This is a genomic window from Chryseobacterium limigenitum (assembly GCF_900114875.1).
Classification (GTDB): domain Bacteria; phylum Bacteroidota; class Bacteroidia; order Flavobacteriales; family Weeksellaceae; genus Chryseobacterium; species Chryseobacterium limigenitum.
In genome coordinates this window covers 173,015-288,357 of the sequence record NZ_FPKW01000001.1, presented here as the reverse complement: position 1 = coordinate 288,357, position 115,343 = coordinate 173,015, and the positions used below count along the sequence as shown (strand labels likewise).

Here is a 115,343-nt window from a genome sequence, read left to right as displayed (position 1 = left end):
CACTAATTATGACCATTGTTTTCTTTGGCGGATTACAGTTGATTATCATGGGAATCATCGGAATTTATTTAGGTAAAATTTTTAAAGAAGTGAAGCAAAGACCTAATTATATCATAAAAAACAAAAATTTTCAATAATGGTTTTATTAAGTTTTGACATTGAAGAATTTGATATGCCATTCGAATACAAAGGTGAAATATCCTTTGAAAAGCAGATCTCGATCTCACAAAACGGACTGGAAAGAATACTCGATATTCTTAAAAAATATAATGCAAAAGCTACCTTTTTTTCAACCGTAGTTTTCGCAGAAAACAGCAAATATCTTATTGAAAGATTATTAAAGGAAGGCCATGAATTGGCTTCTCACACATGGTTTCACTCCGAATTTGAAGAAAAGCATTTAAAAGAATCCAGAGTAAGACTGGAAGAATTATTTTCTACAAAAGTGACGGGATTAAGAATGCCGAGAATGATGCCTGTCGATGAAAAAGAAGTTGAGAAAGCAGGATATTCTTACAATTCATCTATCAACCCGACTTTTCTTCCGGGAAGATATAACAACTTAAAAGTTTCAAGAACATATTTTAAAGAAGGAAATGTTACACAGATTCCGGCTTCGGTTTCGCCCAATTTTAGAATACCATTATTTTGGTTGAGTTTTCATAATTTTCCGTTGTCATTTTACAAAAAATTAGCTTCAGATACTTTGAAAAAAGATAATTATCTTAATATTTATTTCCATCCGTGGGAATTTGCAGAAATCAAAGATGAAGCGTTTAAACTCCCCGGTTTTACGGTAAAAAATTCAGGAAAAGATATGGTTAAAAGGTTTGATGAGTTTGTTTCCTGGTTAAAAAGTAAAAATTATTCATTCGGAACATTTCAGGAATTTCAAAAACAAATAGAATCATGAAAATTGCTTTCGATGCCAAACGTTTCTTTCACAATACCTCAGGTTTAGGGAATTATTCGAGAGATCTCGTAAGAATCCTTGCAAAATATTTTCCTGAAAACGAATATCTTTTACTGAATAAAAACAAATCTGATCGAGGTTCTGATATTCTTGAAAATCCTCATGTTAAGTTTGTTGAAACATCAAAAGGAACAATGTCTCGCCAGTTCAAAATGGGAAAAGATGCACAAAAACAAAATGCAGCTATTTTCCATGGTTTGTCGGGCGAATTACCTTTAAAATGGGATAAAAATCCAATCAAAAAAGTGGTGACAATCCACGATTTGATCTTCGTTCGTTATCCTCAATATTATTCTTTTTTTGATCGAAAAATTCATTTGTGGAAGTTCAAAAAAGCAGCCCAAACTGCCGATAAAATTATTGCGATTTCCGAACAGACAAAAAGAGACATCATTCAATATTTAAAAGTTTCTGAAAGTAAAATTGAGGTGATTTACCAAGGTTGTCACCATGCTTTTAAAGAACAGCAATCAGAAGAATTTATTCAGAAAACAAAAGAAAAATTCAGCCTTCCTGAAAGATTTATTTTAAATGTCGGAACGATTGAAGAGCGCAAAAACTTGTTGAATATTGTAAAAGCCATAGACAAAACAGAAATTCCGTTAGTCGTTGTCGGGAAAAAAACAAAATATTTCAGCAAGATAGAGCAATACATCAAGAAAAATAAAATGGAAAAACAAATTCATTTTCTTGAAGGAGTTTCTATGAATGAGCTTGCCGTGATCTACAAATTAGCCGATATCTTCGTCTATCCAAGTTTCTTTGAAGGCTTTGGAATCCCTGTCATAGAAGCACTTTTCTCAAAAACAGTCGCGATTACAAGCAATACAAGTTGTCTTCCGGAAGCAGGCGGACCAGACTCAGTTTACATTGATCCTAAAAATCATTTAGATATTCAGTCAAAAATAAAATTTTTATGGGATAATGAATCCGAAAGAAAACGCCGTGCTGATAAGGGTTACGAGTTTGTTCAAAAATTTAATGACGAGCCGATTGCCAACGAATTAATGGATCTTTACAAAAAAATTCTTTAGAAAAACCTTTGAAGTTTAAAAATAAGTTCTACATTTGTACCACAAAATTTCAACAATGAAACCCAATTTTTTAACACTACATCATTATTATCATCATCTCTGTTAGACGGAATTGATTGATATAAACATGTGTTAAAATCAAAAAATATTTAAAACCGTCTGAGTAATAGACGGTTTTTTTGTTTCTAAATTTCTCTGAAATTTCTTTTCAATAATCAGCTTTTATTTACTCAGACCCAATGTAGAAAAAATGAGTAAATTAAAAATTGCAATCCAAAAAAGCGGTAGGCTTTACGAAGATTCTTTACGGCTTCTGAAAGACTGTAGTATTTTCGTCAACAACGGAAAAGATCAGCTTAAAGTTTCGGTAGATAACTTTCCTATGGAGATTATGTACTTGCGAAACTCTGATATCCCTCAATATCTGGAAGATGGTGTGGTAGATATTGCCATCGTTGGGGAGAATCTTTTGGTAGAAAAACAAAAAAAGATCGACATTATTCAGGAGCTTGGATTTTCAAAATGCCGTGTTTCACTTGCTGTTCCTAAGGATGTTGAAACGAATGATTTGAGCTATTTTCAGAATAAAAAAATCGCAACTTCTTATCCCAACACGCTGAAAAAATTCTTATTAGAAAATAATGTTTCAGCGGATATCCACGTTATTTCAGGTTCTGTAGAAATTGCTCCAAATATCGGTTTGGCAGATGGAATTTGTGATATTGTAAGCTCTGGAAGCACTTTATTTAAAAACGGATTGAGAGAAACAGTGACTTTATTAAAGTCTGAAGCCGTCTTAGCGAAAACACCAAATCTCGATCAGGAAAAGGAAAATATTCTTGAAAAATTCTTATTCAGAATTCAGTCTGTTTTAAAGGCAAAAAATTCAAAATATATTCTGATGAATGTTCCCAATGTAAAAATTCCAGACATTTCTAAAATACTTCCGGTGCTGAAAAGTCCGACCGTTATTCCTTTGGCAGAAGAGGGTTGGAGCAGTATTCATTCTGTCATCAATGAAGACCGGTTCTGGGATGTTATTGATGAATTAAAAGAAAACGGCGCTCAGGATATTTTAATTATTCCAATTGATAAAATGGTGATTTAATATGAAAATTTACAGATATCCCAACCAAGAAAACTGGCAGGAACTTATAAAACGACCAGCTTTTAAAAGAGAAGAAATTTCAAAAATTATTATAGAAATTTTCTCAGAAGTCGAAAAGAATGATGATAAAGCATTAATTGAATTCAATAAAAAATTTGACTCTGCAAATGTTGAAAATATTACGGTTTCAACAGAAGAAATTCAAAATGCAGACAGGTTAATGAGTAATGAATTAAAGCAAGCCATTCAACAGGCTAAAGAAAATATTACAAAATTTCACGCTTCACAACAACCTCAAATTGAAAAAATTGAAACCACAAAAGGCGTTATTTGCTGGAGAGAAAACAGAGCGATTGAAAAAGTAGGAATCTATATTCCGGGAGGAACGGCGCCTTTATTTTCTACCGTTTTAATGTTGGCAATTCCAGCTCAATTGGCAAGTTGCAAAGAAATTGTTTTATGTACGCCACCTGATAAAAACGGAAACATCAATCCTGCGATTCTTTATACAGCTCAAATTTGCGGTATCTCAAAAATATTCAAAACAGGCGGCGCGCAAGCTATTGCAGCGATGACGTTGGGTACGGAAAGTATTCCAAATGTTTATAAAATTTTTGGACCCGGAAATCAGTTTGTGGTTGCTGCCAAAGAATATGCTCAAAATTATGGCGTAGCTATCGATATGCCTGCAGGACCGAGTGAAGTTTTAGTGATTGCTGATGAAAAGGCTATTCCTGCATTTTGTGCAGCAGATTTACTTTCACAGGCCGAGCACGGAAGTGATAGTCAGGTTATTTTTATTTCGACAGATTTAAAAATTTTTAACGAAACCATTGAAGACATTGAAAAACAGATCAAAGAACTTCCAAGAAATGAATTTGCGCAACAGTCTTTGGATAACAGTAATTTTATTCTATTAAATACGCTCGAAGAAGCAATAGAATTCAGCAATTTGTACGCTCCGGAACACCTTATTTTAGCGTTGAATGAGTCCGAAAAATACATTCCGTCCATTCAAAATGCAGGTTCTGTTTTTCTGGGAAATTATTCTTGTGAAAGTGCCGGAGATTATGCAAGCGGAACCAATCACACGCTACCTACCAATGGCTTTGCAAAGAATTACAGCGGAGTTTCTTTAGACAGTTTTGTAAAGAAAATTACTTTTCAACACCTGTCCAAAGAAGGACTTCAAAATCTAGGAAAAACAATAGAAATCATGGCAGAAGCAGAAGGATTATTCGCTCACAAAAATGCCGTTACCATCCGATTAAATCAATAAAAAATGAAACAATTTACCCTAAATAATTTCGTTCGAAAGAACATTTTAGCATTACAGCCTTACATTAGTTTTAGAGATCATAATGAATTCAACGTTCCCATTTTATTGGATGCTAATGAAAGTCCGTTTGGAGAATGTAACCGTTACCCGGATTCGACTCAGAAAATACTTAAAAACAGACTTTCAGAACTTAAAAATATTTCGCCTAATCAAATTGCTGTAGGAAATGGAAGTGATGAGTTGATTGATTTGATTATTAAAATTTTCTGTGAGCCTAAAAAAGATTCAATTTTAATGATGAATCCATCGTTTGCGATGTATGGATTTTATGCTACCATTAATGAAAATACTGTTCTAAAGCTTGATCTAGACAAAAATTTTCAAATCGAAAAAGAAGAATTTTTAAAAATTACAAAGGAAAATAAACCTAAAATATTCTTTTTATGCTCACCGAACAATCCTACGGGAAACAGTGTTGAAGATATTGAGTTTTACATTCAAAATTTCGATGGAATTGTCGTTGTAGATGAAGCCTATATCGAATTTTCAAATCAAAAATCGAGTCTCGAACTTCTTGATAAATATTCTAATTTTATCGTTCTTCAAACGTTCTCAAAAGCTTGGGGAATGGCGGGCGCAAGGGTTGGAATGGCTTATGCCAGTGAAGAAATCATTAAGTTGATTAATACCGTTAAAGCTCCTTATAATGTCAATTCTTTAAGTCAGGAACTGGTTTTAAACGCTATTGATAAGCAAGATCAATTCAATCAAAATTTAGAAGATATATTTAAGGAAAGAGAATGGCTGAAAAATGAATTTGAAAATATAAACTGTATCAAAAAAGTTTTTCCAACAGATGCTAATTTCTTTTTGATTGAATTTGAAAATGTTGAAAAAGTGTATCAAAATCTTTTAGATAAAGAAGTCTTAACAAGCAAAAGAACGCCACAAATCCCAAATTGTATCAGAATTAATATTGGAAATAGAGAAGAAAATATGCAGCTGATTACTGTTTTAAAAAATATTTAATAATGAAAAAAGTATTATTCATAGATCGCGATGGAACCTTAATTATGGAACCTCCAACAGATTTTCAGGTTGATTCTTTAGAAAAGTTGGAATTCTATCCGGATGTTTTTCAAAACCTTTCAAAAATAGCCAAAGAATTGGATTATGAATTGGTGATGATCACCAATCAGGACGGTCTGGGAACGGAAAGTTTTCCTTTTGAAGATTTTATCAAACCTCAGGAAAATATGTTAAAAGCATTTGAAAATGAAGGCGTAATTTTCAGTGATATTTTAATTGATAAAAGTTTTGAGCATGAAAATTTACCAACAAGAAAACCAGGAATTGGTATGCTTGGAAAATATATTTATGGAGATTACGATTTACAAAATTCGTATGTGATCGGAGATAGGATTACGGATATTCAACTGGCTGAAAATTTAGGCTCAAAAGCTATTTTCATTAATAAAATTCAGAATGAAAATGCTGAATTGACAACCGAAAATTGGTCTGAAATCTATCAATTTTTAAAACAAAAGCCCAGAAAAGCGAAAGTTTCAAGAAAAACAAACGAAACTCAAATTGAGATTGAAGTTAATCTCGATGGAAAGGGAAGTTCTGAGATCTCAACGGGTTTACATTTCTTTGATCACATGTTGGAACAGATTTCAAAACACGGAAATTTAGATTTAAAAATTAAAGTCGATGGTGATTTACAGGTTGATGAGCACCACACCATTGAAGATACAGGAATTGTCTTAGGAGAAGCCATTCTTCAGGCATTAGGAAAGAAAAAAGGAATTGAAAGATATGGGTTTCTGCTTCCGATGGATGATTGTCTGGCTCAGGTCGCAATAGATTTTGGAGGAAGATCCTGGCTGGTTTGGGACGCTGATTTTAAAAGAGAAAAAATTGGCGATGTTCCTACTGAAATGTTTTATCACTTCTTTAAATCTTTCACTGATTCTTCTAAATCTAATGTAAATATTAAAGTTGAAGGAGATAACGAACACCACAAAATAGAATCTGTTTTCAAAGCCTTTGCCAAAGCTATAAAAATGGCGGTGAATCAGACCGATCAAAACTTTAATTTACCTTCTACAAAAGGAAGTCTTTAACATGATTGCAATTATAAAATATAACGGTGGAAACGTCAATTCCGTTCAAAATGCACTGAACAGATTGAATGTGGAATCTTTGATTACAGATGATTTTGAGTTAATTCAAAAAGCTGACAAAGTAATTTTTCCGGGTGTTGGGGAGGCTTCTTCTACGATGAAATTATTAAAAGAAAAAGGGTTAGATCAATTAATTCCAACATTGAAACAGCCTGTTTTAGGAATTTGTTTGGGAATGCAGTTGATGTGTAAAAATAATGAAGAAGGAAACACTGAAGGATTAGGGATTTTTGATATTAATGTGAAGAAATTCCCTGCAAAAGACATTGTTCCTCACATGGGCTGGAATACAATCTCAGAGATAAAATCTCCATTATTTTCAGGCATTGAAAAAGAAAATGACTTGTATTTTGTTCACAGTTATTATTGTGAATTATCAGAATATACAACATCTGTGTGTGATTATATTTTACCTTTCAGTGCGTCTTTGCAGAAGGATAATTTCTTTGCGACACAATTTCACCCTGAAAAATCGGGAAAGATGGGAAATGAATTATTAAACAACTTTGTAAAACTCTAAGTATGAAAATTATTCCTGCTATTGATATTATTGACGGAAAATGTGTGCGTCTTTCAAAAGGCGATTACAGCACAAAAAAAATATACAATGAAAATCCTTTAGAAGTTGCCAAAGAGTTTGAAAATTTTGGAATTAGATTTCTTCATTTAGTAGATCTAGACGGTGCGAAATCTAAGCATATTGTCAACCAAAAAGTCTTAGAAAGTATCGCCAAAGAAACGTCTTTATCTATTGATTTTGGAGGTGGTTTAAAAACAGTGGAGGATATTGAAATAGCTTTCAATTCGGGGGCGAAACAAATTACGATTGGAAGTATTGCTGTTCAGGATCCTGAGTTTTGCTTTGAACTAATTAAAAAATATGGTGCCGATAAAATTATTCTGGGAGCCGATTGTGACAACCGAAAAATAAAAACCTCAGGCTGGCTGGAAAGCAGTGATAAAGATGTGATTGATTTTATTCTTCAATACCTGCAAAGAGGAATTCAAAATGTCATCTGCACTGATATTTCAAAAGACGGAATGTTGCAAGGGCCATCAACAGAGCTTTATAAAGAAATTTTAAATAAAACATCAACTCAACTTATTGCAAGCGGTGGAATTTCAAGTATCGAAGATGTTGAAAAAATGAAAGAAATTGGCTGTGCCGGAACGATTATCGGAAAGGCAATTTATGAAGGAAAAATAGGTTTACAAGAACTCCAAAAATTTATTAAAAATGCTTAAAAAAAGAATAATTCCTTGTTTGGATATCAAGGATGGAACAACGGTGAAAGGAATCAATTTTGAAGGGTTAAGAAATGCGGGGAACCCAATAGAATTAGCTAAAAAGTACGAAGAAAACGGAGCCGATGAATTGGTTTTCCTAGATATAACAGCAACGATTGAAAAGCGGAAAACTTTTGTTGAATTGGTACAAAATATCTCTAAAGAATTGAGCATTCCTTTCACTGTCGGAGGTGGAATTGCTTCTATTCCAGATGTACAAAAACTCTTGGAAGCGGGTGCAGATAAGATAAGCATCAATTCATCTGCCGTAAAAAATCCTCAGTTGATCTCTGATCTGGCTAAAGAATTTGGAAGTCAGTGTATCGTTGTGGCTATTGACACGAAATTCATCAATAATTCGGATTGGGTTCATGTGAAAGGCGGTCGGGAAATAACCAATTTAAAAACAGTAGATTGGGCAAAAGAAGTACAATCTTTAGGTGCAGGAGAAATTCTACTGACCTCGATGGACGGTGACGGAACGAAAAACGGTTTTGATATAAGAATTACAAAATCAGTCTCAGAAAATATTAATATTCCCGTGATTGCCTCTGGAGGAGCGGGAAAAATAGAAGATTTTGAAAGTGTTTTCAAAGAAACAAAAGCTACCGGAGCTTTGGCGGCGAGTATTTTTCATTTCGGAGAAGTAAGCATTCAGGATTTAAAAGAAGAATTAAAAAATCAAAAAATTGAAGTAAGATGGTAATAGATTTTAGTAAAACAAACGGATTGGTTCCCGTAATTATTCAGGATAGCAGAAGCTTACAGGTTTTAATGTTGGGATATATGAATGAGGAAGCTTTTGAAAAAACAAAAAAAGAGAGAATTGTTACTTTTTTCAGCCGTTCCAAAAACAGGCTTTGGACGAAAGGTGAGGAGTCTGGTAATTTTTTAAAGGTAAAAGATATTCAAATTGATTGTGATAACGATACTATTTTAATTACAGCTATTCCTAAAAATGTGGTTTGTCACACGGGAAGTTTCAGTTGTTTCGGAGAGAAAGAAGCAAAAGGTTTTTTGTATGAATTGGAAGCTAAGATTTCTCAAAGAATTGATGATAAAGTAGAGTCTTCTTATACTTATTCACTCTTTCAAAGAGGTATTAATAAAGTTGCTCAAAAAGTAGGAGAGGAAGCCGTAGAATTAGTTATTGAGGCTAAAGATAATAATTATGATTTATTTAAAAATGAAGCGGCTGATTTGTTGTATCACTTTTTGATTTTATTAAAAGCTAAAGGTTTTTCATTAGAAGAGATTGAACAGGTATTACAAACTCGTGATAAATAAAAAAACTCGCTAAAAAAGCGAGTTTATATCTTAATTTTTCATTTTTATCTTTCAATCAAAACCTTTCTAACAACCGTCTGCCCATCAGCTTTAAACACACCAATATAAGCTCCATTAGCTAAACTGGAAGTATTAATCTGAGTTTTGTTCCCTTCTTTAATCAAAGTATGGCCAATCAAATCCGTAATTTCAAAACTGAAATCTTTCACTTTACTGGGTATTTCGATATGAAGAGCATCTTTTGCCGGATTCGGATAGATTTTTACAGATTCTAACTTATTTGCTTGAACATCTCTAGTTCCTAAAATCGTTGTAGCTGCCACCGCAAAATGTTGAAGTGCACCAACCGTTGCCTTTCCAACATTGTAGATATAAACAGGATCTGTATTGGCAAAAGTATCATTTGCCGTGTGCGGATAATTACTTCTTATTTTTTCAAAATATCCTGTAATCACTTCACCTTTTGTCTCAAAAGGGATATAATCTGTATCTTCTGCTTCATCAATATCGGTTAAAAGGGGAGAATAAAGACCTGTAAGCGTTACCAATTCCTGAGTTGCAGCAACACCGGCAGCCGTATTATTGGCATTTCCGCCCATGTCTTCGTCGCAGTAAATGGTATCATTATTATTTCCCATTTTTCCGCCAACCTGATCCAGGTTAAAAACTAATTTTATATCTAAAACACGGGTACTTCCCTGATAAGCCACGGTATTTGCATAGTGCTGGCTCCCTCTCAATCCTTGTTCTTCACCGGAAAAATGAATAAACTTAATAGAATATTCCGTTGGAACATCCTTCAAAATTCTTGCAGCTTCCAAAATAATTGAAGTTCCGCTTCCATTGTCATTAACTCCCGGGCCAAAAATACTGTCGAAATGTCCGCAGATAATTACATATTTATTAGGATAAACTGTTCCGGTTTTAGTTATCACTAAATTTTTTGAACTTGTTCCGCTAAAAGTAAATGGATCTTCTACAATCTGGCTGGCAGAATATCCAAAAGACGCATACTTGTTTTTTAGCCAATTTAAAGCATTTGCATTTGCTACAGAACCGGTAGTTTTAACTCCCAAATTTGAAAAATCCTGTAAATTGGTTGTAATATTCGTCTGCGTAACCATATTCGCACGATCCTGATAAGCCTGAATAAAACTCTGGGCCCGTAAGCTATAAGTTGACAATGATAAAACAAGAAGAGTAATTATTTTTTTCACTTTATTTAAATTTATTATATTTATGATAATTCAGCAAATGTAGATAATTAAAAAATCCCGAGCAAAAAACTCAGGATCAATTAATTTTATTATTGCAATGTAATTTACTTTTCAATGATTATTTTTCTTGTAACACTGTCATTATCTGTATTTACTGTACATAAATAAGTTCCATTAACTAAACTTGAAACATTTACTTTTGTTTGATTTTTCACTGAAAATAAGGTACGACCGCTTAGATCTGTAATTTCAAGGCTAAAATCTTTCACTTTTTTTGGCAATTCTACATTTAAAACATCTTTTGTCGGATTTGGATATACTTTTACAGACTCCAAAGAGGTTTGAGATGTAGCTTCATTTACTCCTAAAACTGTAGTTGAAGCAACCGCAAAATGTTGAAGTGCGCCAACAGCAGCTTTTCCAACTTTAAAAACATAAGTAGGATCTACATTGGCAAAAGTATCATTTAGCGTATGTTCATTGTGACTTTGTGGAGTTTCATAAAAACCTGTAATAATATCTCCATTTTCTTCAAAAGGCATATAATCTGACGAATATGCATTAGACATCACTGTTTGTAACGGAGAATATAGGGTAGTGCAAGCCGCTAATTGCTGTGTAAAAGACAATGATGCCGCATTATTTCCAGACTGACCAGCCTGATCGCTTTCACATTTTATTGAATTGCTCGGGCTTGATAATTTACCTCCAACCTGATCGATATTGAAAACTAATCTTACATCTAAATCACGAACCCCGTTTTTGAAAACAACATTATTCGCATAATGATCACTTCCATAAAGACCTTGTTCCTCTCCAGAAAAATGAATGAACTTCACAGAATATTCTGTAGGAACATCTTTTAAAATTCTTGCTGCTTCCAGAATAATCGAAGTTCCGCTTCCATTATCACTTACTCCAGGGCCGGTGATCGTGTCATAGTGACCACAAATGATCACATAAGTATTAGGATAAACTGTTCCTGTTTTTGTTATGATTAGATTTTTAGAACTTAAACTTCCTACCATAAAAGGATCTTCTTCCATCTGGCTAACGGTATAACCATAAGACAGATATTTATTCTTGATCCAGTTAAGCGCATTCGTATTGGCTACAGAACCTGTAGTTTTTACACCCAAATTTCCAAACTCCTGCAAGTTTGTCGTAATATTCGTCTGAGTAACTAAGTTTGCTCTGTTTTGATAAGCCTGAATAAAACTTTGAGCCTGCAAACCGTAAGTTGCTAACGAAAGAAGTAGAAGAGTAGATAATTTTTTCACTTTTTAATAAAGTTTTAAATATTTAATAATTTAGCAAATGTAGATAATTAAAAAATCCCGAGCAAAAAACTCGGGATTTATATTGATAACAAAAAATTTTACATTATTTTACTTGATCTACAACAGCTTTGAAAGCCTCAGGATAGTTCATAGCTAAGTCAGCTAAAACTTTTCTGTTAAGCTCGATGTTGTTCTTTTTAAGAGCTCCCATAAACTGAGAGTAAGACATTCCGTGCTCTCTAGCTCCTGCGTTGATACGCATGATCCAAAGTGATCTGAAATTTCTCTTTTTCTCCTTTCTACCACGGTAAGCATATTGCATTGCTTTTTCCACGGCATTTTTAGCTACAGTCCAAACGTTCTTTCTTCTACCGAAAAAACCTTTAGCTTGCTTAATAATTTTCTTTCTGCGAGCTCTTGAAGCTACGGCATTTACTGATCTAGGCATAATTTAAATTGTTTTTTTGAAAAGGGCGGTAAACTGTTTCATTACACTTATCTGCACCATTCCAGGGTTAAAATATTGAATTGTTATTCTTATAAACCGAATAAGGATTATAAAAACTACTGAATTGCTAATTGACGCTTAACACTTTTTTCGTCCACTTTTGCAACATAAGAAGTTTGCGTAAGATTTCTCTTTTGCTTAGTTTCTTTCTTTGTCAAGATGTGGCTTTTGAAAGCATTTTTTCTTTTAATCTTACCAGTTCCGGTAAGTTTAAAACGCTTCTTAGCACCTGATTTCGTTTTTAATTTTGGCATTTTTTTGCTTTTTATTGTTTTGTTATCAATATCTGTATCGGTTATCCCTAAAGACATCCAGGAATAATAGTTTGCAAAATTACGAAAAAAAGCCCAATTCGACTAATTTTTCGAGCAATTATTTATATAGTATTCTATAAACGGAGTAGGGTTGTCTTTAAATTTAATCTCATCATTTTTATAGGCATCTGCCATTTTCGGACATTTGTCTTTAAAGTACTTTAAGATATATTTAATATTTGCTTTTTTCACAAACACTGTAATTCCTTTATCATACCATGATGAAATTACTTCAGGCTTTTTACCATCCATCTCAATAAAATAAACATAAGTATCCGCAACTATAGTATTTCGGGTATTATATAATCCCATATAATCTGTTCTGTCAACGGATTGATAAACGTATAATTTTACTTTTGGATCATCAATTATTTTCTTGGTAAGAAGATAATATTTGTTGTTTTGTATTGGATAAAAGGGAAAAAAACCATAATCAAGTTTTTCAATCTCCGAAACTTCAATTTCTTTAACATTATTGTTTTCATCTTTAAAGGTGATTTTTCCTTTAGCAATTTCGTTTGGTGAACTTATTAATCCTTTTTTAGATGTCCCGTCTTTAAAATAAAGGGTTCCAGAATTAGTTTGAGAATTCATAAAAGAGAAAACAGCCATAAATAATGTGGCAAGAATTTTTTTCATAATGTGTTTTTTGAAATTAATAATTCACAAATTTACAATAAAAAAATTGCAAACAAAATATTCACTTTTTTTTCTTTAATGTAAAATATCTGCATTAATCCAAACACTAATAAAAACAAAAAACCTCAAATTGCTTTGAGGTTTATATTTTAAAGAATAGATCTTAATAAATCTATTAAAATTATTTTGCTGGTTTTTTAGGACTCATCATCATAATCATTCTCTTTCCTTCAAGTTTAGGCAGCTGATCTACTTTTCCAACGTGCTCTAGTTCCTGAGCAAGTTTTAAAAGCAAAATTTCTCCCTGATCTTTAAAGATAATCGAACGTCCTTTAAAAAATACGTAGGTTTTCAATTTTGAACCTTCTTCCAAGAACTTTTCAGCATGTTTTCTTTTAAACTCATAATCATGGTCATCAGTCTGAGGTCCGAAACGGATCTCCTTTACTACCACTTTTACTTGCTTAGCTTTAAGTTCTTTTTGTTTTTTCTTTTGCTCATATAAGAATTTTTTGTATTCTAATATTCTTGCAATAAACGGTTCTGCCTTATCGGAAATCACTACAAGATCCAATTCTTGTTCCGAAGCAAGCTGTCTTGCTTTGTCGATTGGATAAATTCCCGGCTCTACGTTATCGCCCACTAAACGAAGCTCTCTCACACGAATTTTATCGTTGATCAAGTGTAAGTCCTCCTGTACAGGACGTCTTTGTGGGCCCCTGTTGTTAAATCTTTGTGCTATTGTATTAAATTTTATTGGTTAACTTTCTATTTGGCAATAATTTATATTGCCGCTTCTTTTTTAAAATAATTGACGAAATCTTCCATTTTCATCACTCCAAGATCTCCTTCTCCACGTCTTCTGACAGAAATCGTGCCATCTTTCTCCTCATTTTCTCCTATAATAAGCATGAATGGGATCTTGTTTAATTCTGCATCACGGATTTTTTTACCCGCTTTCTCATTTCTGTTATCAATCTGACCGCTAATATCGTGATTTTCTAAAAATTGTGAAACTTTTTTCGCATAATCTGCATATTTTTCACTGATTGGTAGAATTATGAACTGCTCAGGACTTAACCATAATGGGAAATCTCCTGCAGTATTTTCTAATAAAATTGCGATAAAACGCTCCATAGAACCAAATGGTGCTCTGTGGATCATTACCGGTCTGTGTTTTTCATTATCGCTTCCAATGTAATGAAGATCGAATCTTTCCGGTAAATTATAATCTACCTGAATCGTTCCTAACTGCCATTTTCTTCCTAAAGCATCCTTCACCATGAAGTCCAGTTTAGGGCCATAGAATGCAGCTTCACCATATTCAACAACGGTTTTCAATCCTTTCTTTTGAGCAGCATTGATGATCGCAGTTTCGGCTTTTTCCCAATTTTCATCAGAACCGATATATTTTTCTTTGTTATCAGGATCTCTTAAAGAAACCTGAGTCACAAAATCTTCAAATCCTAAAGACTTAAACACATAAAGTGTTAAATCAATTACCTTTTCAAATTCTTCAGAAAGCTGATCCGGAGTACAGAAAAGGTGAGCATCATCCTGAGTAAATCCACGAACTCTAGTTAATCCGTGAAGCTCTCCGCTTTGCTCATATCTGTAAACAGTTCCGAATTCTGCATATCTTTTCGGTAAATCTCTGTAGCTCCATTGTGAAGTCTTATAAATTTCACAGTGGTGAGGGCAGTTCATTGGCTTCAGCATGAATTCTTCTCCTTCATTAGGAGTTTTAATGGGCTGAAAGCTGTCTGCACCATATTTATCCCAGTGACCAGAAGTTACATACAGTTCTTTTGAACCAATATGTGGTGACATTACGAACTCATAACCTCCTTTTTTCTGAGCAACAGAAAGGAAATTTTCTAATTTTCTTCTCAAAGCAGTTCCTTTTGGCAACCAAAGTGGTAAACCAGCACCTACTTTTTCAGAGAAAGCGAAAATTCCGAGTTCTTTACCTAATTTTCTGTGATCTCTTCTTTTTGCTTCTTCTAATCTTTCAAGATATTCAGTCAATTCTTTCTGTTTAGGGAAAGAAATACCGTAAACCCTTGTTAATTGAGGATTTTTTTCACTTCCTCTCCAATAAGCTCCTGCTGCATTTAAGATCTTGATTGCTTTCACAATTCCTGTGTTAGGAATGTGTCCTCCACGACATAAATCTGTGAAGTTATCATGTGTTACAAAAGTGATTTCTCCATCATTAAGATTGGAGATCAGCTCAACCTTGTAAGGATTATCTGCGTATGTTTTTAATGCTTCTTCTTTAGATACAGGGTATAATGAGAATGTTGAAGCTTTTTTGGCATTTTCCAATACTTTCTTTTCAATCTTCTCAAAATCTTTTTCAGATAAATTTTCATCACCAAAATCTACATCATAGTAAAATCCACTCTCGATCGCCGGACCGATTGTTAACTTAGCATTTGGATAAAATTCCATGATCGCCTGCGCCAAAAGGTGGGCAGAAGAATGCCAGAAAGCTTTCTTTCCAAGATCGTCATTCCAGGTTAACAACTGCACCGTAGAATCCGTGGTTATAGGTGTGGTGATCTCTACTTGTTTGTTATTAACAATTGCGGAAATGGTGTTTCTAGCCAATCCCTCGCTTATAGATTTTGCCACATCTAAAGGAGTAACTGCTCCTTCAAATTCTTTGACACTATTGTCTGGAAGTGTAATTTTTATCATTGTTTACTAAGAAATTTTAAGTTGCAAAAATACGCATTTTTTATTTAAAATGCTATATTAACGTATATTTGAAGCAATATTTAATGCTAAAGGTAAAGAAAAACTTTTTTAATTTTCTATAAATAATTTACACTCTCATTATGAATGACTTAAATATCGACTTACACTGCGATCTATTATACTATCTATTAAGGCCAGATTCGAAAATTGATGATAAACAAGTGAGATGCTCACTGCCTTATTTAAAAAAAGGCCATGTAAAGCTCCAGATGATGGCAATTTATGCCGCTACAGGGAAGAATAGTACAACAGAAGGAATCAGGCAAAGTGAAATTTTCGCAGATTTATTAAAAAGCGATGATTTTTTTCTTTTTGATACTGAAAATTATAATGATATTGAAAACCAAAATCGGATAGGAGTTCTTGCTTCTATTGAAAATGGTTCGTCATTTTGTGAGGAAGACAGCAATTTGGATATTGGATTTAAAAATCTGGAAACCATCATTGAAAACACTCAAAAATTATTATATATCGGCCTTACTCATCATTCTGAAAATAGATTTGGCGGTGGAAATAATTCTGAAGTCGGTTTAAAAGATGATGGAAAAATTTTAATTGATTATCTCGCAGATAAGAAAATAGCGATCGATCTGGCTCATACAAGCGATCAATTAGCGTATGATATCCTTAATTATATTGATCAAAAAAATTATAAAATATCAATTCTAGCAAGTCATTCCAACTATAGAAATGTATATAAAAACAACAGAAATCTTCCAGATGAATTGGTTAAAGAATTAATTAAAAGAGAAGGTTTGATCGGACTTAATTTTATCAAAGATTATATTGATCATCATCATCCGGAAAGATTTTATGAGCATATTCAATACGGTTTGGACTTAGGTGCAGAAAATTGTATCGCATATGGAGCAGACTTTTTCTTTGATGATGAACATCCCGACCAATCCCGTTATCCTTTTTTCTTTGATGAATTTAAAGACGCAACAAGTTACAATTCGATTAATAAAAGATTAAGAGAAAATTTTTCACCTGAGATTATGGAGAAAATAAGTCACAAAAATGCGCTGGATTTTATTAAAAGATTATGGAGTTAAAGCAAAAAAAAATACTAAGCTTTCACTTAGTATTATCTGTTTTTCCAGTTTTGTTTTTAGAAGCTTTTTGAATGTCTTCTTTATCAATATCTGGTGGGTTTGTCTTTTTCGAAGAAGCAGGAATATCAGGAAAATCCTGATTTTGCTTTTTTGATTCTGAAGAATTGGCAGATTCTTTCTTTTTGTTATCGTCTTTTGAATTCATAGCTTTACATTTTTAAAGTCCTAAAATACCTAGTTGACCTGTTTTGTCTTCTATAGTATAATTCAAAGCCTTTGCCAAAACGAAAATATTATTAAGATTTTCCATTAATTGTTGACGCCCCTCGCTTCTTAGCTTATTTTGATCAATAGATTTAATGGCAACATCTTTTGCCTTTTGAGTTACATTTTTAATGTCTTTCTCAGAAATTCTATTGAAGAAAGAGTCGTCAAGAGACTGTATTTCAACACTTGGAGTAATTCTTATATCCGCATTAGGTAATTCTGTGATAATCAATTTTTTATTAATAGAATCAACCTCCATTTTCATTTTGTTTAAATCGTAAGAAACTTGTGCATTAGTCTTTGTGTAAGTAATAATGCTGTTGCTAGAAACCTCGCTTCCGAGGACCTCATAACCCATCTTGGTTTTCTGCATCGAAGAAACATTCTGCTCCAATACAACCATTTTATTCATTTTAGAAATCTGGTTTGTCAGAATGTAATAGTCTGATTTTTCCGTTTTTCCGCCAAGATTCAGGCAAGATTTAATACCAAAAAACAAGAGTAACATGATGGCAACTCCTGCTAAAAATGGTAATATTATTCTATTATTTCTCAATATCTATTTTTTAAATATTTCTTTTATTACAGATTTGTCGTCTTTCTTCAAAATTTCAACCAAGTCTCTTTCAATATAACCTGTCTTAGGCATTTCTATAATTCTTCCAATTTCCTTGCCATATTTTTGAACGATAATCGTAGGAACTTTCTGAATATTATAAAGCCCTTCCTCACCAGATGGCGATTCTTTTTTGCGGTTTACGGCAATAATGGTTAATTTAACTTCAGGATATTTCACTTCTTCCAAAATCTTCATCAATCTTGGAAAATCTCTGTGACTGTCTTCGCACCAGGTTCCGATAAAAACAGTGATGTTGTAAGAATTTATCTTATCCTTTCTAAGTTCACTGATCGCTTTTTGGTCAATTGCATATTCATCATGTTCTTTTACATACCAATCTGCGTAAGGGGCTTTTGTAAACTGATCTTTAGTTTGAGTTCCTAAAAGCATTTTTCCATCCTTAGTAGTTTCAACTTCACGGTTCACCACTACTTTTTGTGCACTGAACTGCTGAGTTGCCAAAACCAGGCATGAAATGGTAACAACATTTGTGATTATTTTTTTCATATTATTTTTCGATAATTGTTTTTAAATCGGCAGGAGAGTAGTATTTGTTTTTCAATACTTTATGATCTGCCTGTCTGTAAACATTAAATTTTTCTCCGGATTTTTCATAGAAAGATTCTACTTCTTTTACTTTATAAAACTCAACTGTTTCCTGTGCCTGTTCTTCATTATCGCAAGCTTTAGACATATTGGAACGCTGAACTTCGTTGAATAGCTCTACAAATTTGCTGCCAAGTCCGAATTCTAATACCGCACCGCTTAAAACGTACTGCAAATCGCAAAGTGCATCTGCAATTTCCACGATGTCATTATCCGCAATCGCTTGTTTTAATTCATTTAATTCTTCCTGTAAAAGCTCAACTCTAAGGTTGCATCTTTCCGGAGAAGGAATTTGTGGAGTATCTAAAATAGGCGCTTTGAAAGTTGTGTGGAATTCTGCTACTTGGTTCAGGCTGTCAATTTTTTCCATGAAATTTTTAAATTTAGAGCAAAGATAGAAAAGATGAATGATAAATTATAATTGATAATTGATTTTTGTAAACAGGATAATCTCTTTGGCTCAATAAATTCATCACTGATCATTGATTATTTATCAATTATAAAAAAAGACTGCCCAAATGGACAGCCTTTTATCTCAAAATTTAACTTAATGAAGGTTATTTAGTTTTTGATGAATCTTTTTGAGATTTCACCGATCTGGATCATATAAGCACCTTTGATAAGACTGCTTACATTTACAGATCCTCTTTGAAGTTTTCCTGAGTTAATTAGTTTTCCACCCATATCGAAGATCTTGTAATCTTCTGACGTCGTATTTGAAACATTTAGAATATCTCTTACAGGGTTCGGATATAATTTAATGTCTGTCATTAAATCTTTAGTATCCAATAAATCTCCTCTTCCTGAAGAAACAATATTTAGCGTATAATCTTCAACTTGTCCGTAAGTATATGAACCACAAGATGATGTTGGAACAGAACTGTACTGCATCATTACTCTCATTCTGGTAGTTCCTACTGTTGCTGTTGCCGGAATAGTGATGCTTCCCGTTACAGGAGTTGTTTTAGAACCTGTTTTAGACCAAGCTAATTCTCCGCTATCCGTAAAGTCACCATCACCGTTGTAATCGATGTAAACCGCATAAGCTTCATTGTAAACCGTTGATGTCCAAACCGGAGTTACCGAAACAGTATAAGCACTTCCTCTGGTTACATTTGTCGAAACAGCCGTAAAGTTTTCATAACCTGCAGTTCCTGTAGAAGTATTGTTTATTGTTCCGAATTTCACATTTCCTATTCTCTCATCAGCTGTATTTGTTGAAGTTGCTGAACAGTAGCTCACCGCACTTCCTGCAAGAGTTGTAACGCTCACAGAATTACTTGCAACTGAAATATTTCCTGCTGCATCTTTTGCTTTAACTGAGAAGCTGTAAGTTGTTGATGGCGTTAAACTTGTTACTGTATAAGAAGTTGAAGCTGTAGAACCTATTAATGAAGCTCCCTGATACACGTCATATCCTGTAACACCTACCGCATCTGTTGCGCCAGACCAAGAAAGATTTGTAGTTGTAGAAGTTGTTCCTGAAGCCGCTAAAGTAGGAGCGGTAGGAGCAACAGTATCACTTGTACCTGAACCTGCATTTACTGTAATATTAGCATTATTTACGTCAAAGAAAATATGATTGGAACCTTTTACCATAATTCTTCCCGTTGTTGTAGAAGCATTTGGAATAACCACAGCCTGAGTTCCATCGTTTGGAGTTCCTGCCAATAGAGTAGTCCATGTATTTCCACTGTCTGTAGACCAAAGAATATCTACGTTTGCTGCGTTTACTCCGTTTGCTGTAGTTCCTGCAACATTCCATGTTACAGTTTGAGAAGTTCCTCCTGTATACGTTGTTGCTGAATTTTGAGAACTTACGCTGAATGGTCCTGCCGTTCCGTTAACTGTAACGATCGCATCATCAGAATTATTTCCTGAACCTCCGGCTCTATTGTCGCGAACTGTAAATCTGAAATTCAAGGTTCTGGCAACATTAGATAAAGCTTCAACAGTGATTTCTGAGCCAGCAGTTGTAGTTGCACCTGTTAAAACGGAAGCCATTCTTGGGAAATATCTCACAGGAGTTGCCTGCGGAGTCCAGGATCTGAAAGTTGGCCCTGTTGCTTTTGTAGCACTTGCCGCAGAACTAGCTCCTGTTTGAGAAGAAGAAGCATTGTCCATCTGCTCCCAAACATAAGTTAATGAATCTCCGTTGGCATCAGTCCCTGTTCCTGTCAGCATAAACGGTGTTCCTTTTGGAATTGTATAATCTAAACCTGCGTTAGCTGTTGGAATTGAATTTCCTGTTGAAGTACTTACAGGACAGGTTTTAGCTTTAATATTATTAGTAATCTGCTGAATGCTCACCGCATGGAAAAATGCATCCGAATGAGGTTGAATATCCTGAGCCGTAATTCCCGCATATCCCATAATTGTTGATCCGGAACCCGGTTCCATATTCACGCCAGTTCCTTCATTAGCATGAGAAAAAGTATGATTTCCTCCGAATTGATGACCCATTTCGTGAGCTACATAATCAATATCAAAATTATCTCCTGATGGAATTGCATCTGCCGGAGAAGTATATCCGCTTCCTTTTGAGCCGTTTGTACAGACGCAGCCGATACAACCTGCATTTCCGCCACCTCCGGAAGCTCCGAATAAGTGACCGATATCGTAATTTGCTTCACCAATCACAGAAGTTAGGGTTGATTGAAGCTGTGAATTCCAACTGCTCATTCCTGAAGCCGCAGAGTAAGGATCTGTAGAAGCGTTGGTGTAAATTACCGCATCATTATTAGCGATAAGAACCATTCTTGCAGAAAAATCTTTTTCAAAAACTCCATTTACACGAGTCATTGTGTTGTTCATTGCTGCCAAAGCGTTGGCTTTTGTTCCGCCGAAATAAGCTGTGTATTCACCTGTACTTGAAAGGGCTAATCTGAATGTTCTTAATTTAGCATCATCAGCATTTGGTCTTGCTACAAGATTGTTTGCGCTGATAACACCTTTTTGAGCAACATCAATTACAGTACATTCAAATTTATTAAGATCATCTTTCTTATCTGATTTTTTGTAAACGACATAGGTAGATAGATCTTTAGTGTAAGGCTCAATGAAAACTGCAGATTTATCTCCATAAATTTCCATTGAAGATAGTCCTAGCTGAGAAATACTGAAATAAACTGTAGAATTTGGATCATCAAGACCTTCACCAACGTAAGATTTGATATCAGGATACTTTGCTGCTAATTGAGGATCGAAGTTTGAATTTTCTTTTACTTTAAAATTCTCCATTTTCCCTTCTGAATTCGGGAAAGAAATAATGATCATGGATTTTTCGCCAACAGCCAGTCTTTTAGGAGCTTTGGCCAATACGTTTTTCAAGCCGTTAATATCAAGGCTGTAAACCTTAGGATTAGTAACGAAATTCTTGTTTTCGAAGACCTCAGAAGTTGCTTTTCTTGAACCTTCAGACCAAAGACGATCTGTCTGCGCGAAAGAAATGCCAGTGATGAGAAGCATTCCGATCATTGATAACTGTTTTTTCATATAAATATTATTTTGATTGTGAAATATCAAAGCTAATAAAATTTTAACAATGAAAAACGAATTTTTTTAAGAAAATTTATGATAATATGTTTAAATTATTATGCAATACATTGAATTAGGCTTAAAACACATTATCTCAAAAAAAGAAAATAGCACACGCAAAATACGTGTGCTATTCAATTATGATAATATAATTCTAATTTTTACATTTTATCGTCGGCGGTTGGCCCGTACAATCCCGGAACTTTATTTCCTGTAGATCTTAAATAAACAACCAATTCACCTCTATGATGATACAAATGATTATACAAAAAGCCGCGAATCACCTGAATTTTCTGAGTAGGAGGGAAAAGTACGTTACCGTTCATTTCCATTTTCCATTCATTAAAATAATCTTCCTCATTAGAGTTTTCTATTGATTTTTGAGCATTGGCAACATTTTCTTCAAATTTTGCTACAATATTCTCAGCTTTAGAAATATCTCCTTTGTCGTATTGATAGGCTCCCATATCAAAAACATCCTGATTGAAGGTAGACTCGTACCAATTATAAACTTCTGCAATATGAGAAGCTAATTGAGCTGTTGTCCAGTTTTTTTCAGACGGTTTCCAATCTAAAGCGCTATCGGGAATCGCTTTTAAAATTTTTCTGGTGTTTTCTGCTTCATGCAAAAATTCACCCAAAAGGGCTTTTTTAATCATTTGTATGTTTTTTAATAAATTTATTTAGTGATATCTCTACCGATAACCAATCTCTGGATCTCAGAAGTTCCTTCACCAATGGTACATAATTTAGAGTCTCTGTAATATTTCTCGGCAGGGAAGTCCTTAGTATAACCGTAACCTCCGAAGATCTGAACAGCATTATTAGCAATTCTTACACAAGCTTCAGAAGCGTATAATTTTGCCATAGCTCCTTCTCTTGTCATTTTTTGCTTAGCATTTTTCAATGTTGAAGCTCTTTGAATCAATAGTTCAGATGCATCAATTTCTGTAGCCATATCCGCCAACATGAAGTTGATCGCCTGGAATTCTGAAATAGATTTTCCGAATTGATGTCTTTCTTTAGCATATTTTAAAGCAGCTTTATAAGCTCCTCTTGCAGTACCTAAACTTAGTGCAGCGATAGAAATTCTACCTCCGTCAAGAATTTTCATTGCCTGCTTGAAACCTTCTCCAACTTCTCCTAAACGATGAGAATCCGGAACTCTCACATTGTCGAAAATTAATTCTGCAGTCTCAGAAGCACGCATTCCTAATTTATTTTCTTTTTTACCAGAAGAAAAACCAGTCATTCCTTTTTCTAAAACGAAAGCTGTAGAGTTATTTTTTGCACCAATCTCTCCGGTTCTTGTCATTACAACAGCAATGTCTCCGGAAATAGCATGAGTGATAAAGTTTTTAGCACCGCTGATAATCCAGTCATCACCGTCTTTTACTGCCGTTGTAGACATTCCTCCGGAATCTGAACCAGTATTATGTTCTGTTAATCCCCAAGCTCCGATAACTTTACCTGAAGCCAATTGAGGAAGCCATTTGTGTCTTTGCTCTTCATTTCCAAACTCATAAATGTGGTTTGTACAAAGAGAATTGTGCGCTGCTACAGAAAGCCCGATAGAAGGATCTACCTGAGAGATCTCATCCAGGATGGTAACATACTCGTGATAACCAAGACCAGAACCTCCATACTGCTCAGGAATAACAATACCCATGAAACCCATCTCTCCCAATTGGTGAAATAAATCCTTTGGAAAAGTTTGACTTTCATCCCATTCCATAATGTTCGGTCTGATGTTTTTTTCAGCAAACTCTCTTGCCGTTTCAGCTATCATTTTAATGTTGTCCATTGTTTCTGTATTCATATAGATAAAATAGTTAGTGCCCAAAGATACTTAAATTGTTGGTATACGAAAAAAAATTATTTCTATCATTCTAATTCATTCACAAAGTTTTAATTATCAATTTTTTATATTTTGTTAATTAATGATTTTTTAATAAAAATTTCAGAACTTTGAGTTAATTAATTTACTATTTTAGCCACCCAATTTTAAAGCATGAAAAAACTTCTACTTCCTATAATTTTATTTTCATCTTATATCTTCGCTCAGATTCCTGCAGGATATTATGATGGAACAGCGGGGCTTACAGGCTATGCCTTAAAGTCGAAACTTCACGATATTATATCGGCAAAAAACACCAATTGGAATTATAGCGACCTTACCAATTACTATAATCAAACCGATCTTGATAAATATTATGATCACGACGCCAGCAATACAACCTTATTATTAGATATGTATTCTGAAATACCCACCGGACCCGATGCTTACGAATACACTACAGCCAATATTATCGGAAGCGCAGGCGCAGAAGGACTAGGATGGAACAGGGAACATATGATGCCCCAAAGTACATTTTACAGTAATTATCCAATGTATTCTGATTTGTTTTATGTAGTTCCTACAGATGCAAGAATCAATCAGTTGAGAAGTAATTATCCTTATGGAGTAGCCGGCACAACGACTTTTTACACCTTTACAAATTCTTCTCGAATTGGAAACAGTGCTATTCCTAATTCGGTTTATACAGGACGTGTTTATGAGCCTATTAATGAATTTAAAGGCGATGTAGCAAGAAGCCTGCTGTATTTTGCGGTGAGATATGAAGGAAAATTAGGCACTTTTAACTTTAATAATAATGCAAATCCGGCTTCTGATACCAACCCGTTGGACGGAACAGAAGAAAAAGCTTTTGACAACACATATATTGCAATGCTCCTTCAATGGAATGCTCAGGATCCTGTTTCTCAGAAGGAAATCGACAGAAATAATTCCGTTTATACTTTACAGAAAAACAGAAATCCTTTTATAGATAATCCGGCCTGGGTGAGCGCGATCTGGTCGCAAACTCCGGATGCGGCTGTTCCACAAACTCCGTTAAATCTTACGGTAACTCAAACAAGTGCTTATTTTACAACGTTAAGTTGGTCTCCAAGCACAAGCACAGATGTTATCGGTTATAAAATCTATCAAAACGGAACATTGGTAGCTTCAACAAGAAATACATCAATCAGCATTGATCATTTGACGCCGTCTACAGCATATAGCTTTACGGTTAAAGCTTATGACAACGGATATTTGCTTTCTTCGGACAGTAATATTGTTCCTGTTACAACTTTAGCGTCAGACATCTATGCTAAAGATTTATTGATTACAAAATATTTAGAAGGAACATCTAATAATAAAGGATTAGAAATAACAAATAAAACCGGTCACACAGTAAATTTAAGTGATTATAGACTATCTATACAACTTCCGAGTGGCAGTAATTTTTATTATCCTGCGCCTTATGAATTGGAAGGAACAGTTCAAAACAATGAAACCTTTGTAATCCTTAATCCTAGCGCTAATTTTTCATGTTATGTAATTGATCAGGCGAAGTTTGTCACTGCGGCTCCGCAAATGACTTTTTCAGGAACTCAGTATCTGGAATTACGTTATAAATCTGCAACTGTAGACGCAATTGGAACCAGCGGGCAGAGTAATTCTTTAGGAAATATTTCATTATACAGAAAATCAAACATTATGCAGCCTGCAAATACATTCAACCTTAGTGAGTGGGATTCTTATGCAAGTAACTACTGTGATAATCTGGGAACACTATCTACCTCTGAATTATTAACTGAAAATAAAAAATTCAGAATCTATCCAAATCCAACTCAGGAAAATATTTTTGTGAGCGGAAATGAAACAGAAAAAATCAAAACAGCGCAGATTTTAGATTTATCAGGAAAATTGATCTATACTGAAAAAGCTCCTTTTAAAAATAAGAAGAATATTTCTGTACAAAACCTGTCATCAGGAACCTATTTATTAAACCTTGATGGTAAAGGATATCAGTTTATTAAGAAGTAAGTCTAGGATTTAAGTCTATATTTAGACATCTTAATCCTTTAAATAAACATCACAAAACCTTTATTTAAGGTATCATCGATATAAGCAGATTCACTAATAATCATTATCTATAAGTGTTTCTGCTTATATTTTTTATTTATAAGTAATAATGCTTATATTTGCAAAATGATAGCGGTCCTTACGGGTGATATTATAAATTCGCAACACGCAGACACAGAAGTTTGGATTACCAAGCTAAAGAATCTTCTGGAACATTGGGGAAGCTCACCACTTACGTGGGAAATTTACAGAGGAGATGAGTTTCAGTTCAAATGTAACATTGATGATGTGTTCTGGCGTTTTCTAGCCATAAAATCTCTTATAAAAAGTCAGGAAAATTTAGATGTAAGAATTGCCATTGGTATTGGTGAGGAAAATTTTTCGTCCGAAAAAATCACTGAATCCAACGGAACCGCTTATGTGAATTCCGGAAGATTATTGAATGATCTGAAAAGTGATGGGCACACCGTTGCCATCAAAACTTCCAATGACAATGTAGACAGAGATCTTAATATTTTGTTGAAATGGTCTTCCAAAGACTTTGATAACTGGACAATGGCGACCTCAGAAATCATCCACGAAATGATCATGAATACCGACATCACTCAGGAAGATCTGGCAAAAAAATTCGCGATCTCACAATCGTCGATAAGCCAGCGACTGAAACGCGCAAACTACGAGCTTATCGTAGAGACCAATCAATATTTTAGAAAGAAAATCTCAGAACTGTAAACTATGATCTTTACTAAACTCATATTGGCACATTTACTTGGAGACTTTATTCTCCAGCCAAATTCATGGGTAGCTGATAAAGAAAGCAAAAAACTGAAGAGCAAATATTTGTATCTTCATATTCTGATTCACACCATATTAAGTTTTATTTTCCTTTGGGACTTACAACTTTGGTGGGTAGCGGTTTTGGTGGGACTTACACATTTTATCATTGATGCTTCCAAATTGATTTTTCAAACCATTAAGAATAAAAAGAATTGGTTTTTTATTGATCAAGCACTTCATATTTTAGTGATTGCAGGAGTATCTTTTTATTTTAATGAATTTAATTTTGAATTTTTAGAAGATCAGAATACTTTAAAAATATTGATGGCAGCTCTGTTTTTAACGACACCTGCTTCTATCTTTATTAAAATACTATTGTCTTCATGGACGCCCGTTCCGGAGACAGTAAGCAATATACAAACCGAATCTTTATCGAGTGCCGGAAAATATATCGGGATTTTAGAACGTTTACTGGTTTTCACTTTTATTATGGTGAATCACTGGGAAGGTGTGGGTTTTATGGTGGCTGCGAAATCTGTTTTCAGGTTCAGCGATCTTGCACAGGCCAAACAAAGAAAATTAACAGAATATGTATTGATAGGTACATTACTGAGCTTTGGAATGGCAGTTTTAACAGGAATTTTAATTAAGTAAAATAAATATAAATCTAACTAATAAGACATTTAGAAAAATGGAAAAGAAAGAAATGTTGTACGAGGGTAAAGCAAAACAAGTATTTGCAACCGATAATCCGGATCAGGTAGTTGTACGTTTCAAAGACGACGCAACTGCATTTAATGCTCAAAAAAGAGGATCTGTTGATTTGAAAGGTGAAATGAACAATGCCATCACAACTTTGATTTTTGAATATTTAAATGAAAAAGGGATCAAAACTCATTTCATTAAGCAATTGGACGAAAGAGAGCAATTGGTAAAAAAAGTATCCATCATTCCTTTGGAAATGGTTGTAAGAAACTATTCTGCAGGAAGTATGGCTCAAAGATTAGGAGTTGAAGAAGGAATTAAATCTCCGGTTACCATCTTCGATATCTGCTACAAAAAAGACGAATTGGGAGATCCGCTTATCAACGATCACCACGCAGTTTTCTTAGGTGCAGCTACTTATGAAGAGCTTGATGAGATGTACGAGTTGACTTCTGATATCAATGAAATCCTGATCGATCTATTCGATAAAATGAACATCATCTTGGTTGACTTTAAAATTGAATTAGGTAAAACTTCAGACGGTGAGATCATCCTTGCAGACGAAATTTCTCCTGATACTTGCAGACTTTGGGACAAAGATACGATGAAGAAATTAGATAAAGACAGATTCAGAAGAGACTTAGGTGAAGTAACCGAAGCTTACGTTGAGATCTACAACAGATTGAAAACTTTACTAGGTAAGTAATTTAGGCTAGAAGCCAGAAGTTGGATGCTGGAAGTTTATCGGCAAAAATTAAAAGTTTAGTTGTAAACTTCAGACTTCAAGCTCCCAGCTTCCATCATCAAAATTTAGAAAAAATAGAAATGAAAAGTTTAGACATTCATAAAAGTGAATATTTAAAACAGTTTGAAACTCAAACCTACGGAAGAAATCTTTTCAGAACGCAGGAAGAAGAAAGACTGGACGCTCCGAACGAGGAGTGCGGCATCTTCGGAATGTATTCTGACAATGATTTGGACACGTTTTCTCTTTCACAATTCGGGCTTTTTGCTTTGCAGCACAGAGGTCAGGAAGCTTGTGGTATTTCTGTTCTTAAGGACGGAAAAATCACCAATATGAAGGATGAAGGTTTGGTTTTGGATGTTTATAAAGAGATCAAGGATCCTGAAGCTTTTATGGGAAATTCTGCAATCGGGCACACTCGTTACACGACGGCAGGAGACAAAAAGAAGTATAATTTTCAGCCATTTTTCGCAAAAAACGAATATGATCAGATTATACTTTCTATCGCTCACAACGGTAACTTAACCAATGCGAGAGAATTAAAGACAGAATTGGAAGCTGAAGGCGTTGTTTTCAGAGCAACTTCGGATTCTGAGGTTATTTTAAGATTAATTCAAAAAAATCTTGATCTAGGACTTCGTGGCGCTATCAAAGCAACCATGGAAAAAATAGAAGGTGCGTATTCGGTTGTCGGGATGACGAGAAATAAATTCTTTGCATTCAGAGATTTCAACGGAATCAGACCTTTGGTTTTAGGTGCAGTGGACGAAAAAACATATGTTGTTGCTTCGGAATCCGTAGCTTTAGACGCGGTTGGCGCTCAGTATGTTCGTGATATTTTACCGGGAGAGATCATTTACACCAATGAAAACGAACCCGGAAAATTAAATTCTTCAATGGTAAATGAAGAGAGAGGAAAGCAGAGGATCTGTTCTTTTGAGTACATTTATTTTGCAAGACCTGACTCTACTTTAGAAAATATCAATGTTTACGAAATCAGAGAAAAATCTGGTGAAAAAATCTGGGAACAGGCTCCTGTAGAAGCTGATATCGTAATTGGAGTTCCTGATTCGGGAGTTCCGGCAGCGATTGGTTTTTCTAAGGCTTCGGGAATACCTTTCCGTCCGGTTTTAATTAAAAACAGATATATCGGAAGAAGTTTCATCGTACCGACTCAGGAAATGAGGGAAAGAGTAGTGAACCTTAAATTGAACCCGATTATTTCTGAAATTAAAGGTAAAAGAGTAGTGATTATCGATGATTCCATCGTTCGTGGAACCACTTCTAAAAGATTGGTTAAGATCCTGAAAGAAGCTGGTGTAAAGGAAATTCACTTCAGAAGTGTTTCTCCGCCAATTATCGCTCCTTGTTATTTAGGAATCGATACACCTTCAAAAGATGATTTGATCTCTGCCAATATGACGACTGAAGAACTTAGAGTTTATCTGGGAGTTGACTCTTTAGAGTTTTTAAGTACAGATAACCTGAAAGAGATTTTAGGATCTTCCAACCATTGCTTTGGATGTTTTACAGAAGAATATCCTGTAGCAAAAGGAGAGGAGGTTGAATTATTTAATTAAGCTTAAATAAATTGATAAATGAAAAGGTCAGACTAATAATTAAGTCTGACCTTTTTCTATTGATATATTAAAATTTGTTCTAGAATTTGTAGTTTAATCCTAATTGGAAAACTCTGTTTGTTGTTACATCAACTCCTTGAGGAGCATTTGTACGAATATTCGTTAAGCTGTTTACGTATCTCGCGTTAATCCCTAAGTTATGTGTAAAATCATACCCTAAACCAAGACCTAAACCAACATTAAATTTCTTGATATCATCTTTATTAATGTCTTCAGATGTTGATGAAGCCTGAGTTGTTGTAATACCTCCGGTTGTAGATTCAATTGTTCTTGAACCTTTATTTTTTCCATCAATAAAATAACTGAATTCCGGACCCGCTTCTATATAAAAGTTTTCTGTAGGCCTCATTTGAAGCATCAACGGAACCGAAATATAATTCATCGTTGTAGAATAATCATCTTTTGTTTTTACAGTGGTTGCTCCCGTAGTAACCTCAGTAGAAGAGAGTACGCTTTTCGATCCTAGCTGATTATACAATACTTCGGGTTGAAGTGAAAACTTTTTAGATAATGGAATATTAACAAACGCACCTGCATGAAATCCTAGTTTTTGATTGTTCAAACTTACATCCTGATCATTAAAAGAAGCTGCATTTCCACCTGCTTTAATACCAAATCTTATTGGAGCGGGAGGAGTAGGTACTATCTCTTCCTTAACAACAATAATTTCTTCCGTTTTTTGTGCAAATGCTAATGTACCAGCTACTACTGCTAGTCCTAGAAATACCTTTTTCATAATTGTTTATTTTAAATTTTACTTTACTTTGAATCTGGTTTTTCAACCAGACGCAGAGTAATTTGCAAATTGCTTGCCAAACATGAAAATTTATACGTTTAATCTTTAAGTAAAGCTCCCTCGGAAGGAAAATAACACATAATAATAAACTTAATTTTATACAGATTACGTAATTTAATTTCTACATTACACAAAGGCAATTCTATATACATATTTTGATTACTATAAACAAAAAAGCAAGGCTTATCTACTAAACCTTACTTTCCCTTAAATCAAAAATTATTATTTAAATTTGTATAGTATGCCTAGCTGAGCTCCATTTCGAGTTACGAATCTTGCACTAACACCAAATTTTGGGGTTATATAATATCCTGCACCAATACCTAAATTAACATCAAGCCCCTTTTCAGATTTATAGGTTTTCTCATAAGGGCTACCGTTAATAGTTCCGGTCTCTTTAGTTTTTCCACTTACTAAAAAATCAAATTGAGTTCCGGCTTCCAGATAAAATTTCTTGTTGAAATCATATTGAAACATTACAGGTACTGATAAGAGATGATCTGTATTTGTAGATTTTGCAATCACATTTGGGCTATACTGAATTGTATATTTTTCTCCTCTCATGGTGTAAATAAGCTCCGGCTGAAGGCTGAAATGCTTTGAAAGAGGAATATTAACAAAACCTCCTGCATAAAATCCAACTTTCCCATCGCCTGCATGATCTGTGGTAGAGAAGTTTATCCCTCCTTTTGCTCCTAATGTAATAGGAGATGAAGATTTTACAATTTCTTTTGTCGTTGCTTGGCCAAATGCCAACGAACTTGCAGTAATTGCTAATCCTAAAATTATTTTTTTCATAAATTTGTCTTTTACTTTTACTTATTTATTATTTAGCCTTTTTGGGGGTTTATATTTTAAAAAACCCAGACTAGATAAATCTGAGCTTTTATTGAATTTTAAAATTTGATTATGAATATGTATTAATTAAAATTTATACATTAAACCTATTTGGAATACATTATTTTTTAAGTCACTTGATCCCTGGCTGCCTTTACCTACTTCTAATATATTATTTCCTGAATCTTTTCGATAAATATTTGTTACACCCGCTACATATCTAGCACTTATACCAATATTTGGTGTAAAATAATATCCAGCTCCAATACCAATACCGAGATTAAAACTATTTATTTTATTACCGTTATTATTCAAAACAGTATTATAACTTGAAGAAGCTACATTAGTATTAGCTCCTGATGTAATTGTTATGGTTTCATCTCCCTTATTCTTCAGATCAGATACAACAAGTCCAAATTCAGGTCCTGCTTCTAAATACAAATTAGGAAGTGCTTTGTATTGGAACATCACCGGTATTGTTAAATAATTTATTGATGTTGTAAATGATCTGTCTATCTTACGTGAACCTACTACAATAGGATTTTCAGTAAGAAGTACATCATTTTGTGTAATAGTATACTTTGCTTTTCCACCTAATGAACTGTACAACAATTCCGGTTGAATACTAAATTGGCTTGAAATAGGAATATTAACAAAACCTCCCACATTAAAACCTATTTTTGATTTTTGATCACTGAGCAATGCATCTTTTGAAATGGATGATACATTGAGGCCAACTTTGGCACCATAGGTAATAGAAGGCGAAGATTTTATTTCTTGTGCAAATGCTAACGAACTTGCAGTAACCGCCAATCCTAAAATTACTTTTTTCATAAACTTGTCTTTTATTTTTACTTATTTTATTTTTTATTGTCAAACTATTAAATCTAATGTTTGACTTTTCATTATTAACAAACCGTATGCCAAAATAAACATAAGTGACTGATAATAAACAAGTTAATAACTTTGTTTTTTAATCAAAATGGAGTTATTAATTTAAATAAAACCATAATTAAGTTTAATTAATTAATTTTATCAATAATATTTTCACTTTTATTTATTTTATTCTAAAAATGTGAAAACAAAAAAAAATTAAAATAATAATCGGGGAGAATGGTGTAAATCAAAAAAAGTCAGACCTTACGATCTGACTTTTATATTGAACTAAAATGTTTATTAAAACTTATATGCCAGACCTACCTGGAAAACATTGTTTTTTCCCTCTGGCTGTGAACCTGCAACTTCTTTACCTATATCTGTAACACCTGCAACATATCTTGCATTTACACCGATGTTAGGCGTGAAGAAATATCCAGCTCCGATACCAATGCCAAAATCAAAACCTTTGATATAATCGTTTGCTTTTACTGACACTGATTGATATTTGAATTTAGAATCTACTAAGAAACTGAATTGAGGTCCAGCTTCAAGATAAAATTCCGGAGTTGCATTATATTGGAACATCACTGGAACTGAGATATAACTCAAGTTTACCTTTAACTCTTCAAGTCCATCTGCTTTTGCTCCAACACCATTGTATAGAACTTCCGGCTGAACACTAAAGCTTGATGCTACAGGAATGTTTGCAAAAAGACCACCATAAAATCCTGCTTTACCTTTTGAATCACCTCCTGAAATTGTAGAAACATTTAAACCAGCTTTTACACCGAATGCAACCGGAGAAGTAGATTTAGCTTTCTCTTGAGCAAATACTAATGAACTGGCAGCAACTGCTAATCCTAAGAATAATTTTTTCATAGTTTAATTTTTAGTTATTATTGATTTTAATAATTTATACACAAAATTAAGCAAATTTCTTGCCAAAGTTTATTAATTGTTTTAAAAATAAATAAAAATAGCATGATATTTTAGCGATTATATTTAATATGACACTCAATTTATCAATTTAAATTAAAAAAGTCAGACTTTACGATCTGACTTTATATTGAAACTAAAATTTGTTTTCTGAATGTTAAGAAAGCTTATTTGAATTTATAAGCCAATCCTACTTGGAATACGTTGTTTCTCACAGCGTCTCCATTGTTGTTTTTGAAAATATCAGTAACTCCAGCAGTATATCTTGCAGTAACTCCTAAATTATCTGTGAAATAATATCCAGCACCGATACCAATACCAAAGTTAAATGTTTGGAAATCATCCTTATTTAATGTAGATGTTGAAGAAACGTTATTACTTCCGTTAGTAGAACTTTTGAATTTATCTTTAGCACTTACTAAAAATCCGAATTCTGGACCTGCTTCTAAATAAAGATTTGGAAGAGCATTATACTGGAACATCACTGGAACAGAGATATATCCTAAATTTGTAGAATACTCATCTTTATAGTTGTTTCCTAAAACAGTATAGTTTCTTGTTGATTTTGCTCCTAGATCATTATAAATAACCTCTGGCTGAATGCTGAATGAACTTGCAACTGGAATGTTAGCAAATACACCCGCGTTAAAACCAATTTTTGATTTTGTATCGTCTAAACCTTCATTTTTAGATAAAGAAGAAACGTTCATTCCTCCTTTAACACCAAATGTAACCGGGTTTGAAGATGAAGCCGTAGCTGTAGTTGTTTGTGCGAATGCTAGTGAACTTGCAGTTACTGCTAATCCTAAAATTAACTTTTTCATAACTTTAATTTTTTAATATTTTACTATTCTTAATTTTAAATTTTACTACTGTCAATTTTTACGTTGACGCAGAGTATCTTTCAAATTGCTTGCCAAAACTGAAAAACATGACAAAAGTCAGTGAAAAATATCGCCTAAAAACAAGCAGTAATACACGTAAGTATTTGAAAATTAATAAATTAAAATACTAAACAAACATTTGATTACAAATCGAACAAATCGGCGCAAATTCATAAAACAGATGATTTTGCTTGAAAATTTCCATAATTTCAATTAAATACTATCCAATTGTCTGTAAAAATTCAATGACTCGATAATATTTTTCTGGCTGCATTGATAATCATAGGTACATTCACCGATTCCTGAGACTAATGAGAAGTTGATTTTACTGTCAGTATTCTTTTTATCATTCAATAATAACGCAAAAATATCTTCATCTTTAAAATCACTGATATCTAAATAAGGATAATATCTCTGAACGTTTTCAATAATAACTTTTGAATCATCTTCTGAAATCACCCCTTCAAGATAGGAGAGATGCGTCTCCGAAATCATTCCCATAGCAACAGCTTCCCCATGTAAAATAGGATTTCCTTGTTCCAGACATAAACTTTCAATGGCGTGACCGATGGTATGGGCGAAATTCAATGTTTTTCTGATATTTTTTTCATGAAAATCCTTCTCTACAACATCCTGCTTGATATCCATTGAAGTTTGAATATGCGGAATAATTCCTTCTATATCTAATTTATGGATCTGAATAAGATTGTCCCAATGTTTTTTATCTGCGATTAATCCGTGTTTCAGCATTTCGGCAAAACCACTTCTTAATTGTTTAAAAGGAAGTGTTTCTAAAAATTTAGGATACACAAAAATCTGTTCAGGAAAGCTAAAAGTTCCTACCATATTCTTATAATGCATCAAATCAATCCCTGTTTTTCCGCCAATAGATGCGTCACACATCGATAAAAGCGTCGTCGGAATATTAATAAACTGAACTCCTCTTTTATAAGTAGAAGCCACAAAGCCTCCCATATCCGTAATGACACCGCCTCCAAGGTTGATGACAAGGGCTTTTCTGTCGGCTTTCATTTCTGTCAGAATTTCCCAAAGCTGGTTGGCAGTCTGGATATTTTTCATTTCTTCCCCTGCTTCGATCTCCAGAATTTCAAATGAAAGTTCGGTTTCCAAATTGCCTAAAAGAACGGGAAGACAGTATTCATGCGTATTTTCATCAACTAAAATAAAGATTTTGCTGAATGATTTTTCGTGTAAAAAGTCGTTTAATTGAGAAAAATTATCGTTTAATATTGTTATCATTTTCAGAATTTCTATAACGTTAATAGTGAAACTATATTGCAAAGTTATGATTCTTAATTTTTAACTCGTAACTAAATTACTATCTTTGCAAAAATATTTTAGCATGAGCAGAGACAATAATAATTCAGGAAAACCTAAAAGACCAAGAGTTTCAACAAGAAATTCCGGAAGTTCTCGCGCTCCTAAATCTGGAAATTCTTCAGAATCAAAACCTTTCAAAAAACCTTTTTCTAAAAGTAGTGACAAGAGTTTTGGCCAAAAAGATAGAGATGAAAATGGCAATTCAAGATTTGAGAAAAAGCCTTTCAGCAGAAGTGATAGAGATACCGACTCTAGACCTTTTAACAAACCTGATTCTAGGAGAGGTGATACAAATTTTGAAAGCCGTGGTGATGAAGATCGCAGCTCAAAACCTGGCAGAGAACCTTACATTACTTCACAAAACGAAGGTAGAGAAAGAAAAACATTTGGTGGTAAACCTGTTTCTAAAAGAGGTGGACCAAGAGATCCTGATACCAAAGACAACAAAAGAGGTAAATACGAAAGAGGCAGCTTAAAGTACGGCAAGAGACCTTCTACCGGAAGCGACAGAGATGAAGACAGAGCAAAATCTTTTGTACAGAAAAGAAGATTAAATAAGATTGAAAAGGATATCCATAAAGATACGATTCGTCTTAATAAATATATTGCCAACTCAGGGATTTGTAGCAGAAGAGAGGCTGATGAGCTGATTGTTCAAGGCTTAGTTGAAGTAAACGGGAAAGTAGTAACTGAAATGGGTTACCAGGTTGAAAAAACTGATAAAGTAGTTTTCGACGGACAAAACATTACTCCTGAAAAGCCTGTTTATGTACTATTAAATAAGCCAAAAGGTTATATTTCTACTACAAAAGACGATAAAGCAAGAAAAACAGTAATGGATCTTGTGGCAAATGCTTCTCCGTACCGTGTTTTCCCGGTTGGAAGATTAGACCGTTCTACAACGGGTGTTATTCTTTTAACAAATGACGGACACATGACGAAGAAACTGACGCACCCATCTTTTGACGCGAAAAAAATCTATCATGTAACATTGGATAAAAAATTAACCAATGAAGACATGAAACTGATCGTTGAAGGTATTCGTTTGGATGAAGGGATTGCTACGGTTGATCAGATTTCATTCATTGAAGGTAAGCCTAAAAATGAGATCGGAATCGAGATCCACATCGGATGGAACCGTGTTATCAGAAGAATCTTCCAAAGATTAGGATATGAAGTAGAAGCTCTTGACAGAGTAACATTTGCAGGATTAACGAAGAAAAATATCAAAAGAGGACACTGGAGAATTTTAACAGAACAGGAAGTGAACAACTTGAAAATGCTTTAATTAAGCTAAATTTTAAGTTTAAAAATAGAAAAGACGCTGAATTAATTTTCAACGTCTTTTTTATGTGTATTTGTTATTCTAACCAAAGAGAAGAATCTATATTGATAAGGCTTCGACTTCGCTCAGCCTGACAATCCTAATACTATTTGTAAGTTTATCCAATGTCAGGCTGAGCGAAGTCGAAGCCTTTTATTTTATGAATAAATTTTATATAAAATTATCCCAAAACAGTTACTCCTTTCTGAAGCATTTCAAAAATAGCATCTCTTGCATTATCCGGTTTTACGTTTACAGCACGTGTTCCGTTGAAATGCAGACACGTTACATAACCGTTTGCTACTGCATCCGTACACGTAAATTTTACGCAATAATCCATCGCTAAACCTACAATTTCCAATAACTGAATTTCATGATATTTTAAGAAATCGTCCAAACCGGTTTTCATAAAGTGATTGTTATCCTGAAAACCGCTGTAAGCATCAATTTCAGTATTTTTTCCTTTTTGAATGATGTGAGTTACTTTATCTCTGTTCAGATCTTTATGAAATTCTGCTCCAAAAGTCCCCTGAACACAATGATCCGGCCACATAAACTGCGGAACACCGTTTAAAATAATGCTTTCGCCAACTTTTTGTCCGTTGTTGCTAGCGAAGCTTTTATGATTTGCAGGATGCCAATCCTGAGTAAGAACAATTTGATCATATTCATTTTCTTCCATCAGAAGATTGATGTAAGGAATAACCTCGTTAGCTCCCGGAACTGCCAATGCACCTCCTTCACAAAAATCATTCTGTACATCTACTATTATTAACGCTTTTTTCATATTTAGATTCTCGAATTTTTGATAAATATATAAAAACTAATATTCAAAAATTTGTCCAAAAATTAATTATCGGACAAAACGGCATTTAGATTGATAATTTTTGCCTGAGATTTTATTTAAAAAAGGTTATTAATCGCAAAGGCGCAAATTATAATTAACAACCATGTTTTTAAGACGCAAGGATTTTATCTACGATAAAATTTGTACCGTTATAGATGAAATCTTTGATTTTCTTGCGCCTTAAAACACTATCAAAATTAAAAACCTTTGCGCCTTTCCAACAAAACAGGATCTTTGTTTAATTATAAAAACAATCACTATTTCACTTTCGGGATATAAAACAAATACCAATAGCTTATCTTTGCAGCAAATAAGTATTTTTATGTCATTTGAATCGTTAGGATTATCACACAATATTATTCATTCTGTTAAAAAATTAGGTTATCTGAAGCCGTTTCCGATTCAGGAGCAGGCGATACCTGTTATTTTGCAGGGAAAAGATCTGATGGGAATCGCGCAGACCGGTTCCGGAAAAACGGCTTGTTTTGTGATGCCTATTTTAGAGAGATTACAAAATGCTGAGGTTAAAAAAGATCGTAATATTCAGGTTTTAATATTGGTTCCTACACGTGAGCTGGCAATTCAGATTGATGAAGTTTTCAGGGCATTTACAGACAATCTGAAGCGTGAAATCCGTACAATGGCAGTTTATGGCGGAGTTTCCATCAATCCGCAGATGAAAGGAATGTTTGGGGTAGAAGTTCTTATTGCAACGCCCGGCCGTTTATTAGATTTGATTGATCATAAAGCGTTGAGTATCTCAGGAATCCAGCATTTGGTGATTGATGAAGCAGATAAAATGTTTCAGTTAGGTTTTGGTGAAGAAATGAATAAACTTTTCGCTCAAATGCCTGTGATGAAACAGACAACACTGTTTTCTGCGACTTTAGATGATAAAGTTTCTGAAATGAAACAACGTTTATCAATCAATCCTACACTGATTGAGATTAAAAAAGAAGAAGTTGAAATTGATAATATCGAGCAATTGGCTTATCACGTTTCTCCGGAAAATAAAGGTCCGTTTTTACGTTACTTAATTAAAGAAAAGAAGGTTGAGAAGGCTTTGATCTTTGTTTCCTCCACAAAATCTGCAGATAATTTGGTTGAAAAACTAAAAAAGAATAAAATAAAAGCAGTAGCCATTCATAGTCAGAAATCGCAAGGTGCGCGTAGAAATAATTTGGAAGAATTTAAAGTAAATGGAGCCCAGATTTTGGTTGCTACAGATTTAATCGGTCGTGGTATCCATATTGAATCTTTGCCTTGTGTGATCAATTACGAATTACCGCGTTCACCTTTAGATTATATTCACCGGATCGGTAGAACGGGCCGTGCAGGCGAAAAAGGGACTGCCATTAATATTCTGACTGATGATGAGTTACAGCATTTCAGAGTCATTCAAAAGAAAATGGGTAAGAAAGTAACTTTACAAAGAACAGAAGGTATTGATTTACATGGTTATTAATACTTTAATTTAAATAATAAGAGCTTCAATTTTGATAGAATTGGAGCTTTTTAATTTAACCACAAAAGGTACAAAAGATCAGCACACTAGTATTTTAAGCTAATTAACAAACTGCAAGCAAGAACACATTAGCTTAAAAATCTTTGATTTTTATTCTTTTGAGAACTTTTGTTTTCTGATAATTAAAAATTGGTTAGATATCCAAAAAGCTTTTGTTTCTTTTGTGGTTAAAGGCATTTACTAAAGTAAATTATAGATTCTTACTTTATTAATTGTAATAAATACAATTAACGCTTTTTTCATTTTAAATTCTCGATTTTTTGATAAATTAGCAAACAGCAAAATTCAAAAACTGTCCAAAAAATTAATGATCGGACAAAACGGCAACATTAAAAATTAAAATTAATAGGATGAGCAATTTAGAACAGAAAAGATTTCCGATAGGTGAGTACCAACAGCCTGAAAACATCTGTGATATTAAACTTGATGAATATATTAAAGTCATCAAAAATTTCCCCGAAAAGCTTAAAAAACTAATAGAAGACTTTTCTGACGACCAATTAGATACTCCCTACAGAGAAGGTGGCTGGACGGTAAGACAACTTGTGAATCACATCGCAGACAGCCATATCAACAGTTTTATCCGTCTTAAATTGGCATTAACGGAAGATAATCCAACCATCAGACCTTATGATGAAGCGAAATGGGCAGAACTTCAGGACAGCGTAAATATGCCGATAAAACCTGCAATGAGAATGATAAAAGGAACGCATCAGAGATGGGCTGCATTGCTTAAAACACTTACCAATAAACAGTTTGAAAGAACTTTTCATCATCCTGAACAAAACCAGGACTACGACCTTAGAAATTATCTTGCTCTTTATGTCTGGCATTGCAACCATCATTTTGCTCATATTGAAAATTTGAAGAAAGAAAAAGGTTGGTAAAAAAAAGTCTTCACAATCGGATTTATTTTGAGGAAATCATTAATAGAATCTCTAATCTTAATGAAAATTCTCTCAGAAAATGGGGACAAATGTCTGCTGCCCAAATGCTGAAACATTGTGATCTCGTTCTTCAGGTTGCTTTACAAAAAATCATTCTTCCTGAAATTAATATTCTGTTTTCTGCGGTAGGTATTCTCACAAAATTTGAGATGCAAATTTTTAATAACGGAATTCCCCGAAACATGCCTACTTTTCAAAAACTAATCGTTAATTTTGAATGTGATTTTGATGAAGCAAAGAAAAGTCTTCTGAAAGCACTGGATGATTATTGGTATGCATTTGAAAACCATCAATTGGCTCATCAGCACAGGCTTTTTGGTAAAATGAAAGAAAAAGACTGGGGCTTTTTAGAGTATAAACATCTTAATCATCACCTTAAACAATTTAATGTATGAGTTTTTTTGATAAAATATTTGGCGGAAAAGAAGAAAAACAAGAAGGAAAATCTTTTTGGAACAAGATAGAATCTGAGGAAGATTTAAAAAAGGCTATTGAAAATTCTTCTCGCCACAAGATCGGGATATTCAAACATTCTACAAGTTGTTTTATCAGTAAAACAGTATTGAAAAACTTTGAAAAAGAAATAGAAAATACCGATGAAAAAGTAGATTTGTATTTCTTAGATTTGTTGGCTTACAGACCAATCTCCAATAAAATAGCAGAAGATTTGGGAGTAAGACATGAAAGTCCCCAATTTATCGTCATAGAAAACGGTAAAGCAATTAGCAACGCTTCGCATCAGGATATATCTTTAAGCCAGATTCTCTAATGAAAAATATTAATAATTATTTATCTAAAGTTTTAAATGTTCCGCTTGAAAAAGTGAATATGTGCAGTTTGCACTATGAAGTAAAGAAAATTCAGAAGAATCAGTTTATTTTACAGTACGGAGAAGTTTGCAGACACATCTATTTTGTTGAAAGAGGGCTTCTGAAAATGTATTCTATTGATAAAAATGGAAAAGAACACATTATACAGTTCGCTCCGGAAAGCTGGCTGATTTCTGACCGAAGCAGTCTTTATTTCAACGAAAAATCAATTTACTACATAGAGGCTATTGAAGATTGCGAGGTACTTTTATTACATCCTGATTTTATTAGTAAATTGGCAGGAGAGTTCCCGAACAGTCTTGAAAAAAGTGATATTTTAGTTCAAAAACACATAAAAAGTCTTCAGGACAGAATCAATTCTTTATTGGGCGAAACTGCTGAAGAAAGATATATGAAGTTCGTCAAAATGTATCCGGACTTGTTACTTCGAGTCCCGCAATGGATGATTGCTTCCTATTTGGGAATCACTCCTGAAAGCTTAAGCCGTGTAAGAAAAGAATTGGCCAGGAAAAATTTCGTTCCGGACAACAAGTAGGTTAAAAATTTCACATTAAATTAAACGCAATATTTGCCATTCCGGAGGAATCCAAGCTCTAAAATAAAGAGAATTAATTGCTTTGTTTAGATTCCTCCGGAATGACAAATAACTGTAAATATTTCTCTTAATTAACTAATTCTCTTCGCCAGACTTCCAATCTGTCTCAATTTTAATTGAATTTCTTCCGACCAGGGCAAACCAAAACAAAGTCGCATACAATTTTCAAATTGATTCTGTAGCGTAAACATCCTTCCGGGTGCAATACTTATATTTTGCTTTATTGCAAGATCATACAGTTCTGTTGTTCTAATTTTTTTATCAAATTCAACCCAAAGGGAAAGTCCGCCCTGTGGCCGGCTGGTTTTTGTACCTTCAGGAAAAGATTCTGCGATGGTCTGTACATAATTCTGATAATTATTTTGCAGGGTTTTTCGCATCTGTTGAAGATGTTTTTCATATCTTCCGGTCTTTAAAAAATTAGCAACGGCTTCATTTACAATCGATATTGATGACGTAGAATGGAGTAGTTTTAACTTTAAAATTTTCTCTTTATATTTTCCGGGAACAATCCATCCAACACGATAACCCGGCGCCAATGTTTTTGAAATCGAGCTGCAATACAAAACATTTCCTTCTTTATCAAAAGATTTACAGCATTTCGGACGGTTTTGTCCAAAATAAAGATCTCCGTAAACATCGTCCTCAATCAAAGGAATATTATTTTCTGCGAGAAGTTTTACGACTTCTTTTTTGTTTTCATCAGACATACAGCTTCCCAACGGTGTATTGAAATTTGGGATTAATAAACAGATGTCAATTTTTGGAATTGCCTCTTTTAAAGCTTCAATTTCGATACCGTGAGCAGGGTGGGTGGGCAATTCTAAAACTTTCAAGCCAAAACCTGCCGCCAACTGCAAAATCCCCGGATAACAGGGACTTTCAATGGCAATCGTATCTCCGGGTTTTCCCAAAGCCATCAGACAAAAAGATAAGGCATTCATCCCGCCATTTGTTGTAACAACATCATTTTCATTAAAATTTCCTCCCCAAGACAGCGATCTTAGAGCGATCATTCTTCTTAACTTTAAATTTCCCTGAAGCTCTTCATATTCAGCTCCGCCGGATTTTAACTCTCTTGTTGCATTGATGATCTCTTTTTTAAGTTTCGCTTGAGGAAGCAGATCTCCCGACGGAATAGCAATAGAAAAAAGTGTAAGATTATTTTTTCCCATATTTTCATAGACCTTGCTGATTAATTCATCTGGTTCACTATTATTGGCGATCAGCGAAGGTCGGCTCACTTCGGGAAGAGGTAGTTTAATTGAAAGCAATTGACTTACAAAATAACCCGACTGCGGTTTTGATTCTATTAAGGACATCGACTCCAATTCCAGAAAAACACGTTTTGCCGTATTCATGCTGATCTGATGTTCTTTACATAAAATTCTTACAGACGGAAGTTTGTCTCCTGCTTTTAAAATTCCGTTTCTGATCTGAGAAGCGAATCCGTTGGCTATTTCTGTGTATAAAAATTCTTTATTCATATTTCCTAACTGTACTCATACAAATATACAAAACTGAGACTGTGCTTACTGAATTAACTTCTATAATTTTGACACATTAAATAAAACCAAAAATAAAATGATGACAGACACAATATCAAAAGATCAAACAGTTAATGGCTGGATCAACGGTTTCATAGGAGTTCTTTTGTTCAGCGGATCTATGCCTGCAACCAAATTGGCTGTGAATGATATGAATCCTATTTTTGTAACAATTGCCCGCGCTGCGATTGCCGGATTACTTGCTTTAATAGTACTTCTAATTTACAAAGAAAAGCGACCGACAAAAGATCAGCTGCTTCCTTTAGCTTTAGTATCTATAGGCTGTGTGATTGGTTTTCCTTTGCTTTCGGCATTGGCTTTACAATATGTGACATCGGCGCATTCTATTGTTTTTTTAGGAATGTTACCTTTAATGACGGCAATTTTCGGAGTTATTAGAGGAGGAGAAAGGCCACATCCTGTTTTTTGGCTTTTCTCAATTATCGGAAGCCTTTTAGTCATTGGTTATGCCGTTTCTCAAGGGATTTCAGCGTCTCCGATTGGCGATATTTTAATGTTGGCAGCGGTAGTTTTATGCGGATTAGGCTACGCTGAAGGTGCTAAACTTTCAAAAACTTTGGGAGGATGGCAGGTAATTTCATGGGCTTTGATTTTAGCTTTACCTTTAATGGTTCCTTTATTTTTTATCTATTTTCCCAACAATATCGAGACTGTAACTACCGGAGGATGGCTTGGTCTGGCTTATATTGCCTTATTCAGTATGTTTATCGGCTTTATCTTCTGGTACAGAGGTCTCGCTCAGGGCGGAATTACAACGGTCGGTCAGTTACAATTATTACAGCCGTTTTTCGGATTGGCATTGGCCGCATATTTTCTTCACGAACCTGTAAGTATGGGAATGTTGGGTGTAACCATTGGAGTTATTCTTTGTGTGGCGGGTACAAAAAAGTTCGCAAAATAAAATTTTTCATTAAAATAATTAACGATAACAATTCTAAAAGTTTAAATTAATTACAAATACGCCCCGTTTATGTGTATAAACGGGGCGTATTTTATGATTTTACTCCTTTTTTTAAGGTAAAATATCAAATATGGTTTAAAATTTGTTTGAAAAAAAATCATTGATTGATAAAAACTTAATGTAAATTTCACAATAGAAACTAAGTGACTAAAAACCAGTAAATATGAAAACCGTAAGCTGTATGAACATCGATATGGAGCTTCTTCGCTCATTTGATGCAGAGACTAAAGAGTATAAAAAAGGAGAAATAATTTTCAGAGAAGGAGACCATGCGCTTTATTATTTTCAGATTGAGGAAGGAAAAGTAAAACTCAATAATTACAATGATGACGGTAAAGAATTTATTCAGAATATTTTTGGTAAAAACCAGAGTTTTGGAGATTCTATGCTTTTTCTGGAAAAGTTTTATCCCATGAATGCAATATCTTTGGAACCGTCCAAAATTATAAGAGTTCCTAAAAATAATTTTCTGGAATTGCTAAAAACTCATCCCGAAATATCTTTAGGAATGAATGCCTGTCTTTCACAAAGACTTTACTATAAAATCTTAATGACGCAAAATATGTCTTCTACCAATCCTGTATTGAGATTAAAGGGATTAATGGAATATTTAAAAAGCTATTATGAAGATGATTGCCAGCACTGTTTTCACATAGAACTCACAAGACAGCAGATCGCCAACCTAACCGGACTGCGTGTAGAAACGGTTATTAGAGTGCTGAAAAGAATGGAAAAAGAAAGTCTCCTTAAAATCGTAAACCGAAAAATTTTATATTAAGAATATGACCCAAGTCATAAGAAAGTGAAATATATTAGCATAAATTGCAGTGTTGAATTATCATCGGTTTTGATGAAAATAGAGAGAGATGAAGTTGCTCTAAAAACCTATTATGTAAAGATCTATCTGATTTGTTTTAACCATGAATACTGAAAAAATGGATCATCAGAAAATATTAAAATCACTGGAAGCAAGTCATTTCACTAAAATTATAAATAGCGGAAATTGGTTTGAAAATCACGCTGTTATCTATGCAAAAGAAATAAAAGATACTGCTTTTCTATTATTTGTAGTTTCAGAAAGTGGAGAAAAAACAGAAGATATAAGAGCTTTGATTGCACAATTTGATGATGTTGACAATATCGGAAAGCGTGAGCCGGAACGGATTCTTTTTTATCTTTCAATCAGGAGGAAAAATGATCTGCATTATTTTGAAAAATTTATGAAAGTCCATGATTAAAAATAATCAATAAAACACCAAGTATAAAAAGAAATTAAAAAGTAAAGGTTCCCGAAAATGAGTTGATGCTCATTAAAATTTTAAATTAAAACACCAGTATAAACCCATCACTTAAACCTAATTACTATGAAATTTCAACAAAATTTACTCGAATATATCAGTCGTTCATTAATAAGCGTTAATGAATCTATCTCAGTTGTCGAGAGCGTAACTTCCGGATGCCTTCAACTTGCTTTTTCACAAATGCCCAACGCCTCATTGTTCTATAAAGGCGGAATGACAGCTTACACTTTACCCGAAAAAGTAAGATTATTAAGCATTGATTCAGACGAAGCAGAAGAATCCGATTGTGTCTCAGAAAACATTGCAGAAACTATGGCTTTAAATGTTGCCAAACTCTTTGAATCCGACTGGTCGATCGCCACAACAGGCTACTGCACGCCAATACGCAATTCATTGTATAAAGTTTTCGCTTATTTTTCATTTTCATATAAAGGTGAAATTGTTCTCACCAAAAAATTAGAACTACACCCTAAAACACAAGCTCTGAATGCTCAGTTATATTACACAGAATTTATTTTAGGATGCTTTAAAAGCGAAATGAATCAATTATTAATTCTTAAATAAAGATTGATAATTTTTTTAATCTGACCACTTTAAATATTTATATATAATGATAAAGTCATAATTCATTTTATGGCTTTATTTTTTACTCTTTGGCTTTGATTTCATAATTGAAAAATAAGAAGAGGTAAAAGCAGAAAGACTTTGATAGCCAACTTTAAAACCAACTTCGCTCAGTGTAAACTGCTTCATATCAATCAATTCAACGCTTTTTAGAATTCTTATCAATTGTAAATATTTTTGAAGCGTAATTCCCGTTTCATGTTTGAAAATCCGCTGTAAACTTCTTACCGACATTTGTGCTTTTTCAGCTAAAAGATCAATGTTCAGATTATATTTAAAATTTGAATTGATATAGTTGCAAACAGGTATCAGTCGGATATCAGTCGGAACTGGAACTTCCAGATAATTGCTTTCCTTACAAAAATGGGGAAGACTTTTTAAAATAGCTTTAAAAAATATATCCTGCTCCTCATCTTCGGTTAAAATTTTGTTCCATTTTGAGGCGTATAAAAGCATTTCCCGCAACACCGGAGGAATGGCAAAGACCTGAACATGTTCATAAAAATCTTCTTTAAAGGAAGAATTAAACAAAAAAAGCATCAATTTTACCGTCTTCGCTTCGGAAGTAATGCGATGAGGTTTCCCTGAAGGAATCCAGATCACATGATTTTGCGGAACGAGATAGATCGTCTGATCAATATGAAAATATTGGTAGCCTTCTTCCACGTATGTTAATTGCGCACGTTTGTGAGTATGCTCGTAATCGTCATGTTTCCAGTTTTCTTCGCACCAAACATAAGCTTCTTTTTCGATGGTGTCTATAAAATGACTTTCCTTGTGTTCGGTTAAACCACATTTTATATTGTCGTTCTGCATAAAGTTTTTGGCAAATTTAATAAAAACGTCATTACTAAATTTGTATTATAAAAATATATCTTATTCAGAATGAAAAAATTAGGTTCTCTTTTTGTATTACTCTTATTACTACAAATCACAAACATCATGGCACAAGATAAAGCTAAAGTATTGGTTCTGATCCATTCAGACAATGGCGGAACGTACGAACTGGCAAAAGAAATCGCTAAAGGAATTGAAAGCGACAAAAATGCAACAGCAATTATAAAGCAGGTGAAAATATCTCAAAATCAAAAATTAAAAGATATTCCTGTTGCAACGGTGGAAGAACTTCCAACGTATGACGGAATTGCCTTTGGTTCACCCGTTTATTTCGGAAATATAAGCACCGGAATGAGCGAATTCTTATCTAAAACAGTTAATCTTTGGACCAACCATTCATTGGAAGGAATGCCCGCAACGGTTTTCATGTCTGCCGGAAGCGGAGCCGGGAAAGAATTGGCTTTGCAGGCTTTTTGGAATAGTCTTACCGTTCATGGAATGGTAATGGTTTCTAACGGAATTCGTGGGACAGAAAGCATCAATAAGGCGATTCCCCAAGGAAATACAGTCTTGGGAGTAACCAGCATGGCTTCTTTGAAAGATGTTGAAAGACCAACAAAAGACGAAAGAAATCTTGCAGAACTTCAAGGGAAAAATTTTGCCAAAGTAGCATTGGCTTTAAAGGGAACATTTGCTAAAAAAGCAATAGCAACTATTGAAAAGTCTATTAATTTTAATGAAACTTTAAAACAAAAAAATATCGTTCTTCCTCAAGTTCCAAAACCTGCAGGAAACTATAAACCGTTTGTACGTTCAGGAAATCTGGTTTTTATTAATCAGGTTGCTTTGAAAGACGGAAAAATTTTAAATCCCGGAAAATTGGGCGTTGATGTTAATGAACAACAGGTAAAAGATGCTACAAAAGCAACCATGCTGAATGTTTTATCTGTCTTGAAAGAAGCTGTTGGCGGAGACCTAAGTAAAGTAAAACAATGCGTACAGTTGACGGGGATTTTCAATACGAAAGATGATTATACAAAACATGCCGATTTGATGAATATTGCATCAGATCTTACCGTTGAGGTTTTCGGAGATAAAGGAAAGCACGCAAGAGCAACATTAGGTGCATCATCAATTCCTGTAAATTCTTCTGTGGAAATACAGGCTGTTTTTGAAGTGGAGTAGTTTATATAATAAAGCTCAATCATCAGGCATATCGATTAAATTCCATAATAAAACAAAAGCCGTGAAAAATTTTTCACTGCTTTTTATATTGCAATTTCTCTATTAATTAAATAGTTGCGTTTCCTTCAACGCCATCGGAATTATCAGTTGTTTTTCCTGTAACGGCTGCGGCTACGAAACTAAAAAGGCTTACCAGTTTTCCAACTTTCGTGTCTCAATAATAGGTTTCAGTTGGCTCTACACGGATAATTGAGACTTTAGGATCGTCTTTTCCATCTTCAAACCACGCGTTGGCCATGGGTGACCATTTGTCTTCGATTGTCGTTTTATCTTTATAAACAGAGGCTTTTATACAATAATATAGATGGTAGGCTCTTTGTACATCAAGAAAACAAACTTGCTTTTTATAGGTTTAATCCTTCAACTAATAAAGGTGAAATTAATTTTACAGATTTTAAAGAATATTCATTAGATGGTAAATTAAATATCAATAAAATCATTATTGAAAAACTTGGTGAAAATAAATATTCTATATTTTGTTTTGAGAAAGAAAAAAGCAAAAAGCCATCTCTTAAATTAACCGTAAATCTAAAATCGGCTGAAACCAATCTAATTAGGTTCTATTATTTTGATTCTGGTTACAAAATAGAAAAAATGTTGATTAACAGTCTCCAAGAAAAATTAGGCGATAATCATAATTATATCATTGAAGATTACACTGTAGATTATATGAATGGCTTTCCCCCCCACTGTATGATTGAAAAAACAGAAAAAATAAACCAGAAAATAATCATTCCTTGAATAGCCGGACTTTAATCAAATTGAAAACAAAATTAAGAATTTTTGAGTGCTTTTTTTATCTTAAATTTTAAAGGAAAAATCATATTTTAATGAAATTAATTAAGCCTAAATATTTCACTTTTAAACTGAATAATTTCCGTTTCTAAAGGATAAAAAAAGAATTCATTGATACCAATTATTCTGGCGCTTAAAAGATGTCCGGCTAAAGTTGTGTGGTTTTCTCTTTTCAGTGTGGTTTCAAGTCGAAATATTGGCGCTCCGTCAATTTCAGAAATAGTTCCAAAGATGTCGGAAAAACTTATCTTTTCTTCAAATTTTATATTAAAATTTTTCATTTTTGAAGGATTAAAAAAGTTCAACGTAACCTCTGCTAACGTTCCTATACCTTTTATTTTTCCATGAATAATTTTTTGATCCAGAACAAAATCAGTCAATCCTTCTATTATGTTTGCAAGATTTTTTAACCGTACAACATATGTATTTTCTATTTTCCTCGCGGTCCACAAATGACCTTCAAAAAAATTGACATTCATAATATTAACTGTTTTGATAGTTTTAATAAAAATTTTTCTATTGCCCATCTTCAGGATATCATCGATACCTTTTTCAAGTCCAATACAGTCAAATTCTCTATCAAAAAATAAAGAAAGAACAATTTTCATCAATAATAACCAAAAATAATACCACACAAGTACCACAAATTCTCAATTTCAGCATTTTTAAGGATTCAATTAAATTTGAAAAAACAGAAAACATTGATTAAGGTCATAAAAAGTCAATACCATAATATGGTATATTTGACCATTAACAATTAAAATAAAATCGATTTTAGAAAACTTGATAAAAAACAGTGAAAATAGACTGTCTAATGGTGTCGCGTGGTATGTATGTGGTATTTCAATTCAGTAAAATTTTAATCATTTTTTCTTTCTTTGTCTACAATTATAAATTCTTTGCTTGGATTTCTTTTTAAGAATAATTTTAAGCATAAATGCAAATATTAAGAAAATAGTATCAAGACAAGAAAATAGCTTTATTGGAAGCTAAAGTTGAATTAAAAAAACGTTGTTAATATACTTCAGTTCCTAATTTTTATTAAAATTATCGATTGAAGTATGTGTGATCAAAATGACAAATTAAATTCTGAAGCTGAACTTTAAAATCATAAGTATACCGGCAACAGAAAGTACTGTAGAGATGAGAAAATTATTATGAAAAACGAAAAACCTGAGTTCAATTTAGAAGATTTAAATCAAAAATTCTTAGCTCAAGACGAAATCATCGCATTAGCTAAAGAAAATTCGCCCCGTCTGTTAAATAAATTCAGGCTAGCATATCCTGATTTTTTTGACAAAATATCTTCCATACAGCCTAATCTTAAAAATTCGGAACTTATTTTTTGTATTTATTTAAAACTTAATCTTACAACTAAGGAAATTGCTACATACACTTATGTGACGCCAAAAGCAATTCAGAACCGAAAAAACAGAATAAGAAAAAAACTAAATATTCCTTCAGAATTAGATATTTATAAATGGTTTAATGATATTTAAACCATTTTTTTAATTAAAACTCCACAATAGCTTTATCTAAATCATGATAGAGTAATACTTTCCAATGATTTTCTATGGCTTCTTTTTCCCATTTTTGTCTCAATTCACTTGCTTTTTTGCCATCAAAATCACTTTTATAAGCAACGTGATATTTTAGATAAGATTCCTGCGGAAGATCGTCTGCTCCGTAAAAAGCAGTTTCACCATTTTCTCGGATCCAAAAAACCTGCATAAATGGGGTATGGCCGCCAGCAACTTCAAATGAAATCTCTTCATTTATTTGTCCGTGATTATCATTCATCCAAACGATATTGGGCAATTGAATAAACTTTTCCAAGATATCAAAATCAAACGAATGATTGCCTTTATTCTGCATCGCAAAATCAAGTTCCCGTTTTTGAATATAAATTTCCGCATTGGGAAAAGTGGCCTCATAGCCATTTTCTGTGTTCGTAATAATCCCGTCAATATGATCTTTATGAAGATGCGAAAGCAGGACTTTCGTGACCTGATGACGGGTAATATTTTCCCGCTCAAAAATTTCAGAAATGACAGTTTTTCCGGTTTCATTTTTCCATCCAATACCAGTATCTAAAAGAATAAAGTCATTTTCAGTAATGATCAAAAAGGGTTGAATAGACATTTTTATTCCTTTAACAACATCAAAATTTTCTTCTGTTAAAAGGGTAAAATCTTTAGTTTTACTTGCCGAAAAATTTCCTTCTTTTATTGGTACGATCTTCATTGTACAAATTTCCTGATAATTTATTAATCTGGAAAACGTTTTTTTTCGATACAAATCATCGGTAAAAACGATTACTTATGCTTCTAAAATAATACCGTCTTGTTGGAAAATCGCAAAGATGCAAAGATTTCATCTTTTGTTTCAAAACTGATTAATTATCCGAATTTATATATCAATGAAAACTTGGGAATCAGTAAATCTAATTGAATAAATTAAAAAAATAAAATCGTGCAGTAATGAAAGTTGCGAGTTTTTTTATTCCTTTTTAGATTTCCCGGAAGACATTTCGCTTTTAATTTTCTCGCGGTGCTGCATTCCCCATCTTGTCATAGCTCCAACCACTTCTTCCAGCGTTTGGCTGTAGGGTAGTAGCTCATACTCAATACTTACGGGATAGCCAACTTCTACTTTTTTAATGATAAATCCGTTAAGCTCCAACTCTTTAAGTTCGCTTGAAAGAACTCTTGCTGAAATTCCGTTTACCTGTCTCTGAATTTCGGTAAAACGTTTGTTTCCTCTTGCCATTGCAATGATGATCATTAATTTCCACTTGCCGCCAATTGCATATAACGCATCTGAAACTGCCATTAAAACAGTGTTGCATTCTTCTGTAAATGCTTTGCTATCTATTTGATTTTCTTTTGATTCTTTCATGAGTTAGGATTATATTAGTTACTAACCTTTTAGTAACCACTAATAAAATGTAATCAAATATAATATAATTTTGTCATGTAATAAAAACAATAAAATTATGACATTAGAAATTGTAAAAATCAAAGAAGAGTTAAGAAATCTGATCGATGATTATGCTTATTTAGGTGACGAGAAAAAGATATCGGAAGTGATGGATCTATTTACACCCGATCTTTCATACAATGTTTATATGAATGGTAATTTGGTATCCAACGTTTCGGGAAGAGAAAATATGGAAAAAGATTTTAATGCTCATGCTTCGCAGGTAAAAACTTATTTTACTTTAAACGGACAGCACACGGTAAAAATAAATGGTGATGCTGCTACAGGTATCTCTTTTTCACAAATCAAAATGATTAGAGAAGTCGAAGGAAAGGATGTTTTAACTGATTACAGCGTAAAATATGATGACCAATATTTATATCTAAACGGAAAATGGCTGATAAAGGAACGTATTGCTTATTTCATAATTCTGGAATCGAGATCTATTTCTTAAAAGTATTAATTTTTCAAACCTATTTTATAAATAACGGAGAGCTCAATGCTCTCTTTTTTATGAACTCTGTTAATCTGTAATCACGGCAATTGTATAATACAATTTTCTGCTCCTGCAATTTTTTAAAATCATAAAACTTCCTGAAATTTGCACAAATATAAATGAAGACAATAATGAAGATCATTGACTTAGAAAACTGGAACAGAAAAGAACATTTCGAATTTTTCTCAAGAATGGCAAGTCCTTATTTTGGTTTTACAACTGAGGTAGACTGTACAAAAGCATTCCAAAAAGCTAAAGACGAAGGTCATTCTTTTTTTGCCTCATACCTTCATAAATCAATGGTTGCTGTAAATTCTGTGTATGAATTAAGATTAAGAATTCTTGATGAAAATGTTGTTGAGTTTAATGAAATTCATGCAGGAACAACCATTGGAAGGGCAGACGGGACTTTTGGTTTTGCGTTCATCCATTTTTCCAAAGATTTTGATGTTTTCAATGCCGGATTACAAAGCGAAATAGAAGGGGTACAAAATTCTACAGGAATCAGAATGAATAACGGAGAATTGGGTAAAGACTTAATCAGACATTCTACTATTCCCTGGAACTCTTTCACCGCATTGCTTCATCCGACTCCTCTAGATAAAACGGAATCTGTACCTAAAATTACTTTCGGAAAATTCAGTATCCGCGATGGTAAAAAATTCTTACCTGTTTCTATTGAAGCACATCACGGTTTGGCAGATGGAATTCACATTGCACGGTATTTGGAGGAGTTTCAGAAACAATTGGATATTTAATTTTGAAATAAATTAAGACATCCTTTTTCTGATTGATTTGATTAATCTGATAATTAATCATTAACAATTTAAAATACATCAAAAGTCAAGAATTCTATAACTAAATTTGAAGTAAATTTTTACTATGCAGATGAACGCTACCAAAGGTATTTCGCGTACTGTGATCTGGCTAATGGCCATTATTTCCGGACTTGTAGTTGCCAACAATTATTATAATCAGCCTTTATTGGGACTCATTTCGAAAGATTTGAATGTTTCTGAAAGTGCAGCCAGCAGAATATCTATGCTTACCCAAATCGGATACGCGATCGGATTATTAATGATCGTTCCATTGGGAGATAAATTTTTCCGTAAAAGACTAATCCTCATTGATCTGTTTTTGGTTTTTGGCTCATTGTTGTGGATGACTTTTGCCACTCAGCTATGGATGTTGTATGCGGCGAGCCTGCTGATTGGAGTAACGTCCGTAATTCCTCAGTTATTTATACCTATTGCTGCCGAACTATCATCTGACAAAGAAAAATCTTCCAATATCGGAACTGTAATGTCAGGTTTGCTATTAGGAATTCTTTTATCGAGATTTATAGGCGGAATCGTAGGCGATGTCTGGGGATGGAGAGCCATGTTTGGAATTGCTGCAGGATTGATAATTCTGGTATGGTTTGCTGTTTACAAAATGTTACCCGAAATGCACCCCAATTTTAAAGGTACGTATAAAGAATTGATGCGTTCTGTAGGTCATTTAGCCAAAACACAGCCTATTTTACAGCTTGCCTCATTCCGTGGAGCAATGGCTTTCGGATCAATGTGTGCTTTGTTTACAACGTTGGTCTTTCATATGGAAAAGCCGCCATTCAATGCAGGGGCGTCGGTTGTAGGAAGCTTTGGATTAGCAGGTGCTGTGGGAGCTTTAGCCGCTGCGAAAGTTGGGAAACTTCAAAAATTCTTAGATATCAATAGAATCATTTCTTATTCCTTGCTAGTTGTTTTGGGAAGCTGGGCATTCACGTATTTTGCAGGAGAAACATATTGGGGATTGATTGTAGGTGTTATCCTTATTGATTTGGGAGTACAATCAAGTCACATTATGAACCAGACCAATTATTTTTTAATAAAATCTAATGCCGTAAACCGATTGAATACCGTATATATGGTCTCTTACTTCATTGGTGGATCATTAGGAACATGGTTAGCTTCAATCGCCTGGCAGTACGCGCAGTGGGACGGCGTATGTTTTGTTGGAGCATCTTTTGGTTTATTAGCTTTGATTGCTCATATACTGTTTTTTAAAAAAGTAAATGCATCCTAAAATTTTAAGCTAAATTTGATATTTAAATAAATAAGAAAAAATGAAAGTAGAAATCTGGTCGGATGTAATGTGTCCGTTTTGCTATATAGGAAAACATAATTTTGAACAGGCGCTTGAAAAATTGCCATTCAAAGACGAGGTAGAAGTAGAGTGGAAGAGCTTTCAGCTGGATCCGACTTTAGATTCTTCGGAAACAAAAACGACCACCGAATATTTCAAAGAAAAGAAAGGATTTCCGGATGCTCAGGCTCAGCAAATGATTGGGCAGGTAGCGCAGATGGGCAAAATGTCGGGGATTGATTTTAATTTTGAAAAAGCATTAATTACCAATACATTTTCATCACATAAACTTATTCATTTAGCTAAAAAATACAACAAAGCTTCTGAAGCAGAAGAAACCTTATTTGAAGCCCATTTTCTGGAAGGAAAAAATGTAGGAGATCTTGAAGTATTGGTTTCTATTGCTGAAAAATTAGAAATTAATCAGGAAGAAGCAAGACAGGTCTTAAGCTCTAATCAGTTTGATAACGAAGTAAATCAGGATATTACAGACGCAAAAAGTAATGGCATTAGCGGTGTTCCGTTTTTTATTCTGAATGGTAAATATGCTGTTTCCGGCGCACAACCTGTAGAAGCTTTTGCAGAAGCCCTTCAACAAACCTATAAAGAAACCGTAGTTCCTTTTAAAGATATTTCTAATGGCGGAGCCTCTTGCGATGCCGATGGTTGCAGCATCTAATATTCAGATTTTATGATAAAAATAAACGACGAACTTCATTATCCTGTTTCCGATACGCTTTTTGTTTTTGCTTTGGACTCTGAGGCAGGAGAAGATTTTAATGATAAAAATAAATTGGTTACAGGAATCGGCAAAGTAAATGCAGCCATGGAATTAACCAAAGAAATTCATCTCAGAAAACCCAAACTGATTGTAAATCTGGGGTCAGCAGGAAGCAAAAATTTTAATAAAGGTGAAGTTATTTGCTGTACAAAATTCATCCAGCGGGATATGGATGTAAGAGGCCTTGGATTCAGTCTTTATGAAACGCCTTTGTCCGGAATCCCGCCTGTGCTGGAATATGGTTTGAAAAAACAGGAGCTAAAAGAAGGCGTTTGCGGAAGCGGCGACAGCTTTGAAATGAATCATTCTGAAACCGATTATAATATTGTAGATATGGAAGCCTATCCATTAGCATTAATTGCAATGAAGGAAAATATTCCGTTTCTGTGTTTAAAATACATTTCAGACGATGCGGGAAGCGATGCAGCAGACGATTGGGCAGTACAAGTTCATTTAGCTTCTGAAGCTTTTAAGAAAATATTATTTTCATAGCTTTTTAATTAAAAATCTAATCAATGGCATCAGTTATCATTAATAAAGCTTCTCTTGAAGATTTTGATACACTACAAAATCTTGGAATACAAACGTTTTCTGAAACCTTTGCAAAAAGCAATTCGGAAGAAGCAATGAAAAAATATCTTGAAGAAAGCTTTAACACAGAAAAAATTAAGGCAGAATTTAATAATCCTGATTCATTTTTCTTTATCGCCTGGGAAGAAGATGATGCTGTAGGATATTTAAAACTGAATTCCGGACAAGCTCAAACTGAATTACAGGATGAAACCTCTCTTGAAATTGAGCGTATTTATGTTAAAAAAAGCCATCACGGTAAAAAAGTTGGACAATTATTATACGACAAAGCTTTGGAAATAGCTCAACAACAGAAAAAATTATATCTCTGGTTAGGCGTTTGGGAAGAAAATCTAAGAGCCGTAAATTTCTATACCAAAAATGGTTTTGTTGAATTCGACAAACATATTTTCAGGCTTGGAGATGATGAGCAGACCGATCTAATGATGAAAAAAATACTAGAATAATCTATATTTCATGAATTTCAGAATCCGTAAAAACATAGAATCTTCCGCCTTTCGGAAGATTTTTTGTATCCAGACCCGTAAACTCACTAAAAGCGGGAAGCAATAACTGATTTTCCGTCTGTACAAAGCAGGGAAGTCTTATTTTTTTTATTGCAGAATTAAGCACAATTCCGGGATGAATATGACCTGTAATCTGAAAACCTTCGATTGATTTATCAAAGTCATGCACAAAAACAAAATCATTAATTTTTAATTGATTCGCTCTAAAATCAAGACATAATTTTTGAACTAAAGTTTTGGAAATTCGGTCATGATTCCCTTCAACAAGACAGAATTTTATATTTGAATATTGATTTTTCCATGTACAGAATTCGTCAACATCTGAATTATCGCCGGCATGCAAAAGATCTCCAACAATAATAAATTGTTCAGGTTTAAAATATTCTATTAAAATTGATAATCGCTCTAAATCATTTTTCATGATATGATTGGCCAGGGCAATCCCATTTTTACGGAAATGAGCTGTTTTTCCGATATGAAGATCAGATAAAATCAAGGCTTTTTCTTTTTTCCAAAACAGCGCGCGCTGATTGGTTAAAGTAAAAATTTCGTTTTGAATGTTTATATTTTTTGTTGCTAAATTCATTTTAATTCCTATAATTTCGACGGTAGTTTTGTCATTCTGACGAAGGAAGAATCTCCTGTGTGTTTATAGATTCTTCACTCCATTTCATTTTGTTCAGAATGACAAGCTTGATGCATAATTTATCATTTATCTATCATAAATTCACTCTTGATGTATTGACAATTCACAATTCCTTCATTTTTTCTTCGCCTGTTCAATCAATTTTTTAATCCTTGCATCTAAGCTTTCGCTTGACAATGTCTGGCGTAAACTATCCACTTTTATCGGGAAGCTTAAAGGGGTAAAAGTATTGGCAAATTTCAAAATAATTTTTGATTTTTCTATTCGTTTAAAGGCTTCAACCAATCTTTGTTCCTGCAACTGCATATCAAAAACTTCCGTATAGGCCTGTCTTACCAAGAAATGATTCGGATCATAATCTTCCAATACTTTAAATATCAGCCCCGCAGAACTTTGCAAGGCTTTATTTGATCGCTGTTGTCCCGGAAAATTTTGGATTACCATTCCTGAAATTACAGCTATATCACGGAATTTTCGCCTTGCCATTTCAGCAGAATTGATACTTGAAATTACATCAACCATCAAATTATCTCTGGTTAATATTTTTTGCAAATTTTCTTCATTTAAAGGAATTTCTTTATCGCTGAACAATTCAAAACCATAATCATTCATCGCCATTGAAAAGGAGATTGGAGCCAGTTTTGAAATTCGGTAAGCAATCAATGCTGCCATGACTTCATGTACCAAACGCCCTTCAAAAGGGTACATAAATAAATGATAGCCTTCACGGTTTTTAATTAATTCAACCAAAAATTCATCATCCTTCGGAATATGTGAACGTTCTTCTTGTTTTGCCAATAATGGATGTAAAAATTTCAGTTCTTTCTCAGAAGCTTTTGGATTCAATGCTCCGGATAGCTTTTCTCTTAAAAAATGCCCTAAATTAGAGCTTAAGGGCAATCTTCCGCCTAAATAACTTGGTGCCACAGCTTTTCCTTTCGATAATCGAACATAAACTGTCATGTCTTTCACAATCGCCACTTCCAACACTCTTCCCGCTAATATAAATTTTTCTTCTTTTTTTAATCTTGAAATAAAATATTCCTCAACCATTCCGATATAGCCACCCGAAATAAATTTCACTTTTAACATCGCATCACTTACGATTGTCCCCATATTCATACGGTGAAGCATGGCTATTTTTCGCGAGGTCACTTTAAATAAACCATCTTCCGTCACAACCACTTTGTGATATTCTTCATAGCTTTTTAAAGCACTTCCGCCAATCGTAAGAAACTCGAGAATGCTTTTCCATTCTTCATCTCTAATTTCCTGAAATGTGTAAATTTGTTTAATCCTTTCATAGGTTTCTTCAGGATAAAATCCGTCACCAATCGCTAAAGTCATTAAAAACTGAACCAAAACATCAAAACATAACACCTGCGGATCCCGAGGTTCAATTACTTTTTGTTTGACGGCTTCTTTCAATGCTGCAACCTCGATCAATTCCAAAGAATGGGTAGGGACACAATATATTTTTGAGGTTTCAAAAGGGGAGTGACCGCTTCGTCCCGCCCGTTGAAGAAATCTTGCCACACCTTTTGCGGATCCGATTTGTATCACAGTATCAACAGGTTTAAAATCAATACCTAAATCTAAAGATGAAGTGGAAACAACCGCTTTCAACTTACCATTACTTAAATTTTCTTCAATCCAGATTCTTAAATGCGCATCAATCGAACTGTGGTGAATCGCAATCTGACCCGCAAAATCAGGATAAGCATCCAATAACAACTGATACCACATTTCACTCTGGCTTCTGGTATTCGTAAAAACGATCGTAGATTTTGATTCTAAAATAATCGGAACTACTTTATCGGCTAATTTATGTCCGAGGTGTCCCGCCCAAGGTAAAATTTCTACTTCATCTGGGAAAACAGGAATAATATCAATCTTTTTATGTTCTTTAGCAGTAATTTTAGTCTTTTTAATATTATAAGGAATTAAAGTTTCCAAGGCTTCATCTAAATTTCCAATCGTTGCTGTGATTCCCCAAATTTTCATTTTTGGAACATATTTTCTCAACTGAGACACGCCTAATTCAACCATAACTCCACGTTTTGAACCCAGCAATTCATGCCATTCATCAACAACAAAACATTGGAGATTTGTAAAGAACCGAAGGTGGTTTTTCTGCCCGAGAAGAAGATGTAAACTTTCGGGAGTGACCACCAAAATATCGGGCATATTTTTCACCTGTTGCTGTCTTGCCTTGGGGTCTGTATCACCATTTCGAACGCCTACGAGCCAATCTAATCCGATCTCGTCAATTGCTTCCTGCATTGCTTTTGCGATATCTTTAGAGAGCGAACGAAGCGGCGTTACCCAGATCATTTTTAATCCTTTTTTATACTTTTCGGGATGCGTTAGAAAATCTGATAGTAAAGCTAAAAAAACGGAGAAAGTTTTCCCAAAACCAGTCGGAGCAATGACCATTCCGCTATATCCGTTGCCGAATTTTCGCCAAGTTTCGATTTGAAAATTGAAAGGAGAATTGCCTTTATCAGCCATCCATTGTTGAATGACCTTAAATCCGTCGGTATTTTCAAATGCAGCCAATTTTTTTGTTTTTTGATTTTTAACGCTAGGTTCGCAAGGATATTTTTAAAATATTTTCTGCATATTTTTTTCGTTCGCAAAGGCGTTTCACTCAGCCAAGGCTTATTGCTATCATTTGCTGAACGAAGTGCCCTTGCGAACGAAAAATATTTTCAATTATAAATAAATTCTTCGTGTCTTTGCGTTTATAAATTTAATTTATTGTATCAATTTCTTAATCTCTTCCAAATCATCAATTTCATTCACGGTTTTATCTTTCCGCCATCTTACAATTCTTGGAAATCGTAATGCGACACCACTTTTATGTCGATTGCTGAAACCAATTCCTTCAAAAGCGATCTCAAAAACCAACTCCGGTTTTACGGTACGAACAGGCCCGAATTTTTCAATGGCATTTTTATTGACAAACTTACTTACCTCCATGATTTCTTTATCCGTTAAGCCTGAATATGCCTTTGCAATGGTGACCAAAGCATCGCCATTTTTCACGGCAAAACTGTAGTCTGTGTAATAAGCGCTTCGTCTTCCGCTTCCTTTTTGCGCATAAATCAAAACTGCATCAATGGTTAATGGGTTAATTTTCCATTTCCACCAATCTCCTTTTTTTCGTCCGGAATGGTAGGGAGAATTCTTTTGTTTTAACATCAAACCTTCACTATTAATATCTCTGGAATTTTCTCTGATTTGATTGAGATCTTCCCAATTTTCAAAATCAATAACCTGAGAAAGTTTAATATTTTCAGGGGCTTGATTTAATAATAATTCTTCCAGCATGGTGCGTCTTCCAGAGATCGGTTTTTCTCGTAAATCAGTTCCTTCCAATTCCAGAAGGTCATAACAGAAAACTTCAATCGGGATTTCCGAAAGCATTTTTTTAGTTAAATTTTTTCGGTTTAATCTTTTTTGTAATTCATTAAAATTTAAAACCTTATCATCTTTTATGGCTAATATTTCTCCATCCAAAACAAAGTTTCCTTTCATTGACTGTATTGTTTCTGCAACTTCGGGGAATTGTCCTGTCACCAATTCTTCTCCTCTCGACCAAATGAAAACTTCATCATTTCTTCTGATAATCTGTCCACGAATTCCGTCCCATTTATATTCAATTTGCCATTCTTCCGGAGTTCCCAGATCATCCAATTCTTTTTCTAAAGGGTAAGCCAAACAGAAAGGATAGGGTTTTGAATTATCCGGGTTAATATTTTCCGCAGAAATCAGTTCTTTAAATGAAACTTCATCAGGTTGCCATTTGCCCATTAAGCTATGCATTAGCGTACTCGATTCCTGTCCTGAAAACTTTGTTAAAGAATTAATTAAAGTCTTAGAAGAGACTCCAATACGAAAACTTCCGCCCAGTAATTTATTGAAAATCAAACGTTCTGTATAATCTAATCCATTCCAGGAATGCAGAACAAATTCTTTCTTTTCTGCTTCTGATTTATTTTTTAAACTGATAATTTCATTCATCCATTCAGATAATGTTTTATCAATTTTTTCCGTTGGAGGAGGGAGAATTAACGAAATAGTTTCACCAAGATCTCCAACCGAAGAATAGCTTTCCTGAAACAGCCAAAATGGTAATTGGGTAATTTCCAAAGCCCATTCTTTCATATAATTAGTGTTGACATTTCGTTTCGGCCTTTTACCTGTGAACAAAGCGATAAACCACAACTTATCTTCATCGGGGGCGCGTTCCAGATAATCAATAATGGCATCAATTTTTGCGTTTGTTTTGTTGGTGCTTTCCAAAGCGTTGATCAATTCTGCAAAATGTTTCATGGCTTAGGATTTTCAATAGTTTCTTTTTCTTCTTCCTGTTCTTCATCATCGCCATACAAAGTTTCTACAACATCGGATTTTATTCCGATTTCATTTAAATATTTAGAAAAAACTTCAGTTTGCCCATGGGTTACATGAACAATTTCTGCTTCTGTCGCTTTAATAGCTTGCAATAAACCTTTCCAATCGGCATGATCGCTCATAGGAAATCCGGCATCGGCACTTCGCCATCTTCGGGCACCGCGAACCTGCATCCAGCCTGAACAAATTGCTGTAGCAGCATCCGGTATTTTTTTGATAACATTACTATCTAACAAAGCTGGCGGAACAATCACAATATCACCTTGAACATGTTTTATACTTTCCCTAAAATCTGGAATTTCATAGTCAGGAAGTATAATTCCGACCTCTTCAAATGCTTTGTTGAGTTTACCAATAGAGTAGTGAACATGGATTTTCCCCATTCCCTCCACCGCTTTCATAATTCTCTGAGCTTTCCCTAAAGAATAACCGATAAAAACAGATGTTTTTTGATTTTCCTGATTTCGCAAAACCCAGTTTTGAAGTCTTTTATTAAGATCAGGAACTTCCAGCCAATTATAAATGGGAAGTCCGAAAGTGCTTTCTGTCACGAATTCATTGCACTTTACCAATTCAAAGGGAGTACTCAATCCATCATCCTGAACTTTGTAATCTCCGGAAACAACACTTACATATCCTTTATATTCCAAACGAATTTGAGCAGAACCAATGATATGGCCTGCCGGATGAAGTGAGAGTTTAACTCCGTTAATATCCAAGACTTCGCCATATTGTAATGTCTGGCATTCAATATCCGGAGAAATTCTTTGATGCAGAATAGGTTTTGTGAAATGGTGACACAGGTATTTTTTCATTCCCCAACGGGCATGATCTGCGTGACCATGTGTGATAACTGCATAATCAACAGGTCGCCAGGGATCAATGTAAAATTTTCCTTGCGGACAGTAAATACCTTTATTGGTGAACGTGATTAGTTTCAATGGTGTGATTGGTTTAGCTATTACAATTCAAAAATCTAACCAAAAAAAGTAATCAGGTAAGCAATTTTACCGTTTTAGAAAAAATTTCTACACTTTTTTCCATTTCATCAAAATTTAAATTTCCAAATCCTAATCTCATTGCAGTAATATTTTTATTCTGATAAAGTAATGTTTTGGGAATAAATAGATTATTTTGCGCACACCGGCGGCTCAACTTCATCAGATTGATGGGAATATTCCATTCTCCCCAGATGGCGAGGCCTCCCGAAGGTTTTTGAAAATTGATGGAATCTCCTAAATGTTCATTCAGCAAATCACAAAAATGATCCCGTCTTTCCTGATATACTTTCAATAATTTTTTTAAATAACGATTAATCTCACCCTCAGCAATCATCTCTCCAAGAACTCGTTCCATTAAAACATCGCCTTGCCTGTCGATAATTCCTAGGTATTTTCGCATTTCGATCATTAAATTTTCGGGCGCCACTATAAATCCTGTACGAAATCCGGGAGCAAGGGATTTTCCGAAAGAGCCAATGTAAATAACCATTCCATTCGTATCTGCGCTGGATAAAGGAAGAATCGGACTTTTATCGTAATGAAATTCATAATCATAATCGTCTTCAAGAATGATAAAGCCATATTCGTTGGCTAAATTAAGAAGTTCCAATCTTCGTTTTGCACTCAAGGTGACCGTGGTAGGATAGTGGTGATGGGGCGTAATATAAAGCATCCTGATCTTTTGTTTTTGACAGGCTTCTCTTACACTTTCAACGATGATTCCTTCTTCATCAATAGGAATTGAAACAATATCAACCCCTGCTTTTTGAAAGATCATATTCACCGAAAAATAACTTAAAGCTCCCACCAAAACGGTATCTCCTTGGGATAATAATATTTCAGAGACAATATAAATACTCATTTCTGTGCTTCTGGTAATCAGAAGATTATTCTTCGAAATGGGCAATCCTCGTGATAAATTGAGATAATGGGAAAGGTTTTTCTTGAAAAATTCACTTCCATCATGATTGTAATGCCCCAACATTTTTTGCTGTGACTTTCTTTTTAGAATAGAACTATAGAGTTTAGAATGTTGATCGATCTGTGTTAATCTGATATCCGGCACCCCATCATTGAAAATATACTCACAAGTTGAATGCTCAAAAGGATTATCCAGAATATTTGAGGTTTTAAAAGAAAAACCTGTCGATTTTGGATAGTTTTCAAGATGTTTTTTCTCAAAACTCTTAATTTCTAATGGTTTCTCCTGATTCTTTCCGATGACAAAAGTTCCTTTATTGGGAAGGCTTTCTACCCATCCTTGGGCAAATAATTCATCATAAACCGTAACAATCGTATTGCGATGCACCTCCAAAATCTGACTTAAAGCTCTTGTTCCCGGAAGCTTTATACCAAAAGGAATATAGCCTCTCTGTATTGCATTGATCAACTGATTCGCAATTTGCATGTAGATAGAAGTTTCAGATTTTCTATCAATTTCCACAAAACTTTTATAAGGAATTTCAACCGGACTATCCATAATATCAAAACTGGCACCATTCAACCATCCGGCAATATACTACATTTGAACCATAAAATAAAAATCTATGGAATTCTACAATCTACTCGAAAGAATTGTACAGGATAATGAAGCTCATGCCAAGTGGCTAAACACACTTTCTTTCATGGAAAATGCCGGAGCAAGGAAAATTTCTGCTTGTGAGCACCCTACGAAAGTAAGTTTAATACAACTCAAACACGCTGCAGAAGAGCATCGCCACGCTTATTATCTTAAAAAACAAATCGGAAAATTGGATTCTGAATTTTGTAAAACCTATGATAGAAAAGAGCTTTTAGCCTCAATTGCCACACGACAATATCTTCATTCTTTGGATGTTAAAGCCTGTAAATACCTTCAGAATAATTTTAGCTTAACAAAAGAAGAGCTGAAATATGCAGCCTATCTTTTTGTGACTTATGCGATTGAAGTTCGTGCCGATGAATTGTATCCGGTTTATCAGGATATTCTTACAAAAACGTCTTCTAAAATAATGGTTAAATCAATAATTTTAGAAGAAGAAGGGCATTTGGAGGAAATGATCAATCAATTGGATGAATTTTCTGAAAATTGGAAACCTCACGCTGAAAATATTTTAAAAATAGAGCATGAGCTTCATGACCAATGGATCAATGCCATTATTGAGGAAGTTACAAAGTTTAACTATGCTTAAAAATTTTCACCATTTTCAGGAAGCTTTAGAAAAAAGAAGAGAAGAAGGAACTTTGAGAATTTTACAGCCCAAATCCGAAGTAATAGATTTTTATTCTAACGACTATCTTGGATTGGCGAGAAATAGTGAATTACAAAATTTATTATTAAAACAAATTATAGAAAATCCTCAGTTACTCTCGGGAAGTACTGGTTCGAGGTTGATAAGCGGAAACAGTTCAACCGTTATTGAAACCGAAAATCTTATTGCTCGAGAGCATCAATATCCCTCAGCTTTACTTTTTTCGTCAGGCTATAATGCAAACCTGGCTTTATTTTCAACACTTCCAACTCGTCATGACACGATTATTGTTGATGAAAAAATTCATCGTTCCGTGCATGATGCCTGTAAAATGTCGCATGCTAAAAAGTTGAAATTTAAACATAATGATGTTGAAGATTTAGAGCAAGTTTTAAAAAAGCAACATGGAAACTGTTATGTCACTGTAGAAAGTTTATATTCGATGGATGGTGATGTGGCTCCCATTCAGGAAATAATTCAAATTGTAGAAAAATATAAAGCCAGCTTAATTGTAGATGAAGCGCATGCTTTTGGTGTTTTTGGATATGGTTTGGTTGAGAAATATCAATTAAAGAATCGAGTTTTAGCAACCGTTATCACTTTTGGGAAAGCTCTTGGAGCACATGGAGCAGCAATACTTTGTGATGATATTATAAAGTCATATCTCGTCAATTTTGCATCTCCTTTTATCTATACAACTTCAGCTCAGGACATTCAGTGGATGAGTATAAAAACAGGCTATGAATTTTTAAAATCAAATTCTGAACTATCAATAAAATTACAGGAAAATATTAAAATTTTTCGTCAGCAAAACTTAAAAACTCCGTCATCTGAAAATAGTCCGATTCAGGCGATTGTAATTCCGGATAATAATCGTTTGAAAATTTTAAAGGAAACTTTATTAAATGAAGGATTTTCAACCTACGCCGTTTTCAGTCCGACCGTAAAAGAAGGATCGGAAAGATTGAGGATTTGCCTGCACAGCTTTAATACAGAAGAAGAGATTATACAGCTAACGAAAATTACTAAGGAACTTATTTGAAGTAAAAACACCCATATAGCTATCATTCCGAATCTAAAAAATGTATTGAATTAGCACAATAATCTAGATTCATACCGGCATGACCAAGTGGATGAATAAAAAAAGTATGAATACAAAACCAGAAACTCGAAACTCGAAACCAATACAACTTTTCGTAACCGGAATCGGAACAGAAGTAGGAAAAACCGTTTGCTCGGCAATTTTAACGAAATATTTTAAAGCTGATTACTGGAAACCAATTCAGTCTGGAGATTTACATTTTTCAGACAGCATAAAAATTCAAGATTGGGTTGGTGAAAATATAGTTATTCATCCTGAAACTTATCGATTACAATTGGCTGCATCGCCCCATCAATCAGCTTCGGAAGAAGGAGTTTTAATTAGCATCAATGATTTTAAACTTCCTGAAACACAGAGTAATCTAATCGTAGAAGGAGCCGGAGGATTGATGGTTCCGCTTTCAGACAAAGAATTTATGATTGATTTAATTGAAAGATTGAATATTCCTGTGGTTTTGGTTGTGAGGAATTATTTAGGATGCATCAATCACAGCTTATTATCGATCATGGCTTTAAATCAAAAAAAAATTAATCTAAAATATTTGATTCTTAACGGAAATTTTCCATCTGATACAGAAAGAGTAATCTGCAATCATATTACAGATGAGACAAAAGTCATCAGAATTCCGGACATTGAAAATATAACAAAAGAAAATATAGAAAAAAGTACAAAACAATTAACACATTTAGGATAATGGATAGAAAAACAGAAATTAGAAATAATTGGACCAAAGAACAAATAGAAGAAATTTATCATCAACCTTTACTTGAATTAATCTACAAAGCAGCAACCGTTCATCGTGAATGGCACAATCCGGAAGAAGTACAGATGTCTACTTTACTATCCATTAAAACAGGTGGTTGTACAGAAGACTGTTCGTACTGTGGACAAGCTGCACGTTATCATACCAACATTAAAGTTCAGGCGTTGTTGCCTACAGAAACCGTAATTGCTCACGCCCAAAAGGCAAAAGACAATGGTTCTTCCCGTTTTTGCATGGCTGCGGCATGGAGAGAAGTAAGAAATAACCGTGATTTTGATCGCGTGATCGATATGGTGAAGGGAGTCAATGATCTTGGCCTTGAAGTTTGCTGTACGTTAGGAATGTTGACAGAAGACCAAGCAATTCGTTTGCAGGAAGCCGGTCTGTACGCTTACAATCATAATCTTGACACTTCGGAACAATATTATGAAGAGATTATTTCTACCCGAACTTTTGATAATAGAATTAATACCATCAATAACGTCAGAAAAGCAGGAATAACAGTTTGTTCAGGAGGAATTATCGGATTGGGAGAAACACACAAGGACAGAATTTCAATGCTGTTAACCTTAGCAACCATGCCAAAGCATCCTGAATCAGTTCCCATCAATGCATTAGCAAGAGTAGCAGGAACTCCGCTTCAAAACAATGAAAAAACGGATACCTGGGAAATGGTAAGAATGATCGCTACAGCAAGAATTGTAATGCCCTCATCCATGGTTCGTCTAAGCGCAGGAAGAATTGAAATGACAGAATTTGAGCAAGGCTGGTGCTTTATGGCCGGAGCCAATTCTATTTTTACAGGAGAAAGAGAAACCTTATTGGTAACGCCAAATCCAGGCGTTTCGGAAGATATGCAGATGTTGCAGACTTTAGGCTTAAAACCCATGAAAAGAGAAACAGAAAAAGGAATGGATCAGTTTGAAACCTGGAAAACAAACCTAGTCTAATGTTAAGATTATGAATTGTGAATGCCCAATTGGAAATATAAATTTGGAAATTACCTATGAACTTACAAGAACGTGACAAAGCCGTTAACTGGCATCCTTATACCCAAATGAAAACAGCAAGTGATGCTATTCCCATCGTTAGAGGAAAAGGCGTTTATCTTTATGATAACGAAGGAAAAAAATATATTGATGCCGTTTCTTCATGGTGGGTGACCTTGCACGGGCATGCTCATCCATATATTGCACAACGTATTTCTGAACAATTGAATACATTGGAACAGGTTATTTTTGCAGGTTTTACGCATGAACCGGCAATACAGCTTTCCGAAAACTTATTACATCTGCTTCCGAATAATCAACAGAAAGTTTTTTACTCTGATAATGGTTCGACAGCAGTGGAAGTTGCATTGAAAATGTGTATTCAATATTGCTATAATAAAGGAAAAGAAAAGACTAAAATTTTAGCTTTTAAAAATGCATACCACGGAGATACTTTCGGTGCCATGTCTGTGAGCGGAAGAAGTGTATGGACAAAACCTTTCGGGGAAATGCTGTTTGAAGTTATCTTCATTGATACTCCGACTTCTGAAAATCTGGAAAATTTAAAAAATCAGATTAAAAATGTAGCCGATGAAATAGCTTGTTTTATCTACGAACCTTTAATTCAAGGGGCTGCAGGAATGTTGATGTATGAAGCCAACCATTTGGATGAATTAATGAAATTTTGCAGAGAGCAGGAAATTTTAATGGTTCAGGATGAAGTTTTCACGGGTTTTGGACGAACAGGAAAACTGTTTGCCGCCAATCATCTTTCAGAAAAGCCTGATATTATGTGTTTTTCTAAAGGCCTGACAGGAGGAACGTTACCTATGGGAATCACAACCTGCTCCAATGAAATTTACAATGCTTTTTTGTCGGATGATAAATATAAAACGTTGTTTCACGGGCATTCTTTTACCGCCAATCCGCTGTCGTGCACCGCTGCTTTGGCGAGTATGGAATTATTATTAAATGAAGAAACACAGCAGAATATTCAACGAATTTCTGAGCAGCATTTTCAGTTTTCAACTATGTTAAAACAACACTCAAATGTTGAGAATGTTCGTCAGACAGGAACCATTCTCGCTTGGGAATTTAAAACAGATCAGGGAACTTCTTATTTTAATGAAATAGGAAAGATGCTGTATGACGCATTTCTCTTACGAGGAATTATCATGCGGCCTTTGGGAAATGTGATGTATCTGGTTCCGCCTTACTGTATTACTTCCGAAGAATTGGATTTTATTTATAAAAATATTCTAGAGGTGTTGGGTAAATTTAAAATTGAGGAAGAATTAATTAAAACATAAATACACACACACTTTGCTACCCGTAGAAATCTCTACTGTTCTTTATTTGCGATATGGAGATTCCTAGGGGTGGCAAAATGAATATCTTAATTATATAGTTGACAAGCAAATTAATCCTCAACGTTTCTATTCTTCGCAGCTTTCATTCCAAAATAAAACATCAGAATTACAGCACAACTTAAAAAATAAAAAGAACTTTTCCAGGAAATATCCCAATCATGTAGTTTTCCGAAAATTGGCGGGCCAAATGCGGCAATTAAATATCCGACAGACTGAGCCATTCCTGAAATTTTGATCGCATTCGCGCTGTTTTTTGTTCTTGTTGAAAAGAATAAAATAGATAAACTAAAAGATAATCCATTGGAAATCCCGATGATAACAGCATTTACATAGATCCATTGAGATTGTAACCATACAAACATCATCGTACTTGCAAACATTAAAGAGCAAATAAAAACAATCAAGATTCTCTGATTTTTCATTTTACTCGCGATAATCGGGCAGCAAAAAGCAACCGGAATCATCGTAATTTGAATCACAAAAAGAACCCATCCCGTACTTTCTGCCTGCATATTAAAATCTGTAAGCAAAGAAGGAAGCCACGTCATCAGACAATAATAAAATAAAGACTGCAATCCCATAAAAACGCTGATGCTCCAAGCTTGGGAAGATTTAAACATATTAAAATCCGAAACACTTAAAACCGTTTTCGTCTCATCTGAATTTTTATTATTGAATATAATTTCAAGACTTAAAACTAAAAGTCCCAACATCGCAATAACCAGCCAGATTCCGAGAGATCCTCGCCATCCGAAACCAGTCCATTCCCCAATTCTTACGCTGAAACCTGAAGCCAAAGCCGCCGTAAGGTTCATTGATACGGCAAAAATCCCCGTCATTAAACCGATCTGCTTCGGGAAATTATTTTTAATATATCCAGGAGTTACTACATTTCCGATACAAATTCCTAAACCGATAAATATTGATCCTAAAAACAGCATCCAAAGAGAACCTGTAATTCTAAGGAACAATCCAAAACTTAAAATAATTAATGAATACATCAAAAATCGACTGATACTGAATTTATGCGAAAATCGACTCACCAAAACCGAACAGGTCGCAAACATAAACAGCGGAATAGAGGTCAGCATACTCACCTGGAAATTATCCAACCCTAAAGCTTCTCGCACATCGCTTAATACCGGAGCCACAGAAATGATAGGTGATCGTAAATTGCTTGACACTAAAATCACTATTAATACATTAATTATCACTAAAATATAAGAAGTATTTTTCTTTTTTTCAGTCTTTGCCATCATAACAGAATTATTTTGATGCAAAATTAAACTTGTCAGTTTGTTTAAGTTTGCCAATATTTTAATCTGAAACGACAAAAAAAAGAAGTCTTAAAAACAAAAAAATCTCCAAGTTACCTTGGAGATTCATAATAGCTTTAATTATTTTAGAATTTGAAGACACAGCCGCAAACGCTCATTTTTCCTTCTACAACTGTAGTCCATTGTCCGTTCCAGGTACCTCCGTAAGACGCACATATTGCAGGACAAACTTCTTTTGCATCCTCAATGCTCCATATAGGACCAGCAAGAACATCCAATGTATATTCGCTGTCTCCCGTTGGCTGAGTATTCAGCTCAACTTCGATAACATTCATTTCTCCCTCAACAATGGTGCTCCATTGCCCGGTAAACTTTCCTAAATGTGCCGCTGCGATACGACCTCCTAATTTTTGTGCTTCGTCATTGCTCCAAAGTGGTCCGGCAATGATGTTAATTTTGAAATTTGACATGGTGTAATGTTTTTAAGTTGTTTAACATTACAAAGTTGTCACTTAATTGAGATATAATATAGCGTAGAAAGTACTATTTTTTATTTTCAGTATTTATACTTAGATCATAATATGCTAAATACTAATAGTTTACATTTAAATCTAAAACAAAAAAAAAGACCTCCAAAAAGGAGGTCTAAAAAAACACAAATGATGAAAAAAAATTATTTCGATCCGCAAATATAGCAAATTATATTAGGTTTCATGCAAAATTTACATAATTGATTGAAATATTTATTTTATCTAGCGAAATAGATTAAAATATTTGTATTATTTTCTTAATTCAAATAATATATATTGTAAAATTAATTCATAAATAACTATCGATCAAATTATTAAAATTAACCAAAATTCATAAATTACTTAATATTTAAACTATTAACTTTAGAGTATTTGAGAACTTTCTTTGATACTGTTCATTACAAAAATACTTTTGGTTTGCCCGATACCCTCAATCTCAGAAAGCTGATTCACAAAAAAATCATGAAATTCGTCCATATTGGGTGCTAAAATTTTCAGCATAAAATCAAACTCGCCACTGATATTGTAGAACTCAACCACCTCTTTAAGTTTGCTTACCTGTTCTATGAATTTTGTTGCAATGCTTTTATTATGGGCGTTCAGTGCGATCATACAAACAACCATCATCCCTTTATTCACTTTTTTACGGTCAACAATTGCGGTGTATTCTTTAATGATTCCGAGTTTTTCCATACGTTTGATGCGCTCATGCGTTGGTGTTGGGCTCAGGTTAATTCTTGCCGAAATATCTCTGATGCTTAATTTCGCATCCTTCTGCAATAAACGCAGTATAGAAAGGTCTTTCTCATCGACTGAATAATTTTCGACTGTCATTTGTTCTATTTTTAAGGTTTAAAATTCAATTAAAAGCACATTTGTTCTTAATAAATCAATTAAGACAATATTTGTTCCAAATTTAATACATAATTTTCAAAAACGTTCTAATAATAGTAATTTTGCCAGAAATTTTGAAGATCATGCCAACAAGAAAAAACCTGATATTAATTTTAGCTTCGATAGGAACTTTTGTGGAAGCCCTTGATATTGCTATCATTAACCTGACAATTCCTTCCATTCAGGAGCAATTCGGTATTGGAGCGGATACTGTTCAATGGTTACAGACACTGTATGTTCTGTTTTTTGGTGGATTTTTAATTATTGGAGGAAAATTAACCGACCAAATCGGGCGTAAAAGAATATTTCTTATTGGCGGACTCATTTTTATGTTGACGTCTTTAGGCGCCGGACTTTCAACCAACTTTCAGGTTTTAGCCATATTCCGTGCGTTACAAGGGTTGGGAGCGGCATTTATCATGCCTTCTGCATTGTCTATTGTTACGAATACTTTCAGGGAAAATCAGGAAAGGAATCGTGCTTTAGGCGTTTTCAGCTCATTTGCAGCGATCGGATCGGGTAGTGGATTGTCCATTGGAGGCATCATCAGTACTTATATGAGCTGGCATTGGGTTTTCCTTATTAATGTTCCGATTCTTTTGGTAACTCTTATTCTTTCGTATCAATATCTACCTAAGGATGAGAAGAATACGAATGTTCAAAAAACAGATACCATATCTGGAATTCTCCTTGTTTTGGGACTGTTGTCGTTAACTTACGGAACCCACGAATTATTCCATATCAAAGAACAGCCTATTCAGGTTATTGGCTCTCTAGCCATCTCATTTGCTATTTTGGGAGTTGTATTTTACCGTTTAAAAACGGTTACCCAACCGTTAATTGATCTACAATTGTTGAAACACAGATCTTTAGTGATTTCTAATATTACGTTTTTTGCTTTGGGAGCATTTTTCATTTCATTTTTATTTCTGATCTCTTTGATGTTGCAGAAAGATATGAATCACAGTGCGGCTTCGGCGGGATTAATGTTGGTTCCGTTTAGTTTGATGTCTGCATTAATTTCAAAATTTGTTCTGCCCCATATTTCAAAAAAAATAAACCCTTCTCAAATGGGGGTTTTTGGGTGGAGTTTTATGCTGATGGGAGCTATTTTATTATTTATGTCAGTTTATATTGGTCATCCGTTAACAAGTGTTTTATTAGGTGCAGCGTGTATCTCAGGAGTTGGAATGACGTTTTGTTTTACAAGTTTATCGATTTTAGGTATCCAAGATGTAAAGCCTTCACATTATGGAGTGGCTTCCAGTTTAACAAGCACAAGCTATTTTCTGGGTGCAGGAATAGGCTTATCGTTTATGAGTTTAATGAGCCAGATCTTCCCATCAAAATGGGCGGTTGGGAATTTAAGCTTGGGAATTTTAACAGCTTATGCGGTTTGTGCTATTGGAATATTAACTTATTTAGTCGTAAAAGAAGTGAAAATTAAGAGGGCAGAAATGGCGAAGTCTTAATATTACGTTTAAATTTACTATTCAAAAAATAAGAAAATGAAAGAATCTCTTTTAAATAAAAATATATGAAGCTCCAAAAGTTGATAAATGGATCTCGAAAGATAAAGTCTAATTAAATTTTTTAATTAATATATTGTTTAAAGCCATGGGAATTTTCTCATGGCTTTTTGTTTTTCTATTGTTCAAAACTCAAATATTATTCCCTTAAAAGTTTGTTTTATTATCTGAATTAATAATTATCAAATTCATCGTTACCACTCACGTCATTTTTCGCGTCATTCACGACATTTATTTGCTAGAGCCCTGATTAATAGCAAACTTTGTCTCAGAAAACAAAAACTAATAACCATGTTAACATTACTAAATTTTTTAAGCGAACCAACAATTAATTTGATTTATATTATGCTCATTTGCGGAATTGTTGGCGGAATAGGAAACACATTGAAAGGCACAACCTGTAATGGAGTCGTCTTATCAAAAAACATTTGTCTGGGAATTATTGCTTCTTTCACAGTACCTCTTTTTCTTAGTCTTGTCTCAAGTGATATCATCAATAGTTTATACATTAAAAAAAGCGGAACGGATGATAAAATTATTGGCCAATCAGTTAATTATTTAATTTTTTCTGGATTTTGCATTATTGCTTCTTACGCATCACTTGATTTTTTAAATAATATTACGGGGAGAGTAATTCAAAAAATTGAAAAAATTGAAAAAAAATTAGACAGTATAGAAGGTAAACAAGAGGTTACAAACAAAACAATAAAAACAATTGCATTAGCTGCAGAAGACAAAACACAAATAACCGATCAAGAATTGATACAATTTCAAACTCCTGCTTACACAGAAATAATGAAATCTATCAAAAACAAAGAGGATAAATTCAGACTTCTTGACCTCATCAAAACAGAAGTAAATCAAGATAATACTGAAATTGAGAAAAAAATCGAAATCCTAAAAAACAACAATCTTGTAAAAGAAATTGAGCTTGGAAAAGGTGAAAAAGCAGTGGCTTTGACTGGAGAAGCCGAAAAAATTATGAAATAAAAACTTTATACATAAAAATTATTAACAACTAAAATTAATTATCATGAATGCAATTAAAAATTTTAACACAAGAGGAGGACAAATCTCTTTAAGCTTTGAAATGTCAAATGTAACCGGGCTATTACCAATTTTTACAGAAGTCTATCTGGAAATAGTTGATAACGGAAATTTCTATTCGAAAGTCGTTGCTTCGTCAACAGACAATACAGCTAATATCCCTTCAACTTCGATTGGAGATAGTATTAATCATAAAAACGGAACTCTTGTTTTTGAAACAATGCTTCAGTATGACAATGAAGAATCATTAGATGAACAAATTAAAGCCTTAGAGTTAAAATATTCTTTAAGTGAAAATGGTAACAATAAGGTATATACAAAATATGATGATTACTATCCTGCTTCCAAAAAGAAATTGGTAAAAATCGTTAAAAATATAGATTTATCATGAAAAATATAGCAGTAATATTAGCATTTTTAATAAGTAACTCTTTCTTTTCTCAGGATGATCCAGTTAATATTAAAGACGATAGTGGATTGAAAAAAATTGCGGTATCAAGCTCGCCATCACAAATGCTTCTTGATAATGCACCTTCAATAATATCTGTACAGCCATATGTAAAAGCCTATAATTTGAATTTAAATAATATTGATGACTTATCATTTGATATTACCCCTTTACTTATCAATAAGAAATTCAATGGATGGCAATATTATGGGTATTATGACAATTTTGAGAGATACAATTCATTTAATAATTTATTGAAAGCCACATTTTCACTTTCTGTAAAAAAAGAAGCAGATTATTCTAATGCAACCATAGGATTTAGAACGAATGTTATCACTATTTACAGTATTAATAAAGATGAAATGAAAAAGAATTTCGATATTTTTAAAGATAGTTTGAAAATCAAAAATCAGAAATTCAAAGTCAAAGCAACAAATGAGATCCTAAAAAAGTATAAGCTTGAGTTAGATGAATGTACAGAAAGTGGTGACAACTGCATTAGAAAGTTGCTTAAAGACAAAAGACATGAAATCCAACAATTAGCAATGAAGTATATTGATAATGAATCTGATATTTCAAAGTTCGATTTCTACAAAGTTTTAAATAATCCAAAACTTTCCTTAGACGTTGCAGCAGCCTATAATCATGTTTTTGAAAACAAAGAATTCTCAAACAATTATCAAGGAAGAGTAGGAGCTTGGGCAACCTTAAAGTTTTCTCAGTCATTAGATCCAAAAACCTATGACAGCTTTATAAATGCTTATCTGTTTTCAAGGTATCTTAAAGACAATCATTACTTTAACAGCGATACTCAGCTTTTTTCCAACATGAATTTTGTTGATTATGGAGCAAGACTTCAGGTAGAATTTAAAAAATTCTCTTTATCATACGAATTTATTAAAAGGGAAGGCGATCTGAGTGATGAACGTTCTGTAGGCCTGGTTACTTACAAGATCAATCAAAATCTTTATCTCAACGGAGGTTTTGGGAAAAATTTTGAAGGAATAAATGGTAATTCATTTACACTTTTGGGAATCGCTTGGGGAATTAATTCAAATAATCAATCGCTGGATTGGAATTAATCTAAAAACTAATCATCATGATACAGCCAAACATTAACAGTATTCTGAATGTTATGAATTCTAAAAAATACAGAATTTACAACACTCCCGAAGTAGATTGGAACATCAACATCGTCGGAATAAGAAATAAAGCATTAAGACATGAAAAATTTGACGATACTTTAGTTGTTTTTCATAACTTTATGGAGAACTGGTATGTGAATTATTATCCGATAACCACAGATCCGAGCATATACTATTTGGAACACCCTGTTAACGACAAAGGGACAGCCATTTTAATGGAAGGGCAATATGTAGGAACTCATAAGATAGATAAGCATCAAGGGAAATATGATGCTGTTTGTCAAAGATTAGGAAATGTAAAAGTCTATCGGGATGATAATAAAAATGGAAATTTAGACATCAAACCAACAACAATAGTTGAAACAGGAATGTTTGGGATTAATATTCACAAAGGTCCGTTCAATGGAGACTGGAATTCAGACAACACTCAATTTTCAGCAGGATGTCAGGTTTTTGCAGATGCAAGACATTTTCAGGAATTCATGCTTAAATGTAAAAACGCAAGAAATGCTTTCGGAAATAAGTTCACCTACACCTTATTGAATGAAAGGGATTTTGAATAAAAACTAATAAAAAAACTACATACCATGAAAAAATATTCGTTACACATAGGTTTAAATGAAACCTCGCTCATTAGTAATAGCAGCCTTAATTCTCCGGAAGCAAACTCAAGATTTTACAAAAAAATCGCAGAAGAAAATGGTTTTGAAACAATTGAATTGTTGGGAGAAAATGCCACAAGCATCAATTTATTAAACACGCTCAGAGCTATTTCAAAGAAAATAACGCCGGATGACATTTTTTTCGTAACCTATTGCGGACACGGTTTTACTATTAATGATATTTCGGGCGAAGAAGATACACATTATGATCAGATCGCAATATTGTATGACAGATATTTCATCGATGACGAGCTCAAAAACTGCTGGTCGTGGTTTCCAGAAAATTCTAAAGTTGTACTTATAACCGACTGTTGCTATGGCGGAACTTTAAATAAAAAAGCAGTTTCTACGAGCTACATTATCAACGCAAGCTTTAACTTTCATTTAACTGATGTAGTTCCTTACCTCAATAGTTTTCAACTGCATTTTAAAGAGTTTAAGGAAGCAAATATATTGATAAATCATATTTCGTCTTCTCAAGATCGGAATATTGCGAAAGACAGTCAGGTTAAAGATCAGTTAAGCCCTTTTACGGAAGCATTTGAAAAAGTGTATAATGAAGGAAACTTTATCGGAACTTTTAGCCATTTTTTTGAAGAAATAAAAAATGAAGTTGAAAAAACACTTCCTTATAACCTGCCATTTATAGACAGAAATATCAAAAATTTTTTAGATGAAGAATTTTTTCTCACAAAAAACCTTGTTTTAAGTCAAAACTAATAAACCATAAAAAAACTAATATTATGAGTACAATTAAAATTGACGGCGATTTCATAAGAGTTGAGGCCGTATTAGCAGACATTTCTAACAATAATCCTTTTAATTTTAGAAGAGCAGAGATTATTAACATTGAAGAACCAGAAAAATCTTTAAAAGGAATCGTAATTAATGTTTCTAATGATAATCTCGGAAGTCCTTGTATTACACCAGGCATTGAGAATATAACTTACAATTTTATGTTTAAGAATGATCTAAACTGGAAAAGCGGCGATTATGTGAGAATTTCTTTCTTAAATGAAGTAGACTATAGGGAATTTGATAGGCTCCTTCCTTATTTTGAAGCCAGATTAAGAAAATTTGGATATGATCCAACGGATGAACAAACATTTTCAGATTACTCTAAGGCGTGGTGTAAAGTAAAGCCTGCAATGCTTATTGATGACATTTGTAAGGATGCACTTGTCCCTATCCCCCGCCAAACACAAGACGGAGGAGTTGTGAGAGTAGAAGAACTTCCATGAAAGCATTAAAATATATATTTCTTATATTTTCTGCAATCATCATTAAAGCTCAGAGTCTGAACGGTTATCTCGAGAATCAGAAATTTGAAGAGTTCCCCAAAAATATAGTCACAATAAAAAGGAATATTCTTAAAGAAAAATCCTCATTAGAGTTGGCAAAATACAACTATGTTTTGGGCAAAAATTTTGAATATCTCAATCAGGAAGACTCTGCTCTTTACTACTACATGAAAAGCAGGAATCTATTTGGAAAATTAAATTATAAAAATCAGTATCACGATTTGTCGCTGGAAATTCATAAAGTGATTTCCTCACAGGTAAACTACAACAAATATGGATATACTTTTTTTAATGATTATTATAATTATGCCTCCAAAACAAAGTCAAATGAGAGATTAGCATTAGCCTATAATCAAAAAGCAATTGAAAAATTTTATGAATTTGATTTTGATAAAAGAAAGAATATTGATGTTATTGATACCGCCATTAAAGTTTTAGATACCGCTTATACCTATAATAAAAATTCTACCGATCTTGAAACAAGAGTTAAAATTTTAAATAATTTCGGACTTTTTAATTATACAAAAAATGATTTTAAAGAAGCAGAAAAGTTTTTTAATCAAGGAATTGATTTAGCTGAAAAGCATGAAATACAATATGAATTATTCATTCTTTATTACAATTATGGAAATTCATTTTTCATTCAAAAAAAATATAATGAAGCTGTCTATTGGTTTTTGAAAGCTGAAGCAATTCCCATTCGACAATATGAATTAAAATCCAAAAGGCTTCTATATCAGAAGTTAAAGGAAAGTTATGACCATTTGAATAACCATTCAAACCGCAAGAAATATGATTCTCTTTATACTCATTTAAACAAAAAAATAAATGATACAGAGCAAAATATAGCCATCCATCAAATAAACACCCAATATCAGGTAGTTGAAAAGGATAAACAAATCTCCGCCCTAAAAAAAATAGCAATGAATTATCAGGAAAATAAAATACTGTATTTCGTTTTGATAGGAATTGTTTTTCTTATCGCTATGTATTCTTTCATTCGATGGAAAAGGGTAGACTACAGGAAGAAAAAAGTGGATCAGGAAAAAGAGTCTCTACAGATAGAACATACGCAGACCATTCAGGAGTTGGAAAAGGTAAAACAATTGGTCATAGAAGACCATATTGTGCTGAAAAACAGAACAAAGATCTACCTCAAGGAACTTTTATACATCAAGGCGGAAGATCATTATTTACAGCTTTATACATCTAAAAAGAAAGAATTTGTAAGAGGTAAAATTTCTGAAATTATTAAAGAATTACCACCCAATTTCACTCAGGTTCACAGGTCTTTTATCGTCAATAAAAATTCGATTGTCTCCAATAACGGAACCTCCGTTTTTCTGGAAGGAAAAATAGAAATTCCGTTGTCTAGAAATTTTAAAAAGAATATTGAATAATTTATACCAAACTTTAAAATCTCTTTCAAGCCTTCTTTATCGGAGGCTTTTTTATCATTTACAGAATCAATTCCATCTGAATATTACATCTTTTATAAGGAGTGGCATGACCTGCAACTTTTTCAAAACCTAGCTTATAATACAAATTAATAGCAGGTTTAAGAATCGTATTGCTTTCAAGATAAAGCTTTGAAGCACCTAGCTCTCTGGCTGAATCAACAACTTTTTGCCCCAACAGCCAACCTATGCTTTTTCCCTGCGCCTTGGGAGACACAGCCATTTTTGCCATTTCAAAATCGTAATTTCCATCATTCATTTTAATAAGGGCACAGACGCCTAAAGGTTCATCATTGTATAAAGCGACGAATATTTTTCCGCCTTTATCCAGAATATATTCTTTAGGATTATCCAATGCTTTGTAATCGGCTTCCTCCATTTCAAAATACGTGGAAATCCATTCTTCATTCAGAGACCGGAAAGCTTCCTGATATTTTGGCTGATATTCCACAATCTGTACATCTTTACTTTCTCTGTTTTTTTTCTGGTCCAAAACACGCTTAAAAAGAGATTTTTTCTCTAAAAGAAACTCCCATTCGGCTATTGCTTCCCAGAGATTATGTGAAGCCTCGGCAGTCATGCTTTCAATTGCGTTTTCTATGTCAGAACATTGGATTTCTAATGTCTTGGAAACTTCAATTCCTTTTTTAGTCAATCCTACAATATTTCTTCTTTTGTCATCAGATTGTAAGTTTGAATTTACCAGATCAGCTGCCGTCATTTCTTTAATGATCTTGGTGACAGAAGGTTGGGAATGACCGATCTCTTCTGCGATTTCTGTAATTGTTTTTTCGCCATTTTCTATTAAAATAAAAAATACCGGAAACCACTTTGGAGAAAATTCTATATTGTATAATTCATAGATTTTGGCGGCGTCTTCGGTTACTTTTCCTGTCAGTAATCTTAGCCTGCTTCCGATCGCCATTTTTCCTGTTCTGTTATAAAAATCCATCTTGCTTTATTCTCATTTAATAATTAATATAAGCTTTCAATTTACTTAAATAATCAATTACATAATTAATTATGCAAATATAAGAAATATTTTTATTCGAAATTTTTCAACAAAAAAGATGTCCACCGATTGACGAACATCTTTTTAAGATTTAAGATTAATTATTGAAATTTTTAATCAAGCGGTTTTCTGCCCGAAATAATATTATAAAGGATTACAACAATGGCAATTACCAATAAAACATGAATTAAATAACTTGTACTTATTCCCGGTACAATATTTAACATCCCCAATAGCCATACAATAATACAAATGACTGCTACTAACCATAATAAACTTTTCATAATAGTAATTTTTTAAGTGATTTCATTAAATACTAGCATATATTATGCCTTTACAGTTATTTTAATTGATTTTTTTATCAAAATATCATTTTAAATTAAAAATTAATCTATTTAGAAAACAAAAGAAACTAAAGATAAATATCTCTTTAACAATTATTTATCTGCTTGAGTAGATTTAATTACCCAAAAAACCAACAAAGGCTGAAAAAACAATCTTGCTATCCTTTTTTTGTCTGTGTCTAAATCGAAAATATAACCGTCAGTACCTGGGCACTCAACAATGGAAACATTTCAGAATTTTGTGTTTATATTAAAAAACGCAAAATTATGTTATTAAAGAATAAAAAAATTCACAGAACTGGAAAAAAAAACGAAAAATGGCTCCTACATTTTGAAAATGAGATGATTGCAACCGCAGATCTTGTGATCGGCGCTAATGGTGGAATGTCCAAAGCAAGAAAGTATGTAACAGATGCAGAAGTAGAGTATACCGGAACTTTCATTATACAGGGCGAAATTTTTCAACCTAAAATTTGATGATTACAATTATTTAAATAGTTGCTAAGTACAAAGAATACCTTCCTTGTACTTAGCAACAACTATTATTTATAGTTTTTAAATTCCAATAGTTTTTAAGGCGCTACCAGTTAAATATATTTCATCTAAAACACTAAATGATTCAATATCATTAAATGTTGAACATTTTAAATCATTTTTATTAAAGGACAATTCAATAGAATTATTGTAGGAAGCAACAATCCTGACGACGGAATATCCATTATATTCAATATCAAATCCTTCAAAAAAGCAGTTTCGTTCCGCCATTTGATATATTTTGTTTTCATCAAATGCAAGTCCATCATTTTTTCCCCCTTTATTATGCTTTAGTGTTTTCCATACCCTATAGTTTTTGGGTTCCTTAAGTACATTTCCATCAGTGTCTACCGGAATAAACATTCCAAGAGTCAAAGGCATTTTTAGGAAATTAGCATAATTATTCATCAAACTTAATGTTTGAAGATCTGCATATCCTTCGTTTAAATAGTATTCAATAACAAAAGTTGTCATCGGAATCAGCTTGTGAGAAGCATCAGTCGGCATAACCTGTCAATTTTTTGGAAAAATAAATATAATATTAAAAATTTAACCACAAACAATATTCTGATACTTTTGCGGTTTAAACAAATTCATTATGAGAATTCTCCCGGGAAAATTCCTGATGCATATTGCCATACTTCCAAAATTTCCTCAAAAGGAATTTCATATGGCTCATAAAATGTATTATCTGAAGCAACAGTGATAGAATTTTTATTTTTTGCCTTCAGTCTTTTATAAGTAATTCCATCGTTTAATGTGACAAAAATATAAGAAGTTCCTGATTTTAGATCACTAATTCCTTCCATATATTTCCCTATAATAAATGATCCGTCCTTAAACGGTGGCATAGAATCTCCACTGGCAGGAAAAGCTCTGAATTTTCCATTTTTGAGGAAAGGTAAAGAAATCGTCTCCAGACTTTCAATATATTCAGGATCGCTGTAGCCTCTCAAGTAGCCCATAGATGCTTTCTGAGGAATAATTTCAATACTTTCATTTCCATTCTGATCTACCACAACAGGCAATACAATCCTGTTATCGGGAAGCTTCAGCATATCATCCAAAGGATATTTTATAAGGTCTACAGACAACAAAAGATCGATGCTGACATGAAATAATCTTGAAATCCTGATCAATACATCAACAGGAGGCTTAGATCTACCTTTTTCGTAGGAAATATATCGTGAAGTGGTTATCGTAATCTGCTCAGACAATTCGCGCTGGGTGATTCCTAATTTACCTCGCAAAAGCCTGATGTTTTCTGAAAAAATTGACATTATTAAAAATTAGATCCGCGAAAATACAAATTGTTTAAAGGAGATCATTACAGTTTTACTGTAAAAAAATATTTTCTGTTCATTTTTATATCTTCATTTTTCTATATTTATTCGAAAATTGAATCTATAAATTAATAGAATTTGCATCGACATCTAGTGATTAGGTAAATCATTAATAGTATAAATAAAATATACACCATATTCAATTTAACATAATATTAATTATAGGACTTTTAAAATCACCATACAAGAAGAGTATACCCTTGTGTTTTAATTAAAAAAGCATAAAATTATACAGGACCCATTTTCGCTTAATCATGCACTATCCATACAATTAGATAGCATTATACCTGACTTAAAGTGAGCGCTTTATTTGACGCTCTATTAATCTCATCTTTTTAATCATTAAAAATCAATATTTTACATAAATAAATTTGCGTAGTCAAATAACTTCATATATATTTGTAGTTAAATAACTTCATAATGAATTTAAGACGAGATGTTTTTCAGGCCATAGCCGATCCTACAAGAAGATCGATTCTTATGTTGGTTGCCACGCAGTCTATGACTGCCGGTGCTATTGCTTCAAATTTTGATTCAGCCAGACCTACTGTTTCAAAGCATCTGCAGATCCTTGCAGAATGTGAATTATTAACTCAGGAACAAAATGGCCGCGAAATGATCTATCATCTCAATCTAAATAAAATGAAAGAAATTGCCAATTTTATCGAACCTTTCCGCCAAATGTGGGACGAAAAATTCAATAAATTAGAAAGCGTAATGAAAGCCTATCAGCAGAAAAAATAGAAAATATGGAACTAAAAACGAAAATCCAGGCCGAAGACAACAAACAGGAAATCCTTATTACAAGAGAGTTTGATTTGCCTTTAGAACTATTATTCAAAGCCTATACAGAAGCCGAATTGGTTGAACAATGGATGGGAACAAAAGTTTTAAAACTTGAAAATCAACAACATGGCGGATATCAGTTTGAAACATCAAATCCTCAGGGCGATATAGTTTTCCGCGCCAACGGGACAATCCATGAATTTATCCCAAATCAGAGAATTACCAGAACTTTTCAGATGGAAAACACTCCATTTCCTGTTCAGTTAGAATTTTTAGACTTTGAAAAATTAACCGACAATACCAGCAAAATAGCAATACATACTATCTATAAATCAATTGATTATAGAGATAAAATCTTAAAACTTCCATTTGCTCAAGGTTTAAATATGGCTCACAATCGTCTACAGGAAATTTTTTCTAAAGATGCTGGAAATTAAAGTTTATTTTTAATATTCACGATTGATCATTCATAATTTATAACTCTTAATTCATAACTAAAAACATGAACCCAAAAGTTGATTTCTTTTTTGACCAAGCCAAACAATGGCAGATAGAATTTGAAAAATTAAGAGCAATAGCTCTGGAAACGGGACTTGAGGAAGATTTAAAATGGGGATGCCCCTGTTACACATATCATAGCAAAAATATTTTTCTGATTCATGGATTTAAAGAATATTGCGCACTCCTATTTTTCAAAGGTGCTTTGATGAATGATTCCGACAATATTTTAGTCCAACAATCTGAAAATGTGCAGGCTGCGAGACAGATTCGATTTACGGATTTAAAAGAAATTGCTGATCTAGAGAAAGTTATCAAAACTTACATGTTTGAAGCTCTTGAAGTAGAAAAATCAGGCATAAAAGTAAAAATGAAAGAAACCAAACAATTTGAAATGATTGAAGAGTTTCAAAAAAAATTAAAGGAAAATTTAGTCTTAAAAGAAGCTTTTGAAGCATTAACTCCCGGAAGGCAAAGAGCTTATCTGCTCTACTTTTCATCTGCAAAACAAGCGAAAACCCGCGAGTTGAGAATTGAAAAATGTATTCCTGACATACTTATCGGAAAAGGCATAAATGATTAATTACTAAATAATTATAAAATGGAAACACAAAATAAATCACAGAAAAGAAATAAGATTATCTACTGGATTTTCACTCTTTGGATGTCTTTGGGAATGGTTTCAACAGCCATTGTTCAACTGATGAAAAATAAGGATGAAGTAGAAAATTTCACAAAACTAGGTTATCCAATTTACCTGATGGCCATCATCGGAATCTGGAAAATATTAGGAGTTATTGTGGCTCTAATTCCGAAATATCCACTGTTAAAAGAATGGGCTTATGCCGGATTTTTCTTCGCTATGTCTGGAGCTTTAGTTTCGCATATCATTGTCGGAGACCCGATTGGTAAAACTTTTCCGCCATTATTACTTCTTATTATTACCTGTATTTCTTGGTATTTCAGACCATCAGACAGAAAATTTATTTAATTATTTTTGAATACATTTAAACTTTAATTTCTAACACAAATATCATCCGTATGAAAAACAATAAGAGTCTACCCTCAGATCAGGCAGAAGCTTTACTTAAAACATTAAAGATTCGTTTTGAAAAAAATATGAATCGTCATAAAGGTCTTGATTGGGATAAAATTCAGTCAAAACTGGAAGAAAATCCTGATAAACTCTGGTCTTTGAACGAAATGGAAGAAACCGAAGGCGAGCCGGATGTTGTTGATTATGACAAAAAAAATGACGAATACGTCTTCTTTGATTGTTCCGTAGAAAGCCCAAAACGCAGAAGTCTTTGCTATGATTATCAGGCCTGGGAAGCAAGAAAAGCCAATAAACCTGAAAGTAATGTGATCGATAAAGCCTCAGAAATGGGCATTGAACTATTATCAGAAGAGCAATATCGCCAACTCCAAGAGCTCGGAAAATTTGATTTAAAAACTTCAAGTTGGATAAAAACTCCTGCCAATATTAGAGAATTGGGTGGCGCTATTTTCTGTGATCGCCGTTACAATACCGTTTTCACGTACCATAACGGCGCTGATTCTTATTATGCTGCGAGAGGTTTTCGTGGCTGTTTGAAAGTATAATAAAAAAATAATTAAAACATTAAAATTCAATAGAGTAAATCTTCATTAAATTTAACTTCTTAAAATAATTATTAATGGTTTAAAATCAATCATGAATCTTTCAGCCAAGGAGATTCTACGCTCCAAAATATTATGTTAACTCCCAAATAATTTTCTGTATACTCTACAAACTCTTCTTTTGTAAAAGGCTTTTTCGTCTTTGGATTTTTATAAGTCAGCGTCGGTTCCTGTACTGCCATCGCTACCAAAGATAATTTTCCCTTATATTTATTAAAGAACGGATATGAATTTTTTATCTGTGCATTTTTATTTGGGACAATATCGGGTCCGCCCAAACCTACATTATTTTTTTTCGCAAATTCAAATAATCTGGACATATATTTATGATCATTTTCCCATTCACACGGGAAAAAATTTACATATTGTAAAACGTAAGATTTTTTGAAAGCACTTCTTGCAAATTTTAAATTATCAAGCTCAGCATGAAAATATGTATCACAGCTAAAACCTGTTTTATCTCTTTTTATTTCAATATCGATAGCAGTTTCCGGTAAATTGATTCCTTGGATTTTTCCATCAAATTTTTTCGCCAACTCTCCTATCAGTTTTTGAAATCTTTGTTGAACTGCAGGATTCCATTGTTGAGTAGCCCAACCATTTCCAATCGGTTTATTTTCTCCGGGATTATCAAATTGGGGAACCAAACCTCCCGTATATTCTTTTTCATTTAAAATATAATCAGGTACATATCTCGCTTCCGGTTCAAAAAATCTGTCTTGAAGTTGAATGAATAATTTTCTATTCAATTGGGTCAAATATTCCAAATCTTTTTCAATTCTCGAAAAATCATACACATCTTTCGCCGTTTCTAAGGATTTCCAATTATAAACAATCTGAACTCCTCCAATATCTTTTCTGGTGATGAGCTTTTCAATTTTCTGAAGATCTCCTGAAGATGTATAAATATAATTTTGTGGAGTTTCTGCTTTTAATTGATTAAGTTCAAAAATAAATACAAAAGCAAAAATAATTTTAAGCAAATTTTTCATAACAATGAATTTTTAAATTATCACAAACATTAATCATGCCTTAATTTGTTTTTCTGTGTACGAATATTTATTCGGAAATATTTTTTTTAAGCGATTCTCAGCGATTAGGAAAACCATTCATAAATTTATTATTATTGATTAAATTAAAATCACAAATACATTTAAAACTAAATATTATTTTTAATTTATATTTAATTATATTAAAAATAGTATTATTATTTTAGCAGCACGAAATTTGATTTAACATAATAAAAAAGGTATGAAAAAATTAATCTTATTAAGTTCGGTATCATTTTTTTTGATGAACTGTAATAAAAAAACGGAAACTATAACTCCAAAAACAGATGTGGATACATTAGCAACAACTGAACCTGTAGTTGATACATTAGGCTCAAAATCATTCTGCTATTTAGGAGTTGTTGGAAAAGACAGTGTTTTTGCTACTATTGATGATAATTTAGGAACAATAACAGGAAAATTATCTTATAAAAACAGCGAAAAAGACAGTTCTACAGGAACTTTATCCGGAATAAAATCTGGCGATACACTTAAGCTGACTTATGAGTTTGCCGCAGAAGGCAAATCTGGAAATACAAACGACATTTATTTTCTACAGAAAAAAGACGCAATAATTGAAGGTATCGGTGAGAGAGATTCTCAGACAGGCACTAAATTCGTTAATGAAAACAAAATAAAATACGAAGGAACAGGATATAAATTAGTTGATTGTAAACTGGTTGAGAAAGCATTAAAATAAAACATCAATTATTCCCTAATTATTGAAATAAATTGCATGGTATTTGCTATAGTACGGGCTCACACTCATACTAATAAAAAATATTAATAACAAACACTATGCAAAGTTTAAATTTTAAACCGTTTTCGAAAAATGAATTGATTGATGGACTGAAGAAAACGTTTCCACAATATAAAATTCAGACAAGTTTTGGAGCTCTTCAAGTAAGAACAAGTGGATTTACACTAACAGGAAATGTAAAAATAAATGCTAAACCCGAAACTGGTAAAGTAATTACTGAGACAGCTTCAGATTCAGCTTTGTTATATCTTATTTTTTGTTTCCCGATCGGTATTTATATGTACATGAAAAAGGAAAAGATTAAAAAACTTGAGAATGAAGTTATTGAAGGTATCAAGAAGATACTTGTCGAGAATTAAAAATAAAAACAGCCTGTTTTAGGCTGTTTTTTTAGTTATGATAATTCGCTATTAATGATTTCAATAAAACCATTTACAGGTTCATCTCCTGTATTCCAGGAAGTTATAAGTCGGATCGCAGAATTATTTTCATCAATCTTTTTCCAAACGTAAAATTCAAATTTCTCAGATAAGACCTGAATCAGGTCATTGCTTAAAATGGGGAAAATCTGATTGGTATACGTATCAGAAAGAAACTGAACTCCTTTTTCCTGCATGGCATTTTTGATCTTCATCGCCTGCCGATTAGCATGTTTTGCCAGATCAAAATACAGATCATTTTTCATCAGCTCTAAAAACTGAATTCCCAATAATCTTCCTTTTGCCAATAAAGCTCCTTTTTGTTTGATATTAAAACCAAAATCTTGTTTAAGTTCTTGATTATTAATAACAATCGCCTCTCCTATCAACGCTCCGTTTTTGGTTCCGCCTAAATAAAAAATATCCGTTAGTTCCGCTACTTTTTCTAAAGTCAGATCACTGATCTCAGATGTTAATCCATGTCCAAGCCTTGCTCCATCCATAAATAAATATAGCCCGTTTTTCTTACAAAAAGCAGATAAATCTTCTAATTCCTGTGCATTATAGATCGTTCCCAACTCCGTAGAATTCGATATATAAACCAATTTCGGCATTACCTGATGCGGAACATTCTGATGACTTTCCAAAACAGGAGTAATATCCGATGGTCTTAATTTTCCATCTTCGGTTTCAATATTCAAAATTTTATGTCCTGTAGCCTCGATGGCTCCGGTTTCATTATTTAAAATATGCCCTGTAGAAGCCGAAATTGCACACTGATAAGGTCTTAAAATAGAAGAAATTACAATTAAATTAGCCTGTGTTCCTCCAGAAACAAAATAAATGTCCGAATTTGGATTTTTAATTTTTTCTTTAATTAATTCTTTAGCCTGTAAAGAATATTCGTCTTCGCCATAGCCAGCCTGCTGATCGAGATTGCTTTGTAAAAGTGCCTGCAAGATATTCGGGTGGCATCCCTCTGAATAGTCGTTTTTAAATGAAAATTTCATACAGTAAAATTAAAAAAAGTTAAATTAACAAGACCTGAATTTTAATAATATTTTGTTAGATTTGTATTGAAAATCATCTAACATTTTGAAAACAACATTAACAGAAGAAAATTATCTGAAAGCTTTGTTTCATTTAGTTGACAATGAGGGAAAGGTTACGATTAACGAGCTTAGCAAATTTTTAAATGTAAAAATGCCGAGCGTCAATAACATGATGAAGAAATTCTCAGACAAAAGTTGGGTAATTTACGAAACCTACAAACCTCTCAGAGTCACTGAAAAAGGAAGAAGGGAAGCTGCTTTAGTTGTGCGTAAACACAGACTTACCGAAATGTTTTTGGTGAAAAAAATGAATTTTGGCTGGGAAAATGTACACGAAATCGCAGAACAGCTTGAGCACGTGCACTCTACTATTTTCTTTGACAAGATGGATGAAATATTAGATCATCCAAAGTTTGATCCGCATGGAGAGCCAATTCCTGATAAAGACGGAAATATTATTGCTCAGGATTTACAGAAATTGAGCGTATGCAATGTTGGAGAAACAGTAGTTTTTGCTTCCGTAACGCTTTCGGATGACGCTTTTCTGAATTATTTAACTGAAAGAAAACTGTTGCTGAATACCAAAATAAAAATTATTAAAATTGAAAGTTTTGACAGATCTGTAACGGTTGAAGTTGAAGGAAAACATGAAGTTTTAAGTAAAAAAGCGACTGAAAAAATATTAGTTAAAAAGTAAATTATTTTTTCCGCCATTAATTTTATACAGATGCTTCAACTCCGCTCAGCATGACATTGCGAATACTAAGTGTTTTATAATAACGTACTTTTTTAGTGATGTCATGCTGAGCGGAGTCGAAGCATCTAAAAATCTATAAAGTTCTAAATTACTTCAAACTATTCTTTAAAATTTCAGAAACAGTTTCAATTTCTTCCATGTTGTTGAAATAATGTGGTGAAAGTCTTACTATTCCATTCACATTTTTGTTGGTAAAATCAATCAAAGCTGAGTTTTTATAGGTCACAGAAAAAAATATATTATTTTCTTTTAAAACCTTCTGAATATTTTCAAGATCACCATCAGGACCACAAAATGTGATGATACTGCTCAGTTTATTCCCCCAGTCCCAAACCTTGAAACCGCTATTTTTAAGGTTTTCTCTCAATTTTCCAGATAAATTTTTGTTATAATTTTCAATATTAGCTAAGCCAACATTATTTGCATATTTTACAGCTTCCATAAAACCTAACAACGAACCATAAGAAATTTCCCAGTGCTCGAATCTTTTTGCCGTTTTAAATAATTCATAATCATCATATTCCGTCCAGTTGGCACCTCGCATATCTAACAATAAGGGCGCATAATTTTGCTCTAAAACTCTGTCCGAAACATATAGAAAACCTGTTCCTCTTGGTCCACGCATGAATTTTCTTCCTGTTGCTGTCAGAAAATCACAATCAATTTTCTCAACATCAACAACCATTTGTCCAACAGATTGACAAGCATCAACCAAATACAAAACATCATATTGACGGCAAATTTTCCCAACACCTTCTACATCTTGAATTAAACCTGAATTTGTTGGGATATGCGTAACCGCAACTAATTTTGGATTATGCTGTTTGATCAAGTTTTCTAAATCCTCAAAATCCAATTCATTATCTGAAAGATTTTTTGTTCTTATTACTTTTATATTTAATTTTTTCTGAAGCGAAATAAAAGTGATCTGATTTGAAATATAATCATCTACAGTGGTAATGATTACGTCTCCTTCTTTGAAAGCTATGCTTGACAAAGCCTTTGTATAAGCATCTGTTGCACTGGTTGCAAAAGCAATATTTGAAGATTGACAATTGATCAGTTTTGCAGTTTCTTCATAAAACTCTTCCAATAAAGTGGCATTTCGGTTAGCGACTTCATATCCTCCAAATTGTTCTTCCTTATGAAAATAATCAACCATAGAATCAACAACTACCTTTGGCATTAATGATGACCCGGCATTGTTTAGAAATATTTTATTATCAGATAAACCTTTTGTATCTTGTCTTATTTGGTCTAAATTCATTTTTTTATTTTTTTTCCCCCACAGATATCAACGATTTACGCAGATGATTGCGTATACTATTCGCTAAAAACCTGTAAGAATTTAATCGAACAATTTTATACAAAAAATCCCGAATTATTACGTTCGGGATTAAATATTTTTATGAAAGTGATTATAAAATTAATCTAAAACACTCCAACCTCTTTTTGGATTGTTATTTGAAGAAACTTCCTGTTCGTTAACAATGATATTTTCTTTTCTCTGACCAATGTAATCTAATTCGCTTAATTTAGAGAAAATTGTTTCTAAACTTCTCAACATTTGCTGAATATAAAGAAGCGGTTCGCCACAATTATGATGATCGTAGTTCGTTTCCGCAACGATCGATAACTGGTTTAATAATGTATGAGGAGCAATTTCACTCCATTCTAAGCTATAATTCAACATTTCTTCCAATTCTGCAGGAACCAAAACCTGAGTAGAATTGTATAAATGAAGCGCCAGTTTTGCAAAAGATTCAATTAAAAATACAGGCGGTTGCCAAGGAATGATGTTTCTGAATTGGAAATACATATCTCCAAAAGTATTGACCATTGTAGTACACAAGAACTTAACGTTCTGAGCTAGAGCAGTATTTTGGTTTTTATGAGAAGCTTTCTGAACAATCTTAAAGGCATATTGCTGTAGATTTCCGATCGATTTTGCATAGCTGTTGTAATAATCCAACAAAGCCGGATGACTTTGAATAGACGTACAAGGCGGAATAAAATTAGAATCTACCTGCGCGATATTTCCTTTTAGATCAACCTTTCCAACGATCAGATAATTCCCTCCTGAGTAGCTGCTGTTCAAAGAAGTTACGGGAAGCAACTCGATATGATGATTTGGCTGTGCATTGGGATGACGAGGCGGAATTTCTTCAGGATCGATATCTCCAAACGGAACTTTATCAAACGGATTAACGGAAATTAGGATATAATATTCACCATCAGCCTGTTCTTCATTCATTGATTTGGCTAACGATTTTACGCTTACTCTCCTATCATTCAATTCAACTCTATATCCAGCCAAAGTCACTGCGCTACAATGCTTTATGACTAACTGAACGTCATTTGTTGCTGTATTGTGAACATCAAAAATAGTTTTGTCGGTAAACTCGTTCGGGATTGGTAAAAGTCCGTAATTATATGTTGTGATCGCCAAAGAATTTGAATCTCTGATGGTATCTATTAGAAAATTATCCTGATCATTCAGGTGTCTTTGGGAAACTTTCATCCCATCAACCCAATTGATTGCAAAATGTTTTATAGGCTGTATCATAGTTAATACTTTTAAAATTTGTGATTATGGTTTTCTCGTAATTCCTTCTTCTTCATGCTGGATAACTCTTTTGCAGATTACCACTTCATTTTCTGAAATGCCGTTTGCAGAAATATCCATATCAAAATCAATATATCTTCTGAAACTGAAAAACGATTTTTTTGTATAAAAGATCCAGTAATACGGTTCTTTTTCAATGTCTGACAAATGAATGATAGATCCCGGATTTTTGTGATTATAATCATCCACTACTCTATAAAACCAGTCTCCGAAAGTTACTCCGGTCGGTAAAGTTTTAGCTTTAATTCTAAATCTGTTGGCATCTTCGAGGTTTTTGCTAAGCTCAACATTCAATACCATTAATCTATCAAAATCCGCGCCTTCAAAGTCAGGAAGTCTCTGATCCGGTGAATATCTCCAGGTTTTATAAATATCAAACGGAATACTGATAAACTGAATATAGCAATAGTAAAATACCATCGGAACCAAAAAGATCAGCATACTCGTTGCAGACATAATGGCATAACCCGTTCCTTTGCTCATCCAATTAAAAATCAGGTAAAAAAGATATCCTCCGAAAGCAATACACGTCAATGAAAGTATTGATTCAAACAAAATACTCATCGACACAGATTCAATATGTTTTTTGAAATATTTATCTAATAAATTAACGTGGATAATCCCAAAAATAAGGTAAATAATCTGTGCAATAAGATACCAGTACGGATTAAACAAGTTCCCCGCAAACCCGAACAAACCAGGCAAAGCAAGGCACAAACCGCAAAGCAGAACGTATATGATGATTACTTTAATTTTAATAGCAGGTTTGTTTCTTCTGATTACCCCGAGGATAATCATCATTATAATTGCTATTAACGGCATTAAAATATACCTAAAAAAGATCCCTTTAACTGAAGAAATTTCCATTTGTTTCTTTTCGAATTTATATTTTGTTGGTGATTGTAAATATAATAAAATATTTTACAGAAAGGTAGAGTATCCGAGGCGGTTTGCATTTCTGCCATCATCCTCAAGCATAAATGAATATTCTTTCTTTTCTGTGATAAAATTTTCTTCCACGTCTACACTTACAGGAAGAAAATAATCATATAAAGCCTGAAGCACTTTTCTGAACGGGTTTCCATGAATATATTTTTTCATATCCGAATACGGAATCGGGCCGATATTCACTACCCAATTTCGCTGGCCGTCCATATGTTTCCCACTCGGAATGTAAGTAACTCCCAATTTTGAATTTCCCAATAGCATAGAATCATCATTTTCCCCTATTCCATCAATAACATTTGGGGCAAAAGTTACTTCTACAGGCACTTGTAAAAATGCCGTCATACATCTTTCAAACCACTTTTTATCTCCTCTTATCTGATGAAAAAACGGTAAAATGTAGATAAAAATATAAGCATTTTGTTTGTCAAGCATTTTCACCAAAGGCCAAAGTTCACTGACGGTTTCTAGCAAAGTATCAGTATCGCTGGTAAGGTCAAAATCGAATTCTTTAAGCAAAGCACTGACTTCCGTGAAGAAAACTTCCAGTTCAAAAGGCTGGAAAAACTTTCTGGCATCATCTTCTACTCTTTTCTGCTTGCGTATTTCCTTAACAACGCTTTCTATATTTTTTCTCGTAGCACCCAATGAAGGCGGATGAAAAAGCCCTTCAGGAAGGTAATCGTAAATTCCTTCCCTGTACGTTTCTATCGTAAAAACTTCTTCATCAAAACCTAAATAACTGCTCGAAATATTTTTAATATCCTTTAAATAAGCCCTGTCATTGATCCCGATCCTATCAATAAAGATATTGCTTACCGCTCTGTGATATTTCAGCAGATTCACCGCGACAGCTTCAGCCTTGAAATCTGTCTGCAGCTTATTGTAATACATATCTACAATATTATTCTCATACATAGTGTTTCCTGTGATTATTTGGCTTGTAAAGGTAATATATCTCTAATTATTGAAAAAGCATTTCCTCAATAAATTTCTTCTAAAAATACTAATTTATTAACATTAAAAAGAATAATATACTACAATATCCGTGAAAATACGGTAAAAATATAAACTCTGAATTTATACGATGTTCATTATTATAAATTTAACCATTAAGATTTATTTAAGTTGTTAAGAATAGTACATTTCTGCGCTGTAATTTTTAAATCCTTATTAAAAATTAAGAATAATCTAACTCAAATCTTTTATTTAGATTAAATTTTATTAATCTTACAATGGTAAGAAATCATCCAATTTTTAATACTATTCGGAAAGCGAGCCGTATCTTTGCGGTCTGAAAAATGTTATATAAAATGAAAAGTATTTATTCTAAAATTCTGATGTTAGCATTCATCACATCTTCACTGTATTCTTATGCATGGGGATTGACGGGGCACAGAATTATTGCAGAAATCGCTGAAAATCACCTTTCCGGGAAAGCAAGAAGAGAGATCAAAAAAATAGTGGGGAGAGAGCGTCTTGCGTATTGGGCAAACTGGCCGGATTTCATTAAATCTGACACTACAGGTGCCTGGAAGCAGGCTTCAGCTTGGCATTACGTAAACATTGACCCTCAGGCAGATTTTAAGGCTTTTGAGCAAAATCTGAAAGCTCAGGCTGGCCCGAGTTTATACACTCAGGTGAAAACATTATCTGCTCAGGTGAAAGACGAAAAAACTTCTGAAAAAGACAGAAAAATTGCCTTGATCTTTTTGATTCATATTATGGGGGATCTTTCTCAGCCTATGCACACAGGAAGGTCTGAAGATTTAGGAGGAAATAAGATTAACGTAACTTATTTTGGAGAAAAGACAAATTTACACTCAGTTTGGGACGGAAAATTAGTAGATTCTCAAAAATACAGTTATACCGAATATGCTAAATTACTGGATATAAAAACTAATGATGAAGTAAAACAAATTCAGACAGGAACTTTGGAAGACTGGTTGTATGATTCTCATAAAATTGCAAATAAAATCTATGCGCAAACACCAAATGATTCAAAGTTATCTTACGATTATCAGTACAAATTCAATGATACAATGGAAAGACAGCTTCTTTACGGAGGTTTGAGACTGGCAAAATTGTTGAATGATTTGTTTTAATGTGAATTGTGAATTGTGAATTGTCAATAGTGAATTTTAAAAGTCAATTTTAGGATTCATTTTAAATATAAAGCGGAACTTTGGTTTCGCTTTTTTTGTTTTTGATTATTAAATATTTTTATGCAATTGTTTCCCACGAATTTTGTCATGCTGGAAGCATCTAGACTCGAATCTTTCCAGAATATTCTCTAATACTATGTTGAGATGCTTACAGCTTGACAAACTTTGCAAAATTGCAAAGTTTGAGATTACTTCGCTTTGCTCGCAATGACTGATCCTGAAAAAACGACTGCAGCCCTAGCCCCGATTGCAACGGCATCCTTTTTGGTTGCGGGCGAAGCGAAGCGGAGCCCGTAAACAAAAAGATATAGTGGAAAGCGGGATAAAGCTTCAAATTAAGAAATCTTAATGGTTCAAATCCTCCCTGAGATTTACAAGAGCGATAATTTACAACTAATTTTCGAAATTTATTTTAATTCAATAAAAAATAATTGAAACACGTGTAACCTTTTTACCTTTTCAAACGTATAATATATAGTAACTCTATTTTGAGGATAAAATAAATGAGACAATTAAAAATCACTAAGCAGGTAACCAACAGGGAAACTGCTTCATTAGACAAGTATTTGCAGGAAATTGGTAAAGTGGAACTGATCACTGCGGACGAAGAAGTAGATTTGGCACAAAGAATACGTGCGGGCGACAGAGCTGCACTGGAGAAATTAATCAAGGCCAACCTTCGTTTCGTAGTTTCCGTATCTAAGCAATACCAAAATCAAGGTCTTTCTTTGCCCGATTTAATTAATGAAGGTAACTTAGGATTGATGAAAGCAGCAAAAAGGTATGATGAAACTAGAGGTTTCAAATTTATCTCTTATGCGGTTTGGTGGATTCGTCAGTCGATTTTACAGGCTTTGGCAGAACAGTCAAGAATTGTAAGATTGCCATTGAACAAAATTGGTTCCATCAACAAGATCAATAAAGCCTATGCTCACTTAGAACAAGAAAACGAAAGACCTCCTTCTCCGGAAGAATTGGCTGAAGTTCTTGATATGAGCGAGGAAGATATTAAAGAATCTATGAAAAACTCCGGAAGACACCTGTCTATGGATGCACCTCTAGTTGAAGGTGAAGATTCTAATCTTTATGATGTATTACGTTCAGGAGAATCTCCAAGTCCAGATAAAGATCTAATGCTTGAATCTCTTCAAATTGAAATTGAAAGAGCATTGAATACTTTGACTCCAAGAGAGGCTGACTTAGTAAGATTATATTTCGGATTGAACGGAAAACATCCAATGACTTTAGAAGAAATTGGTGAAACTTTCGATCTTACAAGAGAGAGAGTACGTCAGATCAAAGAAAAAGCAATTAAGAGACTAAAACATAATACCAGAAGCAAGATCCTGAAATCTTATTTAGGTAAATAATTTTAGCGCAACAATTTATTAGGCGGAGTTTGATTTTTCAAGCTCCGTTTTTTTTGTAACAATTTTGGAAGTATCTTCAACTAATTGAAAAACTCTAAGAATAATTTCATTCCGGAGGAATATTTAAAAACTAACTCTAGATTCATCCGAAATGACAAACTTAAAAAAACAAACTATGAAAAAAATAATTTTCTCCTCTATCTTAGCTTTATCATTAATTTATTGTTCTGAAAATAAATCTGAAAATAAACCAATCATAAAAAATGCAGTTGACAATGCAGATTCATCTGTAAAAAGTTCTTTTGAGAGTGGCCGTAGGGAAAATATGATTCATGAGATTTATAATGAACTTATGAAAAACGATAAAAATCTTCAAGCTCTTGATGATAAAATAGATAATGTAGACGAGGAAACAGAAAAAGTAACTTCCCAATATAATGATGTCATTGATAAAACTGAAAATTATTATACAGATGCAAATGCATTAACAGCAGCAATAAGCGACACTATCCTGAAGCAGGAAATTAATAAAGATATTAAAGCAAGTTCTGAAAAATATCAAATAAAAACCAAACGTATTAAAGACTTAATTGAAGAAGTTAGTAAAAACAGAGTAAAACTGCATGATCAGTATGTAATTTTTCAAATCAAAAAAACACTTCCCGAAATCGAAAAATACCAAAACGCTCATCCTTTAAAAACAGACAGCTTAAATAATTTCATCAATAAACAAAACCAATTATTGAATGAATTGAAAAATTTAAAATAATGAATTCAATCTCAATAATCGGAGTCGGAATTGGCGGTTTGACGCTTGGAAATGTTCTGAAACAAAATAATCTTGAGTGTTAATCTGGGAAATCTGTGGGAGAAATAAAAAAGACTGTCTCAAAATTGAAACAGTCTTTATTTTTAATAGGTTAAGGTAAGTCCGGCTCCCCAGCCCATTTCGTTATCATAATTTCCGGAGATCGAGAACCATTTTTGTACAATATATCTCAATCCTGTCGTAAATTCACCATCAGAATTAAGGCTGAAATTCCCTCTTATCCTTCTTGAAATCGGGATATCTTCCCTGCTCAGTTCCAATAAAACCTTTCCGTTTTGATCTATACTGGCATCAGCGGTAACCAACATAGGTAAAAGATATTGAGTACCAACAATAAAGGTTGCTTTATTTTTTGAAGCTTTATTTTGTCCAAACCAGGTTTTCTTACCATGAAAATCCATTCCCATTTCTTCTGCCATTTGCCTTTCCATAATTTCATGATTTTTTTGAATCCTGAACCCTGCATAAGGCAATGCCCACTGGAACTTTCCTAGAAATCTTCCCACTTTAAAGTTTCCGTCAAAATGATCCATGTTCCAATTGGTATGAAATTCATTTAAATTCGCCCATCTTGGCCCGAACATCGTCATTGTTTCTGCATGAATTTTATTGCTTGCAATATCCAGCATCGCCATAGAACTTACCATTCTATTGTCTTTCATAAAGTCTTTCCATGCCAGTTTTCTATTCGGAAGCTGAGGATTCGGTTTTGAATCTTCATAGCTGAAAATCCTTCCCATTCCTGCCATCATGTGGTACAAGATATGACAGTGGAAAAACCAGTCACCATCCTGATTAGCAGCAAATTCAATAACATCTGTTTCCATTGGCATAATATCAACCACATTTTTCAGCGGTGAATATTCTCCTTTTGAATTGATCAGTCTAAAATCATGACCATGCAAGTGCATCGGGTGACGCATCATTGAATTATTATAGAGCGTAATCCTTAAAATCTCCCCTTTCTTAACCAAAATTTTATCTGTCTCAGTAACCGTTTTATTATCTAAAGTCCAGAGATAGTGGTTCATATTTCCTTCCAGTGTAAACTTCATTTCTTTTACGTTTTCGGTTGGAAGAATCGTCTTTTCAGGAGATTTTAAAATATTGTATGATAACCTTTTAATTGGTTTTTCTTCTTTCATATCCATTCCTGAATGCCGGGAATGATCTTCTTCTTTCTTAGATTCCTTCTCTTTGATCCCCATCATTTCATTCATATGCTTAGCAGTCATTTTTCGCTGATTTTCAGTAAGTTCGGGATACATTACCTCATTCATATCCATCATCTGATTTCCCATCGTCATATTCATCGGCTTCATATTTCCGCTCATTTCCATCATTCCGTTCATCATTTTCATGCCTTCAAAAAGCATTAATCTTGGTAAATTCGGAGCTTCCATTTTTTCTCCGGAACCGAGCCAAAGAGAAGCATGACCAATTCTGTCTTCCGAAGTTGCTCTAAATTCAAAGCTTTTATTCTCAGGAATCGTTACTTCAATATCATAGGTTTCAGAAACACCGACAATCAGGCGATCGACTTCCACAGGAACCACATCGTTTCCGTCATTTCCGACAACTTTAAACTTTCCACCTCCGAAATTAAGCCAGAAATAGGTTGAAGAACCTCCGTTAGCAACTCTCAGTCTTACTTTATCACCGGCTTTTAAATTTGAATATTCTGAGCTTGGCTGTCCGTTAATGAGGAATTTATCATAATACACGTCACTCACATCCATCGCTTCCATTCTTTTCCATTCATTCAGCGCTTTTGTTCCAAAATTTCCGGATTTTATGGCTTCCCAATAACTCTGAACTGCATTTTTCTTGATTGCATACCAGTCTGTATTCGCCATATGAAGTCTTCTTGCGATCTGCATCGGATCTTCATCGCTCCAATCTCCCAATAATACAGGGATTTCTTTAGTATATTGAACTTTTGGTTCGCCTTCTCTTTTATTGAAAACTAAAATTCCGTTCATTCCGATCTGTTCTTGCAAACCTTCATGAGAATGATACCAATAGGTTCCGTTTTGTGAAATTTTAAATTTATATAAATGCGTTTCACCAGGTCGTACAGGCTTTGTCGTAAGATAAGGAACACCATCCTGTTCATTGGGCAAAATCACGCCATGCCAGTGAAAACCAGTGTTTTCTTTAAGCATATTGTGAAGATAAATCTCAGCAGTATCTCCTTCTGTAAAATATAAAGTCGGAGCCTGTAGCTTGCCATTTACTGCAATAGCCCTTCGATTTTTACCCGTAAAATTTACGATCGTATCTTTTACATAAAGATCATAGCGAACTGTTTTTCCTCCGAAACTTACTTTTCCATTTTCGGAATTCTTTTTAAATGGTACGTTTCTATCAGTTTCGGGTTCAGCAATTTTATCTTCATTACTTTCTTTTTCAACCAGATCCATTCCGCATTTTGGACATTTTCCGGGTTTATTTGAAGTTACTTCAGGATGCATTGGACAAACGTATACTGACTGATTTTGAGATTGTTGAGATAAAGGTTTAGATAAGATTTTTGTTTCCTTCTTATCTGATTTTTGAACCGCTTTTATTTTGGGTTTTACAGTTACTTTAGGCTCAACTCTCGCCTTAGCCTTAGTTACAGGCTGTTTTTTCTTTGTTTCTACAACTTTTGTTTCTTGTTTTGAAATAGGTTTCGCTACCGGTTTTGGAGTAACTGTAGGCTTTATAACAACCGTTTTTTTCACCAATGTCATTTTGCATTTCGGGCAGTCTCCAGGTTTTGAAGAAACGACTTCCGGATGCATCGGACAGGTATAATATGTTTTTGTTGTTTGTGCGAAATTGAAAACAGAGAACAAAAATATCAGAAATAGGATTAGCTTTTTCATAATATTTCGAATTATTTTTCAAGTTGCATAGCTTAAAGTTACTTACAACTTAAACTACACAACTCATTAATTTAAAGACAAGTACAACACTTATTTTATCTCTGACTTTACACTTCCGCAAGAAAGCATAGAACTTCCGTAGTAAGGATTTACGATTTGTTTTTCGTTGCTCAGCCAGCTAGCGTCTGCCATTGGGCAATATTGAACGAAGACTGATTTATCTGAAAGTTTAAATTCTTTCGCTAAAGCAATCATGTTATCTGAAAGGTTAGAAAATGTTTCTCTTTGCGCTGCAATACTTCTGGCATCAGAAATAGCTGTTGCATCTTTTCTAAGAACATTTAAATTTCCTTCAGAAACTACTTTATAATCGATCGCCGAAGCTCTTTTAATGAATTCTGAAGCTGCTTTTGAAGTTTTGTCGGCATCGTCAGAAGCCAACGCAGTCTTTATGGTAATATAATTTTGATATAATTTAGAAACCTGAGCATCAGATTTTGATTGTGCTGAAATAGAAATAATTGAAAATAAAGAGAATAATGCTGTAATGATATATTTTTTCATTGTTTTAAAATTTAGAATTAATTAATAAAGAATAATTTAATATCGCCTATTGCGACAAGCCATATCGTTCATAATGATATGAATACCAAACGACTGACTAATTCTAAATTCTAAAATTACAATGATTTATAAATAAAGGAACCTGCCTATTTTCAGGCGGTGCATTGATCTGGATCTGAGTAAATTTTGTTGCCGAAAAAGACTTATCTACAAAGAAAAACTGATGGGTTTGAATTTCTGAAATTTGTTTTAAAAAATCAATTTTCAAAAGATTTGATTTCTGAGAATCATCAACTTTCACAACTTTGATTTCTGTCTTACAACAGTCTTTTTTAGTTTTTATGCCACATTTACTACATAAATCATCTGTTTTCTGACTTACAGAAACCATATCCATCATGCAATAATGTACACTAACAACCGCCCCGGAAGAAAATCCGAAGTAGAAAATAGAAAACAATATGGCAAGAATCTTTTTCATATGCTGTAGCAAAGGTAGAAATAAGTATTGAATGACTGTTATAAAATTCTGTGATGTTGTTATAAAATTCAGGAAACAAAAAATCTCCTGCAATTATTCAGGAGATTTTCAATTTATTTTGTTGTAGATTTTTTTCTTTTTCCCACAAATCACACTGATTTTCACAGATGATTGTGTTTAATTTTTAATCTAAATCCTTAAGCCCTAATTCCTAACAACCTGATTACTTAATCTTAAATTCAAGTTTTACGTTGAAAAAGCGACCTGTTAAACGAACCGGAACAGGATACATTAAATTAGTATTTGCATCTGTGATCCATTGGTTAGCAACGGTATTTCTGATATTAAATGCATTGAAAACCTGAACTCCTAACGTTAATTCTTCAAAATTACCCCAGAATCCGTATGTTTTCTTGTTATCTTTTCTGTCGATAAATACTTTAGAAAGCCCTATATCTACCCTTTTATAAGAAGGTAACGTTCTTTGGTACGTATATGGATCCGTAAGAACCGGTGCGCCTGTCGGCAATCCCATTGCGTAGGTTAGCGTTAAATTCACGCGCATAGAAGGAAATTCCGGCATATAATCCTGATAAAACATGGCAAATCTGAATCTTTGATCCGTTGGTCTCGGAATATCTCCTTTTCCTTCAATATTTTCATATACTCTGGCATAACTTGCAGACAACCAAGAATCTACTCCCGGAACAAATTCTCCGAATAATCTTGTATCAATTCCGTAAGCATAACCTGTCGCATTATTTTCACCTGAATAGCGAATCCTTACATTATCCATATAATAAGGAATCAGATTATTCATTTTCTTATAGTATAATTCTGTCGTTAACTTGAACGGTCGGTTATACATCGTAAATTCATAATCATTCGCTAAAATAGCCTGAATTGAACGCTGAGATTTTATATTACTATTAAAATTACCATCTAAGTCTTTGATTTCCTTATAGAAAGGCGACTGATAGTAAATACCTCCCGAAAGTTTGAACAACATGTCACTATCCCAATCTGGTTTAATAGCAAACTGAGCTCTTGGAGAAAAAATTGTTTCTTTATTAAAACTCCAGTTTGAAACTCTGGCTCCTGCATTTACAAAAACCTTGCTGGAACCCCAATAAAATTTCTGAGAGTATTGTGCATAAGCAGACATTCTTGTAGGCTCAATATGATTGTTCCCGGAAATATTATACATCAGTTCCAAATTCCCGGGATTTCTTGGGTCTATGAACTCTTCATGAGGAAGACTGTATCCTGCAGAATCTACTAATTTCCATTCGTTGGTAAGATCTTTTAGATTTTCTTTTTCATATTTAAATCCAACTTCAATATCTGTATTCGGATTAGGTGAAAAACGGGATCTGAATTGAGCTCCGTACGTTCTTACAAACAAATCATTTCTTGCATGTTCTATCTGTCCGCCAGCATCATATGAAGTCGTTGGATCTCCTGTAATAGGATCGAAAGTCTGTAAAATATAACTTGATGAAATCGTATAATATTCTCTTTCTCTGTTCTGATAAGAAAAAGCATCTAGTGTAAATTTCCACTTATCTGATGGCTTATAATTCATAGAGAATGTCCCCATCATATTTTTATACTTATCGTCTTCTTTACCGTTATAAAAAACAGTAAGATTGATAGGTCTCTGCAAAGAACCAAAGTCTATACTCTGCTCTTTAGGAATCATTTCGTAATCGTTCTTGGAATAATATCCTATGAACGAAAGTGAAAATTTTTCATTGATATGATAATTAAGATATGTCTGGAAATCAAAATATCTAGGGTTAAAATTGGTATCTTCTTTTAACGTATTAAGAACCAAATTCGTATTCCTGTATCTTCCTGAAAATAAAGCGGTTAATTTTTTATTTTTTGAAGCTAAACCTGCCGTTAATCTTCCTCCGATTAAACTCGCTTCTCCTGAAAGTTCAAATTTTTCAGGTTCGCGGTAATAGATATTTAATGAAGAAGACATTTTATCTCCGTATTTTGGTTCAAAACCTCCGGCAGAGAAATTGACGGTAGAAACCATATCGGGATTAATGATACTTAAACCCTCTTGCTGAGAATTTCTAATCAGAAAAGGTCTGTAAATTTCAATATCATTAATGTAAATAAGGTTTTCATCATAGTTTCCACCACGAACCATATATTGTGAAGAAAGCTCTGTGTTGGAGTTTACGGAAGGTAACGTTTTAATAACACCTTCTATACCTCCGGAAATACTCGCCACATTCTGAGCATCTTTTGCTGAAATTTTTACAGTAGTAAGGTCATTCGTTTTTCCCGTCACTTTTTTCTGGAAAACGATTTCTTCAATATCTGTTGTTCTTGTCGTATCTCTCTTTTTTGTTTGAGAGAATACTAACATGGGAACCATAAGGCTCAGTGGTAAAACTAGTTTTTTCAAAAGAAATGTTTTAAAATTTCAAACGTGAATATATAAATTTTATTTTAACTTATTTAAACTTTATTTAACATTTATTAAAATGATATTTATATTGTAATCCTGAAGTTTAGCCTATTTGTATAAGCAATTTATTGTTTTGTTTAAAGTAATTACAAAATCGCTTCTCTTACTCTTGTGAGTTTTTGTAACAGATCTTCCAATAAATCAAGTCTCAACATATTGGCTCCGTCTGATAATGCAGTTTCCGGTGTTGGGTGGGTTTCGATAAAAATTCCGTCTGCACCTACAGCAATTCCTGCTTTTGCAACGGTTTCGATAAGATCCGGTCTCCCTCCTGTAACTCCTGAACTTTGATTTGGCTGTTGCAGAGAATGCGTAACATCCAGAATAACAGGTGCATATTCTCTCATGGTAGGAATTCCTCTGTAGTCAACAATCAGGTCTGTATATCCGAAAGAATTTCCTCTTTCAATGATAGCAACTTTCTGATTATCAGAATCTGTAATTTTCTGAACAGCGAATTTCATTGATTCCGGAGAAAGAAACTGTCCTTTTTTCAAAGAAACACATTTTCCTGTTTTTGCAGCAGCGATCAATAAATCTGTCTGACGCACCAAAAATGCCGGAATCTGCAGAACATCAACATATTGAGCCGCCAAAGCTGCATGCTCATTCTCGTGAATATCTGTTGTCGTAGGAATATTAAAAGTTTCACCAACTTTTTTAAGGATTTCCAAAGATTTTTCTTCTCCAATCGTCGTAAAAGAGTCTACTCTACTTCTGTTAGCTTTTTTGAAGCTTCCTTTGAAAATGTATGGAATGTTATATTTATTGGTTAATTCAATTACTTTTTCTGCAATTCTTAACGCCATGTCTTCGCCTTCAATAATACAAGGTCCGGCAATAAGGAAAAAGTTTTTGGAATCTTTGTGATGGATATTATCTAAATACTGAATCATTTTATTTTAAATTAAAAGTTCAGTAAAAATACTTATAAAGTTTCAGAATCGGAAATTATTTTGGAGTAATAAATAGTATATACTTTACGTTATAAACATAGATGCTTCGACTTCGCTCAGCATGACATTTCTAATACTAACTGTCTGACTTAACAGTAAATTTTTAGCGATGTCATGCTGAGCGAAGTCGAAGCATCTATTATTGATAGTTTTAATTAATCTTTTTTAAGATTTTCTCAAAAGTATTGATATTCCTGCTTGTAAACTGATCTTTCAGGCTTTTTTTGCCTAAAATCTTACCAAAAGTAGAATCTAAAGTATTTCCTTTTGGAATTTGCCAATAGAAAATATGATTCACAATTTTTGCATCTTCATTTTCAGTTTTTGAGGCACTTTCGAATTCTTTCATCAAAACATTCTCAATTCCATCGTTACCAACAAAAGAATAAGAATGAAGATCATCATTTTTTTCAAAAGGGTTTCCGTTCCAGAAATTTTCTATTTCTTCCTGAGATTTCACAAATAAAAATGCTTCGTAAGAAAAATGCGCTGACATTGCTTTTTCAAGGATTTTCTTTAATTCATCCGCTTTTTTCTCAGACGAAAACACAATATTTCCAGAAGCTAGAATTGAACTAATATTTTCCATTCCGGCATCTTTAAAAACCTGACAAACGTCCGCCATTTTCATGTTTGTTCCTTTTACATTGACGCCTCGAAGAAAAGCACAGTATTTCATAACTTTTAGTTTTTACCAGTAATAATTTCCTATCAACTGCATTCCAAAGGTCTGCAATAAACAAAGAATGTATAATACTTTAAGAGTTCTGTTATTATTTAATTCTTTCAAAAATAATAGAAAAAACGGTACGATATACAAACATGCTCTCGCTGTTTCTCCTGTTCCATACGCACCTGTAAGGAACATCACTCCTAAAGCTGTTAGTCCTGCAAATGAAAAAATATTAACCTGCTTATCCGAAAATAATCCTAAGTTTTCATTTTTAAAGCTAAAAAATAACGCCATATAAGCAAACGAAAGGAAAATAAGGATCTCCCCAATATCTTCCAATCTTGTGAAGAAATAAACAACAGGCGAATGCAGTAACATAAAACCATTTGGATTTTCAGAATGACTGGCTTCTCTAAAAGTTTCCCAATGATTACTTCCTGTAACTTCATAGCTCCCGTAGAAGAAAGCTACCGTTAAAACGAAGCAAATGATTGAGCTAAAGAAAACAGAATACTGCTTTTTATATAATGTAACCAAAGCTAAAAGCCCCAGAAATGCAAATAAAAACAGTCCTGAAAACGTCAGCATATTGGTAAGAATCAATCCTGAAACACTCATTAAAATTCCTAAAAAGCTCAGCTTATTTTTAATGAAAATCGTAGAAATTCCGCATAAAAATAATAAGGTTGATGTAAGAACTAAAGCATCAATAGAAATCAAAAGATATATATTTACTGATGGAATTACAGCAAATAATATCAATAAAAATTTCCTTTTTGTTTTATCAAACCTAAAGTTTTTCATCAATAAATTCATTAACGGAAAGCTACAAAGTGAGACTGCCAAAAATGAAAGACTTAATCCTAATACACTTCCATTAAACAGCTCAAGAAAAACATAGTGAATTAAGGTTGTATAAGGCGGATGCGTGCGTGTATGCATCTGGAAAGACTCTAAATTATGGTTAAAATTCAATATCCATAATCTCCAATCTGTAATGTTAATGGCATCAGCATAATACTGCCTTCCTTTAAGGTAGAAAGGCTGCAAAAATGCAATGTCTACATTTCCCTGACCCATATTTCCAAATACGATTAATAAAGCGCAGATCATGTATATCACAAAGAAATTGAGTTTCTGGTGATATTGATAAGCCAAGAGCCCTGTACCCAAAAATAATAGGCAGAATAAACTGCCTATTATTAGAAATGAGGATGGATAGATTACCGAAAACGGAAATAAAAGATTGTTTCCGGTAAATACCACATATTTATTTATTAAAAATACCGCTACAGCTAAAAATATCCATGTAACGATTGCTATTAAAAAAACAGTAAAGGGAAAATTTGTTTTTTTTAAACTATTCATCATTTTTTCAAAAATTCGTTTCTATTATTGTGTTGCTTTGATAATTGACGTTGTAATCTGCTCTTCTTTTTCTTTTGAATACGTAGAATCAAAAGGCTGCATAATATCAAACAGATATTGATAGAAAGGCGTTATTTTTTGAACATTTTCAGATTCTTTCATTGCTTTTTCTTTACCCATTTCTTTAAGATTCTCAACAAATCTATTGAATTTCTTATCAATCGGGTCAATAGATCTCACCAAATAATCATAAGCTTTATCTTTCTGTCCGATCTTCGTATAAGCATCTGTAACCGCTGAAACTACTAATGAATATTCCATAGGTTTTGTTCTCATTTGTTTTCTTACAAACTGTTGTTCATAAGGAGTAAGTCCTAAATAATAATCATATTCTTCAAAAATTCCTTTTTTAAGAACTTCTGCCAATTGTAATGCTTTTTTCTCTTGTCCGGCAACGATATATCCGTAAACCATTGAACTTAAAGAACGAGGATCATTATATTTTTCAGCAGGAATTTCTTTTGAAGCTAAGTCTAATAATTCAATTGCTTTTGCTTTTTGTCCGCTTAACGCTAAGGCAGATGCAGCTCTACTTGCAGAACTTCTGTAGCTCATAATGTTAGACGTTGCCGTTTCGTCAAAATGAACATTCAGATCTTTAAAATTACCCCATCTGAAGTTCTTAACCACATTGTATAATGAATTAGGATCTACTCTACCCATTTCTCCATCTGCAGACGGCTGTGTATGAATAGGAACTAGTCTATAGGTAAAACCGTCAAACTGAAGATATTCATCAAGGTAGAAAATATTTTCGCTGTCGTAAATACCTCCTGAAGAGAAGTTAATTGGTCTTTTCCAATCAAAATTAGCCAAAATATCAAGCATAATTAAGTTGTTTTTGAAAAGCGTATTTCCTTTATAAGTAATCATAATCTGATTCGCCGTATTCGGAAGATCAGCCTGATTGATGATTCCAGCTTTTAAAGCATTCTCTTTATTTACAGGTAAAATGAATTTGTTAACCGGAAGAATATTATACTTTTCATATTTATCTTCTCCAAAATACATTTTCAGAAGTTCATTCTTTGAAGATGAGTTATGCTTGATAAAACTCATTGCATCTTTCATCGTCATGGAATCCTGAGTAAGATACTTTCTAAATTCCGCAAACTCAGTTGCAGGTGCGCCCTGTTCTTTCAACATAGAGAAAATACCCTCCCAATCATCTTTTTTCATCAGATAGATCTGATCATTTACCCCGTCTCTGTAGTCATCATGTGTAAGTTGACTAGGAACCGCTGCCGCGTTATATGTTCTTCTTTTTATCTGATCGATATTCCAAGGAGTTGAAGCTAATGTAAAGTTAACTACTTTCACATCATCTCTAAAGTTTTCAGTCTCCTGAATGGCCCAAACCGGATACGTATCATTATCTCCGTAAACGAATAAAATATCTTTCTCCGGCAACGATTTTAATACGGAATAAGAATAATCATAAGATGTATATCTACCGTGTCTATTGTGTACATTGTAGTTCTGGAAACCCATCATAAAAGGAACTCCTAATAAAACTACTCCTGCAACAATATTTGCCGAATTAGATTTAACTTTAGACTGAAGGAACCATAAAATTGCTCCGGCTCCCATACCAATCCAGATCGCAAAAGCGTAGAACGAGCCTACCATTGCATAATCTCTTTCTCTTGGTTCGAAAGGTTTTACTCCTGTGTAGAAAACAATTCCGACACTTGTTAATATAAATAAAGATAATATTGCGTAAAATCTTCCAAAATCTCTGTTTAACTGGAAAAAGAATCCTATTAAACCTAAAATTAATGGTAAAAAGAAAAACGCAACTGTACTTTCATTTTTGAATTTTGCAGGCATTGCATCCTGATTTCCTAATCTCGCATTATCTATTGCAGGGATTCCAGAAATCCAGTTTCCTTTGGTATCTTCATAGCTTCCTTCAAGGTCATTTTGTCTGCCTACGAAGTTCCACATCAGGTATCTTACAAAGTAATATCCGTTCTGGAAAGTGAAGAAATAATCCATATTCTGAGCCAGTGAAGGCTTCTGAACATTGATCAGATTATATGGTTTAACCTTTAAATAATCCGCCGCTGTGATGCTTTTATCTTCATATTTACCTCTCAATTCGTCAAAGATCTGCTTAGCCTGAGGACTATCTGCAACATCTTCGTTTGCATAATTAAAAGTAAAATCTGGAGCTCCGTACATAGAAATGTAATTGGCCATTACATCCTTATCTTCATTAAACATTCTTGGCATTAAACTTACCTGAGACTTACTGAAAACATAATTAAATCTGTCACCCGTTTTTCTGTATGTTCCTGTTTTTTCGTCTTTTTCGTAAATATCTCCGGTTTTTGTTGTCTTGAAACTTCCGTCTTCATTTTTCTCAATTCCATTCGCATCAAGGAAAGCCGTATAGTTTTGACCGTAAATTGTAGGCCAGTCTCCGTACTGTACTCTGTTGTAATAATCCAGCATACCAATTGCGTTGTCCGGGTCATTCAAGTTCATTGGTGTATTAGCATTCGCTCTAATCGGAATTACCATCCAACAAGAGAAGCCTATAATCATATAAACAACCGACAAAGCAGCAGTCTGATAAATATTCTTTTTCGCTCTTCTGGCATATTTAATAGTGAAATAACAGATCGCCACCATTAAAATAAACGCAACAATAGTTCCGGAATGGAAAGGAAGTCCTAAACCATTAACAAAGAAAATTTCCAACTTGCCAAACATTGACATAATTAAAGGGAAGATAATTTTAAAAACAATAATTAAAATTCCCAATGTTATTGCATTAGCCCAGATGAAATTTTTCCATGTGAACTTATAATTTCTAGCATAATATACCAAACAAACCGCAGGAATCGCCAACATACACATCATGTGCACCCCAACAGAAAGTCCTAAAATAAAGAAAATAAGGATGATCCATCTTTCATTATCAACCGCTGTATACTCATTTTCCCATTTCGTGATCAACCAGACCAATAATGCGATAAACATAGAAGCCATCGAGTAAACTTCCCCTTCCACCGCCGAAAACCAGAACGTATCTGAGAATGTGAAACATAAAGCTCCCACCATTCCGGCAAACAGGATAGAAATTTCCTGATGTTTTGTAATTTCTTCAAAATCCTTGTTCAGAAGTCTTCTCACAAAATGCGTGATCGTCCAGAACAAGAATAAAATCGTTAACGCACTAAACAATGCAGACATCGCATTGATTACAATAGAATAATTTTCACCTTTTCCAAATGCAAAAATGGCTGCCACAGCACCCACTATCTGAAATAAAGCCGCTCCCGGAGCATGCGTTACTTCTAATTTTACTGCAGAAGAAATGTACTCACCACAATCCCAAAAACTAAAATTAGGTTCAATAGTTGACAAGTACGTGAAAAATGCAATGACGAAAATCACCCATCCTAAAATGGTGTTCCATTGCCTAAAAGTCCAATTTTTCATAGTATTAAATCAATTACGCGAAAATAAGGCTTTTATATGATTCTGTGTCGATTTTAACAAAATTTAAAAAAATGGCGCAGTATTTGCGAACATAGTAGAGCTAGATTGCAAAAGAAAGAAAGAATATTTAGTAAACAATGCTTACAAATCAAACAAAAGTTTAGAAATTATTTATTTTTTTGTATTTTTGCGGTCAGATTTTTATTGAAAAATAACAAATAATGAGTAATGTTTACGATAATATCCTTGGCCTAATAGGGAACACGCCTATGGTGAAGCTAAATGCTGTGACGAAAGATATTCCTGCAACCGTTTATGCCAAGTTAGAATCATATAATCCTGGACATTCCACTAAAGATAGAATCGCACTTCATATTATTGATAACGCTGAGAAAAAAGGATTATTAAAGGAGGATTCTGTAGTGGTAGAGACCACTTCAGGGAATACCGGATTTTCTATTGCAATGGTTTGCATTATTAAAGGATACAAATGTATTCTTGCAGTAAGCGACAAAACCAAGCCTGAAAAAATTGCTTATCTTAAAGCACTTGGAGCTATTGTATATATATGTCCTGCGAATGTACCTGCGGATGATCCGAGATCATATTATGAAGTAGCAAAAAGAATTGCTTCAGAAACGCCAAATTCAGTTTATATCAATCAGTATTTTAATGAGTTGAATATTGATGCACATTATCAAAGTACTGGACCTGAAATTTGGGAGCAAACAGAAGGTAAGATCACGCATCTTTTTGCATGCACCGGAACAGGTGGAACATTATCCGGTTCGGCGAAGTTTTTAAAGGAAAAAAATCCAAACATCAAGATTATTGGTGTTGATGCTGATGGTTCTATTTTAAAGAGCTACCACGAAACAGGAGAAATTCACAAAGAAGACGTTCATCCTTACCAGATCGAAGGAATGGGGAAAAATTTGATCCCTTCTGCCTTGCTTTTTGACAAAGTAGATGAATTTGTAAGAGTGAATGATGAAATGTCTGCCTACAGAACCCGTGAGATAGCTCTAAAAGAAGCAATTATGGGAGGTTATACAACAGGAGCAGTAACACAGGGATTGATACAATATGCACAGTCTCATGAGTTTTCTAAAGACGATGTCGTTGTTTTGATCTATCCTGACCACGGTTCAAGATACATCACCAAAGTTTACAGTGATAAATGGATGGCTGAGCAAGGGTTCGTTAATAATTGTGTACACAACTATGATGAAGTTTTCAAGACAGAATTCATTAAATAAGAATAAATAATTTTATACAAATCAAGCCTTTTTTGTAGATCACAAAAGGCTTTTTACTTAAATATTAATAAAATGTTAGATATTTTTGATCGTATTAAACAAAATCCAGGTCCATTGGGACAATTTGCAGATTATGCAGAAGGATATTTTGTTTTCCCAAAATTGGAAGGTCCGATTGGTCCAAGAATGAAATTTCAGGGTAAAGATGTAATTTTCTGGAGTGCCAATGACTATTTAGGACTTTGCAACCATCCGGAAGTTTTAGAAGCTGATGCAAAAGCTGCTGCAGAATACGGAATGTTTTATCCGATGGGCGCAAGAGCTATGTCTGGTGAAACTCAGCAACATCAGCAATTGGAAAAAGAATTGGCAGAGTTTACTCAAAAAGAGTCTGCTTATCTTTTAAATTTCGGTTATCAGGGAATGGTTTCGGCTATTGATTCATTGGTTACAAGACACGATGTGATTGTTTATGATTCTGATTCTCACGCTTGTATCGTGGATGGAGTTCGTCTTCATATGGGGAAAAGTTTTACGTTCAAGCATAACGATATTGCAAGTTTAGAAAAAAACTTGGCAAGAGCAACTAAAGTGGCAGAAGAAAACGGAGGCGGGATTTTAGTAATTACTGAAGGTGTTTTCGGAATGAGAGGAATGCAGGGGAAACTTAAAGAAATTTGTGATTTAAAATCAAAATTCAAATTCAGATTGTTGGTAGACGATGCGCACGGTTTCGGAACTTTGGGTAAAACCGGAGCTGGAGCTGGTGAAGAGCAAGGCTGCCAGGATCAGATCGATGTATATTTCTCAACTTTTGCTAAATCTATGGCAGGTTTCGGAGCATTTCTTTCGGGAGATGAAACGATCATCAGATTCTTAAAATACAATCTTCGTTCTCAGATTTTTGCTAAATCTTTAACAATGCCAATGGTAATCGGAGGTTTGAAAAGACTGGAGCTTTTAAGAACTCGCCCGGAGATTAAAGCTAAATTATGGGAAAACGTAGTTAAACTTCAAAATGGTTTGAAAGAAAGAGGTTTCAACCTTGGAAACACAAATACTTGTGTAACTCCTGTTTTCATTGAAGGAACTACGATCGAAGCTACTCTTTTAGCAAAAGATCTAAGAGAAAATTACGGTGTATTTACCTCAGTTGTAGTATATCCGGTGATTCCAAAAGGAATGATCTTGCTAAGATTAATTCCTACGGCTTCTCATACAGATTCAGAAATTAATGAAACTTTAGCTGCTTTTGATGGCATCAAAGAAAAATTAAATTCAGGTGCTTACGCAGAAATGGAAAAGCAAATGAACATCGAGTACAAACAAATGTAATTTCGATATCATCATATAAATACAAAAAAACCACTGATCCTTTTCAGTGGTTTTTTATAAAATAGAATTAAATTAATGAAGTTAAAGGGTTATGCTTTAGGAATTATTTCAGCGGTTTCATATGGTTTGATTCCTATTTTCATCCTGCCTGTGAAGCAAGCACATTTTTCATTAGACATAACTTTATTTTATAGATTTTTATTTTCTGCCTTAATGATTGGCGGATATTTACTCTATTCTAAAGAAAATCTTTCTATTAATAAAAAAGAAGGATTAATTTTAGCTGCCTTAGGAACGTGCTATGCATTTTCTTCCGAACTCTTATTTTTAGGATACGATTATCTCACAGCCGGAATTGCTTCAACCGTACTTTTCATTTACCCTGTGATCGTCGCATTAATCATGTTTTTCTTTTATAAAGAGAAACTCACAAAACTTTCCATCATATCCTTACTTCTTGCTTTTACAGGCGTAATTATTTTATGTTTGAAGGGAAAAGGCTTGGAAATCAATTATGCAGGATTAGGAATTGTAATGTTAAGTTCTTTATTTTATGCACTTTACATTATTATTGTCAATAAATCGAATATTAAAGTTTCGGGTTTTAAACTTTCCTTTTATTCCATGCTTTTTACTTCAGGATTTTTTATGATTAAAGCGTTGACAGGAAAGGAATCTTTTGGGATTCCATCAACAGCTGTCTTTTTTAACTTGACAATCTTTGCATTTCTTACAACCGTTATTTCAACTTTATGTTTGGTATATGCGATCAAAAATATTGGTTCTACTCCTGCGGCAATTCTGGGAGCATTGGAGCCTGTAGTAGCTGTAATGGTGAGTGTTATGATTTTTCATGAAAAATTTACCTTTAATTTATTCATCGGAATTTCGTTAATTCTTTTTGGAGTTATTCTTAATGTGCTTGCAGGAAGTAAAAAAATTGCCCATTCATAAAATTTAAAATATTTAAAATAACTTTACAAAAAATTTACTGTTGAAAGATCTGCTTCTTATCACTCCGCCTTTTACCCAACTTAATACACCTTATCCCGCAACGGCTTATATCAAAGGTTTTTTGAACACAAAAAATATTTCTAGCTATCAGATCGATTTGGGGATTGAGGTTATTTTGGAATTATTTTCAAAAGACGGAATTCAGAAAATTTTCGATACAGAAATTGACATTCAAAATATCTCAGAAAACTCTCAGAGAATTTTTGCTTTAAGAGAAGAATATCTAAAAACAATCGAACAGGTTATTTCATTTTTGCAGGGTAAAAGTCCTACGTTGGCGAGACAAATCTGTAGCATGAATTTCCTTCCTGAAGCCTCCAGATTCAATCAATTGGATGATATGGAATATGCTTTCGGAAACATGGGACTTCAGGACAAAGCTAAACATTTGGCTACCTTATACTTAGAAGATCTATCTGATTATATTGTTGAGAATGTGGATTCGGATTTTGGTTTCAGCAGATATGCAGAACGATTAGGGAAAAGTGCTAATTCTTTTGATGAATTATATTTAAAACTATCAGATAATCAAACATTTATTGATGATTTTACATTAAAAATTCTTCACGAAAAAATTGAAACTGTTCAGCCAAAGTTGATCTGTTTTTCAATCCCTTTTCCGGGAAATTTATATTCATCTTTTAGATGTGCAAAGTTCATCAAAGAAAACTATTCTCACATCAAAACTGCCATGGGTGGCGGTTTTCCGAATACTGAATTAAGAGAAATCAAAGATAAAAGAGTTTTTGAATTTTTCGATTTTATAACATTGGATGATGGTGAACTTCCGATTGAATTGCTTCGTGAAAATATCAACACTGAAGTTGAAACAGCAGAATTTAAACGTACTTTTTTAATTGAAAATCAAGAAGTTACTTATAAAAACAATTCTAAGCGACACGATTACAAACAGGCAGATATCGGAACTCCCGATTACACTGATTTACAGCTAGATAAATATATTTCCGTTATTGAAATAGCCAATCCGATGCACAGTTTATGGAGCGACGGAAGATGGAATAAATTAACAATGGCGCATGGTTGCTATTGGGGAAAATGTACTTTTTGTGATATTTCTTTAGACTATATTAAAATTTACGAACCTATTTCCGCAAAAATTCTTGTTGACAGAATGGAGGAATTGATCGCTACGACAGGCGAAACAGGATTCCATTTTGTAGATGAAGCAGCTCCACCTGCTTTGATGCGTGAAGTTGCGCTGGAAATTCTGCGAAGAAATCTTGTCGTGACTTGGTGGACGAATGTTCGTTTTGAAAAAAGTTTTACGCGAGATCTATGCTTTTTGCTAAAACTTTCCGGTTGTGTTGCCGTTTCGGGTGGACTTGAAGTTGCCAGTGACCGACTGTTAAAATTAATCGACAAAGGAATTTCTGTGGAACAGGTTGCCAAGGTTACAAGAAATTTTACTGAAGCAGGAGTTATGGTTCATGCTTATTTGATGTACGGCTACCCTACCCAAACCATTCAGGAGACTATTGATTCTTTGGAAATGGTTCGACAGTTATTTGAAATGGGAATTCTACAAAGCGGATTTTGGCATCAGTTTGCAATGACTGC

117 protein-coding genes and 1 pseudogene (2 of these 118 running past the window's edge) are annotated in these 115,343 nt (G+C 33.6%); 65 read left to right on the top strand and 53 right to left on the bottom strand.

Annotated elements, in window-relative coordinates; all coding sequences use genetic code 11:
- The 11 genes from BT156_RS01400 to hisIE all read left to right on the top strand — a co-directional run.
- Positions 1 to 137: the 3' portion of a glycosyltransferase family 2 protein gene (locus BT156_RS01400; protein ID WP_072406472.1), read on the top strand. 796 nt of this gene lie to the left of the window's left edge; only the last 137 of its 933 coding nucleotides appear in the window; its start codon lies off the left edge, out of view; its stop codon occupies positions 135 to 137.
- Entirely contained in the window at positions 137 to 913 is a 777-nt protein-coding gene (locus BT156_RS01395; protein ID WP_072406470.1) for a polysaccharide deacetylase family protein, read from the top strand. The genes BT156_RS01400 and BT156_RS01395 overlap by 1 nt, the downstream gene beginning before the upstream one ends.
- A complete protein-coding gene (locus tag BT156_RS01390) occupies positions 910 to 2,007 on the top strand; it encodes a glycosyltransferase family 4 protein (protein WP_072406468.1) in 1,098 nt (365 codons plus the stop codon). Before BT156_RS01395 ends, BT156_RS01390 begins: the two co-directional genes overlap by 4 nt.
- Before the next feature lie 250 nt (positions 2,008 to 2,257).
- A complete protein-coding gene (gene hisG, locus BT156_RS01385) occupies positions 2,258 to 3,115 on the top strand; it encodes an ATP phosphoribosyltransferase (protein WP_072406466.1) in 858 nt (285 codons plus the stop codon).
- A 1-nt stretch (position 3,116) separates the two neighbouring features.
- A complete protein-coding gene (gene hisD / locus BT156_RS01380) occupies positions 3,117 to 4,394 on the top strand; it encodes a histidinol dehydrogenase (protein WP_072406464.1) in 1,278 nt (425 codons plus the stop codon).
- A 3-nt stretch (positions 4,395 to 4,397) separates the two neighbouring features.
- A complete protein-coding gene (gene hisC, locus BT156_RS01375; protein WP_072406461.1) occupies positions 4,398 to 5,423 on the top strand; it encodes a histidinol-phosphate transaminase in 1,026 nt (341 codons plus the stop codon).
- Between the two features lie 2 nt (positions 5,424 to 5,425).
- Positions 5,426 to 6,520: a bifunctional histidinol-phosphatase/imidazoleglycerol-phosphate dehydratase HisB gene (hisB, locus tag BT156_RS01370; protein WP_072406459.1), complete on the top strand. Its 1,095-nt coding sequence runs from the start codon at positions 5,426 to 5,428 to the stop codon at positions 6,518 to 6,520.
- A 1-nt stretch (position 6,521) separates the two neighbouring features.
- Complete coding sequence (gene hisH / locus BT156_RS01365; RefSeq protein ID WP_072406457.1) at positions 6,522 to 7,100, top strand: imidazole glycerol phosphate synthase subunit HisH; 579 nt, start codon at positions 6,522 to 6,524, stop codon at positions 7,098 to 7,100.
- A gap of 2 nt (positions 7,101 to 7,102) precedes the next feature.
- Complete coding sequence (hisA, locus tag BT156_RS01360) at positions 7,103 to 7,825, top strand: 1-(5-phosphoribosyl)-5-[(5-phosphoribosylamino)methylideneamino]imidazole-4-carboxamide isomerase (RefSeq protein WP_072406455.1); 723 nt, start codon at positions 7,103 to 7,105, stop codon at positions 7,823 to 7,825.
- A complete protein-coding gene (gene hisF, locus BT156_RS01355; protein ID WP_072406453.1) occupies positions 7,818 to 8,573 on the top strand; it encodes an imidazole glycerol phosphate synthase subunit HisF in 756 nt (251 codons plus the stop codon). Before hisA ends, hisF begins: the two co-directional genes overlap by 8 nt.
- Positions 8,567 to 9,154, top strand: coding sequence for a bifunctional phosphoribosyl-AMP cyclohydrolase/phosphoribosyl-ATP diphosphatase HisIE (hisIE, locus tag BT156_RS01350; protein ID WP_072406451.1), 588 nt, complete (start codon positions 8,567 to 8,569; stop codon positions 9,152 to 9,154). The genes hisF and hisIE overlap by 7 nt, the downstream gene beginning before the upstream one ends.
- A 44-nt stretch (positions 9,155 to 9,198) precedes the next feature.
- Here hisIE and BT156_RS01345 read toward each other — a convergent pair whose 3' ends face one another.
- The 7 genes from BT156_RS01345 to thrS form a co-directional block, all read right to left on the bottom strand.
- Positions 9,199 to 10,371, bottom strand: coding sequence for a M28 family peptidase (locus BT156_RS01345; RefSeq protein WP_072406449.1), 1,173 nt, complete (start codon positions 10,369 to 10,371; stop codon positions 9,199 to 9,201).
- Positions 10,372 to 10,475: 104 nt separating this feature from the next.
- The gene (locus tag BT156_RS01340) at positions 10,476 to 11,651 is read right to left on the bottom strand and encodes a M28 family peptidase (RefSeq protein WP_072406447.1); all 1,176 of its coding nucleotides are present in this window, start codon (positions 11,649 to 11,651) and stop codon (positions 10,476 to 10,478) included.
- Positions 11,652 to 11,754: 103 nt separating this feature from the next.
- Entirely contained in the window at positions 11,755 to 12,099 is a 345-nt protein-coding gene (gene rplT, locus BT156_RS01335; RefSeq protein WP_054508924.1) for a 50S ribosomal protein L20, read from the bottom strand.
- 116 nt (positions 12,100 to 12,215) lie between these two features.
- Positions 12,216 to 12,413, bottom strand: coding sequence for a 50S ribosomal protein L35 (gene rpmI / locus BT156_RS01330; RefSeq protein ID WP_072406970.1), 198 nt, complete (start codon positions 12,411 to 12,413; stop codon positions 12,216 to 12,218).
- Between the two features lie 102 nt (positions 12,414 to 12,515).
- On the bottom strand, positions 12,516 to 13,112 hold the full coding sequence (locus BT156_RS01325) for a hypothetical protein (protein ID WP_072406445.1): 597 nt from the start codon (positions 13,110 to 13,112) through the stop codon (positions 12,516 to 12,518).
- Positions 13,113 to 13,293: 181 nt separating this feature from the next.
- Complete coding sequence (gene infC, locus BT156_RS01320; RefSeq protein WP_170857257.1) at positions 13,294 to 13,794, bottom strand: translation initiation factor IF-3; 501 nt, start codon at positions 13,792 to 13,794, stop codon at positions 13,294 to 13,296.
- A gap of 101 nt (positions 13,795 to 13,895) precedes the next feature.
- A complete protein-coding gene (gene thrS / locus BT156_RS01315; RefSeq protein ID WP_072406441.1) occupies positions 13,896 to 15,815 on the bottom strand; it encodes a threonine--tRNA ligase in 1,920 nt (639 codons plus the stop codon).
- Positions 15,816 to 15,955: 140 nt separating this feature from the next.
- On the opposite strand from thrS, the gene BT156_RS01310 reads away from it, so the two are divergent.
- Positions 15,956 to 16,930: a dipeptidase gene (locus BT156_RS01310; RefSeq protein WP_072406439.1), complete on the top strand. Its 975-nt coding sequence runs from the start codon at positions 15,956 to 15,958 to the stop codon at positions 16,928 to 16,930.
- 22 nt (positions 16,931 to 16,952) lie between these two features.
- On the opposite strand, the gene BT156_RS01305 is transcribed toward BT156_RS01310, so the two are convergent.
- From BT156_RS01305 to BT156_RS01275, 7 genes are all read right to left on the bottom strand, one after another.
- On the bottom strand, positions 16,953 to 17,135 hold the full coding sequence (locus BT156_RS01305; protein WP_072406438.1) for a hypothetical protein: 183 nt from the start codon (positions 17,133 to 17,135) through the stop codon (positions 16,953 to 16,955).
- Positions 17,136 to 17,147: 12 nt separating this feature from the next.
- Positions 17,148 to 17,753: a DUF4230 domain-containing protein gene (locus BT156_RS01300; protein WP_072406436.1), complete on the bottom strand. Its 606-nt coding sequence runs from the start codon at positions 17,751 to 17,753 to the stop codon at positions 17,148 to 17,150.
- A 3-nt stretch (positions 17,754 to 17,756) separates the two neighbouring features.
- Positions 17,757 to 18,323 carry a TlpA family protein disulfide reductase gene (locus tag BT156_RS01295; protein WP_072406434.1) on the bottom strand — a complete coding sequence of 189 codons (567 nt, stop codon included), beginning with the start codon at positions 18,321 to 18,323 and terminating at the stop codon, positions 17,757 to 17,759.
- A gap of 1 nt (position 18,324) precedes the next feature.
- Positions 18,325 to 18,792 carry a pyrophosphohydrolase domain-containing protein gene (locus BT156_RS01290; RefSeq protein WP_072406432.1) on the bottom strand — a complete coding sequence of 156 codons (468 nt, stop codon included), beginning with the start codon at positions 18,790 to 18,792 and terminating at the stop codon, positions 18,325 to 18,327.
- A gap of 191 nt (positions 18,793 to 18,983) precedes the next feature.
- Entirely contained in the window at positions 18,984 to 21,917 is a 2,934-nt protein-coding gene (locus BT156_RS01285) for a reprolysin-like metallopeptidase (protein ID WP_072406430.1), read from the bottom strand.
- A 203-nt stretch (positions 21,918 to 22,120) separates the two neighbouring features.
- The gene (locus BT156_RS01280; protein ID WP_072406429.1) at positions 22,121 to 22,618 is read right to left on the bottom strand and encodes a DinB family protein; all 498 of its coding nucleotides are present in this window, start codon (positions 22,616 to 22,618) and stop codon (positions 22,121 to 22,123) included.
- 20 nt (positions 22,619 to 22,638) lie between these two features.
- Entirely contained in the window at positions 22,639 to 23,778 is a 1,140-nt protein-coding gene (locus tag BT156_RS01275; RefSeq protein ID WP_072406427.1) for an acyl-CoA dehydrogenase family protein, read from the bottom strand.
- Between the two features lie 192 nt (positions 23,779 to 23,970).
- Between BT156_RS01275 and BT156_RS01270 the strand changes: the two genes are divergently transcribed.
- The 5 genes from BT156_RS01270 to purF all read left to right on the top strand — a co-directional run bounded on the left by BT156_RS01270 (position 23,971) and on the right by purF (position 29,676).
- Entirely contained in the window at positions 23,971 to 25,830 is a 1,860-nt protein-coding gene (locus BT156_RS01270) for an endonuclease (protein ID WP_072406425.1), read from the top strand.
- Between the two features lie 165 nt (positions 25,831 to 25,995).
- Positions 25,996 to 26,601, top strand: a complete 606-nt coding sequence (locus tag BT156_RS01265) for a SatD family protein (RefSeq protein WP_072406423.1) — start codon at positions 25,996 to 25,998, stop codon at positions 26,599 to 26,601.
- Positions 26,602 to 26,604: 3 nt separating this feature from the next.
- Positions 26,605 to 27,300: a DUF3307 domain-containing protein gene (locus BT156_RS01260; protein ID WP_072406421.1), complete on the top strand. Its 696-nt coding sequence runs from the start codon at positions 26,605 to 26,607 to the stop codon at positions 27,298 to 27,300.
- A 37-nt stretch (positions 27,301 to 27,337) separates the two neighbouring features.
- Positions 27,338 to 28,057: a phosphoribosylaminoimidazolesuccinocarboxamide synthase gene (gene purC, locus BT156_RS01255; protein ID WP_066758692.1), complete on the top strand. Its 720-nt coding sequence runs from the start codon at positions 27,338 to 27,340 to the stop codon at positions 28,055 to 28,057.
- Between the two features lie 119 nt (positions 28,058 to 28,176).
- Positions 28,177 to 29,676: an amidophosphoribosyltransferase gene (gene purF, locus BT156_RS01250; protein WP_072406967.1), complete on the top strand. Its 1,500-nt coding sequence runs from the start codon at positions 28,177 to 28,179 to the stop codon at positions 29,674 to 29,676.
- Between the two features lie 79 nt (positions 29,677 to 29,755).
- On the opposite strand, the gene BT156_RS01245 is transcribed toward purF, so the two are convergent.
- The 6 genes from BT156_RS01245 to aroB all read right to left on the bottom strand — a co-directional run bounded on the left by BT156_RS01245 (position 29,756) and on the right by aroB (position 35,328).
- Positions 29,756 to 30,472, bottom strand: a complete 717-nt coding sequence (locus tag BT156_RS01245; protein ID WP_072406419.1) for a porin family protein — start codon at positions 30,470 to 30,472, stop codon at positions 29,756 to 29,758.
- 282 nt (positions 30,473 to 30,754) lie between these two features.
- Positions 30,755 to 31,330 (bottom strand): porin family protein, encoded by a 576-nt coding sequence (locus BT156_RS01240; protein ID WP_072406417.1) that lies wholly within the window; start codon positions 31,328 to 31,330, stop codon positions 30,755 to 30,757.
- Between the two features lie 126 nt (positions 31,331 to 31,456).
- Entirely contained in the window at positions 31,457 to 32,203 is a 747-nt protein-coding gene (locus tag BT156_RS01235; protein ID WP_072406416.1) for a porin family protein, read from the bottom strand.
- Between the two features lie 342 nt (positions 32,204 to 32,545).
- Positions 32,546 to 33,127, bottom strand: a complete 582-nt coding sequence (locus BT156_RS01230; RefSeq protein ID WP_072406414.1) for a porin family protein — start codon at positions 33,125 to 33,127, stop codon at positions 32,546 to 32,548.
- A 224-nt stretch (positions 33,128 to 33,351) separates the two neighbouring features.
- Positions 33,352 to 34,008: a porin family protein gene (locus tag BT156_RS01225; protein WP_072406412.1), complete on the bottom strand. Its 657-nt coding sequence runs from the start codon at positions 34,006 to 34,008 to the stop codon at positions 33,352 to 33,354.
- Positions 34,009 to 34,281: 273 nt separating this feature from the next.
- Positions 34,282 to 35,328 carry a 3-dehydroquinate synthase gene (aroB, locus tag BT156_RS01220; RefSeq protein WP_072406410.1) on the bottom strand — a complete coding sequence of 349 codons (1,047 nt, stop codon included), beginning with the start codon at positions 35,326 to 35,328 and terminating at the stop codon, positions 34,282 to 34,284.
- A gap of 430 nt (positions 35,329 to 35,758) precedes the next feature.
- Here aroB and BT156_RS01215 point away from each other — a divergent pair, with 430 nt between their 5' ends.
- The gene (locus tag BT156_RS01215) at positions 35,759 to 36,697 is read left to right on the top strand and encodes a pseudouridine synthase (RefSeq protein WP_072406965.1); all 939 of its coding nucleotides are present in this window, start codon (positions 35,759 to 35,761) and stop codon (positions 36,695 to 36,697) included.
- Positions 36,698 to 36,914: 217 nt separating this feature from the next.
- On the opposite strand, the gene pncA is transcribed toward BT156_RS01215, so the two are convergent.
- The gene (gene pncA / locus BT156_RS01210) at positions 36,915 to 37,520 is read right to left on the bottom strand and encodes a bifunctional nicotinamidase/pyrazinamidase (protein WP_072406407.1); all 606 of its coding nucleotides are present in this window, start codon (positions 37,518 to 37,520) and stop codon (positions 36,915 to 36,917) included.
- 382 nt (positions 37,521 to 37,902) lie between these two features.
- On the opposite strand from pncA, the gene BT156_RS01205 reads away from it, so the two are divergent.
- From BT156_RS01205 to BT156_RS01185, 5 genes are all read left to right on the top strand, one after another.
- Positions 37,903 to 39,045: a DEAD/DEAH box helicase gene (locus BT156_RS01205; protein ID WP_072406405.1), complete on the top strand. Its 1,143-nt coding sequence runs from the start codon at positions 37,903 to 37,905 to the stop codon at positions 39,043 to 39,045.
- 410 nt (positions 39,046 to 39,455) lie between these two features.
- Positions 39,456 to 39,992: a YfiT family bacillithiol transferase gene (locus BT156_RS01200; protein ID WP_072406403.1), complete on the top strand. Its 537-nt coding sequence runs from the start codon at positions 39,456 to 39,458 to the stop codon at positions 39,990 to 39,992.
- Positions 39,986 to 40,447: a DUF1569 domain-containing protein gene (locus BT156_RS01195; protein WP_228429920.1), complete on the top strand. Its 462-nt coding sequence runs from the start codon at positions 39,986 to 39,988 to the stop codon at positions 40,445 to 40,447. Before BT156_RS01200 ends, BT156_RS01195 begins: the two co-directional genes overlap by 7 nt.
- Positions 40,444 to 40,821 (top strand): bacillithiol system redox-active protein YtxJ, encoded by a 378-nt coding sequence (gene ytxJ / locus BT156_RS01190; protein WP_072406401.1) that lies wholly within the window; start codon positions 40,444 to 40,446, stop codon positions 40,819 to 40,821. Before BT156_RS01195 ends, ytxJ begins: the two co-directional genes overlap by 4 nt.
- On the top strand, positions 40,821 to 41,417 hold the full coding sequence (locus BT156_RS01185) for a Crp/Fnr family transcriptional regulator (RefSeq protein WP_072406399.1): 597 nt from the start codon (positions 40,821 to 40,823) through the stop codon (positions 41,415 to 41,417). Before ytxJ ends, BT156_RS01185 begins: the two co-directional genes overlap by 1 nt.
- Before the next feature lie 131 nt (positions 41,418 to 41,548).
- On the opposite strand, the gene BT156_RS01180 is transcribed toward BT156_RS01185, so the two are convergent.
- Positions 41,549 to 42,964: an aminotransferase-like domain-containing protein gene (locus BT156_RS01180; RefSeq protein ID WP_072406397.1), complete on the bottom strand. Its 1,416-nt coding sequence runs from the start codon at positions 42,962 to 42,964 to the stop codon at positions 41,549 to 41,551.
- Positions 42,965 to 43,061: 97 nt separating this feature from the next.
- Here BT156_RS01180 and BT156_RS01175 point away from each other — a divergent pair, with 97 nt between their 5' ends.
- The 4 genes from BT156_RS01175 to BT156_RS01160 all read left to right on the top strand — a co-directional run bounded on the left by BT156_RS01175 (position 43,062) and on the right by BT156_RS01160 (position 45,871).
- Positions 43,062 to 43,946 (top strand): DMT family transporter, encoded by an 885-nt coding sequence (locus tag BT156_RS01175; protein WP_139255389.1) that lies wholly within the window; start codon positions 43,062 to 43,064, stop codon positions 43,944 to 43,946.
- A gap of 223 nt (positions 43,947 to 44,169) precedes the next feature.
- Complete coding sequence (locus tag BT156_RS01170; protein ID WP_228429917.1) at positions 44,170 to 44,784, top strand: Crp/Fnr family transcriptional regulator; 615 nt, start codon at positions 44,170 to 44,172, stop codon at positions 44,782 to 44,784.
- 142 nt (positions 44,785 to 44,926) lie between these two features.
- A complete protein-coding gene (locus tag BT156_RS01165; protein WP_072406395.1) occupies positions 44,927 to 45,244 on the top strand; it encodes a hypothetical protein in 318 nt (105 codons plus the stop codon).
- Between the two features lie 126 nt (positions 45,245 to 45,370).
- Positions 45,371 to 45,871: a CinA family protein gene (locus BT156_RS01160; RefSeq protein WP_072406393.1), complete on the top strand. Its 501-nt coding sequence runs from the start codon at positions 45,371 to 45,373 to the stop codon at positions 45,869 to 45,871.
- Positions 45,872 to 45,946: 75 nt separating this feature from the next.
- On the opposite strand, the gene BT156_RS01155 is transcribed toward BT156_RS01160, so the two are convergent.
- The gene (locus tag BT156_RS01155) at positions 45,947 to 46,747 is read right to left on the bottom strand and encodes an AraC family transcriptional regulator (RefSeq protein WP_072406391.1); all 801 of its coding nucleotides are present in this window, start codon (positions 46,745 to 46,747) and stop codon (positions 45,947 to 45,949) included.
- Positions 46,748 to 46,873: 126 nt separating this feature from the next.
- On the opposite strand from BT156_RS01155, the gene BT156_RS01150 reads away from it, so the two are divergent.
- Positions 46,874 to 47,953, top strand: a complete 1,080-nt coding sequence (locus tag BT156_RS01150) for an Atu1372/SO_1960 family protein (RefSeq protein WP_394332842.1) — start codon at positions 46,874 to 46,876, stop codon at positions 47,951 to 47,953.
- A gap of 214 nt (positions 47,954 to 48,167) precedes the next feature.
- Here the strand turns inward: BT156_RS01150 and BT156_RS22315 are convergent, their stop codons facing one another.
- Positions 48,168 to 48,305, bottom strand: a complete 138-nt coding sequence (locus BT156_RS22315; protein ID WP_228429944.1) for a pyridoxamine 5'-phosphate oxidase family protein — start codon at positions 48,303 to 48,305, stop codon at positions 48,168 to 48,170.
- Here BT156_RS22315 and BT156_RS01140 point away from each other — a divergent pair.
- Complete coding sequence (locus BT156_RS01140) at positions 48,272 to 48,754, top strand: hypothetical protein (RefSeq protein ID WP_072406387.1); 483 nt, start codon at positions 48,272 to 48,274, stop codon at positions 48,752 to 48,754. The genes BT156_RS22315 and BT156_RS01140 overlap by 34 nt on opposite strands.
- Before the next feature lie 95 nt (positions 48,755 to 48,849).
- Here BT156_RS01140 and BT156_RS01135 read toward each other — a convergent pair whose 3' ends face one another.
- Complete coding sequence (locus tag BT156_RS01135; RefSeq protein WP_072406957.1) at positions 48,850 to 49,287, bottom strand: PPC domain-containing DNA-binding protein; 438 nt, start codon at positions 49,285 to 49,287, stop codon at positions 48,850 to 48,852.
- Between the two features lie 678 nt (positions 49,288 to 49,965).
- Between BT156_RS01135 and BT156_RS01130 the strand changes: the two genes are divergently transcribed.
- Entirely contained in the window at positions 49,966 to 50,307 is a 342-nt protein-coding gene (locus tag BT156_RS01130; RefSeq protein WP_066758475.1) for a helix-turn-helix transcriptional regulator, read from the top strand.
- A gap of 13 nt (positions 50,308 to 50,320) precedes the next feature.
- On the opposite strand, the gene BT156_RS01125 is transcribed toward BT156_RS01130, so the two are convergent.
- Positions 50,321 to 51,052: an MBL fold metallo-hydrolase gene (locus tag BT156_RS01125; protein ID WP_072406385.1), complete on the bottom strand. Its 732-nt coding sequence runs from the start codon at positions 51,050 to 51,052 to the stop codon at positions 50,321 to 50,323.
- Between the two features lie 255 nt (positions 51,053 to 51,307).
- Positions 51,308 to 51,706 (bottom strand): winged helix-turn-helix transcriptional regulator, encoded by a 399-nt coding sequence (locus BT156_RS01120; protein ID WP_072406383.1) that lies wholly within the window; start codon positions 51,704 to 51,706, stop codon positions 51,308 to 51,310.
- Between the two features lie 97 nt (positions 51,707 to 51,803).
- Between BT156_RS01120 and BT156_RS01115 the strand changes: the two genes are divergently transcribed.
- From BT156_RS01115 to BT156_RS01090, 6 genes are all read left to right on the top strand, one after another.
- The gene (locus BT156_RS01115) at positions 51,804 to 52,241 is read left to right on the top strand and encodes a nuclear transport factor 2 family protein (RefSeq protein ID WP_072406381.1); all 438 of its coding nucleotides are present in this window, start codon (positions 51,804 to 51,806) and stop codon (positions 52,239 to 52,241) included.
- Between the two features lie 173 nt (positions 52,242 to 52,414).
- On the top strand, positions 52,415 to 53,041 hold the full coding sequence (locus BT156_RS01110; RefSeq protein ID WP_072406379.1) for a chloramphenicol acetyltransferase: 627 nt from the start codon (positions 52,415 to 52,417) through the stop codon (positions 53,039 to 53,041).
- 124 nt (positions 53,042 to 53,165) lie between these two features.
- On the top strand, positions 53,166 to 54,350 hold the full coding sequence (locus BT156_RS01105) for an MFS transporter (protein ID WP_072406377.1): 1,185 nt from the start codon (positions 53,166 to 53,168) through the stop codon (positions 54,348 to 54,350).
- 40 nt (positions 54,351 to 54,390) lie between these two features.
- Complete coding sequence (locus BT156_RS01100) at positions 54,391 to 55,089, top strand: DsbA family oxidoreductase (protein ID WP_072406375.1); 699 nt, start codon at positions 54,391 to 54,393, stop codon at positions 55,087 to 55,089.
- A gap of 12 nt (positions 55,090 to 55,101) precedes the next feature.
- Positions 55,102 to 55,683 (top strand): 5'-methylthioadenosine/S-adenosylhomocysteine nucleosidase family protein, encoded by a 582-nt coding sequence (locus BT156_RS01095; RefSeq protein ID WP_072406373.1) that lies wholly within the window; start codon positions 55,102 to 55,104, stop codon positions 55,681 to 55,683.
- A 23-nt stretch (positions 55,684 to 55,706) separates the two neighbouring features.
- Positions 55,707 to 56,228, top strand: a complete 522-nt coding sequence (locus tag BT156_RS01090; RefSeq protein WP_072406371.1) for a GNAT family N-acetyltransferase — start codon at positions 55,707 to 55,709, stop codon at positions 56,226 to 56,228.
- A 1-nt stretch (position 56,229) separates the two neighbouring features.
- Here the strand turns inward: BT156_RS01090 and pdeM are convergent, their stop codons facing one another.
- The 5 genes from pdeM to pdxR all read right to left on the bottom strand — a co-directional run bounded on the left by pdeM (position 56,230) and on the right by pdxR (position 63,834).
- A complete protein-coding gene (pdeM, locus tag BT156_RS01085) occupies positions 56,230 to 56,874 on the bottom strand; it encodes a ligase-associated DNA damage response endonuclease PdeM (RefSeq protein ID WP_072406369.1) in 645 nt (214 codons plus the stop codon).
- A 174-nt stretch (positions 56,875 to 57,048) separates the two neighbouring features.
- Positions 57,049 to 59,493 (bottom strand): ligase-associated DNA damage response DEXH box helicase, encoded by a 2,445-nt coding sequence (locus tag BT156_RS01080; RefSeq protein ID WP_139255388.1) that lies wholly within the window; start codon positions 59,491 to 59,493, stop codon positions 57,049 to 57,051.
- 198 nt (positions 59,494 to 59,691) lie between these two features.
- The gene (locus BT156_RS01075) at positions 59,692 to 61,272 is read right to left on the bottom strand and encodes an ATP-dependent DNA ligase (protein ID WP_072406365.1); all 1,581 of its coding nucleotides are present in this window, start codon (positions 61,270 to 61,272) and stop codon (positions 59,692 to 59,694) included.
- Positions 61,269 to 62,294: a ligase-associated DNA damage response exonuclease gene (locus tag BT156_RS01070; protein ID WP_072406363.1), complete on the bottom strand. Its 1,026-nt coding sequence runs from the start codon at positions 62,292 to 62,294 to the stop codon at positions 61,269 to 61,271. The genes BT156_RS01075 and BT156_RS01070 overlap by 4 nt, the downstream gene beginning before the upstream one ends.
- A 52-nt stretch (positions 62,295 to 62,346) precedes the next feature.
- Positions 62,347 to 63,834: a MocR-like pyridoxine biosynthesis transcription factor PdxR gene (gene pdxR, locus BT156_RS01065; RefSeq protein WP_072406361.1), complete on the bottom strand. Its 1,488-nt coding sequence runs from the start codon at positions 63,832 to 63,834 to the stop codon at positions 62,347 to 62,349.
- A gap of 67 nt (positions 63,835 to 63,901) precedes the next feature.
- Between pdxR and BT156_RS01060 the strand changes: the two genes are divergently transcribed.
- The 5 genes from BT156_RS01060 to bioA all read left to right on the top strand — a co-directional run bounded on the left by BT156_RS01060 (position 63,902) and on the right by bioA (position 68,749).
- The gene (locus BT156_RS01060) at positions 63,902 to 64,525 is read left to right on the top strand and encodes a hypothetical protein (protein ID WP_072406359.1); all 624 of its coding nucleotides are present in this window, start codon (positions 63,902 to 63,904) and stop codon (positions 64,523 to 64,525) included.
- Positions 64,518 to 65,627, top strand: coding sequence for an aminotransferase class I/II-fold pyridoxal phosphate-dependent enzyme (locus BT156_RS01055; protein WP_072406357.1), 1,110 nt, complete (start codon positions 64,518 to 64,520; stop codon positions 65,625 to 65,627). Before BT156_RS01060 ends, BT156_RS01055 begins: the two co-directional genes overlap by 8 nt.
- A gap of 106 nt (positions 65,628 to 65,733) precedes the next feature.
- On the top strand, positions 65,734 to 66,381 hold the full coding sequence (gene bioD, locus BT156_RS01050) for a dethiobiotin synthase (protein WP_072406954.1): 648 nt from the start codon (positions 65,734 to 65,736) through the stop codon (positions 66,379 to 66,381).
- Positions 66,381 to 67,400, top strand: a complete 1,020-nt coding sequence (gene bioB / locus BT156_RS01045) for a biotin synthase BioB (RefSeq protein WP_072406355.1) — start codon at positions 66,381 to 66,383, stop codon at positions 67,398 to 67,400. Before bioD ends, bioB begins: the two co-directional genes overlap by 1 nt.
- A 56-nt stretch (positions 67,401 to 67,456) precedes the next feature.
- Positions 67,457 to 68,749 (top strand): adenosylmethionine--8-amino-7-oxononanoate transaminase, encoded by a 1,293-nt coding sequence (gene bioA / locus BT156_RS01040; protein WP_072406353.1) that lies wholly within the window; start codon positions 67,457 to 67,459, stop codon positions 68,747 to 68,749.
- A gap of 110 nt (positions 68,750 to 68,859) precedes the next feature.
- Here the strand turns inward: bioA and BT156_RS01035 are convergent, their stop codons facing one another.
- The 3 genes from BT156_RS01035 to BT156_RS01025 all read right to left on the bottom strand — a co-directional run bounded on the left by BT156_RS01035 (position 68,860) and on the right by BT156_RS01025 (position 71,450).
- A complete protein-coding gene (locus BT156_RS01035; protein WP_228429914.1) occupies positions 68,860 to 70,068 on the bottom strand; it encodes a CynX/NimT family MFS transporter in 1,209 nt (402 codons plus the stop codon).
- 143 nt (positions 70,069 to 70,211) lie between these two features.
- The gene (locus BT156_RS01030; RefSeq protein ID WP_072406349.1) at positions 70,212 to 70,556 is read right to left on the bottom strand and encodes a mannan-binding lectin; all 345 of its coding nucleotides are present in this window, start codon (positions 70,554 to 70,556) and stop codon (positions 70,212 to 70,214) included.
- A gap of 423 nt (positions 70,557 to 70,979) precedes the next feature.
- A complete protein-coding gene (locus BT156_RS01025) occupies positions 70,980 to 71,450 on the bottom strand; it encodes an Lrp/AsnC family transcriptional regulator (RefSeq protein WP_072406347.1) in 471 nt (156 codons plus the stop codon).
- Positions 71,451 to 71,593: 143 nt separating this feature from the next.
- On the opposite strand from BT156_RS01025, the gene BT156_RS01020 reads away from it, so the two are divergent.
- The 8 genes from BT156_RS01020 (at position 71,594) to BT156_RS00985 (ending at position 79,042) form a co-directional block, all read left to right on the top strand.
- Complete coding sequence (locus BT156_RS01020) at positions 71,594 to 72,982, top strand: MFS transporter (protein ID WP_072406345.1); 1,389 nt, start codon at positions 71,594 to 71,596, stop codon at positions 72,980 to 72,982.
- Positions 72,983 to 73,330: 348 nt separating this feature from the next.
- Positions 73,331 to 74,029: a YEATS-associated helix-containing protein gene (locus BT156_RS01015; RefSeq protein WP_072406343.1), complete on the top strand. Its 699-nt coding sequence runs from the start codon at positions 73,331 to 73,333 to the stop codon at positions 74,027 to 74,029.
- A gap of 43 nt (positions 74,030 to 74,072) precedes the next feature.
- Positions 74,073 to 74,477, top strand: coding sequence for a hypothetical protein (locus BT156_RS01010; RefSeq protein ID WP_072406341.1), 405 nt, complete (start codon positions 74,073 to 74,075; stop codon positions 74,475 to 74,477).
- On the top strand, positions 74,474 to 75,616 hold the full coding sequence (locus tag BT156_RS01005; protein ID WP_072406339.1) for a hypothetical protein: 1,143 nt from the start codon (positions 74,474 to 74,476) through the stop codon (positions 75,614 to 75,616). The genes BT156_RS01010 and BT156_RS01005 overlap by 4 nt, the downstream gene beginning before the upstream one ends.
- 17 nt (positions 75,617 to 75,633) lie before the next feature.
- Positions 75,634 to 76,242 carry a hypothetical protein gene (locus BT156_RS01000; RefSeq protein ID WP_072406337.1) on the top strand — a complete coding sequence of 203 codons (609 nt, stop codon included), beginning with the start codon at positions 75,634 to 75,636 and terminating at the stop codon, positions 76,240 to 76,242.
- Positions 76,243 to 76,266: 24 nt separating this feature from the next.
- Positions 76,267 to 77,061 (top strand): caspase family protein, encoded by a 795-nt coding sequence (locus BT156_RS00995; RefSeq protein WP_072406335.1) that lies wholly within the window; start codon positions 76,267 to 76,269, stop codon positions 77,059 to 77,061.
- Between the two features lie 23 nt (positions 77,062 to 77,084).
- Positions 77,085 to 77,582 (top strand): hypothetical protein, encoded by a 498-nt coding sequence (locus BT156_RS00990; RefSeq protein WP_072406333.1) that lies wholly within the window; start codon positions 77,085 to 77,087, stop codon positions 77,580 to 77,582.
- Positions 77,579 to 79,042, top strand: coding sequence for a LytTR family transcriptional regulator (locus BT156_RS00985; RefSeq protein WP_072406331.1), 1,464 nt, complete (start codon positions 77,579 to 77,581; stop codon positions 79,040 to 79,042). The genes BT156_RS00990 and BT156_RS00985 overlap by 4 nt, the downstream gene beginning before the upstream one ends.
- Positions 79,043 to 79,100: 58 nt before the next feature.
- Here the strand turns inward: BT156_RS00985 and BT156_RS00980 are convergent, their stop codons facing one another.
- Together BT156_RS00980 and BT156_RS21835 are read right to left on the bottom strand one after the other, a co-directional pair.
- Positions 79,101 to 80,051: a bifunctional helix-turn-helix transcriptional regulator/GNAT family N-acetyltransferase gene (locus BT156_RS00980; RefSeq protein ID WP_072406329.1), complete on the bottom strand. Its 951-nt coding sequence runs from the start codon at positions 80,049 to 80,051 to the stop codon at positions 79,101 to 79,103.
- Positions 80,052 to 80,224: 173 nt separating this feature from the next.
- Positions 80,225 to 80,395, bottom strand: coding sequence for a lmo0937 family membrane protein (locus BT156_RS21835; RefSeq protein ID WP_139255387.1), 171 nt, complete (start codon positions 80,393 to 80,395; stop codon positions 80,225 to 80,227).
- A 318-nt stretch (positions 80,396 to 80,713) separates the two neighbouring features.
- Between BT156_RS21835 and BT156_RS00975 the strand changes: the two are divergent.
- A pseudogene (locus tag BT156_RS00975) lies at positions 80,714 to 80,929 on the top strand (tetracycline resistance protein); the annotation flags it as partial.
- Between the two features lie 81 nt (positions 80,930 to 81,010).
- On the opposite strand, the gene BT156_RS00970 reads toward BT156_RS00975, so the two are convergent.
- Together BT156_RS00970 and BT156_RS00965 are read right to left on the bottom strand one after the other, a co-directional pair.
- Complete coding sequence (locus tag BT156_RS00970) at positions 81,011 to 81,496, bottom strand: hypothetical protein (RefSeq protein WP_072406325.1); 486 nt, start codon at positions 81,494 to 81,496, stop codon at positions 81,011 to 81,013.
- 89 nt (positions 81,497 to 81,585) lie between these two features.
- A complete protein-coding gene (locus BT156_RS00965) occupies positions 81,586 to 82,269 on the bottom strand; it encodes an XRE family transcriptional regulator (protein WP_072406323.1) in 684 nt (227 codons plus the stop codon).
- Positions 82,270 to 82,752: 483 nt separating this feature from the next.
- On the opposite strand from BT156_RS00965, the gene BT156_RS00960 reads away from it, so the two are divergent.
- The 5 genes from BT156_RS00960 to BT156_RS00940 all read left to right on the top strand — a co-directional run bounded on the left by BT156_RS00960 (position 82,753) and on the right by BT156_RS00940 (position 85,218).
- Positions 82,753 to 83,076, top strand: a complete 324-nt coding sequence (locus BT156_RS00960; protein ID WP_072406320.1) for a metalloregulator ArsR/SmtB family transcription factor — start codon at positions 82,753 to 82,755, stop codon at positions 83,074 to 83,076.
- Between the two features lie 5 nt (positions 83,077 to 83,081).
- Positions 83,082 to 83,555: an SRPBCC family protein gene (locus BT156_RS00955; protein ID WP_072406318.1), complete on the top strand. Its 474-nt coding sequence runs from the start codon at positions 83,082 to 83,084 to the stop codon at positions 83,553 to 83,555.
- A 65-nt stretch (positions 83,556 to 83,620) separates the two neighbouring features.
- A complete protein-coding gene (locus BT156_RS00950) occupies positions 83,621 to 84,199 on the top strand; it encodes a YdeI/OmpD-associated family protein (RefSeq protein WP_072406316.1) in 579 nt (192 codons plus the stop codon).
- 18 nt (positions 84,200 to 84,217) lie between these two features.
- Complete coding sequence (locus BT156_RS00945) at positions 84,218 to 84,607, top strand: DoxX family protein (protein ID WP_072406314.1); 390 nt, start codon at positions 84,218 to 84,220, stop codon at positions 84,605 to 84,607.
- Positions 84,608 to 84,657: 50 nt separating this feature from the next.
- On the top strand, positions 84,658 to 85,218 hold the full coding sequence (locus tag BT156_RS00940; protein ID WP_072406312.1) for a DUF4256 domain-containing protein: 561 nt from the start codon (positions 84,658 to 84,660) through the stop codon (positions 85,216 to 85,218).
- A gap of 89 nt (positions 85,219 to 85,307) precedes the next feature.
- Here the strand turns inward: BT156_RS00940 and BT156_RS00935 are convergent, their stop codons facing one another.
- Positions 85,308 to 86,267, bottom strand: a complete 960-nt coding sequence (locus BT156_RS00935) for a hypothetical protein (RefSeq protein ID WP_072406310.1) — start codon at positions 86,265 to 86,267, stop codon at positions 85,308 to 85,310.
- 259 nt (positions 86,268 to 86,526) lie between these two features.
- On the opposite strand from BT156_RS00935, the gene BT156_RS00930 reads away from it, so the two are divergent.
- Both BT156_RS00930 and BT156_RS00925 read left to right on the top strand, forming a co-directional pair.
- Complete coding sequence (locus BT156_RS00930) at positions 86,527 to 87,024, top strand: hypothetical protein (RefSeq protein WP_072406308.1); 498 nt, start codon at positions 86,527 to 86,529, stop codon at positions 87,022 to 87,024.
- Between the two features lie 98 nt (positions 87,025 to 87,122).
- Positions 87,123 to 87,443, top strand: coding sequence for a hypothetical protein (locus BT156_RS00925; RefSeq protein ID WP_072406306.1), 321 nt, complete (start codon positions 87,123 to 87,125; stop codon positions 87,441 to 87,443).
- A gap of 35 nt (positions 87,444 to 87,478) precedes the next feature.
- On the opposite strand, the gene BT156_RS00920 is transcribed toward BT156_RS00925, so the two are convergent.
- Positions 87,479 to 88,513 carry a threonine aldolase family protein gene (locus BT156_RS00920; protein WP_072406304.1) on the bottom strand — a complete coding sequence of 345 codons (1,035 nt, stop codon included), beginning with the start codon at positions 88,511 to 88,513 and terminating at the stop codon, positions 87,479 to 87,481.
- Between the two features lie 85 nt (positions 88,514 to 88,598).
- Here BT156_RS00920 and BT156_RS00915 point away from each other — a divergent pair, with 85 nt between their 5' ends.
- Positions 88,599 to 89,252 (top strand): metal-dependent transcriptional regulator, encoded by a 654-nt coding sequence (locus BT156_RS00915; protein ID WP_072406302.1) that lies wholly within the window; start codon positions 88,599 to 88,601, stop codon positions 89,250 to 89,252.
- Between the two features lie 148 nt (positions 89,253 to 89,400).
- Here the strand turns inward: BT156_RS00915 and BT156_RS00910 are convergent, their stop codons facing one another.
- The 4 genes from BT156_RS00910 to BT156_RS00895 form a co-directional block, all read right to left on the bottom strand.
- Positions 89,401 to 90,579, bottom strand: coding sequence for an aminotransferase class V-fold PLP-dependent enzyme (locus BT156_RS00910; protein WP_072406300.1), 1,179 nt, complete (start codon positions 90,577 to 90,579; stop codon positions 89,401 to 89,403).
- A gap of 159 nt (positions 90,580 to 90,738) precedes the next feature.
- Positions 90,739 to 91,878, bottom strand: coding sequence for a hypothetical protein (locus BT156_RS00905; RefSeq protein WP_072406298.1), 1,140 nt, complete (start codon positions 91,876 to 91,878; stop codon positions 90,739 to 90,741).
- Positions 91,879 to 91,902: 24 nt separating this feature from the next.
- Entirely contained in the window at positions 91,903 to 92,805 is a 903-nt protein-coding gene (locus BT156_RS00900; RefSeq protein ID WP_072406296.1) for a TssN family type VI secretion system protein, read from the bottom strand.
- Between the two features lie 54 nt (positions 92,806 to 92,859).
- Positions 92,860 to 93,801 (bottom strand): type VI secretion system baseplate subunit TssG, encoded by a 942-nt coding sequence (locus BT156_RS00895; RefSeq protein ID WP_072406293.1) that lies wholly within the window; start codon positions 93,799 to 93,801, stop codon positions 92,860 to 92,862.
- Positions 93,802 to 94,196: 395 nt separating this feature from the next.
- On the opposite strand from BT156_RS00895, the gene BT156_RS00890 reads away from it, so the two are divergent.
- The 3 genes from BT156_RS00890 (at position 94,197) to BT156_RS00880 (ending at position 97,187) form a co-directional block, all read left to right on the top strand.
- Positions 94,197 to 94,988: a S1/P1 nuclease gene (locus BT156_RS00890; protein WP_072406291.1), complete on the top strand. Its 792-nt coding sequence runs from the start codon at positions 94,197 to 94,199 to the stop codon at positions 94,986 to 94,988.
- Between the two features lie 563 nt (positions 94,989 to 95,551).
- Positions 95,552 to 96,418, top strand: a complete 867-nt coding sequence (locus BT156_RS00885) for a sigma-70 family RNA polymerase sigma factor (protein ID WP_027385416.1) — start codon at positions 95,552 to 95,554, stop codon at positions 96,416 to 96,418.
- Positions 96,419 to 96,593: 175 nt separating this feature from the next.
- On the top strand, positions 96,594 to 97,187 hold the full coding sequence (locus BT156_RS00880; RefSeq protein WP_072406952.1) for a hypothetical protein: 594 nt from the start codon (positions 96,594 to 96,596) through the stop codon (positions 97,185 to 97,187).
- A 143-nt stretch (positions 97,188 to 97,330) separates the two neighbouring features.
- Here the strand turns inward: BT156_RS00880 and BT156_RS00875 are convergent, their stop codons facing one another.
- From BT156_RS00875 to BT156_RS00840, 8 genes are all read right to left on the bottom strand, one after another.
- Complete coding sequence (locus BT156_RS00875; RefSeq protein WP_072406289.1) at positions 97,331 to 100,117, bottom strand: multicopper oxidase domain-containing protein; 2,787 nt, start codon at positions 100,115 to 100,117, stop codon at positions 97,331 to 97,333.
- Between the two features lie 90 nt (positions 100,118 to 100,207).
- Positions 100,208 to 100,681 carry a DUF3347 domain-containing protein gene (locus tag BT156_RS00870; protein ID WP_072406287.1) on the bottom strand — a complete coding sequence of 158 codons (474 nt, stop codon included), beginning with the start codon at positions 100,679 to 100,681 and terminating at the stop codon, positions 100,208 to 100,210.
- Between the two features lie 103 nt (positions 100,682 to 100,784).
- Entirely contained in the window at positions 100,785 to 101,162 is a 378-nt protein-coding gene (locus BT156_RS00865; RefSeq protein WP_072406285.1) for an HYC_CC_PP family protein, read from the bottom strand.
- Positions 101,163 to 101,385: 223 nt separating this feature from the next.
- Positions 101,386 to 103,587 carry a TonB-dependent receptor plug domain-containing protein gene (locus BT156_RS00860; RefSeq protein WP_072406284.1) on the bottom strand — a complete coding sequence of 734 codons (2,202 nt, stop codon included), beginning with the start codon at positions 103,585 to 103,587 and terminating at the stop codon, positions 101,386 to 101,388.
- A 149-nt stretch (positions 103,588 to 103,736) separates the two neighbouring features.
- Positions 103,737 to 104,546 carry a 3-deoxy-8-phosphooctulonate synthase gene (kdsA, locus tag BT156_RS00855; protein WP_066758312.1) on the bottom strand — a complete coding sequence of 270 codons (810 nt, stop codon included), beginning with the start codon at positions 104,544 to 104,546 and terminating at the stop codon, positions 103,737 to 103,739.
- 211 nt (positions 104,547 to 104,757) lie between these two features.
- Positions 104,758 to 105,285 carry a DUF1697 domain-containing protein gene (locus BT156_RS00850; protein WP_072406282.1) on the bottom strand — a complete coding sequence of 176 codons (528 nt, stop codon included), beginning with the start codon at positions 105,283 to 105,285 and terminating at the stop codon, positions 104,758 to 104,760.
- Between the two features lie 12 nt (positions 105,286 to 105,297).
- Positions 105,298 to 106,650 carry a hypothetical protein gene (locus tag BT156_RS00845; protein ID WP_072406280.1) on the bottom strand — a complete coding sequence of 451 codons (1,353 nt, stop codon included), beginning with the start codon at positions 106,648 to 106,650 and terminating at the stop codon, positions 105,298 to 105,300.
- Positions 106,651 to 106,671: 21 nt separating this feature from the next.
- A complete protein-coding gene (locus BT156_RS00840) occupies positions 106,672 to 110,157 on the bottom strand; it encodes a glycosyltransferase family 117 protein (protein WP_072406278.1) in 3,486 nt (1,161 codons plus the stop codon).
- 221 nt (positions 110,158 to 110,378) lie between these two features.
- Between BT156_RS00840 and BT156_RS00835 the strand changes: the two genes are divergently transcribed.
- The 4 genes from BT156_RS00835 to BT156_RS00820 form a co-directional block, all read left to right on the top strand.
- A complete protein-coding gene (locus BT156_RS00835) occupies positions 110,379 to 111,416 on the top strand; it encodes a PLP-dependent cysteine synthase family protein (RefSeq protein WP_072406276.1) in 1,038 nt (345 codons plus the stop codon).
- Positions 111,417 to 111,488: 72 nt separating this feature from the next.
- Positions 111,489 to 112,751, top strand: a complete 1,263-nt coding sequence (locus tag BT156_RS00830) for an aminotransferase class I/II-fold pyridoxal phosphate-dependent enzyme (RefSeq protein WP_072406274.1) — start codon at positions 111,489 to 111,491, stop codon at positions 112,749 to 112,751.
- Positions 112,752 to 112,826: 75 nt separating this feature from the next.
- Positions 112,827 to 113,705, top strand: coding sequence for a DMT family transporter (locus BT156_RS00825; RefSeq protein WP_072406273.1), 879 nt, complete (start codon positions 112,827 to 112,829; stop codon positions 113,703 to 113,705).
- 40 nt (positions 113,706 to 113,745) lie between these two features.
- Positions 113,746 to 115,343, top strand: the 5' portion of a protein-coding gene (locus tag BT156_RS00820) for a B12-binding domain-containing radical SAM protein (RefSeq protein ID WP_072406271.1). Its footprint extends 592 nt past the window's final position; the window shows 1,598 of its 2,190 coding nt (coding positions 1–1,598); the start codon lies at positions 113,746 to 113,748; its stop codon lies off the right edge, out of view.

Bases quoted from the DNA above. Each gene is read 5' to 3' on its own strand.
- BT156_RS01225 (WP_072406412.1), bottom strand. From the start codon at position 34,008: ATGAAAAAGTTAATTTTAGGATTAGCAGTAACTGCAAGTTCACTAGCA.
- BT156_RS01095 (WP_072406373.1), top strand. From the start codon at position 55,102: ATGATAAAAATAAACGACGAACTTCATTATCCTGTTTCCGATACGCTT.
- BT156_RS00950 (WP_072406316.1), top strand. From the start codon at position 83,621: ATGAACCCAAAAGTTGATTTCTTTTTTGACCAAGCCAAACAATGGCAG.
- BT156_RS00920 (WP_072406304.1), bottom strand. From the start codon at position 88,513: ATGAAATTTTCATTTAAAAACGACTATTCAGAGGGATGCCACCCGAAT.
- BT156_RS01160 (WP_072406393.1), top strand. From the start codon at position 45,371: ATGAAATTTCAACAAAATTTACTCGAATATATCAGTCGTTCATTAATA.
- BT156_RS01235 (WP_072406416.1), bottom strand. From the start codon at position 32,203: ATGAAAAAAGTAATTTTAGGATTGGCGGTTACTGCAAGTTCGTTAGCA.
- BT156_RS00890 (WP_072406291.1), top strand. From the start codon at position 94,197: ATGAAAAGTATTTATTCTAAAATTCTGATGTTAGCATTCATCACATCT.
- pdxR (WP_072406361.1), bottom strand. From the start codon at position 63,834: ATGGATAGTCCGGTTGAAATTCCTTATAAAAGTTTTGTGGAAATTGAT.
- purC (WP_066758692.1), top strand. From the start codon at position 27,338: ATGGAAAAGAAAGAAATGTTGTACGAGGGTAAAGCAAAACAAGTATTT.
- BT156_RS01200 (WP_072406403.1), top strand. From the start codon at position 39,456: ATGAGCAATTTAGAACAGAAAAGATTTCCGATAGGTGAGTACCAACAG.
- BT156_RS01130 (WP_066758475.1), top strand. From the start codon at position 49,966: ATGAAAAACGAAAAACCTGAGTTCAATTTAGAAGATTTAAATCAAAAA.
- BT156_RS00870 (WP_072406287.1), bottom strand. From the start codon at position 100,681: ATGAAAAAATATATCATTACAGCATTATTCTCTTTATTTTCAATTATT.
- BT156_RS00930 (WP_072406308.1), top strand. From the start codon at position 86,527: ATGAAAAAATTAATCTTATTAAGTTCGGTATCATTTTTTTTGATGAAC.
- BT156_RS00865 (WP_072406285.1), bottom strand. From the start codon at position 101,162: ATGAAAAAGATTCTTGCCATATTGTTTTCTATTTTCTACTTCGGATTT.
- BT156_RS01185 (WP_072406399.1), top strand. From the start codon at position 40,821: ATGAAAAATATTAATAATTATTTATCTAAAGTTTTAAATGTTCCGCTT.
- BT156_RS01275 (WP_072406427.1), bottom strand. From the start codon at position 23,778: ATGAATACAGAAACAATGGACAACATTAAAATGATAGCTGAAACGGCA.
- BT156_RS00965 (WP_072406323.1), bottom strand. From the start codon at position 82,269: ATGTCAATTTTTTCAGAAAACATCAGGCTTTTGCGAGGTAAATTAGGA.
- BT156_RS01290 (WP_072406432.1), bottom strand. From the start codon at position 18,792: ATGGAAAAAATTGACAGCCTGAACCAAGTAGCAGAATTCCACACAACT.
- BT156_RS00830 (WP_072406274.1), top strand. From the start codon at position 111,489: ATGTTAGATATTTTTGATCGTATTAAACAAAATCCAGGTCCATTGGGA.
- BT156_RS01110 (WP_072406379.1), top strand. From the start codon at position 52,415: ATGAAGATCATTGACTTAGAAAACTGGAACAGAAAAGAACATTTCGAA.
- BT156_RS00900 (WP_072406296.1), bottom strand. From the start codon at position 92,805: ATGGAAATTTCTTCAGTTAAAGGGATCTTTTTTAGGTATATTTTAATG.
- BT156_RS01265 (WP_072406423.1), top strand. From the start codon at position 25,996: ATGATAGCGGTCCTTACGGGTGATATTATAAATTCGCAACACGCAGAC.
- hisB (WP_072406459.1), top strand. From the start codon at position 5,426: ATGAAAAAAGTATTATTCATAGATCGCGATGGAACCTTAATTATGGAA.
- hisG (WP_072406466.1), top strand. From the start codon at position 2,258: ATGAGTAAATTAAAAATTGCAATCCAAAAAAGCGGTAGGCTTTACGAA.
- BT156_RS01135 (WP_072406957.1), bottom strand. From the start codon at position 49,287: ATGAATGTCAATTTTTTTGAAGGTCATTTGTGGACCGCGAGGAAAATA.
- BT156_RS01005 (WP_072406339.1), top strand. From the start codon at position 74,474: ATGAAAAATATAGCAGTAATATTAGCATTTTTAATAAGTAACTCTTTC.
- hisC (WP_072406461.1), top strand. From the start codon at position 4,398: ATGAAACAATTTACCCTAAATAATTTCGTTCGAAAGAACATTTTAGCA.
- BT156_RS01280 (WP_072406429.1), bottom strand. From the start codon at position 22,618: ATGATTAAAAAAGCCCTTTTGGGTGAATTTTTGCATGAAGCAGAAAAC.
- BT156_RS01165 (WP_072406395.1), top strand. From the start codon at position 44,927: ATGAATACTGAAAAAATGGATCATCAGAAAATATTAAAATCACTGGAA.
- BT156_RS01010 (WP_072406341.1), top strand. From the start codon at position 74,073: ATGAATGCAATTAAAAATTTTAACACAAGAGGAGGACAAATCTCTTTA.
- ytxJ (WP_072406401.1), top strand. From the start codon at position 40,444: ATGAGTTTTTTTGATAAAATATTTGGCGGAAAAGAAGAAAAACAAGAA.
- BT156_RS01150 (WP_394332842.1), top strand. From the start codon at position 46,874: ATGGCACAAGATAAAGCTAAAGTATTGGTTCTGATCCATTCAGACAAT.
- BT156_RS00940 (WP_072406312.1), top strand. From the start codon at position 84,658: ATGAAAAACAATAAGAGTCTACCCTCAGATCAGGCAGAAGCTTTACTT.
- BT156_RS01175 (WP_139255389.1), top strand. From the start codon at position 43,062: ATGATGACAGACACAATATCAAAAGATCAAACAGTTAATGGCTGGATC.
- BT156_RS01025 (WP_072406347.1), bottom strand. From the start codon at position 71,450: ATGACAGTCGAAAATTATTCAGTCGATGAGAAAGACCTTTCTATACTG.
- BT156_RS01060 (WP_072406359.1), top strand. From the start codon at position 63,902: ATGGAATTCTACAATCTACTCGAAAGAATTGTACAGGATAATGAAGCT.
- BT156_RS01100 (WP_072406375.1), top strand. From the start codon at position 54,391: ATGAAAGTAGAAATCTGGTCGGATGTAATGTGTCCGTTTTGCTATATA.
- BT156_RS00910 (WP_072406300.1), bottom strand. From the start codon at position 90,579: ATGAATTTAGACCAAATAAGACAAGATACAAAAGGTTTATCTGATAAT.
- BT156_RS00970 (WP_072406325.1), bottom strand. From the start codon at position 81,496: ATGCCGACTGATGCTTCTCACAAGCTGATTCCGATGACAACTTTTGTT.
- hisF (WP_072406453.1), top strand. From the start codon at position 7,818: ATGCTTAAAAAAAGAATAATTCCTTGTTTGGATATCAAGGATGGAACA.
- BT156_RS00895 (WP_072406293.1), bottom strand. From the start codon at position 93,801: ATGTATGAGAATAATATTGTAGATATGTATTACAATAAGCTGCAGACA.
- BT156_RS00995 (WP_072406335.1), top strand. From the start codon at position 76,267: ATGAAAAAATATTCGTTACACATAGGTTTAAATGAAACCTCGCTCATT.
- BT156_RS00935 (WP_072406310.1), bottom strand. From the start codon at position 86,267: ATGAAAAATTTGCTTAAAATTATTTTTGCTTTTGTATTTATTTTTGAA.
- BT156_RS01205 (WP_072406405.1), top strand. From the start codon at position 37,903: ATGTCATTTGAATCGTTAGGATTATCACACAATATTATTCATTCTGTT.
- BT156_RS01180 (WP_072406397.1), bottom strand. From the start codon at position 42,964: ATGAATAAAGAATTTTTATACACAGAAATAGCCAACGGATTCGCTTCT.
- BT156_RS21835 (WP_139255387.1), bottom strand. From the start codon at position 80,395: ATGAAAAGTTTATTATGGTTAGTAGCAGTCATTTGTATTATTGTATGG.
- BT156_RS00845 (WP_072406280.1), bottom strand. From the start codon at position 106,650: ATGATGAATAGTTTAAAAAAAACAAATTTTCCCTTTACTGTTTTTTTA.
- BT156_RS01015 (WP_072406343.1), top strand. From the start codon at position 73,331: ATGTTAACATTACTAAATTTTTTAAGCGAACCAACAATTAATTTGATT.
- hisIE (WP_072406451.1), top strand. From the start codon at position 8,567: ATGGTAATAGATTTTAGTAAAACAAACGGATTGGTTCCCGTAATTATT.
- BT156_RS01075 (WP_072406365.1), bottom strand. From the start codon at position 61,272: ATGAAACATTTTGCAGAATTGATCAACGCTTTGGAAAGCACCAACAAA.
- BT156_RS01325 (WP_072406445.1), bottom strand. From the start codon at position 13,112: ATGAAAAAAATTCTTGCCACATTATTTATGGCTGTTTTCTCTTTTATG.
- BT156_RS01310 (WP_072406439.1), top strand. From the start codon at position 15,956: ATGAATGACTTAAATATCGACTTACACTGCGATCTATTATACTATCTA.
- BT156_RS01000 (WP_072406337.1), top strand. From the start codon at position 75,634: ATGATACAGCCAAACATTAACAGTATTCTGAATGTTATGAATTCTAAA.
- BT156_RS01395 (WP_072406470.1), top strand. From the start codon at position 137: ATGGTTTTATTAAGTTTTGACATTGAAGAATTTGATATGCCATTCGAA.
- purF (WP_072406967.1), top strand. From the start codon at position 28,177: ATGAAAAGTTTAGACATTCATAAAAGTGAATATTTAAAACAGTTTGAA.
- thrS (WP_072406441.1), bottom strand. From the start codon at position 15,815: ATGATAAAAATTACACTTCCAGACAATAGTGTCAAAGAATTTGAAGGA.
- BT156_RS00825 (WP_072406273.1), top strand. From the start codon at position 112,827: ATGAAGTTAAAGGGTTATGCTTTAGGAATTATTTCAGCGGTTTCATAT.
- BT156_RS01260 (WP_072406421.1), top strand. From the start codon at position 26,605: ATGATCTTTACTAAACTCATATTGGCACATTTACTTGGAGACTTTATT.
- BT156_RS01155 (WP_072406391.1), bottom strand. From the start codon at position 46,747: ATGCAGAACGACAATATAAAATGTGGTTTAACCGAACACAAGGAAAGT.
- BT156_RS00875 (WP_072406289.1), bottom strand. From the start codon at position 100,117: ATGAAAAAGCTAATCCTATTTCTGATATTTTTGTTCTCTGTTTTCAAT.
- BT156_RS01390 (WP_072406468.1), top strand. From the start codon at position 910: ATGAAAATTGCTTTCGATGCCAAACGTTTCTTTCACAATACCTCAGGT.
- BT156_RS00955 (WP_072406318.1), top strand. From the start codon at position 83,082: ATGGAACTAAAAACGAAAATCCAGGCCGAAGACAACAAACAGGAAATC.
- BT156_RS01125 (WP_072406385.1), bottom strand. From the start codon at position 51,052: ATGAAGATCGTACCAATAAAAGAAGGAAATTTTTCGGCAAGTAAAACT.
- BT156_RS01270 (WP_072406425.1), top strand. From the start codon at position 23,971: ATGAAAAAACTTCTACTTCCTATAATTTTATTTTCATCTTATATCTTC.
- BT156_RS01245 (WP_072406419.1), bottom strand. From the start codon at position 30,472: ATGAAAAAGGTATTTCTAGGACTAGCAGTAGTAGCTGGTACATTAGCA.
- rpmI (WP_072406970.1), bottom strand. From the start codon at position 12,413: ATGCCAAAATTAAAAACGAAATCAGGTGCTAAGAAGCGTTTTAAACTT.
- BT156_RS00990 (WP_072406333.1), top strand. From the start codon at position 77,085: ATGAGTACAATTAAAATTGACGGCGATTTCATAAGAGTTGAGGCCGTA.
- BT156_RS00880 (WP_072406952.1), top strand. From the start codon at position 96,594: ATGAAAAAAATAATTTTCTCCTCTATCTTAGCTTTATCATTAATTTAT.
- BT156_RS01090 (WP_072406371.1), top strand. From the start codon at position 55,707: ATGGCATCAGTTATCATTAATAAAGCTTCTCTTGAAGATTTTGATACA.
- BT156_RS01285 (WP_072406430.1), bottom strand. From the start codon at position 21,917: ATGAAAAAACAGTTATCAATGATCGGAATGCTTCTCATCACTGGCATT.
- BT156_RS00985 (WP_072406331.1), top strand. From the start codon at position 77,579: ATGAAAGCATTAAAATATATATTTCTTATATTTTCTGCAATCATCATT.
- BT156_RS01035 (WP_228429914.1), bottom strand. From the start codon at position 70,068: ATGATGGCAAAGACTGAAAAAAAGAAAAATACTTCTTATATTTTAGTG.
- BT156_RS01305 (WP_072406438.1), bottom strand. From the start codon at position 17,135: ATGAATTCAAAAGACGATAACAAAAAGAAAGAATCTGCCAATTCTTCA.
- kdsA (WP_066758312.1), bottom strand. From the start codon at position 104,546: ATGATTCAGTATTTAGATAATATCCATCACAAAGATTCCAAAAACTTT.
- bioB (WP_072406355.1), top strand. From the start codon at position 66,381: ATGGATAGAAAAACAGAAATTAGAAATAATTGGACCAAAGAACAAATA.
- hisD (WP_072406464.1), top strand. From the start codon at position 3,117: ATGAAAATTTACAGATATCCCAACCAAGAAAACTGGCAGGAACTTATA.
- BT156_RS01030 (WP_072406349.1), bottom strand. From the start codon at position 70,556: ATGTCAAATTTCAAAATTAACATCATTGCCGGACCACTTTGGAGCAAT.
- BT156_RS01115 (WP_072406381.1), top strand. From the start codon at position 51,804: ATGACATTAGAAATTGTAAAAATCAAAGAAGAGTTAAGAAATCTGATC.
- BT156_RS01230 (WP_072406414.1), bottom strand. From the start codon at position 33,127: ATGAAAAAATTATTCTTAGGATTAGCAGTTGCTGCCAGTTCATTAGTA.
- pdeM (WP_072406369.1), bottom strand. From the start codon at position 56,874: ATGAATTTAGCAACAAAAAATATAAACATTCAAAACGAAATTTTTACT.
- hisA (WP_072406455.1), top strand. From the start codon at position 7,103: ATGAAAATTATTCCTGCTATTGATATTATTGACGGAAAATGTGTGCGT.
- BT156_RS01170 (WP_228429917.1), top strand. From the start codon at position 44,170: ATGAAAACCGTAAGCTGTATGAACATCGATATGGAGCTTCTTCGCTCA.
- pncA (WP_072406407.1), bottom strand. From the start codon at position 37,520: ATGAAAAAAGCGTTAATAATAGTAGATGTACAGAATGATTTTTGTGAA.
- BT156_RS00945 (WP_072406314.1), top strand. From the start codon at position 84,218: ATGGAAACACAAAATAAATCACAGAAAAGAAATAAGATTATCTACTGG.
- BT156_RS00960 (WP_072406320.1), top strand. From the start codon at position 82,753: ATGAATTTAAGACGAGATGTTTTTCAGGCCATAGCCGATCCTACAAGA.
- BT156_RS01295 (WP_072406434.1), bottom strand. From the start codon at position 18,323: ATGAAAAAAATAATCACAAATGTTGTTACCATTTCATGCCTGGTTTTG.
- BT156_RS00835 (WP_072406276.1), top strand. From the start codon at position 110,379: ATGAGTAATGTTTACGATAATATCCTTGGCCTAATAGGGAACACGCCT.
- hisH (WP_072406457.1), top strand. From the start codon at position 6,522: ATGATTGCAATTATAAAATATAACGGTGGAAACGTCAATTCCGTTCAA.
- BT156_RS00925 (WP_072406306.1), top strand. From the start codon at position 87,123: ATGCAAAGTTTAAATTTTAAACCGTTTTCGAAAAATGAATTGATTGAT.
- rplT (WP_054508924.1), bottom strand. From the start codon at position 12,099: ATGCCTAGATCAGTAAATGCCGTAGCTTCAAGAGCTCGCAGAAAGAAA.
- BT156_RS01120 (WP_072406383.1), bottom strand. From the start codon at position 51,706: ATGAAAGAATCAAAAGAAAATCAAATAGATAGCAAAGCATTTACAGAA.
- BT156_RS00905 (WP_072406298.1), bottom strand. From the start codon at position 91,878: ATGATACAGCCTATAAAACATTTTGCAATCAATTGGGTTGATGGGATG.
- BT156_RS00840 (WP_072406278.1), bottom strand. From the start codon at position 110,157: ATGAAAAATTGGACTTTTAGGCAATGGAACACCATTTTAGGATGGGTG.
- aroB (WP_072406410.1), bottom strand. From the start codon at position 35,328: ATGATAACAATATTAAACGATAATTTTTCTCAATTAAACGACTTTTTA.
- BT156_RS00885 (WP_027385416.1), top strand. From the start codon at position 95,552: ATGAGACAATTAAAAATCACTAAGCAGGTAACCAACAGGGAAACTGCT.
- BT156_RS00980 (WP_072406329.1), bottom strand. From the start codon at position 80,051: ATGGATTTTTATAACAGAACAGGAAAAATGGCGATCGGAAGCAGGCTA.
- BT156_RS01020 (WP_072406345.1), top strand. From the start codon at position 71,594: ATGCCAACAAGAAAAAACCTGATATTAATTTTAGCTTCGATAGGAACT.
- BT156_RS01105 (WP_072406377.1), top strand. From the start codon at position 53,166: ATGCAGATGAACGCTACCAAAGGTATTTCGCGTACTGTGATCTGGCTA.
- bioA (WP_072406353.1), top strand. From the start codon at position 67,457: ATGAACTTACAAGAACGTGACAAAGCCGTTAACTGGCATCCTTATACC.
- BT156_RS01055 (WP_072406357.1), top strand. From the start codon at position 64,518: ATGCTTAAAAATTTTCACCATTTTCAGGAAGCTTTAGAAAAAAGAAGA.
- bioD (WP_072406954.1), top strand. From the start codon at position 65,734: ATGAATACAAAACCAGAAACTCGAAACTCGAAACCAATACAACTTTTC.
- BT156_RS01240 (WP_072406417.1), bottom strand. From the start codon at position 31,330: ATGAAAAAAATAATTTTAGGATTAGCAATTACTGCAAGTTCGTTGGCA.
- BT156_RS00850 (WP_072406282.1), bottom strand. From the start codon at position 105,285: ATGAAATACTGTGCTTTTCTTCGAGGCGTCAATGTAAAAGGAACAAAC.